Annotated in this window: 74 protein-coding genes, 2 tRNA genes, 1 pseudogene and 1 riboswitch; of the genes and pseudogenes, 50 read left to right on the top strand and 27 right to left on the bottom strand. The window is 45.1% G+C overall.

Annotation, left to right across the window (positions count from 1 at the left end; translation table 11 throughout):
• From DI392_RS18300 to atzF, 9 genes are all read left to right on the top strand, one after another.
• Positions 1 to 609, top strand: a 609-nt coding sequence (locus DI392_RS18300) for a helix-turn-helix transcriptional regulator (protein WP_219930921.1), incomplete at its 5' end; no start/stop codon positions are given.
• Positions 610 to 892: 283 nt separating this feature from the next.
• Positions 893 to 1,891, top strand: a complete 999-nt coding sequence (locus tag DI392_RS18295) for a LacI family DNA-binding transcriptional regulator (protein ID WP_245884147.1) — start codon at positions 893 to 895, stop codon at positions 1,889 to 1,891.
• 206 nt (positions 1,892 to 2,097) lie between these two features.
• Positions 2,098 to 2,196: riboswitch (guanidine-I (ykkC/yxkD leader) on the top strand.
• A gap of 67 nt (positions 2,197 to 2,263) precedes the next feature.
• Entirely contained in the window at positions 2,264 to 3,340 is a 1,077-nt protein-coding gene (locus DI392_RS18290; RefSeq protein ID WP_109321134.1) for a putative urea ABC transporter substrate-binding protein, read from the top strand.
• Between the two features lie 30 nt (positions 3,341 to 3,370).
• The gene (locus DI392_RS18285; RefSeq protein ID WP_109321133.1) at positions 3,371 to 4,192 is read left to right on the top strand and encodes an ABC transporter permease; all 822 of its coding nucleotides are present in this window, start codon (positions 3,371 to 3,373) and stop codon (positions 4,190 to 4,192) included.
• Between the two features lies 1 nt (position 4,193).
• The gene (locus tag DI392_RS18280; protein ID WP_109321132.1) at positions 4,194 to 4,985 is read left to right on the top strand and encodes an ABC transporter ATP-binding protein; all 792 of its coding nucleotides are present in this window, start codon (positions 4,194 to 4,196) and stop codon (positions 4,983 to 4,985) included.
• A 10-nt stretch (positions 4,986 to 4,995) separates the two neighbouring features.
• Complete coding sequence (locus DI392_RS18275; RefSeq protein WP_109321131.1) at positions 4,996 to 5,718, top strand: urea amidolyase associated protein UAAP1; 723 nt, start codon at positions 4,996 to 4,998, stop codon at positions 5,716 to 5,718.
• Between the two features lie 28 nt (positions 5,719 to 5,746).
• Positions 5,747 to 6,385 carry an urea amidolyase associated protein UAAP2 gene (locus DI392_RS18270; RefSeq protein WP_109321130.1) on the top strand — a complete coding sequence of 213 codons (639 nt, stop codon included), beginning with the start codon at positions 5,747 to 5,749 and terminating at the stop codon, positions 6,383 to 6,385.
• 94 nt (positions 6,386 to 6,479) lie between these two features.
• Positions 6,480 to 10,073, top strand: a complete 3,594-nt coding sequence (uca, locus tag DI392_RS18265) for an urea carboxylase (protein WP_109321129.1) — start codon at positions 6,480 to 6,482, stop codon at positions 10,071 to 10,073.
• 16 nt (positions 10,074 to 10,089) lie between these two features.
• On the top strand, positions 10,090 to 11,856 hold the full coding sequence (gene atzF / locus DI392_RS18260) for an allophanate hydrolase (RefSeq protein ID WP_109321128.1): 1,767 nt from the start codon (positions 10,090 to 10,092) through the stop codon (positions 11,854 to 11,856).
• A 137-nt stretch (positions 11,857 to 11,993) separates the two neighbouring features.
• Here atzF and nadE read toward each other — a convergent pair whose 3' ends face one another.
• Positions 11,994 to 14,090 carry an NAD(+) synthase gene (gene nadE, locus DI392_RS18255; RefSeq protein WP_109321127.1) on the bottom strand — a complete coding sequence of 699 codons (2,097 nt, stop codon included), beginning with the start codon at positions 14,088 to 14,090 and terminating at the stop codon, positions 11,994 to 11,996.
• 227 nt (positions 14,091 to 14,317) lie between these two features.
• On the opposite strand from nadE, the gene focA reads away from it, so the two are divergent.
• Complete coding sequence (gene focA / locus DI392_RS18250) at positions 14,318 to 15,157, top strand: formate transporter FocA (protein ID WP_109321126.1); 840 nt, start codon at positions 14,318 to 14,320, stop codon at positions 15,155 to 15,157.
• 115 nt (positions 15,158 to 15,272) lie between these two features.
• Here the strand turns inward: focA and tkt are convergent, their stop codons facing one another.
• Both tkt and tal read right to left on the bottom strand, forming a co-directional pair.
• Positions 15,273 to 17,267 (bottom strand): transketolase, encoded by a 1,995-nt coding sequence (gene tkt, locus DI392_RS18245; protein ID WP_109321125.1) that lies wholly within the window; start codon positions 17,265 to 17,267, stop codon positions 15,273 to 15,275.
• Positions 17,268 to 17,342: 75 nt separating this feature from the next.
• On the bottom strand, positions 17,343 to 18,293 hold the full coding sequence (tal, locus tag DI392_RS18240; RefSeq protein WP_109321124.1) for a transaldolase: 951 nt from the start codon (positions 18,291 to 18,293) through the stop codon (positions 17,343 to 17,345).
• 427 nt (positions 18,294 to 18,720) lie between these two features.
• On the opposite strand from tal, the gene DI392_RS18235 reads away from it, so the two are divergent.
• On the top strand, positions 18,721 to 19,701 hold the full coding sequence (locus DI392_RS18235; protein ID WP_109321123.1) for a sugar-binding transcriptional regulator: 981 nt from the start codon (positions 18,721 to 18,723) through the stop codon (positions 19,699 to 19,701).
• A 362-nt stretch (positions 19,702 to 20,063) separates the two neighbouring features.
• On the opposite strand, the gene moeB is transcribed toward DI392_RS18235, so the two are convergent.
• Together moeB and moeA are read right to left on the bottom strand one after the other, a co-directional pair.
• A complete protein-coding gene (gene moeB / locus DI392_RS18225; RefSeq protein ID WP_109321121.1) occupies positions 20,064 to 20,810 on the bottom strand; it encodes a molybdopterin-synthase adenylyltransferase MoeB in 747 nt (248 codons plus the stop codon).
• Between the two features lie 39 nt (positions 20,811 to 20,849).
• Positions 20,850 to 22,085: a molybdopterin molybdotransferase MoeA gene (moeA, locus tag DI392_RS18220; RefSeq protein WP_109321120.1), complete on the bottom strand. Its 1,236-nt coding sequence runs from the start codon at positions 22,083 to 22,085 to the stop codon at positions 20,850 to 20,852.
• Between the two features lie 240 nt (positions 22,086 to 22,325).
• Here moeA and folE point away from each other — a divergent pair, with 240 nt between their 5' ends.
• The gene (gene folE, locus DI392_RS18215) at positions 22,326 to 22,979 is read left to right on the top strand and encodes a GTP cyclohydrolase I FolE (RefSeq protein ID WP_109321119.1); all 654 of its coding nucleotides are present in this window, start codon (positions 22,326 to 22,328) and stop codon (positions 22,977 to 22,979) included.
• Positions 22,980 to 23,056: 77 nt separating this feature from the next.
• On the opposite strand, the gene DI392_RS18210 is transcribed toward folE, so the two are convergent.
• A complete protein-coding gene (locus tag DI392_RS18210; RefSeq protein ID WP_109321118.1) occupies positions 23,057 to 23,236 on the bottom strand; it encodes a hypothetical protein in 180 nt (59 codons plus the stop codon).
• 387 nt (positions 23,237 to 23,623) lie between these two features.
• On the opposite strand from DI392_RS18210, the gene DI392_RS18205 reads away from it, so the two are divergent.
• Positions 23,624 to 24,238, top strand: a complete 615-nt coding sequence (locus DI392_RS18205) for an acyl carrier protein phosphodiesterase (protein ID WP_109321117.1) — start codon at positions 23,624 to 23,626, stop codon at positions 24,236 to 24,238.
• A 15-nt stretch (positions 24,239 to 24,253) separates the two neighbouring features.
• Here DI392_RS18205 and DI392_RS18200 read toward each other — a convergent pair whose 3' ends face one another.
• The gene (locus DI392_RS18200; RefSeq protein WP_109321116.1) at positions 24,254 to 25,027 is read right to left on the bottom strand and encodes a TetR/AcrR family transcriptional regulator; all 774 of its coding nucleotides are present in this window, start codon (positions 25,025 to 25,027) and stop codon (positions 24,254 to 24,256) included.
• A 231-nt stretch (positions 25,028 to 25,258) separates the two neighbouring features.
• Here DI392_RS18200 and DI392_RS18195 point away from each other — a divergent pair, with 231 nt between their 5' ends.
• The 6 genes from DI392_RS18195 (at position 25,259) to DI392_RS18170 (ending at position 34,013) form a co-directional block, all read left to right on the top strand.
• The gene (locus tag DI392_RS18195) at positions 25,259 to 26,275 is read left to right on the top strand and encodes an efflux RND transporter periplasmic adaptor subunit (RefSeq protein WP_245884145.1); all 1,017 of its coding nucleotides are present in this window, start codon (positions 25,259 to 25,261) and stop codon (positions 26,273 to 26,275) included.
• The gene (locus tag DI392_RS18190) at positions 26,275 to 27,351 is read left to right on the top strand and encodes an efflux RND transporter periplasmic adaptor subunit (RefSeq protein ID WP_109321115.1); all 1,077 of its coding nucleotides are present in this window, start codon (positions 26,275 to 26,277) and stop codon (positions 27,349 to 27,351) included. Before DI392_RS18195 ends, DI392_RS18190 begins: the two co-directional genes overlap by 1 nt.
• Complete coding sequence (locus DI392_RS18185; RefSeq protein ID WP_109321114.1) at positions 27,348 to 30,404, top strand: efflux RND transporter permease subunit; 3,057 nt, start codon at positions 27,348 to 27,350, stop codon at positions 30,402 to 30,404. Before DI392_RS18190 ends, DI392_RS18185 begins: the two co-directional genes overlap by 4 nt.
• 209 nt (positions 30,405 to 30,613) lie before the next feature.
• Positions 30,614 to 32,290 (top strand): ATPase RavA domain-containing protein, encoded by a 1,677-nt coding sequence (locus DI392_RS18180; protein WP_109321113.1) that lies wholly within the window; start codon positions 30,614 to 30,616, stop codon positions 32,288 to 32,290.
• A 20-nt stretch (positions 32,291 to 32,310) separates the two neighbouring features.
• A complete protein-coding gene (viaA, locus tag DI392_RS18175; RefSeq protein ID WP_109321112.1) occupies positions 32,311 to 33,756 on the top strand; it encodes an ATPase RavA stimulator ViaA in 1,446 nt (481 codons plus the stop codon).
• A gap of 183 nt (positions 33,757 to 33,939) precedes the next feature.
• Positions 33,940 to 34,013, top strand: a tRNA-Cys gene (locus DI392_RS18170).
• Between the two features lie 54 nt (positions 34,014 to 34,067).
• On the opposite strand, the gene DI392_RS18165 is transcribed toward DI392_RS18170, so the two are convergent.
• Positions 34,068 to 34,718 (bottom strand): hypothetical protein, encoded by a 651-nt coding sequence (locus DI392_RS18165; protein WP_109321111.1) that lies wholly within the window; start codon positions 34,716 to 34,718, stop codon positions 34,068 to 34,070.
• Positions 34,719 to 34,909: 191 nt separating this feature from the next.
• On the opposite strand from DI392_RS18165, the gene DI392_RS18160 reads away from it, so the two are divergent.
• Both DI392_RS18160 and DI392_RS18155 read left to right on the top strand, forming a co-directional pair.
• Positions 34,910 to 35,971 carry a hypothetical protein gene (locus DI392_RS18160; RefSeq protein WP_146194548.1) on the top strand — a complete coding sequence of 354 codons (1,062 nt, stop codon included), beginning with the start codon at positions 34,910 to 34,912 and terminating at the stop codon, positions 35,969 to 35,971.
• 176 nt (positions 35,972 to 36,147) lie between these two features.
• On the top strand, positions 36,148 to 36,825 hold the full coding sequence (locus DI392_RS18155) for a MaoC family dehydratase (RefSeq protein WP_109321109.1): 678 nt from the start codon (positions 36,148 to 36,150) through the stop codon (positions 36,823 to 36,825).
• 97 nt (positions 36,826 to 36,922) lie between these two features.
• Here DI392_RS18155 and DI392_RS18150 read toward each other — a convergent pair whose 3' ends face one another.
• Positions 36,923 to 37,747 carry a phosphate ABC transporter substrate-binding protein gene (locus DI392_RS18150; RefSeq protein ID WP_109321108.1) on the bottom strand — a complete coding sequence of 275 codons (825 nt, stop codon included), beginning with the start codon at positions 37,745 to 37,747 and terminating at the stop codon, positions 36,923 to 36,925.
• Between the two features lie 235 nt (positions 37,748 to 37,982).
• On the opposite strand from DI392_RS18150, the gene DI392_RS18145 reads away from it, so the two are divergent.
• Positions 37,983 to 38,342 (top strand): DUF3024 domain-containing protein, encoded by a 360-nt coding sequence (locus DI392_RS18145; protein WP_109321107.1) that lies wholly within the window; start codon positions 37,983 to 37,985, stop codon positions 38,340 to 38,342.
• Positions 38,343 to 38,344: 2 nt separating this feature from the next.
• Here DI392_RS18145 and DI392_RS18140 read toward each other — a convergent pair whose 3' ends face one another.
• Together DI392_RS18140 and rnb are read right to left on the bottom strand one after the other, a co-directional pair.
• Positions 38,345 to 39,166 carry a helix-turn-helix domain-containing protein gene (locus DI392_RS18140; RefSeq protein WP_109321106.1) on the bottom strand — a complete coding sequence of 274 codons (822 nt, stop codon included), beginning with the start codon at positions 39,164 to 39,166 and terminating at the stop codon, positions 38,345 to 38,347.
• Between the two features lie 154 nt (positions 39,167 to 39,320).
• A complete protein-coding gene (gene rnb, locus DI392_RS18135) occupies positions 39,321 to 41,321 on the bottom strand; it encodes an exoribonuclease II (RefSeq protein WP_109321105.1) in 2,001 nt (666 codons plus the stop codon).
• Between the two features lie 462 nt (positions 41,322 to 41,783).
• Between rnb and DI392_RS18130 the strand changes: the two genes are divergently transcribed.
• From DI392_RS18130 to DI392_RS18095, 8 genes are all read left to right on the top strand, one after another.
• Positions 41,784 to 43,664 carry a DEAD/DEAH box helicase gene (locus DI392_RS18130; RefSeq protein WP_109321104.1) on the top strand — a complete coding sequence of 627 codons (1,881 nt, stop codon included), beginning with the start codon at positions 41,784 to 41,786 and terminating at the stop codon, positions 43,662 to 43,664.
• A gap of 254 nt (positions 43,665 to 43,918) precedes the next feature.
• Positions 43,919 to 45,106 carry an acetate/propionate family kinase gene (locus tag DI392_RS18125; protein ID WP_109321103.1) on the top strand — a complete coding sequence of 396 codons (1,188 nt, stop codon included), beginning with the start codon at positions 43,919 to 43,921 and terminating at the stop codon, positions 45,104 to 45,106.
• 624 nt (positions 45,107 to 45,730) lie between these two features.
• Positions 45,731 to 46,918 carry an ABC transporter substrate-binding protein gene (locus DI392_RS18120; protein WP_109321139.1) on the top strand — a complete coding sequence of 396 codons (1,188 nt, stop codon included), beginning with the start codon at positions 45,731 to 45,733 and terminating at the stop codon, positions 46,916 to 46,918.
• A gap of 82 nt (positions 46,919 to 47,000) precedes the next feature.
• Entirely contained in the window at positions 47,001 to 47,870 is an 870-nt protein-coding gene (locus tag DI392_RS18115; protein WP_109321102.1) for a branched-chain amino acid ABC transporter permease, read from the top strand.
• A 4-nt stretch (positions 47,871 to 47,874) separates the two neighbouring features.
• Positions 47,875 to 48,843, top strand: a complete 969-nt coding sequence (locus DI392_RS18110; RefSeq protein WP_109321101.1) for a branched-chain amino acid ABC transporter permease — start codon at positions 47,875 to 47,877, stop codon at positions 48,841 to 48,843.
• On the top strand, positions 48,843 to 49,625 hold the full coding sequence (locus tag DI392_RS18105; RefSeq protein WP_109321100.1) for an ABC transporter ATP-binding protein: 783 nt from the start codon (positions 48,843 to 48,845) through the stop codon (positions 49,623 to 49,625). Before DI392_RS18110 ends, DI392_RS18105 begins: the two co-directional genes overlap by 1 nt.
• Before the next feature lie 3 nt (positions 49,626 to 49,628).
• Entirely contained in the window at positions 49,629 to 50,351 is a 723-nt protein-coding gene (locus DI392_RS18100; protein WP_109321099.1) for an ABC transporter ATP-binding protein, read from the top strand.
• A gap of 3 nt (positions 50,352 to 50,354) precedes the next feature.
• A complete protein-coding gene (locus tag DI392_RS18095; RefSeq protein ID WP_109321098.1) occupies positions 50,355 to 51,080 on the top strand; it encodes an aspartate/glutamate racemase family protein in 726 nt (241 codons plus the stop codon).
• 79 nt (positions 51,081 to 51,159) lie between these two features.
• On the opposite strand, the gene DI392_RS18090 is transcribed toward DI392_RS18095, so the two are convergent.
• The 3 genes from DI392_RS18090 to DI392_RS18080 form a co-directional block, all read right to left on the bottom strand.
• On the bottom strand, positions 51,160 to 51,765 hold the full coding sequence (locus DI392_RS18090; RefSeq protein WP_109321097.1) for a hypothetical protein: 606 nt from the start codon (positions 51,763 to 51,765) through the stop codon (positions 51,160 to 51,162).
• Positions 51,766 to 51,818: 53 nt separating this feature from the next.
• Positions 51,819 to 53,039 (bottom strand): EAL and HDOD domain-containing protein, encoded by a 1,221-nt coding sequence (locus tag DI392_RS18085; protein WP_109321096.1) that lies wholly within the window; start codon positions 53,037 to 53,039, stop codon positions 51,819 to 51,821.
• Between the two features lie 264 nt (positions 53,040 to 53,303).
• Positions 53,304 to 53,390 (bottom strand) — tRNA-Leu (locus DI392_RS18080).
• Positions 53,391 to 53,690: 300 nt separating this feature from the next.
• Here DI392_RS18080 and DI392_RS18075 point away from each other — a divergent pair.
• From DI392_RS18075 to DI392_RS18060, 4 genes are all read left to right on the top strand, one after another.
• The gene (locus DI392_RS18075) at positions 53,691 to 55,160 is read left to right on the top strand and encodes a transporter substrate-binding domain-containing diguanylate cyclase (protein ID WP_181388462.1); all 1,470 of its coding nucleotides are present in this window, start codon (positions 53,691 to 53,693) and stop codon (positions 55,158 to 55,160) included.
• A gap of 116 nt (positions 55,161 to 55,276) precedes the next feature.
• Positions 55,277 to 56,296, top strand: coding sequence for a response regulator (locus DI392_RS18070; protein ID WP_109321094.1), 1,020 nt, complete (start codon positions 55,277 to 55,279; stop codon positions 56,294 to 56,296).
• The gene (locus DI392_RS18065; RefSeq protein WP_109321093.1) at positions 56,296 to 56,736 is read left to right on the top strand and encodes a PAS domain-containing protein; all 441 of its coding nucleotides are present in this window, start codon (positions 56,296 to 56,298) and stop codon (positions 56,734 to 56,736) included. The genes DI392_RS18070 and DI392_RS18065 overlap by 1 nt, the downstream gene beginning before the upstream one ends.
• Before the next feature lie 24 nt (positions 56,737 to 56,760).
• Positions 56,761 to 58,239: an NAD(P)H-hydrate dehydratase gene (locus DI392_RS18060; RefSeq protein ID WP_245884143.1), complete on the top strand. Its 1,479-nt coding sequence runs from the start codon at positions 56,761 to 56,763 to the stop codon at positions 58,237 to 58,239.
• A 26-nt stretch (positions 58,240 to 58,265) separates the two neighbouring features.
• On the opposite strand, the gene DI392_RS18055 is transcribed toward DI392_RS18060, so the two are convergent.
• From DI392_RS18055 to DI392_RS18040, 4 genes are all read right to left on the bottom strand, one after another.
• Complete coding sequence (locus DI392_RS18055; protein WP_245884141.1) at positions 58,266 to 59,165, bottom strand: helix-turn-helix transcriptional regulator; 900 nt, start codon at positions 59,163 to 59,165, stop codon at positions 58,266 to 58,268.
• 115 nt (positions 59,166 to 59,280) lie between these two features.
• Complete coding sequence (locus DI392_RS18050; RefSeq protein ID WP_109321092.1) at positions 59,281 to 62,367, bottom strand: efflux RND transporter permease subunit; 3,087 nt, start codon at positions 62,365 to 62,367, stop codon at positions 59,281 to 59,283.
• Positions 62,364 to 63,506, bottom strand: coding sequence for an efflux RND transporter periplasmic adaptor subunit (locus DI392_RS18045; protein WP_109321091.1), 1,143 nt, complete (start codon positions 63,504 to 63,506; stop codon positions 62,364 to 62,366). The genes DI392_RS18050 and DI392_RS18045 overlap by 4 nt, the downstream gene beginning before the upstream one ends.
• Positions 63,503 to 64,384: an ABC transporter six-transmembrane domain-containing protein gene (locus DI392_RS18040; protein WP_109321090.1), complete on the bottom strand. Its 882-nt coding sequence runs from the start codon at positions 64,382 to 64,384 to the stop codon at positions 63,503 to 63,505. Before DI392_RS18040 ends, DI392_RS18045 begins: the two co-directional genes overlap by 4 nt.
• 158 nt (positions 64,385 to 64,542) lie before the next feature.
• Between DI392_RS18040 and DI392_RS18035 the strand changes: the two genes are divergently transcribed.
• The 3 genes from DI392_RS18035 (at position 64,543) to DI392_RS18025 (ending at position 68,752) form a co-directional block, all read left to right on the top strand.
• A complete protein-coding gene (locus tag DI392_RS18035; RefSeq protein ID WP_245884139.1) occupies positions 64,543 to 65,454 on the top strand; it encodes a glycyl-radical enzyme activating protein in 912 nt (303 codons plus the stop codon).
• 2 nt (positions 65,455 to 65,456) lie between these two features.
• Entirely contained in the window at positions 65,457 to 67,883 is a 2,427-nt protein-coding gene (locus tag DI392_RS18030) for a formate C-acetyltransferase/glycerol dehydratase family glycyl radical enzyme (RefSeq protein WP_109321089.1), read from the top strand.
• A 128-nt stretch (positions 67,884 to 68,011) separates the two neighbouring features.
• Positions 68,012 to 68,752: a DeoR/GlpR family DNA-binding transcription regulator gene (locus tag DI392_RS18025; RefSeq protein WP_109321088.1), complete on the top strand. Its 741-nt coding sequence runs from the start codon at positions 68,012 to 68,014 to the stop codon at positions 68,750 to 68,752.
• Between the two features lie 12 nt (positions 68,753 to 68,764).
• On the opposite strand, the gene DI392_RS18020 is transcribed toward DI392_RS18025, so the two are convergent.
• Together DI392_RS18020 and DI392_RS18015 are read right to left on the bottom strand one after the other, a co-directional pair.
• Positions 68,765 to 69,274: a DUF2301 domain-containing membrane protein gene (locus DI392_RS18020; RefSeq protein ID WP_109321087.1), complete on the bottom strand. Its 510-nt coding sequence runs from the start codon at positions 69,272 to 69,274 to the stop codon at positions 68,765 to 68,767.
• Between the two features lie 34 nt (positions 69,275 to 69,308).
• Entirely contained in the window at positions 69,309 to 70,304 is a 996-nt protein-coding gene (locus DI392_RS18015) for a 2-hydroxyacid dehydrogenase (protein WP_109321086.1), read from the bottom strand.
• A gap of 413 nt (positions 70,305 to 70,717) precedes the next feature.
• On the opposite strand from DI392_RS18015, the gene DI392_RS18010 reads away from it, so the two are divergent.
• Positions 70,718 to 71,761, top strand: coding sequence for a GMP reductase (locus DI392_RS18010; protein WP_109321085.1), 1,044 nt, complete (start codon positions 70,718 to 70,720; stop codon positions 71,759 to 71,761).
• Positions 71,762 to 71,905: 144 nt separating this feature from the next.
• On the top strand, positions 71,906 to 72,145 hold the full coding sequence (locus DI392_RS19845; RefSeq protein WP_245884137.1) for a hypothetical protein: 240 nt from the start codon (positions 71,906 to 71,908) through the stop codon (positions 72,143 to 72,145).
• A gap of 414 nt (positions 72,146 to 72,559) precedes the next feature.
• Here DI392_RS19845 and DI392_RS18000 read toward each other — a convergent pair whose 3' ends face one another.
• The 4 genes from DI392_RS18000 to DI392_RS17985 form a co-directional block, all read right to left on the bottom strand.
• Positions 72,560 to 73,105, bottom strand: a complete 546-nt coding sequence (locus tag DI392_RS18000) for an Lcl C-terminal domain-containing protein (RefSeq protein WP_109321084.1) — start codon at positions 73,103 to 73,105, stop codon at positions 72,560 to 72,562.
• 85 nt (positions 73,106 to 73,190) lie between these two features.
• On the bottom strand, positions 73,191 to 74,231 hold the full coding sequence (locus DI392_RS17995; RefSeq protein WP_109321083.1) for a gluzincin family metallopeptidase: 1,041 nt from the start codon (positions 74,229 to 74,231) through the stop codon (positions 73,191 to 73,193).
• A gap of 95 nt (positions 74,232 to 74,326) precedes the next feature.
• Entirely contained in the window at positions 74,327 to 74,530 is a 204-nt protein-coding gene (locus DI392_RS17990; RefSeq protein WP_109321082.1) for a hypothetical protein, read from the bottom strand.
• A 28-nt stretch (positions 74,531 to 74,558) separates the two neighbouring features.
• Entirely contained in the window at positions 74,559 to 74,981 is a 423-nt protein-coding gene (locus DI392_RS17985; protein ID WP_146194547.1) for a hypothetical protein, read from the bottom strand.
• A 153-nt stretch (positions 74,982 to 75,134) separates the two neighbouring features.
• Here DI392_RS17985 and DI392_RS17980 point away from each other — a divergent pair, with 153 nt between their 5' ends.
• The 7 genes from DI392_RS17980 (at position 75,135) to DI392_RS17950 (ending at position 82,063) form a co-directional block, all read left to right on the top strand.
• Positions 75,135 to 76,562 (top strand): HesA/MoeB/ThiF family protein, encoded by a 1,428-nt coding sequence (locus DI392_RS17980; protein WP_109321080.1) that lies wholly within the window; start codon positions 75,135 to 75,137, stop codon positions 76,560 to 76,562.
• A 133-nt stretch (positions 76,563 to 76,695) separates the two neighbouring features.
• The gene (locus tag DI392_RS17975) at positions 76,696 to 77,493 is read left to right on the top strand and encodes a hypothetical protein (RefSeq protein ID WP_109321079.1); all 798 of its coding nucleotides are present in this window, start codon (positions 76,696 to 76,698) and stop codon (positions 77,491 to 77,493) included.
• Positions 77,494 to 77,545: 52 nt separating this feature from the next.
• Entirely contained in the window at positions 77,546 to 77,770 is a 225-nt protein-coding gene (locus DI392_RS17970) for a hypothetical protein (protein WP_109321078.1), read from the top strand.
• 59 nt (positions 77,771 to 77,829) lie between these two features.
• Positions 77,830 to 78,834, top strand: coding sequence for a hypothetical protein (locus DI392_RS17965; RefSeq protein ID WP_109321077.1), 1,005 nt, complete (start codon positions 77,830 to 77,832; stop codon positions 78,832 to 78,834).
• 14 nt (positions 78,835 to 78,848) lie between these two features.
• Positions 78,849 to 79,364, top strand: a complete 516-nt coding sequence (locus DI392_RS17960; RefSeq protein ID WP_109321076.1) for a hypothetical protein — start codon at positions 78,849 to 78,851, stop codon at positions 79,362 to 79,364.
• 68 nt (positions 79,365 to 79,432) lie between these two features.
• Positions 79,433 to 80,812, top strand: a complete 1,380-nt coding sequence (locus tag DI392_RS17955; protein WP_109321075.1) for a hypothetical protein — start codon at positions 79,433 to 79,435, stop codon at positions 80,810 to 80,812.
• 186 nt (positions 80,813 to 80,998) lie between these two features.
• A complete protein-coding gene (locus DI392_RS17950) occupies positions 80,999 to 82,063 on the top strand; it encodes a DUF4407 domain-containing protein (protein WP_109321074.1) in 1,065 nt (354 codons plus the stop codon).
• A 52-nt stretch (positions 82,064 to 82,115) separates the two neighbouring features.
• Here the strand turns inward: DI392_RS17950 and DI392_RS17945 are convergent, their stop codons facing one another.
• On the bottom strand, positions 82,116 to 86,300 hold the full coding sequence (locus DI392_RS17945) for a tetratricopeptide repeat protein (protein WP_181388461.1): 4,185 nt from the start codon (positions 86,298 to 86,300) through the stop codon (positions 82,116 to 82,118).
• Between the two features lie 557 nt (positions 86,301 to 86,857).
• On the opposite strand from DI392_RS17945, the gene DI392_RS17935 reads away from it, so the two are divergent.
• Together DI392_RS17935 and DI392_RS17930 are read left to right on the top strand one after the other, a co-directional pair.
• On the top strand, positions 86,858 to 87,223 hold the full coding sequence (locus DI392_RS17935; protein ID WP_109321071.1) for a hypothetical protein: 366 nt from the start codon (positions 86,858 to 86,860) through the stop codon (positions 87,221 to 87,223).
• A gap of 60 nt (positions 87,224 to 87,283) precedes the next feature.
• Positions 87,284 to 87,730 carry a hypothetical protein gene (locus DI392_RS17930; RefSeq protein WP_109321070.1) on the top strand — a complete coding sequence of 149 codons (447 nt, stop codon included), beginning with the start codon at positions 87,284 to 87,286 and terminating at the stop codon, positions 87,728 to 87,730.
• 34 nt (positions 87,731 to 87,764) lie between these two features.
• Here the strand turns inward: DI392_RS17930 and DI392_RS17925 are convergent, their stop codons facing one another.
• Positions 87,765 to 88,148: a ParB family protein gene (locus DI392_RS17925; protein WP_281259841.1), complete on the bottom strand. Its 384-nt coding sequence runs from the start codon at positions 88,146 to 88,148 to the stop codon at positions 87,765 to 87,767.
• Positions 88,149 to 88,192: 44 nt separating this feature from the next.
• On the opposite strand from DI392_RS17925, the pseudogene DI392_RS17920 reads away from it, so the two are divergent.
• Positions 88,193 to 88,318, top strand: a pseudogene (locus DI392_RS17920) (integrase); the annotation flags it as partial.
• A gap of 110 nt (positions 88,319 to 88,428) precedes the next feature.
• On the opposite strand, the gene DI392_RS17915 reads toward DI392_RS17920, so the two are convergent.
• Complete coding sequence (locus DI392_RS17915; protein ID WP_109321068.1) at positions 88,429 to 88,989, bottom strand: TetR/AcrR family transcriptional regulator; 561 nt, start codon at positions 88,987 to 88,989, stop codon at positions 88,429 to 88,431.
• Between the two features lie 98 nt (positions 88,990 to 89,087).
• Between DI392_RS17915 and DI392_RS17910 the strand changes: the two genes are divergently transcribed.
• Positions 89,088 to 89,278, top strand: a 191-nt coding sequence (locus DI392_RS17910; RefSeq protein ID WP_181388460.1) for an HPP family protein, incomplete at its 3' end; no start/stop codon positions are given.

Raw genomic sequence — 89,278 nt, 5'->3', positions numbered from 1 at the left:
CACCTTAGCTTTAAACTCAGGAGAGTGGTTTCTACGTTTTCTAGTCATAATCTGCTCCAGTATTTCTGGGTACTATCAAAACAGATCAATCACTTAAAGTCATGTCCGAAAATCGGGGGCCACTTCTATCAGATTATCAATGAGTCTTCGAACAATAAAGAATTGAAATTTTTTAAAGAAGCGGCGGCAGCGGGTTTGTGCAGTGGTATGAGTGTACCGGTACACGGCAGCCGTGGTGAATTTGGCATGCTGAGCTTTGCGTCTCGTAAACCCATTGCGGATATCTCTGACAAAGCGATAAATAAAGCGATGCTGTGGGCGCAAATTGTTGCTCCAATAGCATTTTCACGAATTGTCGCTTTGGTGGGATACAGCCCTAACTTTAACGCTTTAACTCCAAGGGAAAACAGTGCTTTGCTTTGGGCGGCAGAAGGGAAAACCACTTGGGAAATAGCCCAGATTTTAGAATGCTCAGAGAGAACGGTCTTCTTTCATATTGATAATGCGACAAAAAAACTTCAGGCTGCGAATCGCTATCAGGCCATTAGTAAAGCGATTTTATTAGGCTATATTCAGCCGGAAATCACTTCGAACGATACTGAAAAATAATATGAATCTAAAAACCTGTCGGATTTCGCAGGTTGTTATTGTTACTGAGTTGTATAACACTTAGCACTGTTAAGCATAAACCAGATTTTAGCTAACAACGTCAATGGCAACTCAAAAAAAGCACACTAAATAAGTAGAAGTGGCATAAATAGATAGACCCGATAAAAACCATTAATGGTGAGTTACTAACCACTGTAGAGCATGAGTGTGGTCATGTTCACAGTGGTTTTTTTTATTCCGGAAAGGTAATATTTGGCTTCGGAAGTGGAAAGGACCATCAGTAGTGAAGAAGAAAATGACGCTCGCAGAAGTTGCTGAACTCGCGGGTGTTTCTAAGTCAACGGTCAGTTTTGTGTTAAATGGTCATGCCGAAAAGCACCGGATAGCTCCCGAGACAGTGGAAAAGGTGATGTCTGTAGTCAAAGAGCATAACTATGCCCCCAGCCTGTATGCCCGTGCTCTCAAATCCAAACGAACTTACACTATTGGCCTGGTTATCCCCGATTTATCCAATATGGGCTTTGCAACGATAGCGAAAGAGCTGGAAAGGTTGTGCCGGGAAAAGGGATATCAGACACTGATAGCGTCTTCTGAAGACGATAAGAAAGAAGAAATACAGGCGGTGAACAGTCTGATTAGTCGTCAGGTGGATCTGCTGATGGTAGCTTCCTGTATGCCTGATGATAAGTTTTATCTAAAAGTAAATAAAACACTGCCTGTGATACTGTTTGACAGGAGAATTCCGGAGACAAACCTTCCCTATGTTGTGACAGGTGCAGAGGCTGCAACGGAAAGTGTTGTTAGCAGGTTATTGGATGATACTGTCAGAGAATGCTTCTATTTTGGCGGTACTTCATTGCTTTCTCCCGGACGTGAGCGTCTCGCCGGTTATCGACTGGCATTAAAAAAAGCCGGACTTCCTCCTTGTTCCACCTGGATTTTCCATCGTGACTATCATCCGGAATCCGGTTACCTGATGATGAAGGAGTGTGTTGAAGGTTTAGGCCGGTGTCCTGAGGCATTGTTTACGGCCTCTTACTCTATCCTGGAGGGAGTCCTCCGGTATTTGACTGAACAGGGACTATTAGATACCCGTATGAGGCTGGCGACGTTTGATAACTATAATATTCTGGACTGTCTTCCTGTCGCGATTGACTCGGTTGAACAGGACTATAAGGAGATGAGCCAGCACCTCTTTTTCTGTATGCAGAGTCTGCTGAATGCAACGGAGTTGTCAGAACCACAAAAAGAGTTTCCTGCAAGGATTCATAGTCGTCGTTAAGTAGAGAAATAGTCTTTAGACATTGCACTTTTATGGTGCATTTGTGCGCTGTTATGGGATGCACTATGAGTTTTTCTAAATGATTTGACTTTAACTGCATGAAAAATAATAAAATTAAAAACAGGCACACCATTTGCTAGATACAAAATAAGTTAAGCGTAAGAGCATACTTAATAGTATTTCTATACACTGGCTACAATTTGCCAAAAATAGACATCTAGGGTTCCGGCTGATGATTTCAGTGTCTGGTCCAAGAGTTGTCAACCTCTTCTGAGGTCACACGGAGGGATAAAAGCCCGGGAGGCCAACCAATAGTATTGGTTATGTCTCTTGTGCTTATATCAAACCGTGACTCACAGTGGAGGTGACCCCATGAAATCATTCTTTAAGAAAAATCTAACAACACTGGCAATGTCTGCCACTCTTCTTTCTGCTCCTTTATTCGCGCCGGCCGTTCAGGCTGAAGAAAAAACTGACTTTACCATTGCCTGGTCGATTTATGTTGGCTGGATGCCTTGGGACTACGCTGATTATGCCGGTGTTGTTGATAAGTGGGCAGATAAATATGGCATCGATATTGATGTTGTTCAGGTAAATGACTACGTTGAGTCTATCAACCAGTTCACTGCTGGTCAGTTCGATGCAACGGTAATGACCAATATGGATGCTCTGACCATCCCTGCAGCCAGTGGTGTGGATTCCACTGCTGTTATCGTCGGTGACTTCTCAAACGGCAACGATGGAATAGTACTGAAAGGTGATAAGTCTCTGGCTGATATTAAAGGTCAGAACGTTAATTTGGTTGAACTTAGCGTGTCTCATTATCTGATGGCCCGAGGCCTTGAAAGTGTTGGCATGTCGGAAAGAGATGTGAAAGTCGTTAACACTTCTGATGCCGATATCGTCGCGGCTTTCAGTACTGACGATGTGTCTTCTGTTGTTACCTGGAACCCTCTTCTGAGCGAAATTACTTCTCAACCTGACACTTCTCTTGTTTTCGACTCTTCAGATATTCCAGGTGAAATCATTGACCTTCTGGTCGTGAATACTGAAACACTGGAAGACAACCCTAAGCTGGCTAAAGCGCTGACAGGTGCATGGTACGAAATTATGTCCACCATGACATCTAAAGATAAAGGCGATGAAGCCAAGACCTATATGGCTCAGGCGTCGGGAACGGATCTGGCTGGCTATAACCAGCAATTGGCTGCGACAAAAATGTTCTACAACGCGGCTGAAGCCGTTGAGTTTACTCAAAGTCCTCAGTTAACCGACACCATGCAAAAAGTCAGCGAGTTCTCATTTGATCACGGTCTGCTGGGTGAGGGTGCTCCGGATGCAACATTTATTGGTATTGAAACACCAACGGGTGTGTACGGAAATTCAGCTAACATTAAGCTGCGTTTTACTCCTGAATACATGCAGATGGCCGCGGAAGGCAAACTTTAAGTTTCACGAACCTGTTCAACTGGAGTTGTTATGACCAAGCTTATAAACAAAAAGCCTTCGCGTCATGGTCGTTTGATGCTGGGAATACTGCCATTTGCTATTGCTTTAGCCGCTTATGTGGTGGCATCAGATGCCAGGCTGGCTGCTAACTCAGCCGATAAGTTACTGCCAGCATTTAGCAGCTTTTTTGAAGCGATTGATCGTATGGCATTTACACCAAGCAGAAGAACCGGCGAGTACCTGATGTGGTCTGATACGCTTGCCAGTTTAATCCGTCTTGGTATAGGCATTGGATTTAGTGCTCTGATTGGACTAACTATTGGGGTGGCAAACGGTATGTTGCCCCTTGTCCGCTCATCGTTATCTCCTGTTGTGACGGCTATTTCTCTGATTCCGCCAATGGCAATACTACCCATACTCTTTATCAGCTTTGGCCTGGGCGAACTGTCCAAAGTGGTATTGATTATTGTGGGGGTATGCCCGGTGATCATCCGGGATATGCAGTTAAAAACCCAGAGTTTACCAGAGGAGCAACTTATTAAGGCGCAAACTCTGGGAGGAAACAGCTGGCAGATCATTCAGCGGGTCGTTCTGCCACAAATTTTTCCAAGACTTATCGAATCGGTTCGCCTGACTCTTGGTAGTGCATGGCTATTTTTGATTGCAGCGGAAGCTATCGTTGCGACCGAAGGTTTGGGTTACCGGATCTTTCTGGTCAGACGGTATCTGGCGATGGATGTGATCCTTCCTTATGTTTTTTGGATCACCATTCTTGCTTATACGATGGACTGGTTGCTAAGACAATTGTCGCTGAAGTTAAGCCCTTGGTATCACCAGGCTCAGGGGGAATAAAATGAATAAAGATGTGCCTATTATCCAGATTAACAACTTATGGAAAGAGTACGGTGAAAACATTGTTCTGGAACGTCTGAAGCTTGATGTAAAAGAAGGTGACTTTGTCAGTATTGTCGGAGCGTCTGGCTGCGGAAAAACCACGTTTCTGAACATGATGCTGGGTACTGAAAAGCCATCCCGTGGAGAAATTTTACTGGATGGAGAGCCATTGAGTTGTGAGCCAAGCGTAGAAAGGGGCATTGTTTTTCAGAAGTATTCTGTGTTTCCGCATCTTACTGCTCTTGAAAATGTCATGATCGGTCAGGAATTTGAGGCCGGTGGTATAGGCAGCACATTTCTGGGCCGTAGCTTCGGTGACAAAAAGAAGCAAACTGAGCAAGCCGCTAAAGCGATGCTAGAGCAGGTTGGTTTGGGGCACGCGTTGCAAAAGTACCCACACGAACTATCAGGTGGTATGCGTCAACGCCTTTCGATTGCACAGTCTCTGATTAAGAAACCTCGGATTTTATTACTTGATGAACCATTTGGTGCTCTTGACCCGGGTATCCGCAAGGATATGCATGAATTGATAAAAAGCCTGTGGCAAGAGCAGAAGCTAACGGTATTTATGATTACCCATGATCTGAGTGAAGGCTTCTATCTTGGTAACCGCCTGTGGGTATTTGATCACGTAAGACATGATGAACAGGCACCTGAGCGTTACGGCGCACAAGTGACGTTTGATATTGATCTGGACAAACCATCTGCTGCAGATTCTATCTCTCAACAGATTATAAAGAAAATTGCTTAAGGAGGACGCAATGTCGTCAACTAAGGAACCTATTTTTACAGATACTATTCCTGGTGCTTCGCACTGGTCAATGGTCGTTCCAAAAGGGCATACGGTCAAATTTACCGATGTTGAAGGTGGAGCGAACCTTAGCGTACTGTTCTATAACCCTAAAAACCTGTTAGAGCGTTATAACGCACCAGACACTCTGAAATGCCAGCACACATTTAAGTTATCAACGGGTAACTGTCTGTATTCTGATATGGGTCGTATTTTTGCTTCTGTTGTTCGTGATGATACCGGTTGGATCGACACCGTATGTGGCGTGTCGAACAAGCAGAAAGTCGCAGGTAAATGGGGTGCCCGTGATTATCAGAACGCCCGCAACCTATGGATGCAAAATGGCTACGATGCTCTGCTGGTGGAGGTGGCTAAGTATGGACTGGGCAAGCGTGATCTCGCGGCGAACCTAAACCTGTTCAGCAAAGTCGCTACTGATGCAGAAGGCAACTTTATCTTTAGTGAAGGCCACAGCAAAGCTGGTGACTCTATTGAACTGCGTGTTGAAATGGAAACATTGATTGTGTTGACAAGCTGTCCTCACCCATTGAACCCGGCAGAAGAGTATCCGTTCAAGCCGGTAGACATTGCTGTCAGCAAAGCGGAAGAGATGACAGCGGATGATGTTTGTCTGAATTCCTGTGAAGAGAATGGTCGTGGTTTTGAAAACAACCGCCGCTATCTGGTCGCTTAATCACCCGGCTGCTAACAAGGAGTAAAAAATGATTGTCGAAAGTCAACTTAAAGTAGAAAACGCATCGCAACGTGACGTGGTACCAGCTGGTGATTACTACATGAAAGTAGTTAAAAAAGGCCAGACTCTACGTATTCTGGATATGGAAGGTAACCAGGCTGCTGACACCCTGTTTTATAACGCAAATGATCCTGCTGAACGTTACAGTGCTGTTGATACTATCCGTGAGCAAGGAAATGTTTATCTGACTACCGGTACTAAAATTCTGTCTGATCAATGCAATGTGATGCTGGAAATTGTTGCTGATACCTGTGGCCGTCATGACACACTGGGTGGTGCCTGTGCGACAGAAAGTAACACCGTACGTTATGCTATCGAGAAAAAATGCATGCACGCCTGCCGTGACAGCTGGTTATTAGCCGTTGCAGAGAATGATCAATTTGGCATGGATAAGCGTGATATTACCCACAACATTAACTTCTTTATGAACGTACCTATTACAGAAGAAGGTGGCCTTACATTTGAAGATGGTATTAGTGCTCCGGGCAAATACGTCGAGCTGAAAGCCCATATGGATGTGATTGTTTTGATGTCAAACTGCCCACAGTTAAATAACCCGTGTAATGCATACAACCCGACTCCTGTTGAAATGCTGATCTGGGACTAAGCAAACAAAAATCCATATCGACGAATGAGCAGGGGACGACCCCAATCCACGCTCAGAGCTAAACGGGACGACCCGATTAACGGTAGATAGAGTTATGTTTGATAAGGTATTGATAGCAAACCGTGGTGCAATAGCGTGCCGTGTGATCAGAACATTAAAGCGATTAAATATCAAAAGTGTGGCAGTTTTCAGTGAAGCAGATGCACACAGCTTGCATGTGGTTCAGGCAGATGACGCTTATAGTTTAGGAGAAGCCGGTGCAGCCACAACTTACCTTGACCAGTATAAAATTATCCAGATTGCTAAATCATGTGGAGCACAAGCTATCCACCCTGGATATGGTTTTTTAAGTGAAAACCCTGAGTTTGTGCAACTCTGCGAAAATGAGGGCATTGCTTTTCTCGGCCCTACGGCTCAGCAAATCAATGCGTTTGGCCTGAAACATTCGGCACGTGAGATAGCGACTAACGCAAATGTTCCGTTATTGCCGGGTACCGGCCTTTTAACCGATAAAGATGAAGCGCTGAAAGAGGCTGAAAGTATTGGTTATCCGGTCATGCTGAAAAGTACTGCCGGTGGCGGTGGTATCGGTATGCAGTGTTGTTACAGTGCTGATGAATTGTCAGATGCGTTTGAATCAGTTAAGCGTCTGAGTGAAAACAACTTCAGCAACAGCGGTGTTTTTCTGGAAAAATTTATCGAGCATGCCCGTCACATCGAAGTTCAGATTTTTGGTGATGGTAAAGGCAAGGTGGTTGCACTTGGTGAACGTGACTGCTCGGCTCAGCGCCGTAACCAGAAAGTGATTGAAGAAACACCCGCACCGAACCTTTCAGAGGAAACCCGTGCGGCTTTGCAACAAACGGCCATCCGTCTAGCAGCAGCGGTTAACTATCGAAATGCCGGTACCGTAGAGTTTGTTTTTGACCAGAAAGAACAACGATTTTATTTCTTAGAAGTGAATACCCGTCTTCAGGTAGAGCATGGTGTTACCGAAGAAGTCTTCAGTGTCGATTTGGTTGAATGGATGGTTAAGCAGGGGGCGGATGAACTGGATCTTACTGCGGCAGAAACCGATTTGACGTCACAGGGTCACTCAATTCAGGTCAGACTGTACGCTGAAGATGCAAACAAGAACTTTCAGCCATGCGCAGGCCTGCTAAGCCATGTCGAATGGCCTTCCATCGACGGCCTAAGAGTAGAACATTGGATTGAAGCCGGGGTTCAGGTTTCTCCGTTTTTTGACCCTATGCTGGCGAAACTGATCGTACACGCGGAATCGCGGGAATCTGCGCTGGAAAAGCTTCAGCAGACGCTGAATGAGTTGTCCGTCTATGGTATTGAACATAACCAGTTTTATTTAAAACAGTTACTATTAAGCTCTGAAGTACAAAACGGTACCGTTCTGACTCGTTCCCTTAATAGCTTTGTTTATCAGCCAAAGAGTATTGATGTGGTAAGCGGTGGTACTCAGACGACCATTCAGGACTACCCGGGACGTAAAGGGTACTGGCATATCGGTGTGCCACCTTCAGGGCCGATGGACTCACTGAGTTTCCGTCTGGGTAATCAGCTTCTGGGCAATGATAAAAGCTCGGCAGGGCTGGAGATTATTATCAGTGGCCCCACTCTGAAATTTAATACCGGAAAATATATTGCGCTGACGGGTGCAGAGATTCAGGCCACACTGGATAACCAGCCGGTTGCTATGGGTAAAGCGGTTAAAGTTGAAGCCGGTCAGACACTAAAACTGGGTAAAGTCACAGGTGCTGGTGCGAGGACTTATTTAGCCGTTGAAGGTGGTCTGCAATGCCCTGATTATCTGGGCAGTAAGTCTACCTTTACTCTGGGTCAGTTCGGTGGTCATGCCGGGCGAGCGCTTCTGGCGGGTGATGTTCTGCATTTGGATGCTTCTGCGGCTAACGATACGCTTTCCGGTGCAGAAGTTGAACTTCCAGAGTTCGCTGATACCTGGCAGATCCGGGTGATGTATGGCCCTCACGGTGCGCCTGATTTCTTTACCGATGAGGATATTAAGACTTTCTTTGATGCTGAGTGGAAAGTGCACTTTAACTCAAGCCGTACCGGTGTACGCCTGATTGGTCCTAAACCTGACTGGGCACGTACTGACGGAGGGGAAGCGGGGCTTCATCCATCAAACATTCATGATAATGCTTATGCAGTCGGTACCATCGACTTTACCGGAGATATGCCGGTGATCCTGGGGCCTGACGGACCGAGTCTTGGCGGCTTTGTGTGTCCGGTTACCATTATCAAAGCTGATCTATGGAAAATGGGTCAGCTGAAAGCCGGTGATAAAGTGAGCTTTACTCCTGTTGCGCTGGAAGAGGCGGAAAAAGCGGAGAGAGAGCAGCTTGCTCAGGTAGAAAAGCTTGAAATTAAAGAGAGTGAATTAGTTGCTGCAGAAATAACCACGCCAATCATCAAAGAAATTCCGGCTGATGTTCACGGTGTGAAAGTGGTTTACCGTCCGAGTGGTGAAGATTTTCTTCTGGTTGAATATGGTCCTCAGGTCCTGGATATTCGTCTGCGTTTCCGCGCACACGCTCTGATGCTGAAACTTGAAGAGATGGGCCTGGAAGGTGTTGAAGAGCTGACTCCGGGTATCCGCTCTTTGCAGATCCATTACAACAACCTTGTTTTGCCTCGTTCTGAATTGCTGGAAAAACTAGAAGTAATGGAAGCGGAACTGGACAATATTGATGAGCTTGAAGTTCCGGCTCGTGTGGTTCACCTGCCTCTGTCATGGGATGATGAAGCAACTCGTCTGGCAATCCGTAAGTACGATGAAGTAGTACGTAAAAATGCACCTTGGTGTCCGGATAACATTGAATTTATCCGTCGTATTAACGGGCTGGATTCTGTTGAAGACGTAAAACGTATCGTATTTGACGCAAGCTATCTGGTTATGGGGCTGGGAGATGTGTATCTGGGTGCTCCGGTAGCCACTCCGATGGATCCGCGTCACCGTCTGGTGACAACCAAATATAACCCTGCACGAACATGGACACCGGAAAACGCCGTGGGTATCGGTGGTGCCTATATGTGTGTATACGGTATGGAAGGTCCGGGTGGTTATCAGTTTGTGGGGCGCACTCTGCAGATGTGGAACCGTTACAGACAAACAGAAGTATTCGATAAGCCATGGCTGCTGCGTTTCTTTGACCAGATCCGTTTTTACGAAGTCAGTGCAGAAGAATTGCTGGAAATCCGCGAGAAACATCCGTTAGGGCAATACCCGGTAAAAATCGAAGAAACGACGTTCTCTCTGGCAGAGTACGACGCTCTGGTTGAAGAGCATGGTGAAGAAATTAATCAGTGCAAGGAAAGACAACAGAAAGCCTTTGAAGCGGAACGCCTGCGTTGGGAAGAAACCGGTCAGGCAAACTTTGTGGCTGAAGAAGCAGTGGAAGTGTCTGGCGATGAGCTGGAGCTTGCTGAAGGGCAAGAGGCGATTGAAGGCCATGTGGCCGGTAATATCTGGCAAATCATGGTAGAACCGGGTCAGAAGGTGAAAGAAGGCGATGTGGTTATGATCCTTGAGGCGATGAAGATGGAACTTGAAGTCTGTGCTGGTGTATCTGGTGTCGTTGACCATATTTGCCATGAGGCCGGCTCTCAGGTTCATGCGGGACAACCGCTGGTTATTTTGAATACATGCGCGTAATCACAGGGAGACGATAATGATGCCATCAACCATTAAGCAGTTAATTGAAGCCTATCGTTCCGGCGAGATCTCTCCTTTTAGCTTTTTACAGGAGAAACTGGAGCAGGCCAGAAGTGATGACCGTAATGCATGGATAAGTTGCATTTCCGATGCACAGCTGCAGACCTATGTAGATGCGTTACGGGAAAAGGATAGTGATACGCTGCCTCTTTACGGTGTGCCTTTCGCCATTAAAGACAATATTGACCTTGAAGGTCTGCCGACAACGGCTGGCTGTAAGGAGTATACCTACGAGCCTGAGTCATCCGCTTTTGTGGTGGCTCAACTGATTGCCGCTGGTGCAGTACCTCTGGGAAAAACCAATCTGGATCAGTTTGCAACCGGGCTGGTAGGTACACGTAGTCCATGGGGAGAAGGGAAAAACAGTTTTAACCCTGACTATATTTCCGGCGGCTCCAGCTCTGGCAGTGCAGTGAGTGTGGCGACCAATCAGGTCTTTTTCTCTCTGGGAACAGACACGGCCGGTTCAGGACGTGTACCGGCTGCATTTAATAACCTTATGGGACTAAAAGCGAGTAAAGGTCTGCTTAGCTGTACCGGTGTCGTTCCCGCCTGTAAGAGTTTGGATTGCGTAACATTCTTCGCCCGCAATGCTGACGATCTGTCTCTGTTGTACTCCGTTGCAGCGGTGTATGACGAGCAGGATTGTTATGCCAGACCAACACAAGCACCGATACAGCCTGTTTCAGGATCATTTAATGGTCTGAAGGTCGGGATCCCTGCTGCAGAGCAACTGGCCTTTTTCGGTAATGAAGAGTATCAGACTCTGTTTGCAGAAACGCAGACCCGCATGAAGGAAATGGGCGCTGAGCTGGTTCCTTTTGATCTGCAGCCATTTATTGATGCAGCAAAACTGCTTTATCAGGGGCCTTGGGTGGCTGAGCGCTATGCAGCAGTTCAGACATTTTTTGAGGAACAACCAAAAAGCTGTTTACCGGTTATAGAAACTATTATTGGTGGTGCCACATCGTTTTCAGCGGCAGATACGTTCAAAGCTATGTATAAGCTACAAGCGTATAAAGTTCAGTGCGACAAATTGCTGTCTGAAGTTGATATTGTGATGACGCCGACTGCCGGAACTATCTACACCATCAACGAAGTGAATGCGGATCCGATTACACTGAACAGTAATCTGGGTTACTACACCAACTTTATGAACCTGCTGGATTACTGCTCAGTCGCTATTCCTGCCGGGTTTACTGATGCTGGTTTGCCATTTGGTGTGACTCTGTTTACACGAGCTTTTGCCGATCCGGCGCTGCTTTCACTGGCGAAACAGTGGCAGCAGGACAACGGGCTGGTTCTTGGTGTTGACGGGCGTAATTCAGCATCCAAGACAATGGATTTGCTAGTGTGTGGGGCTCATATGGAGGGGTTGCCACTGAATGAACAACTGACCTCTTTAGGCGGTGTTCTGAAAGAAAAAACGTCTACTTCAGCAAAGTACAAAATGTATAAGCTGGCCGGAGGTCCTCCGTTCAGACCGGGTGTGGTCCGGGATGAAGAACAGGGCACTGATATTGAAGTAGAAGTATGGGCCATTTCGACAGGCAGTATTGGGGCCTTGCTTGCGCAAATCCCTCATCCCTTGGGGCTGGGTTCAGTGGAACTGGTATCCGGTGAGTGGGTAAAAGGCTTTATCTGTGAACCTATTGGTATACAAGGGGCTCAGGATATCAGCGAGTACGGTGGCTGGCGCGGCTTTCTTAACTCTGAAAGCTAAAAACTAGCGTAAGTTTTCTATTTTTGAGAAACCTGCCTCTTTGAAAAGAACACACCGCACCTATTTAATTGGTGCGGTGTTTTTATACCATCCTGATAAATTTCTGATAAAAGACTCCACTTCTATTAGGGCGTGCCCTAGTCAAAAAGCTCTTTCAGATAAGCAATCTCTTCCTGATACGGGTTGCCCAACAGTGGCATTCGGCGGTCTGCTTTTGGATCCAGAGAGTTGATTTCAATGTGGAAGGACGGAGCCTGACGGTCTCGTTTCCACTGATTGCGGACAAACATAGTGAAATATTTCACTATGCAACGGGCGACAAATTCGGCTTCGTACTCTGTATCTTCAATAATAATGGTTTCGAAGATCTCCAGTGGTGTGAGGTTGTTCTGTAGCTGCAACATCAGAATTCTGTCCAGCAGGGCATAAGGCATCAGATCGTCTTCATCCTGTTGTTCCTCAGGACGAAGCTCTGCGGTTGGCTTCTGGTTGTTGATATAGCTTAGTGCTTCCAATCTGGCGAAGTTATTGTTTTCCACATACGTTAAGTCAATACCGTACTTTTCCATCCAGGAAAGGATTTTCAGGATTCTTGATTTTGTCACACCAGAAATAGGAGCCAGAACGCCGGAGGTATCACCATCTTGTGTGGCATAACCCAGGCTGGCTTCAGACAGGTTGCTGGTGGTCAGCAGCAGGCTGTTTTTCAGGTTGGTCGCCCCCCAGATCATTGGCGAGCGGGTTCGGGCCTGAATGTTCTGGCGAAAGATATCGTGATCTTCCCAGGTAAAGGTGATGCCGGTTTCTTCACTCAATACTTTTTCATATTGCTCAACGACATCAGTAATAGGGAAGTTGTAATGAGTTGAGCCAATGTATTCCGCCAGCTTTGTCGCTGCAGTAAAGGTTACTTTGCCACTGTTGGCACTTGGCTGGTAAGCCGTTTGCAAAAAGTTGGACATGACGGACTTTTCTACCTGCTCAATATCAATGGTATCAATATCATCCTGAATATCATCGTCAGCAAAACGGAAAAAATAACTCTCTTTTAGGGAAAGGCCCTTCGTCTTAAACTCATGCAGTTCAAATTTCACCGCCATTGCAACCAGTGTTGCGACCAAACCTGAATCGGCACCACCACTAAGAGACAGAGTATAACCATTGGTATTGGTTTTTTTAGACCAGTCACGCAGGCCAAGCGATATTGCCCGCACGGCTTCTTCATGCTCAAGGTATGGGCTGGTTTCCCATGCCGCGACGGTACTCGCTTCTGTGTGGGTAGCAGTGAGGTCGCTAAGAAATGACAGCGAGTCTGGGGTAAATAACGGAGTTGGGTTCTTTGTATCCAATCTGATGATGTAGTTATCCAGGTTATGTTGCACTTCGGAGTAACGCTGGCTGCTGATGGCTTTCGTCACCCGACTGCTGTTATTTCTGATCACGGAGGTGATGACTTCGCATGGGGTATGATGAAAACGGGGCCCCTGATTCAGGATCTGTCCGGAGTTAGCGATAAGACAGCCACCGTCGTAGACGGCACGCCCGGAGTCCACGCCGTTCAGGTTGGCAAACAGGTAGTTTACACCGTAGGTACGGCTCGATTCCTTTACCAACTGCTGGCGAATATTAAACTTTGAAATAGCAAAATGGCTGGCACTTGGATTAGCGATGATGTCCACACCCAAATCAAAATAGTGAGAGGCGATGCGCTTGGCGACCCAACTGTCTTCGCATACCTCAATTCCCAGCAGAAAACCATCAATATCAAATACAGGGGTTCCGACAGGGATGGTGACTTCTTCACCGTTAACAGAGAACGTATGTTTAAATACATCCGTCTGGTTCCAAGGGGTAAACCAGCGTTGCTCATAATGAACGCCGTTAGAGGCCAGATTCTTTTTGAATGTAACCCCACACACTTTTCCATTTAACAGGATGGCGACACCGTTAAACAGCTTGCCACTATATAAATAGGGCAGACCAACTGAAACGGCAATGCCCGGCGGAAGATCAGTCGCTAGTTTAAATAACTTTGAAAGCGCAGTATCAATAATGCTCATATAGCTAAAGTTATCTTCCAGCCCGTAACCGGTCAGGGACAGTTCGGGAGTCAGTAAAAAGCTGGCACCGCAGTCTTTGGCTGCTACTGCTGCATCAATAATATTGTTGATATTACTTTCGAACTCTCCGGCTGTCTGGTTCAGACTGGCTGCACTGACCTTCATTGTTTTCATATTCTGTCTCGTAACTATTCATGGTTTCACATCGTGACAAAGTAATTTTAGTTCCTTTGCAACCGGAATCATACCGTCTTTTATACGTTTTAAGGTGGGTTTAGGGTTGCTGGGGAGACAAGGCATAATGCTGCATAAAAATTCACTTGAAAAAAGTATGTGTTAGGAGGATCATCCGCACCAGAAAAATTATAACCATATTTTTAAAATTAACGAGAGCTACAAAAATGAATAAGTTTGATTCTTTATTACCGCCGGAAATGGCCGAGCGGGCTGCGGAAGCCGGGGTGGGTAAAGCGACCAAAGACCCGATAAAGTCTTTGTTGCTTGCTATAACAGCCGGTGTTCACATTGGTATCGCGTTTCTTTTTTACACCACGATAACAACAGGCAGCGAAGACATGGCGTGGGGGATGAGCCGGTTTGTCGGCGGTCTGGCTTTTAGCCTTGGTTTAATCCTTGTTGTGGTAACTGGCGGTGAGCTTTTTACCAGTTCAGTACTGACCGTTGTTGCCCGCGCGAGTGGTAAAATCAGCTGGAAGAGTCTGGGGATTAACTGGCTGGTGGTTTATCTGGGCAACTTCATTGGGGCGATGTTGCTGGTAGGTATTATGCTGGTATCTAAACAATATATGTTTGACCACGGGCAGGTTGGTATCAATACCATGCACATTGCCCAGCATAAATTACACCATGACTTTTGGGCTGCGGTTGCACTAGGCATTATGTGTAATGTACTGGTATGTATTGCGGTATGGATGACATTCAGCGGCCGAAGCCTGACTGATAAGGTTATTATCATGATCCTGCCTGTCGCCATGTTTGTATCTTCCGGTTTTGAACACTGTATTGCTAATATGTTCCAGATCCCAATGGCAATTGGTATTAAAACCTTTGCATCTCCGGAGTTCTGGCAGGCAACCGGTACAACCGCGGCAGAATTTGCTGATCTGAATATTGCTACTTTTGTCGTTCATAACCTGATTCCGGTTACCATTGGTAATATCATCGGTGGTGGTTTGTTTGTCGGACTGGGTTACTGGCTTATCTATCTGAGAACGAAATAATTTCTCCCTTTTTATAACACCTTTTCTATAAGCCGGATAAATATAAAAAGCCCCCTTCCTATCCTTGGAAAGGGGGCTTTTATTTTAGTCAGAAACAAAAGCTTCCAATATATGATTAAGCCAGAATTTCTTTTGCTTTCTTAACAACATTTTCTACTGTAAAGCCGAACTGTTTGAACAGTTCACCAGCAGGAGCAGATTCACCAAATGTCGTCATACCAATAATTCGTCCATTCAGGCCGACGTATTTGTACCAGTAATCAGCAATACCCGCTTCAATAGCAACGCGAGCTGTCACATAAGACGGCAGTACCGATTCACGGTAAGCCGCATCCTGAGCATCAAACAGATCCGTAGATGGCATAGATACCACGCGTACTTGTTTGCCTTCTTCGGTCAGCTTAGCTGCTGCTTCTACTGCCAGTTCCACTTCGGAACCGGTGGCAATAAAGATAAGTTCTGGCTTGCCTGCGCAATCTTTCAGCACGTAAGCACCTTTAGCGATGTTCGCTACCTGCTCAGCATCACGCTCCTGCTGCGCCAGGTTCTGGCGAGAGAAGATAAGAGACGTCGGTCCATCTTTACGCTCGATAGCGTATTTCCATGCTACCGCAGATTCGACCTGGTCACACGGACGCCATGTGCTCATGTTTGGGGTCACACGAAGAGACGCCATTTGCTCAACCGGCTGGTGAGTCGGGCCGTCTTCACCCAGACCGATTGAATCGTGTGTGTAAACCTGAATGTTCTGCACCTTCATCAGCGCAGCCATACGCATCGCATTACGGGCGTATTCCATAAACATCAGGAAGGTCGCGCCGTAAGGGACAAAACCACCATGCAGGGCGATACCATTCATGATGGCAGTCATACCGAATTCACGAACACCGTAGTGGATGTAGTTACCGGAGAAGTCTTCACGAGTCAGAGACTTAGAGCCAGACCACATAGTCAGGTTAGAGGGAGCCAAGTCAGCAGAGCCACCCATAAACTCAGGCAACAGCTTACCAAACGCTTCCAGTGTATTTTGTGACGCTTTACGTGAAGCGATGCTTGCAGGGTTCGCCTGTAGCTCGGCAATAAATGCATTGGCTTGTGCTTCCCACTCAGCAGGCAGATCACCGTTTACGCGACGCTTAAATTCAGCCGCCAGTTCAGGGTATTCAGCAGCATAAGCAGCAAATTTCTCGTTCCACGCTTTTTCTTTTGCCGTGCCAATTTCCTTGGCATCCCACTCAGCGTAAATTTCAGACGGGATTTCAAACGGTTCATACTTCCAGCCCAGGAATTCACGAGCTGCTGCGATTTCATCGTGACCCAGAGGAGCACCGTGACAGTCGTGAGAGCCTGATTTATTCGGAGAGCCAAAACCTATCACAGTTTTACAGCAAATCAGGGTAGGCTTATCCGTTTCGGCTTTTGCTGCTTTGATGGCTTCATTGATCGCTTCAGGGTCGTGACCATCAACAGCCGGAATAACATGCCAGCCATACGCTTCAAAACGTTTAGGTGTGTCGTCGGCAAACCAGCCTTCGACTTCACCATCGATAGAGATACCGTTATCATCCCAGAATGCAACCAGTTTACCCAGGCCCAGAGTCCCCGCCAGAGAACAGGCTTCGTGAGAAATACCTTCCATCAGACAGCCGTCACCCATAAAGGCATAAGTGAAGTGGTCAACGATGTCGTGGCCATCTTTATTAAACTGAGCCGCTAAAGCCCGTTCGGCCATAGCCATACCTACGGCATTAGTGATGCCCTGACCCAGCGGGCCGGTAGTAGTTTCAATGCCAGGTGCATAACCGTATTCTGGGTGACCCGGTGTTTTTGAATGCAGTTGACGGAAGTTTTTCAGATCATCAATAGACAGGTCATAACCTGTCAGGTGTAACAGAGAATAAAGCAGCATAGAGCCGTGACCATTAGACAGTACAAAGCGGTCGCGGTCAGCCCAGTCAGGATTCTGCGGGTTGTGGTTCATGTGGCTGCGCCAAAGCACTTCAGCAATATCCGCCATGCCCATTGGGGCACCAGGGTGACCAGAGTTCGCTTTTTGTACACCATCCATGGCCAGAGCACGGACAGCATTCGCTAATTGTTTACGTTCCATAGTAGTTACCGGTTTTAAAAGTTAAATTTAAGCGGGCGCAAAACGCGCCCGTTCTGTAATGAGTTATTTTAGGAATTAAAGTTTCGCTTCGATCATTGCTTCCAGCTTTCCCTGGTCGATAGTAAAGTTACGGATACCTTCAGCAAGCTTTTCTACCGCCATTGCATCCTGATTGTGTTCCCACATGAATTCAGAGTGAGTCATTGCCGCAGGGCGCTCTTTAATGTCACTTGCAGGCGTCAGTTTTGTCACTAGTTCGCCTTTAGCCTCTTCCAGCTCCTGAAGAAGTTGAGGGGCGATAGTCAGGCGGTCACAGCCAGCCAGCTCCAGAATTTCACCGATATTGCGGAAGCTAGCCCCCATTACCACAGTGTCATAGCCGTGTTCTTTGTAGTAGTTATAGATGGTTGTTACCGACTGTACGCCCGGGTCTTCCTGTGCTTCAAAGTCGCGTCCTTCTTTAGCTTTGTACCAGTCCATAATACGGCCAACAAAAGGAGAAATAAGGAAGACACCCGCTTCAGCACATGCCCGGGCCTGAGCAAACGAGAACAGAAGAGTCAGGTTACAGTTAATGCCTTCTTTTTCCAGAACTTCACCTGCACGGATACCTTCCCAGGTGGAAGCCAGCTTGATAAGGATACGGTCATTAGAGATGCCTGCATCATTGTACAGTTTTACTAACTTCCGAGCTTTTTCTACGCTTGCCTCTGTATTGAAAGAAAGACGGGCATCGACTTCAGTAGATATGCGTCCCGGTACGATCTTCAGGATTTCTTTACCAATATTCACTGCCAGCATATCGCAGGCATCTTCAATTTGTTGGGCTTTATCGCTGCTCTGGGTCTTAGCATATTCAACAGCCTGATCAATAAGCGGTGCATAATCCGTTATCTGAGCCGCTTTCAGAACAAGAGAAGGGTTAGTGGTTGCGTCTTCTGGCTGATATTTCGCGATAGCTTCAATATCGCCCGTATCGGCGACAACAGTGGTTACTTTACGAAGTTGCTCTAATTTGTTGCTCATATTGGTGATCCTATCTATTCAACGTTCCTGGGCATTTGTTTGTTGGTTAATCAATAATCACTATTCACTAACCCTTAATTTTTTGACTTAGACAATTGTTACATGAACATATGATTAATGTCTGAGTAATTGATGTATCCAAATTAGCTGATCTATATTAGAAGTCAATCACACTAACGAGATAAAAGTGATAATAATCAACTTTTGGCCTTTTTTATTACGTAATTTGAAGTGTATAAACAGTTTTAGGTTAAATGTTGTGAAAGTTAATGTTCTATTACACGTGAAATCACACTGAGCACTTGTAATGGTTGGTGTCATTTGTAATGGTGGGTGCAAATGTATATCTGTCATAATAATGAGCGCATGTTCAGCATGGGTTTTCTCTGTGTTAGTATTTCTGCAGACAAATGGTTTGGATATGAGAATGACTAATCAGATTCAGGAGATATCAGAGCAAAGTACGGATTTGCTTACTGAAATTTCTGTCGCTTACTATCAGGATGGCGCAACGCAGGAGGAGATTTCCCGAAAGTTTTCTATTTCTCGTGCGAAAGTCGGCCGTATGCTTAAACAGGCAAGAGACGAGGGTATTGTTGAAATTACGGTTAAATATCATCCCGTTTTCAGTGCAAAAATCGAACAACGCCTGGTTGAACAGTTCGGTGTCAAACGAGCCTTAATTGCTTTGGATCAGCCAAATGAAGATGAACAGAGAACCCAAGTGGCCGGGCTGGTCTCAAACTACCTTTCCAGCAATTTACGTGATGGTAATGTGATTACGGTGGGTCAGGGTCGAAATGTATCGGCTGTTGCTCACCATATCGGCGTTATTACGCCGCGCGATTGTAAGTTTGTGTGTGGAATAGGTGGCATTCACCCCAGAGGGGGCATGTTTAATGCGGATCATATTTGTCGACAGTTAGCCAAGAAATATGGCGGTACTTCAGAAACCTTATATGCCCCTGCTTATGCTGAAAATAAAGAGCAAAAACAAGTTTTTATGCAAAATGCGACGGTTAAGCAGACACTGGATCTGGCACGTAAAGCCGATGTGGCACTAGTCGGAGTCGGAGATATGAGTGAGAACAGCTATATGGTCGATCTCGGTTGGTTTACGCCGGAAGAAGTGGTGCAATCGCGTTTACAACAGGGGGTGGTTGGAGACTTTGCCGGACATGACTTTTTTGATGTAAAAGGGCAAACAGCTCATACCGTGATGAGTAATAGAGTCATTGGTCTGAGTATTGAAGAGTTTCGGCCAATTTCAGAAGTGATCGCGATTGCAGCTGAAAACAGTAAGCCTCTGGCACTGCTTGGCGCATTAAGAACAGGGGTGATTGATGTATTGGCGACCAGTGTAAGTAATGCTCTGACCGTATTAAACTTAGATGAACAGATGAAGTAGGTCTTAACTCAGGACGCGGTTGCCTGGTTTTGTTTCCAGACACACAACTGTATCCAAACACTTTCAAGTTCGCTTAATTCTTCTCTGGTCAGCAGAGAAATGCTGGAACTTGACTCAGTTCTTTGCGTTGCTGCCTGTATATTTGCATGAAAGTCTTTTTTCAGTTGAGAAATTTTTTTCAACGAGGAAACATTGGAATCCATCTGTACTGCACTCAGGTAGAAGAATCATATTAGATATCAATAGATTGCCAGCAGTACAGGATCCTGCAAATAAAATGTAGGATCCGGTGATCGAGATCACACTTTTTGTGTGATTTACTTATTTCTGACCAAAAACTGTATCCATTTTAACCGTTTAGCTCAGGAACAAACCGGGCAGGATGGATTTTTAGGCAATTTGAGGTTCTGCCAGGTCATGGTTAAGGCATCTAAAAGCAGCAATTTCCCTTTCAGGGGGGATCCATAATTGGCTAAGATCTTAATGGCTTCCGTCGCCTGAACTGCGCCAACTATTCCCACCACAGGCGACATAACCCCGCTTTCTACACAGGTAAGTAATGTTTCGCCAAATAAAGTACTCAGGCAATGATAGCAAGGTTCATCTTTTTCATAAGTAAAAACAGAAACTTGTCCTTCCATACGAATCGCTGCTCCGGATACGAGAGGGGTTTTCGCTGTATGGCAAAGCCTGTTAAGTTGATTTCTGCTTTCGATATTATCGGTAGCATCCAGAACCAGAGAATGGCGTTGGATCAAGGAGAGCATAGGATCATCGTCAAGACGTTGATCAATGGTTTCTACCACCAGATATGGATTCATTTTGCGCAGAGAAGCAGAGGCAGAATCTACTTTTTTCTTTGCAATGTCTTCGTCGGTATGAAGGACCTGGCGCTGGAGGTTGGACAGTTCAACACTATCAAAGTCGACAAGCGTCATTTTACCAATACCAGCACAAGCCAAATATTGGCTGGCAGTACAACCGAGTCCACCGGCACCAACAATGAGTACTGATGCCTGCTTCAGTGCCTCTTGTCCTTCAAAGTCAAAACCTCGCAGAGTGATTTGACGGTTATAGCGAAGCAGTTCCTGATCTGAGAGAATTTCCATAGAGAGTGATTAATATCCCGGATTGATACAACATAATGATTAAAACATAGTATGGTTAAAAAGCTCGATTTGCACAGTGTCACCTTTTTCGACCGCACCACGATCACTTTCCAGAACCACAAAGCAGTTTGCAAGACTCATAGAACGAAACGCACCGGAGCTCTGATTGCCTGTGGTATCCACTTCAAAACGTCCATTCTTTACAGTGTAAACTCCGCGCTGGTAATCGGTCCGGCCCGGTTTTTTCTTAAATGCGGTTTTGGTGATGGCCGGAACAGAGACCGGGGGTTGCCACAAAGAATGCCCACCGAGTTTTTCTATCAGCGGCTGAACTAATACATAGGCTGTTACAGCCGCAGACACAGGGTTTCCTGGCAGACCGCAAAACCAGGCGTTATCCAGCTTTCCGAACGCAAAAGGCTTGCCCGGCTTAATTGCTAATTTCCAGAAATTGATTTGACCGGATTCTTCCAAAATTTCCTTGGTGTAGTCTGCTTCTCCTACACTTACTCCTCCGGAAGTCACAACCAGGTCTGCGGCCATCTGTGCTTTCGTGAAGGTCTGGCGCAGTCTTTCCGGGTCGTCAGGGATAATGCCAAGGTCAATGATTTCACACCCATATTTCTCCAGCATGATTTTCAGACCGTAACGGTTACTGTCATAAATCTGCCCTTCTTCGAGAGTGGAATCGAGAGGTCGCAGTTCATCGCCGGTAGAAAAAATGGCCACTTTAGGTTTGGTATAGACGGAAACGTCTGAAATGCCCAGTGAGGCAAGTATAGGAATATCTCGTGGCGTCAGCCGGGCCCCTTGTTCCAGAACCAGATCGCCTTGCCGGATATCGTCTCCGACCGGGCGGATATTCTGTCTTTCTTTTACGTTCTGAATATGGAAATGAATACCTTGATCTGTTAACTCGGTCTCTTCCTGCATAATAACGGCATCACACCCTTCGGGAATTTTTGCCCCGGTCATAATACGGATACAGGTACCCTGAGGCCAGTCACCCTTGAAAGGCTGGCCGGCAAAAGCTTTTCCTGCCAGCGGTAAGAGCGGGCTTTCTTTTAAGTCGTGTCGGCGTACGGCGTAACCGTCCATGGCAGAATTATCGAAAGGCGGGACAAAGAGAGGGGAAAGAATATCATCGGCTAATACATAGCCGGAGGCCTGATCCAGGGGTAAAGATACCGGGGTTTGCTGATTCGTAACAGATGACAGCATTCTGTTCAGTGCAGTATTGATAGGCATAAGTCCTGGCTGGTCGCAACAGCTCATAATATTCCCTTGGTTGTCTTCATTTATGTTCTGGTAATTTAGCATAAGCGATTTTGATAAAGATGCGAATGTAATCTGACTTTTCTTTTCCGGAAGATAAATTGTCTTAACTTACAGAAAGTAGCAGCTTATCAGATAAAAAATCCCTAAAGCCATACAGAAATATGGGTGTAATTATGCTGGAATGCGAGTATCCTTGTCAGCCATCCGAAAGAGGTAATCAGAGTTAAGGAGAAACGTATGTCGGGTATCAGTGAGTCAGCACAGCAGGTAAAAAATGCACTGGCGGAGCGAGGGCTCGAAACTCCTATGCAGGTGAATGATTTCACTCGGGAAGAGAAAAAGTCACGTATTGAATACCATATGCGTGAAGTTTTACAACTTCTTGAATTGGATCTTACTGATGACAGTCTGGAAGAAACTCCAGGGCGCATCGCTAAGATGTTTGTTGATGAAATATTCTCTGGTCTGGATTACAGAAACTTCCCTAAGATTACGGTTATCGAAAATAAGATGAAGGTCAGCGAGATGGTGAGTGTTAAAGACATCACGGTCACGAGTACTTGCGAACATCATTTTGTGACTATCGATGGTAAAGCAGCTGTGGCTTATATTCCGCGTGGGAAAATTATCGGACTGTCTAAAATTAACCGTATCGTGCGCTTTTTTGCCCAGCGCCCTCAGGTGCAGGAGAGAATGACCCAGCAAATACTGGTGGCATTACAGACATTACTGGAAACGGATGATGTTGCTATCACCATCGATGCGACGCATTACTGTGTAAAATCACGTGGTGTGATGGATGCTACCAGTGAAACGACAACAACAGCACTGGGCGGAACTTTTAAATCCAACCCATCAACCAGGCAAGAATTTCTGTACGGTCTGCGGTAAGTAAACCGGTCAGAATAAACAGAGACCCTGCGTAGCTCTTTTTCTATCGTTACGGCATATAGCAGGGTCGGTATGTTTCATTCGTCATCCCACATATAATCTTCGAGTGCGTATGGATCGTCATCCAGAACATGAGCCATACGTCCTCGCAGTTGTTCAAGCTGGTTTTCCAGCATATTCATTCGCTCATAATCACCGTCTGAGTAGGCAATATAGATTTGCTGTTCCAGATCTTCAATTTTTTCCCGAATGTTCATATCTTCCCCCTTGTCAGAGCTGAGAAAACATTACGAGCCTGATAATGACTTAATAAGAACATTATCAGTAACCAGTGGCTTCATTAGCGAGTATAGCTCAGGATTTTATTGGCTAACAAAATTCTTCCGGTAAAGGTTTGATGCAAACGTTTACTATTCGCTTTTCTATTTTCAAGGCTGGTGTTCTTCAAAAAATTGTCATATAAGGGGGTTATCTCTGTGAGGATGACGCCCTAGAGCACCATATAGTTCAAAAAAGCCGCTCTGGTGCTCACTATTTAAACTATATGGCACTCTAGACAACGGCTGGCTTTTTTGAGCAGTTTCTTGCTTCCTTGTGGCGTTACCTTTATGTTGTGCGTTTCATTTATTATTTGACAGGTTGTTTTGAATTTTCTTGCCCATATCCATATAGCCGTTAACTGTGGTAGTGATATCAGCGGTAACCTTCTTGGTGACTTTGCTAAAGGTGATCCTTCTGGCAGATATCCGGATGATATTGTTCAGGGTATAAAACTGCACCGCTTTGTTGACGGCTATACAGACGCTCACCCCTGCATGAAAAACGCTAAGTGTTTATTTCCTCAACATCTCCGGCGTTTTGCTCCTATCGCTCTGGATATGTTCTGGGATCACTGCCTGGCATCTCGCTGGAGCCAGTTCTCTTCACAAGGCACATTATCGGACTTTGTGACCTCGGCCGAGTGCAATGTGCGTGAAAGGTATGCTCAAACAGAAAAAAATGTAAATTATCCTGAAAGTTATGTTCGGGTAACAGAACGTATGTGGCAGTATAACTGGCTGGAATCATATGCCCGGCTGGAAGTGATTGAACTGGCACTAGAGCGTATGTCGCAAAGAAGCCGGAGAATGGCGAAACTGGCAGAATGTTTTACCTATATACAGCAGAATTACGATGAGCTGATGGATCTATTCGGCCAGTTATACCCTGATGTGTTAGAAGCATCTGAAGAGTTTTTCCATCAGATGAAAATTAAGTAATAAGTGTCAGATGGATTACTGAGAAGAGTCAGATTCTGAATGCTCCAGTGTTGAAGAGAACTCCTCAACACAACAACAATGCTTCCAGCAGGCCGCCATCGGCAGTAAAAGCTCTTCCAGAGTCGTAGGGTGGAGCATCTTTTCCTCTGCAATACAAAGTGAGCTGGCCGAGTACCGGTTGAATAGTTCCCAGTGGTCAAGCAGACATTGCTGTGGGTCCTTACCGTATTCCATCCAAATGGCTTTCAGCATTGGCGTCAGGCTGATAGCTGCATGTGCAGAGCTGATCATTATCCATTTCTGTTCAGCCAGCTCAACTTTATTGTTCGGGTGAGCAGCGTTAAATTCGTCAGTTAATTTATTGAAAATAAGTGATAATTTTCCATTTTTATCAATGAAATAATCGAAAAATTCACCTTCCTGTCGGATTCCGTCGGCAATAAACTGTATGGGCTCTGGTACCAATATCAGATGAGCCATCATCCGAATGTCAAATTGATACATGAGTTCATTTATCGGGGTATTCTCCGGAATTTGACTGAGCAGATCCAGCATATATTTTTCCATATAGTCATGCAGCTTATCGCTAATAGCGAACCAGATCTTTTCTTTGCTACCAAAATGATGTCGGATCAGGCTGTGTGATACACCTGCCTGTTCACTGATATTTCTTAGTGATACCCGTTCATAACCTGATTCACAGAACATCTTAGTGGCCGTCATCAGGATCTGAAATTTTGTCTCGTCAGCAGTCTTTGCGCTGCGTCTACCTTGTTTTCTTTCTGTCATTGCTCTCACTTTCCGTTATTGCACTTATGTTTTAGCAAAATTCAGTGAAAACGTCACGAAAAAATATTGTCCACCTGGAAAATAAAGTTTGATCTTCGTCTGTAGTTTTATATACTGCACAACTGTATAGTAAATTAAACTGCGATTGGGAGAGACAACCAAGTGACGATACAAACCTATTTGAAAAATAGTTTCAGGGGTGTGTTCAGGACACTTCTGCTAGGAGGAATAGTGTCCTTTCTCAGCGGATGCTATCAGGCCAACTCTGAGCCACAGCTGGAAATTATAAAACCAGTAAAACTGTATGAAGTGCCGGCGAACCACCCGGATGGGTATGATGCCTTTCTGGCAAAAGTGGATGCTGGTACCCGTTCGCAACTCTCGTTTCAGGTTTCCGGAGTTATTGAGACTCTGTTGGTGAAGGAGGGACAGAAAGTCAGGAAAAATGACGTATTGGCTACACTGGATGCCACTGATTTTCAATTGGCACTTGAAGCTAATCAGGCACAGTATGATCTGGCAAAAATTAATTATGAGCGTGATAGAAAGCTGGTTGAGAAGCAATTAATCAGCACGGATAGTTTTGATAAGAGTGAAACAACTTACAAAGCCGCACGGGCTGCACTGGAGCAGGCAAAAACAGATTTGGGTTATACCACACTTAAAGCGCCGTTTGATGGTGTTGTGTCTCTTTCTTTTGCGAAGCAGGATCAGTTCATTCAGGGAGGAGCGGCAGTACTGAATATTCTGACCATTGATAAACTGGATGTGGATTTCTCTTTGCCGGTTAATTATGTGAAGGAAATTGGGGTCGAGAAGCTGAAGCAGCGGTCATTTTCAGTCGTACTTGATCATTATGCCGACAAAGTTTTTCCCGCACATTTTAAAGAAATATCAACATCTCCGGATATTGATACGAACAGCTATAACGCGACAGTGTCAATTATCCGTCCCCAAAATACGAATATTCTGGCAGGGATGACCGGTCAGGTACGTCTCCTGAATAAAGGTATCTCCAGTTCTCTTTTCCTTCCTGAAGATGCACTCTTTTACCAGATAAACGGACAAGTATTAGTGTGGCGTTACATTCCTGAACAGCAAGTGGTGCAGAGCACTGAAATCGAATTAAGCCCGTCCGGAGCGGTTATCCGTGGAATAGAAGAGGGTGATCTGATTGTTATCGCGGGCGCGGATAACCTGATAGAAGGGCAGAAAGTCAAAGCCTGGAAAAAGGAAGGAGGTATCTGATGTTTTTGCAACAGAGAAAATTTTATGGTGCCTTAATCGTTACGCTGGCTGTGTTACAGGGTTGCGAATCGGAAGAAACCATCAGAGATAAGGCTCCGTTGTCAGTCACCTCTTATACCGTTCCTCACCCGGTTGAAAAACGGTTTCGGGAGTTTAAAGGCAAGGTCGAGCCAGCCGAACTGACTAATGTCTCCTTCAGGATTGGTGGTGAACTGGATGCTATTCTGGTGCGATCCGGGCAGAAGGTTAAACGAGGAGAACTGTTAGCGCTATTGAACAGTGACCGGTCACGACAGCAGTTAGCGGATGCGGAAGTTCGTTATCAACTGGCGCAAAAGCAATTGAACCGGGGAAAAGAATTATTCACTAAAAAAATGATTTCCCGGTCAGAGCTGGATTCACTGACGGCGAACCGGCGTATTGCAGAGGTTACTTACCGACAAGCACAAAACCAGCTGGAATATGCCCGGTTAGTGGCTCCATTTGATGGTGTAATTTCTTCTGTACCCAAAAAAGCCTTTGAAAGTGTACAGACCGGTGAACCCATACTGAGTATGTATCAGAGTGACATTGTACAGATTCGGGTAGCGATTTCTGATGCCATTCAGGCCATGATTGATCCCGATGAGAAGGATAGAGTTTATCAGCCTCAGGTGACTTTTTTAAATGATGACCGTCATTTTTATCCACGTTATCTAAAACATAGTAGTGAGCAGTTACCAGAAAATCAGTCATATGAGTTTTGGTTGCAGATGGATCAGGTTGAACCGCCTATTCTCCCTGGAACCAGTGCCAGTATTCGGGTCGATATGGTTAAGGCCGGGTTGCAAAAAGCTCATGGATACGAGGTTCCGATGACAGTTCTGGATGCAGGAGATTCACCAGAAGCATTTTATGTCTGGAAACTAAGTCATGGGAGCGTTAGCAAAAAGGTGGTCGAGGTAGAGCGTATTACTGAAGAAGGCGTGATTATTAGTGACGGCGTAACAAAGGGTGAGCAGTTGGTGAACTCAGGGTTAAGAAAACTAAGAGACGGCATGAGTGTTAATTATATTAATGAGGGCAGCCCGCAGTGAACATTGCTGAATATTCAATAAAACATAAAGTCATCAGTTGGCTGTTTCTGTTGATTCTGGGGGTCGGTGGATTACAGTCCTTTTTCGGGCTTGGTCGTTTGGAAGACCCTAAATTTACCATTAAAGACGCTCTGATTATTGCCTCATACCCTGGTGCAACGGTTCAGGAGGTTGAAGAGGAGTTAACCTATCCTCTGGAACGGCAGGTTCGGCAATTGCCTTATCTTGATAAGGTGACCTCTATTTCCTCCCGGGGGCTGAGTCAGATAACGGTCAGCATGAAAGAGCAGTATGCTGCCGGAGAGCTGGCACAGATATGGGATGAAATGCGCCGTAAGGTGAATGATCTAAAAGCCACTTTACCTGCAGGAGTTGCCTCTGTTCAGGTTATTGATGACTTTGGTGATGTGTACGGTGTGCTGCTGATGCTTAGCGGAAAAGGATACTCCTATGTTGAACTGGAGCGCTATGCTGACTACCTGACCCGTGAACTGGATCTGATTGAAGGTGTGGGTAAGGTAATCAAAGCTGGGGACCAGGAAGAACAACTCTTTGTAGAAGTCTCCCTGGATCGTCTTGCTGCACTTAACCTGGATATGAACAATGTCTATAACTTACTCACCACTCAAAATAGTGTTACGTCTGCCGGTAGCCTGATGATGGATGGACAGAGTCTGGTGGTGAGGCCTGATGGGGCTCTGAACTCCGTTGAACAACTGGAAAACCTGATTATCCACGGGCGAGATACCGGAAATCTGATCCGTCTTAAAGATGTTGCAACGATATCCCGGGGTGTGGCGGAGAAACCGGATAATGTGATTACCTACAATGGTGAACCGGCAATCAGTTTGGGTATTTCATTTGCTGATGGCGTCAATGTCGTTGAAGTCGGTCAGCATATTGAAGCTCGTCTTGCAGAATTGGAAAACATTAAGCCTGCGGGTATTGATATCAATTATTTTTATAACCAGGCTCATGAAGTGGATCAATCGGTTCAGGGGTTTGTAATCAGCCTGGCCGAAGCGGTCGGTATCGTTATTCTGGTATTGCTTTTTGCTATGGGGTTACGCAGCGGCATCATTATTGGGCTGGTCCTGCTTCTGACGGTATTCGGTACGTTTATTCTCATGGAGCAGACAAATATTGAATTACACCGTATCTCATTGGGGGCACTGATTATTGCACTGGGAATGCTGGTGGATAATGCCATTGTAATCGTAGAAGGCATTCTTGTCGGGATGAAAAAAGGCCGGACTAAACTTCAGGCGTCAATAGATATTGTTAAGCAGGCTCAATGGCCATTGCTGGGGGCAACGGTGATAGCCATCATAGCCTTTGCACCGATTGGACTGTCAGAAGATGCAACCGGTGAATTCATGGGCTCATTGTTCTGGGTGCTTTGTTATTCTTTGTTCTTGAGCTGGATTACAGCGCTGACACTGACGCCGTTTCTGGCGGATTTACTACTAAAGGACGGGGAGCAGGAAGAGGCATCTGACGACCCATATAAAGGCGCGTTGTTTGTAATATTTGGTGGCTTGCTGAAGCTGGCTCTGCGTTTCCGCTGGCTGACTATTGGCGTGATGATCGGAATGCTGACCCTGTCTATTGTCGCTTTTGGTATGATCAAGCAGTCTTTCTTTCCGGCGTCGAATACACCGATGTTTTATGTTGATCTATGGATGCCGGAAGGCACAGATATTCGTGAGACATTGGCACAGACACATAGGGTTGAAGAGAAAATAGGTGCGCTGGACGGGGTAGCGTTTGTTTCCAGTTCTGTCGGACAAGGTTTACCTCGCTTTATGCTGACCTATGAACCTGAACGTTCTTATGAGGCATATGCTCAAATTCAGGTGCGTACTGAAACCCGGGAACAAATAGTACCGATACTGACACAGCTCGAGCAGGAACTGCCATCCCATTTTGCCGAACCGACTTTCCGGTTCAGAATGCTGGAATTCGGGCCTTCACCAGCATCGAAAATCGAAGCAAGAATTTCAGGTTCCGAGCCTCGCGTACTGCGTGAAATAGCGCGACAGGTTGAAGATATTCTGAATGCGGATCCGGGTACCCGTAACGTCCGTCATGACTGGCGTGAAAGGGTTAAAGAGTTGGTACCACAGTTTAATGAGTCTAAAGCGCGCAGGCTGGGGATCACAAAGCAGGATTTATCTGAAACTCTGCAGACCGCTTTTGGTGGTAGCCCTATCGGAGTGTTTAGGGATGGTACACAGATGCTGCCTATTATCGCCCGCTTGCCTCAGGAAGAAAGGGTCGATTTTGATACTTTACAGAATTTAAGCGTATGGAGTCCGACGCTACAGAGTTATGTCCCTATTGAGCAGGTTCTTGATGGAATGGAACTGGAATGGACAGAGCCACTTATCATGCGTCGTGACCGTAAACGGACATTAACGGTGTTAGCTGACCACGATATTTTGGGTGAAGAAACCCCAGCGGTGCTTTTTTCACGTATCAGGCCTGCAGTAGAAGCTTTGAGTTTGCCACAGGGGTATCAGATAGAGTGGGGCGGAGAATATGAATCTTCGACGGATGCGCAACAAGCTACGTTTAGTTCCCTGCCAGTGGGTTACCTGTTTATGTTTATTATCACTATCTTACTGTTTAACTCAGTGAAGAAGCCTTTGGTGATCTGGTTGACGGTACCGCTGGCCATTATAGGTGTGTCGATTGGGTTGCTCGTATCGAATATGTCATTTGGTTTTACTGCTTTACTGGGCTTGCTGAGCCTGAGTGGAATGGTATTGAAAAACGGTATTGTGTTAATGGATCAGATAAATAGCGAACTTGACTTTGGTAAAGAGCCTTATCAGGCTGTGGTGGATAGTGCCGTTAGTCGTGTTCGTCCGGTTAGTATGGCGGCATTAACGACGATATTGGGTATGATCCCTTTACTGTTTGATGCGATGTTTAACTCAATGGCTGTGACAATTATGGCTGGTCTCGGGTTTGCTACGGTACTCACGCTTGTTGTGGTTCCTGTATTGTTTTCCCTGTTCTACTCGGTCAAAGCGCCTCGTAAAGTCTGATTTAAAGCTTTGAAACCAGAACAGCGTGCTGGGTACTCTATCCGGTACGCTGTTTTTATTTTTATCTTAAATATATTTCCATATCCATAAAATTATTGATTCATCGCAAAGTATCCAGTACAAAGATTGATATGGGTCGCAAAAACCGTGGTTTATGTGAAGTGGCCCGGTATACTGTGCGATAACCTTGCCGTAATTTGGGTCTTACTATGAGTTCATTTTCTGAGCGTTCCGGCGTATCTAGTGCTGAAAAATCGTTGCGACGGGAACGTATTAATAAACTGGCGAATGCTTTATTAGACGGGGTCTATGAGCGAGAAGACATCATTAAACTTTGTCTTCTTGCGGCTTTGTCAGGGGAAAGTGTCTTCTTACTCGGGCCTCCGGGTATTGGTAAAAGTCTGATTGCCAAGCGTCTTATTCAGGCATTTGATCATGCCAGCTATTTTGAATATCTGATGACCCGTTTTTCCACGCCGGAAGAAGTTTTTGGGCCGTTAAGTATTCAGGAACTCAAAGATAATGGCCGTTATGTTCGCCTGACTGAAGGCTACCTTCCTACCTCTCAGGTGGTATTTCTGGATGAAATCTGGAAAGCGGGTCCGGCCATTTTGAATACGCTGCTCACTGTCGTGAACGAAAAAACCTTCAAGAACGGTAGTGAAATAAGCAAGGTACCTATGCGCTTGCTGGTATCCGCTTCGAATGAACTGCCGGATGAAGACAGCGGGCTTGATGCGCTATATGACCGTATGTTGGTCCGCATCTTTATGAACCGTATTCAGAATAAGCAGAACTTCAAATCTATGCTGACGGTTGGCACTCAGCAGGAAACTCAGATCCCGCCCGGACTGGCTATCACTAATGAAGAATATTACCAGTGGCAGAAAGAGCTGAATCAGTTACAGCTGGATGATGAAAGCTTTGAGAAATTGTATGAATTAAAACTGATGCTGGAAGAAAAAGCAGAACACTTCGGACTCAGCACGGAAGAGACCGATATGTATGTATCTGACCGTCGCTGGAAGAAAGCGGTAAAACTGCTTAAGGCCAGTGCCTACTTTAATGGCCGGGAAAGCATTAATCCTCTGGATATCTTGTTGTTGAAAAACTGCCTCTGGTACAGCCCGGATAATCGGGAGATTGTTGAGGGCGTCGTTAACGAATTTGCGCTTCAAAAGGCGTTTGATCAGGACGTTGCCACTAAACAGATTGATCTGTGCCGCCGGGAATTGGCATCTATTCAGGATGAGCTTGAGACCCGTTTCCGCATGCATCTGACGTTAGAAGCTGCTGCAAAAAGTAAGTTAAGACGAAAAGAGAGCTATCAGTGCGATCTTTCCGGAGCCGGTACTTATACCGTAGGCAAAACGAGGAATCTGTACAAGCTGGTTCTGCTTCAGAGTGGTATGCCGGTGAATGATTCGGTTAAGGGGGAAGGGCGCTGGTTATATGTAGAAAAATCTGAGCTGGAGAAAATCATTCGTGAGGGTGGTGGCGATGCGTACGGTTACGTTAACCAGAACCCTAACATGTGCAAGATCAGCTTTGATTTGGATGCTTCAGGTTGCTTGGCTATCCGGGACATTTCTAACCGGCCTCTGCTGGTTAGCCTGGTGACAGATGCCGGGCTGGATAACGAGCTGTATGAAAGGTGGTGCGCGAGGGCAGATAACGCTGTCGCACAGATAAGCAGTGCAGAAAGGCATCTGCGTCAGGCTCGTTTTAATTTCAGCGGTGCATTACCGCACAGTTTTATTGGTGATGAGCTGCCGGGTCAGATAGAGAAAGGGTTGCAGGAGCTAGCAAAAGAGCTTGAAGCCACTCAGGAAGAGAGCGATAAAACCGCGTCACGGATTAAAAGTCTGAATCAGTTTTTTGCCTGATTTAAGGGAGAGTAAGTAACGTGTTAGGTATGGATGAGCTTAATATAGCGATGATGGTTGCAGAGTCTGGAATAGTTGAAACGGCTATCGATGACTTGATGGAGAAAGTGCAGTTTTTAGCGGTGGCTGAAAGTGCACGCTCAAATGAGCTGGCAAAAGAGCACATTCACCAGTGGAGCCATTATGCTCAAAAACGCGTTGCAGACACGTTTGAAAACAGTCACCTGCAGAATGAGCTGACTCTGTACCGTGAAACACTTAAACTGAATGAACGTCACTTCTATTCCCGCCTTCCTTCCCTTCTTGGCAAACTGGCTTCAACCTCCTCATTTTACCCGGAAGCAAAAAAACTGATTGAACAGAACCGGGCGGTTAAGAATCCGTTATTCGCTCAGCATTTTTGTGATTGCTGGTATGAAAGCCTGCTTAACTCAGTAAAAGAAACAGAATCTGGCACGCTGGATTCGGAAAAAGAGAAATGTCTTGCAGACTTGCGCCAGCGACTTGAATCGCTGGAGTATGTGAATGAAATAGCGGGCACTGGCCAGGTAGGGAATTTTATTCGTGCCTGGGATATGGCTGCGTCGAAGCTGACGAAGGGAGACATCACGGCCATTCGTAAGCATGCCAATTTTCTTAGGAAAAACAGTGAACTGAAGGAAATTGCGAATCAATTGGGTCGTATGGCTAGCCAGGTTGATGATCCGGAACTGAGAAAAAATCAGCAGGAAGAGCTAAAAATAGTGGAAGAAGTCAGTGATGAAGCGACCGATGATATTGTCGGTGTTCATCAGCATAATGACCTGAACCGCATGCTACCTAACGAAGCCATATTTCTTGCTTATCCAGAACTTGAAACGATTTTCTATAAACGCTTTCTGACTAAACGGCTCATGAACTATAAGATGCGCGGTAAGGCTCGTAAGCTGAAAAAAGTGAGAGCTGAGAAAGCTGAAAATCAGACTGCCGATATAGAGAAAGGGCCATTTATCCTTTGTGTGGATGCCTCCGGTTCCATGAGGGGCTTTCCTGAAGAGTGTGCTAAGGGAATGGCTTATGCGTTGATGCAGGTTGCATTAGAAGAAGATCGTGACTGTTATGTGATTCTGTTCTCTACAGAGCAGATTACCTATGAACTGACTGGTCAGGACGGACTGAGGGAAGCGGGCGTTTTCCTTTCTTATCAGTTTAGGGGGGGCACAGAACTTGAGCCCGCGTTGATAAAGTCTGTTGAGCTGATGTCTGAAGAAAAATATAAAAATGCCGATTTAGTGGTTTTGTCTGATTTTATTGCACCAAAGCAACCGGAAGCGATCCAGCAGATGGTGGCTTCATTACAGAAGCAGCAGAATCGTTTTCACGCTGTTTGTTTTTCTAAACATGGCAACCCACAGCTAATGGACATGTTTGATCACTGCTGGGACTATCATCCGGGTATGTGGGGTCGGCTAATGAAAAAGTGGTAACGACTCAACTCTCATCAGACATCAAACATCGGGGAAAGAGATCAATCTTTCAGCAAATTGTGTTTAAAATCAGCAAACAAACCAAGAATGTTTATTTTTAATTGACTCCTTCGCTCAGATAAGTAAAGTAGTCACCAGTTCAGACGGGAAGCCTGTTTAACCCGTTGAAATCTAAATTAATATGGCGCGTTGGCAGAGTGGCTATGCAGCGGATTGCAAATCCGTGGACCTCGGTTCGACTCCGGGACGCGCCTCCATTTCCCTTCTATCTTCTATCTTCTATCTTCTATCTTCTATCTTCTATCTTCTATCTAGTTAGCTCGTTTCATATTAAACGACTTATATTCCAGCTTTTCAAAGCGAATGCTGTTACCAACTTGCAGGAAGTAAAACTCCAGATTGTCGTCTTTTCTCTCTGTGATAAGTTGATGCAGAATACCTCTTGCTGTAGGTGTTTTATGGTATGCGGTCACGGTGGCTCGTTTTACCTTCTGATTCGACAAATAATCATAGTATTTTTTGGGGGTCCCATTTCTGAGATCCAGAGCAACCTGATTGAGCAGGAGTGTGTAAGGATAGGCAATATCGGCCAGTTTTATTCGTTTCTTATCTTTTGCATCCTGAATTTCCATGGATAAAAAATCATACTGATATTCTTTGTGTTTTGAGCCGATTTTTTCTTCATAGTGGGTAGACACAGGAGAGAGGTGATTGTAGTCCTGTATGTAAGATCCTTGTTCGTGAATATAGGCATCTACCCACATAAAAGAACCTTTCACCCGGGTCTCATAATGACAGACATCTTCTTCACAGTTGTACACCATAGTGACCTTTCCCAGCGACAGCGGGCCCAGACCAACATTAAATTCACCGTGTATTCCCTGAGTGGTAATCGCGTAGGCTGTGGCAGAAAGGCTCCACAATGCAATGGCTCCAATTTTTTTCAGGTGACTTTCTGGCATAGGATATCCCCATTTGGGTAAAGGCCTGTTGTTGTATATAACGTACATGATGAATCGGATTTAATCCAATAGTCCGTGTGGCTAGGACACGCTCTGGCAATCCGGATGCTTATTGAGTTGTCTATAATTATAGTTAAAGGCAGCAGTACAGGATAGAAAAAACAGTGCGTTCTCTTTACCAGGCCGTTGTAATGATTAGTGCTGTATACCTTATCAATGCACTAATGTTTCCTGCAGTGGCTCAGACGAAGTATGCCCCTTCAGATTCGGGGGCAGCACCCTTGTCATCCGCTGATGAGGGGCGAGTGTTGCCAGATAAACCAGTGGAAGATGAAGTGAGCTGGTTAGACAAAACAGAAAGCTATGTGGCGAATACCGTGCACGATTTTAGCGTGTATGTTGACCAGGGATTAGCTAAGCAGGAAGAAGAGCAGGCAATAACAAACCGAAGCTATGTTCAATTTAGGTCGTTGGCAGAATACAGCCATCTTGGGGATTTTGAGTCTGATGGAAGCTTGTCAGTGCGTATTGATTTGCCTCATATCGAGCACAACTGGCATTTGGTGTTTGAGACCGATTCGGATGATTATAGTTCTCTGGAGAGTAAGCAGCGTGACTTACAGGGGGCCAGAGATGATGCGGGTGACCCTGTCGGAGGGGTTGAATATCAAAATGGGCTGCTGCATTACTGGGATACGAACTTTGGTATCGGAATGAAGTTGCGGTTGCCGTTAGATCCTTTTGTCCGTGGTGAGCTAAAGCGAGTCGAGGCCGCGGGAAATGACTGGGTTGCGCAGTTCAGGCAACAGCTTTTTTATTATCATACTACTGGTGGGGGGGCGTTCAGCGAGCTGAAGTTTTTTTATCCTGTTGCTGAGGATGAGTCACAGATTTTTTCAGCTGGTTCAAGTGCCCAGTATAGGTTTGATGAGGACGCGTGGGAGTTACTGTTTCAATTAGGATTGTCAGATCGCATTAATCGCGATCATCTTCTGGATTGGTCTGCAGGTATGAGTATTGACCCGTCTGAATCTGATAAAGTCACAAACTATTGGATATCAGCAACCTGGAGTCAGAATGTTCACAAAAATTGGCTATACTTTTCTATTATTCCTAAAATTGAGCTACCTCGTGAATATGATTATAAAGCGAATCCAGGTATTCAGATGAACGTAGAGCTGTTCTTTTCTAAAAATCGATCCATAAACCGGTTGAACCGTTCTATTCCTGAACCTACTCGTAATCGCGATTAGCGCCATTTAAAAATTACCAATAAAACATTATTTTATTGACATAACTCCCTGTTTAAAATGATAAAAACAGTGTTCGGAATACACTTGTTCGCTCGAAAAAACTTGCTGGTTTTTGTGAACTCATTCAAAATTAACAACTATGGCTTAGTCATAGGCTTTTAATAACTGAGGTTTTTATGAAGGTTGTGGATATTCTCAAACACAAAAGTGAATCGCTGGCAAAGCATCATTTTGAAATAAAAGAACTGATGTCTCCTGCGTTAAGGGAATACTTACATGATTTTGTGAGCAAAACCAATGGAATTCAGGTTTTTGACTGGGTGCGCGAACTTGCTCCTGCGGTAAATGAAGATGTTAGTCCCCGTGAAGAAGAGATTGAGCTGAGTAGTGAAGCGCTGGCTGTGTATCAAGAGCTACAGACAAAGTTGGATCAGGTGGTTCATGTGGGTGACTGGGTCACCATAGATCAAGAGCGTATTAATGCTTTTGGAGAGGTAACGGAAGATACTCAATGGATTCATACCGACCCTGAAAGAGCGGTACAGGAGTCTCCGTTTAAAACGACAGTGGCGCACGGCTTTTTAACCTTGTCTATGCTGTCTCGTATGACGGATAGTGTTGATCCTGAAAATCCCCTGTTTCCTACGGCCAAAATGGTAGTCAATGTTGGGCTTAATCAGGTTCGCTTCCCTTATCCGGTAAAGTCAGGAAATCGGATTCGCACACACAGCAAGTTGATTAAGGTGACACCTATCAGGAAAGGGCTTGAGCTTGAGCGTGAAATGACGGTAGAAATTGAAGGTATTCGTCGACCAGGATGTGTGGCGGTTTCTGTTATCCGCCTGTATTTTTGAATGGATTAACGCCTATGGGGCAGATTGGTAATGTTCAGATAGAAGAGCTGGCCTGGCTGCCAGCTCTTTTCATATCATGGTCAGCTGTCTGGCCATGTTAGTATTGTTTATCCACTGGTGTATATCCGTATTGGGTAATCAGCTTTTTCGCCTGTTCTGTATGTAAAAAATGGATGAATTTCTGTCCACCTTCAGGCAGTTTTTCTTCCTTGTACAAAATAAGAAACGGGCGTGCGAGCTCATATTTTCTGGATGCAATGTTATCTGGGGTGGCTTTAACCCCCTCAAAGCTCAGTTCTTTTACAGAAGCGTCAACAGAGCCATCTGAGATAAAACCAATAGCATGTGGGTTATGATTCACGATGGTTTTTACCATACTGTTACTGTTCACCACGAGATTGGTAGGGTTTATGTCTGACACCTGACGTCCGTTAATCACGGTTACCAGTCCAAGTAACGACTCAAAACTATAACGGGAGCCAGAGGAGGCTTCCCGGGTAACGACGGCAATTCGCTGATCCGAACCACCCAGTTCCTTCCAGTTTGTTATTTTGCCCTTGTAAATATCATAGACTTGCTGACGGGTAAGGTTACTTAGGCCATTTGTATGATTCACAATAAGGGCCAATCCGTCAAAAGCGATAGGGAAGGTGGTCAGATCTTCTGTTTTCTCTCCTTCCGTCAGGTAGCGTGAGCTCATGCCTATTTCTGAAATCCCTTTTTTAACCATAGTGATCCCCGCACTGGATCCGATTCCCTGAACAGCGACATAAGTATCTTTATGAGAGTTGTTGAACTCTTCTGCAAGAACGTCCATTACGCGAGCAACAGAAGTAGAACCGGAAATACTGATTTCTTTAGCATTGACTCCCGGCACTAATATCACTGCAGAAAGAAGAGTAGCTAATGCAACTCGTAACATAAAAAACTCCTGATAATAAAAAGGTAAGGTAAACGCTGATCATATGTCCATATCATGACACTTTTGTGAAAATGAGCAGGTGGTTATGCTTTTATTAGATACAACAAAGATCTTTTACTCATTTTTCTCACGGGAGAGTATAGTTAATGTATGTATACTCAAGTGGTTTCAAAAGGCTGAGTTTGGTGAACAGGCTGGATAAGATTATCTTGGGTATAGATATCGGGGGGTGATAATGAGTATTTCAGAAATAGAACAATACCGATTAGAAAAGGCGGTGCGAGCTCTGTGCTGCAGTCGAAATCAGAATACTCCGGTGGAGCAGGGAAAGCTTCAGTATGAAATTTATACTGGCGGTGTGATCTTTTCTGAGTTGGATTTCTTGTTAGATTCATCTCACTGCAATAGTGATAACCCTATAGCAAAGCTGGAATATGATAAAAGGGATGAACACTGGATGTTATATGTTGCTCAACATGATCCGGAAGAACCGGGAGTACAGACGTGGCTGCCATACCCCAACTTATCTAAGCAAGAGACGTTTGATCCTCTTTTAGAGATTTTAGAAGAGGATCCACAGCATATGTTCTGGTAACGTTATTTTGCTCTGCTTGAGGCGACTTGCTGTCGGAATTCTTTTGGGGTCATTCCTTGTACGCCTTTAAACGCTGTGCTGAAGTGGGCTGCGCTTTTAAAACCAGACTCAAAGGCAATTTCAGCAATTGACTTGTTCGTCAGGCGAAGTTTGGTTGCTGCGTAGTTAACCCGTTTCACTTTTAGTAACTGAGAAAAACTAAGATCCTCGGCTGCTAACCGCCGCTTTAATGTCGCTGTTGACATGCCCAGGAATTGGGACGTTGCTTCCAGTGACACTTCATTATCAATATTAAGTTCTATGAATCGAATGACCTTTTGAGCGGTGGTTTGGTCAAAGGCTTTACGGAATATAGTCTGGGTTGTCGGTGAGATATGAATGATCTCTGCCAGCAATGCATGAGCCAGAGCCTCAACAGTATGGTCACTGCTTTCCGCTTCTTTCGCGGAAATCAAAAGGTCAAGAATAGTTGTCGCAATAGTATGGCTTGTACCAAATACAAACACTTTTTCTGCAACATTCTCTGTATTGATTACCTGATTTGGTTTCGGTATTTGATTACAAAATGCTTGAAAAACAGAGGGTTCAAGGATGATGATTTCTGCCAGAAAGCTTTCATATAAGGCTTGTGACTGTACTTCTTTCAGATCGTCAGAGTGATAAACGATGAATTCTCCGGCAGATAATACCAGGGAAGTATTGTCTTCTGTTCTGATATTCAGAGCCCCTTTCTTTACACGAAGAATACCGCTCTGTGTGGCCGGGAAGCGATCTTTTTTTCGGGTAGTCAGAGACTCATGTTTAAAAACGGTGACTTTTGACATGTTATTTTCTGTAAGTATTCTAATTAATCCAATAGTACGCTAGTTAATCCAATAGTACGCTAGCCAGGCTATTGATTTTGGTGACAGCCTCTAAAAACAGAACTCTTGAACACCAGTGTGGCGTATAAATGATGCGCCACACTGGAGTTTGACCCTATTCTGAAACGTCTGCTGTTTCAACCGCGTTTGGTTCAGCAAATACCTGAGTTGGCTTTGCAACCAGACTGCGGTTTTCCATATTGACGTCGGCAAGTACCACTTCCAGAGTATCGCCTAGCTTGTAGACTTGCTCTTTATCAATAGATACCGTACCTGTATCGCTATTACATTCAATTCTTTGTTTATTATCAACAATTAATGGAGAAGGAATGAATGCCGAAGCACCATTTTCAAGCAATCGAATACGCATACCGGCACGATTGATATCGAAAATTTCACCCTGATAGCGTGTCTCTTTTTCTGGCTCGTTGGCCAGAGTTCGGGCATAGAGCCAGTCTCCGACGTTACGCTCGGCTATTTTGTGATGCTTACGATGAATAGCCAGTTCTTCACCAATGCTGTCATCCGGAACCTGTACAGGGTCTTTCCCCATAATATGCGCTTTAAGCATGCGGTGGTTAATCATGTCGCCGTATTTACGAATCGGAGATGTCCACGTTGCGTATACCGGCAGGCCCATAGCATAGTGAGCATCCGGTTTATTACTGATTTCACTGTATGCCTGACACTTACGAATAAGGTTATCCAGGTAGGACGTATCCAGAGTACTCAACCAACGACGCAGGCTGCTGAACCCATCTAATGTCGCGATTGATTCTTCGGTAAACGGATGGTTATTTTCCGGATTGACCAGCTCTACGACGTCTTTCACCCTGTCAGGTTTAAAACCTGAATGAACATTGAAGACACCAGTATCAAAGCTGGCCTGAAGTACCTGACCTGCACAAATGTTTGCGGTGATCATCGCTTCTTCAACCAGCTTATTCGCACTTCTGCGCATATCGGCATGAATGGCGATAACGTCATTGTCTTCGCTTAATTCAAAACGATAATCCGGGCGATCAGGGAAAACGACAGCATGTTTCTCACGCCAGCCTGATCGAGCAAGAGAGAAGTCATACAGGTCGCGTACTACCTGCTGAATGTCATCTTCTGGTTGCCATTGTTCAGATGACCCATTTTCCAGCCAGTCTGATACATGATCGTAAGCCAAGCGGGCATGGGACCGGATATTAGCCGCAAAGAAACGAATATCATCACCGATCACGCCTTCTTTACTGATGGTCACAGAGCAGCATATTGCCGGTCGGATTTCTCCCTCAATCAGCGAGCATAGCTCATCGGCAAGCTCTCTTGGCAGCATAGGAATATTGCGGCCGGGAAGATAGATGGTGAAGCCGCGTTCACGAGCGACCTTATCCATGTTATCGTCAGGACAGATATAAGCTGTCGGATCGGCAATGGCGATAGTCAGCTCGAAATCGCCACTGTCTGTACGTTTTGCGTATAGAGCATCGTCCATATCTTTGGTGGATTCACCATCAATAGTGACAAACGGAACATGGGTCATATCAAGACGTTCAAGCTCTGCGTCATCTTTGATTTCCCAGCTATCAATGCCTTCTGGTTCTGAGTTTGGTAAATCGTTTTGTGCCAGTGTTACCCACCAAGGTGCAATTTTATCGTCGGCATCGGTAATCTTTTCACTGATCTCTGCAAAAAAAGAATTGTCACCACTTAGTGGATGACGTATCAGTTTTGCTACAACCCAGTCGCCTTCCGATAAGGTTTCAGGGTTCAATCCTTTTTTGGCTTTTGCTTTCAGCGAATTTTTCTTCAGTTGAGGATGATCCGGGCAGACATTAAGGCGACCTTTAAACATTTTTACCCGGCCAATAAAGCGGGTAAGGCTTTGCTCAACCAACTCATCAGGTTCGGCGACTTCTTTGCCGTTTTCCGTACGAATTAAAGCGACAACTTTATCTCCATGCAGACATTTTTTCATGTATGGAGGTGGAATAAAGAAGCTTGTCTTGCTGTCTACTTCTAGAAAACCAAAGCCTTTGTCTGTCGCTTTGATAGTCCCTTCTTTCTTCGGAATGTTTTCTTTGATTTGCTGCTTTAATTGCGCGAGCAAAGGATTATCTTGAAACATCTATCGTTTATAACCTATTGATTTTAAAAGTTGGGGTTGTTTTCCCCATATATGCCCAAATTTCTTCCCCACAATGAGACTGCGCTCTTTAAAGGTGAGTCACTCAGGAATCATTACTGTGAAATTATAGCTGCGTCACATGGTACTAATTAATGAGTAGAATGTATATTGGTTATGCTTTTTATAACCGTTCATTTGAGGCATACCGGCGGAATTGCCCAATAAGTATTGAAAATAAGCATGTTTATGCACAAATTGTCCATTTTTGAGACAAAAATGTGATGAAATTCAATTTTTTCTGGCTTTTATTATGTAAATGGGGCAGAATGCGCACCCCTTATAGGTGTCCCTAGCCGCTTAATGGGTTTTTGTACTGTTATTCTCTCCGAATAATCTGGGTGTTCAGTATTGGAATTGGAAAGCGAATGGGACCGGTGTTTACATATATACAATAGGATCCCAATGCAAGATTCTGATATTCAATTCAGTGAATTAGCACTGAATGAGGCCATTTTGTCTTCTCTTGACGAAATGGGTTTTGTTTCTCCTACTCCAATCCAAGCTGCTGCTATTCCTTTCCTTCTGGAAGGTCGTGATGCACTTGGTAAAGCACAGACAGGTACCGGTAAAACTGCTGCGTTTTCACTTCCTCTTTTAAATAAGCTGGATCTTAAACAGTACAAACCGCAAGCCATTGTACTTGCACCTACTCGTGAGCTGGCTATTCAGGTCGCCGCTGAGATGAAAAACCTTGGTAAAAATATCAAGGGACTTAAAGTTCTTGAGATCTATGGTGGTACTTCCATCGTAGATCAAATGCGCGCACTAAAATCTGGCGCGCATGTCGTAGTCGGTACTCCTGGACGAGTTCAGGATTTGATCAACCGCGATCGTCTGCATCTGGATGAAGTAAAAACATTCGTTCTGGATGAAGCCGATGAAATGCTGAATATGGGTTTTGTCGACGATGTTACCTGGATTATGGAGCACGCCCCTGAGTCGGCTCAGCGCGTTCTGTTCTCTGCAACTATGCCTCCTATGCTGAAAACGATTGTTGAACGTTTTCTGAGAGATCCTGCACATATTGACGTTGCAGGCAAAAACCAGACTGTTGAGAAAGTTGAACAGCAGTTCTGGGTAGTGAAAGGGGTAGAAAAAGACGAAGCGATGAGCCGTCTGCTTGAAACTGAAGAAACAGATGCATCGATTGTGTTTGTACGTACTCGTCAGGATACGGAGCGTCTGGCTGACTGGTTGTCTGCTCGGGGCTTTAAAGCTGCGGCATTGCACGGCGATATTCCTCAGTCTCTGCGTGAACGTACCGTTGATCATATCAAACGTGGCGTCATCGATATTCTGGTTGCAACGGACGTTGTTGCTCGTGGCCTTGACGTGCCTCGTATCACTCATGTGTTTAACTACGATATTCCGTTTGACGTTGAGTCTTATATTCACCGTATTGGCCGTACGGGTCGTGCGGGACGTAAAGGTAAAGCGATTCTTTTAGTCCGCACTAATCAGTTGCGTATGCTGCGTACTATTGAGCGTGTAACTAAATCCAGCATGGAAGAAATCCAGCTTCCGCTAAGAGATAAAGTGGCAGATGCTCGTCTTGCTAAGCTAGGTGCTGAGCTCGAAGTCGAAAAAGAAAATGAGTCACTGAGTAATTTTGCTGAGCTGATTGAAAAGCTACAGGATTCTCTGGACATTGATGCGACGACTCTGGCTGCGATGCTTCTGAAACGAGTTCAGGGCAAACGACCTCTGTTCTATAAAGGTCCTGATCCGATGGTGGCGGCGATTGAACGCGACAAGCAGCGTCGTAAAGAGCGCCGTGATAACCGTGACAATGGTGGTCGTCGCGGAGAGCGTGGTGGTAGCTATAACCAAAACCAGGAATGGGATACTTACCAGCTTCAGGTTGGCCGTGAGCAGGGCGTTCAGGTTAAAGACATTGTCGGTGCACTGGCGAATGAAGTTGGTCTGGGTAAAGGCTCTATCGGTGCTATTAAACTGGCGCAGGGACATACATTTGTCCAACTGCCTAAAGCACTAGGTTCGCAAGCTGCGGGTAAACTGAGTAAGCTGCGTATTCGTCAGCAGGATGTAGGTGCTGTTGTTTGTGATTTTAATGACTTCCGGGAGCCTCGTCGCAGCCGTGAAGGTGGCCGCCGTGAAGGTGGATATCGCGGCCGTGATGGTAACCGTGAGAACCGTGGTCATCGTGGCAATCGTGAGAACAGTGGTGAACGCCGTTATGACCGTAACCGTGGCGGTGACCACAGAGGTAGTTACCGTGGAGAGCGTGGCTCAAAAGGTCAGGGACGCCACAACCAGGCATAATAAATGTGTCACTAAAAAATAGTTGAATGGAAAACCGGATCTAAATAGGTCCGGTTTTTTTATGCATCTGGTTTTATCAAAAAAGATTAAATTTCCATTTCTAAATAACGCGTAATTTGACACAGATCAACAAAACAAAGATACGGTGGATATTTCTTTTCAATTAAAGTTGAATGATTAAAAAATTATTGAATAATGGAGTGAATACCACAGAGCTGGGCTCTGATAGTCAGACACAATAGGAAAGGATACTCATGGCAAATGCACTTGTACTCGTGATCAATTCGGGTAGCTCATCTCTGAAGTTCGCGGTTATTGATTCAAAAACAGGCGATGCGCTTCTTAGCGGCCTAGGGGAATGTTTTGGTCTTCCTGAAGCTCGTATGAGTTGGAAATATCAGGGCGAAAAAACAGAAGTTGAAATTACGGGTGACAACCACCACAAAGCATCGGTTGAAAGGCTGGTAGAGTTGGTCAATGAACTAGGCTTTACTGATGATATCGTTGCAGTTGGTCATCGTGTTGTTCACGGTGGTGAGAAATTTACTAAGTCAGTACTGATTGACGATGATGTCGTTAAGGGTATTGAATCCATTCAGGATCTTGCTCCACTTCATAACCCAGCACATATCATCGGTATCCGTGCTGCGATGGAAGCATTTCCATCTCTTCCTCATGTTGCAGTGTTTGATACCGCTTTCCATCAAACTATGCCGGCTAAAGCATATACTGGTGCTATTTCGAGTAAACTGTATAAAGATTATGGTATCCGCCGTTACGGCTTCCATGGTACCAGCCACTATTATGTGAGCCGTGAAGCTGCCCGAATCTTAAATAAACCAGTAGAAGAAAGTAACTTCATCACCGTTCACTTGGGCAATGGTGCTTCTGTATGTGCGGTGAAAGAAGGTAAGAGTGTAGATACCTCTATGGGCTTCACACCTCTTGCTGGTCTTATGATGGGGACCCGCTGTGGTGACCTTGACCCAAGTATCATCGAGTTTCTGCTGAAGAAAGGCTGGTCTCAGGAAAAAATCTTTGATGAACTGAACAAGAACTCTGGCTTCCTTGGCGTGTCGGGTCTTACAAGTGATGCTCGCGGTATTCTGGAAGCAATGGAACAAGGGCACGAAGGCGCAACACTAGCGTTTGAAGTCTTTACTTACCGTGTTGCGAAATACATCGCGTCTTACATGGTCGCTGTTGGCGCACCATTGGATGCTATCGTATTCACTGGTGGTATTGGTGAAAACGCACTTCTGATCCGTCGTGAAGTTCTGAAAAACCTGAAAGTATTTGGTTATGAGGAAGATGTTTCAGGCGATGAGGCAGCCCGTTTTGGTGAAGCAGGTATTATCACCAAAGAAGGGTCTCCGGTTGCGATGGTTGTTCCTACTAATGAAGAGCTAATCATTGCTCAGGATGCAATTTCACTGATTTAATTTTTATCACAGTCAGCTATTCTTACCTGAGTCAGACAAAGTAAAGGCGGATCTTATGATTCGCCTTTTTTAATGGGGGGCAATACCAGTTCCAGTCATTGGTATAATCTGTACTGCGGTAGTATTGTATACAAAATGGTGTGGATAAATATACAAACACTATTCATGAATTTAGTGTTCTGTCGTAAGTTTGGTGAATGTTTGTGCTCTTTATTCTCTGTACCGCTACATTTCTGAGCTAATCACAGCTGATCTCCTAATCAATACATATTCTCTCTGAATATACGACTTCTTTTATATATTATTGGTATTAAAGCGTGCTCCATTTTAGTTCATTAGTTCGATAAAGGTGCGACCGGTACATTTCAGTCACATCGATTTCTCCATTCAACCTGTATTCTAAAAAACCATTCATTACACAAAATGTCATTAACTATATGATTTTTTGGATTATTAATATTAATTCGAGAGTTTCATCACTTTTGGCATACAGGCTGCATACAGTTTTACCGAAGATTGTAGACAATCTTACTGTGGATTGTCGACAATAACCTGATGTAATAATTTTAGTGTTTTTAATGCTGGTCGGAGACCAGCGACCAAATGAAAAAATGGAGTTTACAGATGAAAAAATCTAGCTTTCTTAAAGCAGGTCTACTAGCAACGGTAGTAAGTGCTGCCATTTCTGGTTCTGCATTTGCCGCTAATCCAGTACTAAAAATTGGTTTTGTGGGTGTGACTTCTGGTCCTGCTGCTGCATGGGGTATTTCAAACCAACGCTCAATGGAAACCCGTGCTGACTGGATTAATGAAATGGGTGGCGTCACTATCGGTGATACTACTTACGACATTGATGTGGTCGCATTTGATGATCAGAAAGACCCTAAACGCGCTGTAGCCGGTATGGAAAAAATGGCTCAGGAAGGTATTCATTATGTTGTTGGTCCAAACGTTGATGATGGCGCGGCGGCAGTTCGTCCTGTTGCTGAGCAGAAAGGCATTATGTATTTCCCATATGCGTTTCCAAAATCTTTATATACTGCCCCAGCGTCAAACGCAGTTCTTGGTATGGTAGCAAACTACCAGTCTGGTCCGGCTATCTATAAGTACCTGATGGACAACAAAGGAATTGAAGACGTTGCATTTGTAGCGGCGAATGAATCTGATCCTCTTAGCCAACGTGACGGCGGTGTAGAAGCGGCTAAAAAACTTGGGCTGAATGTTGTGTCCAGCAACGTGACTTATCAGGTTGATACAACTGACTTTACACCTGTATTATTGCCGGTTCTTAAGTCTCGACCAGACCTGTTGGTGCTGTCTGGTGTTTCACCGGCTAACGCTCCTCAGCTTATCCGTTCTGCTTGTGAACTGGGATACACCGGGCTGATCTCTACCGAAACCGCTCAGGATGCCAGCGTTCTGAAAGAAGGTGCTGGTGATCTGGCCAATGGTTTTATTTCTGTGGGTGGCGCATCTACGCCTGAAGTCGCTTCTGACACCATGCGTGAATTCGTTAAACGCTATACAGAGAAATTCGGCGAATATAACGACGAATCTAACACCAAGGTTTATGCGCTTGAATACATCATTGAGACATTGAAAGCGAATCCGTCTGCAATTACCAATGTGGACCAGTTCCAGCAAACCATGGATACATTTGAAGCGCCAAACCCATATATGGTTGGTGATGCGAAACTTAAATATGTAGGTAGCACCTCTTTCGGTCAGAAGCGACAAGTTTCGGTACCACTGGTGGTTAACACTTATCGCGATGGTAAGTTTGAAACTCTGTTTATTGCTCAGGTTGACTAATGTAATTAAATAAAGTGGTAGTAAAGTGGCACTAATAAAGTGCCACTAATACCTCACCACTATATTTCATACAGGATTACTTATGGAACAGATTGTTGTTAATGGACTATATCTGGGTGCTCAATATGCACTAATAGCCCTGGGTCTGACACTTATTTTCTCACTGATGAACGTGCTTAATTTCGCGCATGGTCAGATGTATGTACTAGGTGGCTTTGTAACATATACAGTGGTATCACAGTTTGGTCTTCCTTTTATTGTTGCACTGCTTATATCTGCTGTTGTTCTGGCTGTAGTTGGAGCACTTATTGAAAAATTTCTATTTCGTCCGGTTATTAAAAAGTCTAAACGAGACGAAAGTACAATGCTGCTCGCCGCCGGTATTGGTTTTTTTCTTGATGCTGTAATTTTGCTGGCATTTGGTGAAAAACAACGTGGTGTACCAAAAATAATTGATGGTGTCTTTAACTGGGATTTTAAGGTCATCATGCCTTATGACCGGATTTTCATTGGTGTTATTGCGATAGCAATGATCATTGCATTTATGCTGATCATGCAGTATTCAAAAGCGGGTCGCGCAATGCGGGCGCTGGCTCAGGATAAAGTCGCTGCAACACTAATGGGCGTGGATGTCGACCGTTATCAAATGATTGGGTTTGCTTTAGGTGCCATGCTGGCTGGCGTTGTGGGTGGGCTTCTGGTTACCATTACCGGAATTAACCTGGGAATGGGCGGACCAACCTCAACGAAAGCTTTTATCATGATTATGATAGGTGGTGCTGGTGTTATTCCGGGTGCTATCGTGGGTGGCTTTATTTTGGGAATGATGGAGAGTGTCGGTTTGTCGGTATTGTCTGAATATGGCGATATTACTTATCTGGTGATCTTTGCATCCTTGATGATATTTTTGGCTATTAGACCACATGGTTTAATGGGCAAGCCTTGGGGATAATATCATGAATAATAAATTATTAGTTCGTGTTGCTATTTTTGCTATTGCTGTGTATCTGCTTGTTCCTATGTTTATTGCAGTTACTGGTCGCACAGATTTTTATTATACTTTAACATCCGTTGCTCTTCTTTCAATATCTTCTGCTGGTGTATGGCTGACGTTTTATATTGGACGAATTAATATTGGGCAGGGTGCGTACTCTTTAGTAGGCGGTTATGTGTCTGCTATATTAATTACTCAATATGGATTCAGTTTCTGGTCAACATTACCATTAGCGGGCTTATTCTGTGTTGTATTATCTGTCTTAATTGGACTGCCGATATTGCGTCTGCGTGGTGTTTATTTTGCCATGGTTACGCTAATACTGACTGAAGTAATGCGTTTAACCGCACTGGCATTGCCAATTACTCATGGAGCTAAAGGGATTACTTCTATTCCTTTACCAGGTGCGATTGAAGTTTTTGGTATCACCCTGATTCCGGATTTCGGCACTCTTGAGAATCCTAAAATTGCCTTTTATTTAATGGCAATAACACTGATGATTATGGTTTACGCTGTATTGTGGCGTATTGTGAATTCTCGTCTGGGTCACTTGTGTCGATCACTACAACAGAACGAGGAGTTGGCATCATCCATTGGTGTGAACACGACCTATCTGCGTATTTTGACTTATTCGATTTCATCATTCTTTGGTGGTATAGCGGGGGCTAGTTTTGTTGCCATTACCCAGTCAGTCTATCCGTCATCGTTCCAAATCGCAGACAGTATTAACTTTATGCTGAACTGTTTCCTTGGGGGCCTGGGGTACGTTTTCGGTCCAATGCTAGGCACTCTGATGCTTTATTTCGGCTGGGATCTGTTATTTACAGTAGGTAAATATCAAATGCTTATTTACTCAAGTCTGTTAATTTTGCTGATGCTGTTCCTGCCAAATGGCGTATTGAGTCTGATTGAAAGAAAGGGGAACCGATAATGAAACCACTACTTGAAATACGTAATGTAACGAAACGATTTGGTGGATTAACGGCCGTTAACGACGTGAGTTTTCTGGTTCATAAAGGGGAGATACTATCGGTCATCGGGCCCAACGGAGCCGGGAAGTCGACGCTTTTTAAACTGATTTCCTCTTTCCTGAAGACGTCCAGCGGGATGGTACTTTTCCGGGGGGACAGAATCAGTAACCTTGCTCCACATACTGTGGCCCGGCGGGGAGTCGTAAGAACGTTTCAGGAAACGACCATTTTTAAATCAATGACGGTGAGGGAAAACATTATTGTTTCCCACCACCTTCAGTCAAAAGCGTCGTTATTTGGCTTTTTTATCGGAAGTTCAGCAGCCAAAGCAGATGAAGCGAAATTTGGTGAATCAGCTGATAAAATCATTCAGCTTTTGGGGCTGGAGCCTATCGCTGATGAACTGGCCTCAAACCTGCCACAGGGACATTTAAGGGTTCTGGGCATGGCCATTGGCCTGGCGACAGATCCTCAGATCATCTTATTGGATGAGCCTTTCGCGGGTCTGAATCATGATGAGACAATGCGTTTGGTTGAACTGGTCAAACGATTAAGAGATGAACGCAATGTGACGGTATTGTTGGTCGAACATGATATACCGGCAGTGATGAAGATTTCGAATCGTATCGTGGTGCTCAATTTTGGTGAAAAGATTGCGGAGGGAACACCGCAGGAAATTCAAAATAACCCCAAAGTAATTGAAGCTTATCTGGGTTCTGAAGATGTCGCGGTGGGGATTTAAGTAATGAAAGAAATACTGAAACTTGAGAATGTCGAGCTCTATTATGATCACGTCTATGCGCTGAAAGGGGTCTCTGTTAATTTGCATGAAGGTGAGACAGTCGCGCTTATCGGGGCAAACGGAGCTGGGAAATCTTCCATTTTAAGAGCGATCACCGGGCTATCCGGGATCAAGTCCGGGAAAATCTACTACGAGGGTGAGCGCCTGGACGGTACGCCAGCCAGCCAGATCGTAGGGCGAGGAATCGCCATGGTCCCTGAAGGCCGCCGGGTATTTCCTTATATGTCTATCAAGGACAACTTATTGATGGGCGCGTTTACGCGCACGGATAAGGCTGGAATAGCAGATACACTGGACAGTGTGTTAGAGCGTTTTCCTCGCCTGAGAGAGCGGTATTCACAACAAGCCGGAACGTTGTCGGGTGGTGAACAGCAAATGATGGTTATTGGCCGTGCATTGATGGCGAACCCTAAAGTTCTGTTGCTTGATGAACCCAGCCTTGGTATCGCACCCAAATTAGTGCAGGAAATTGCCCGTTCAATTGTGGCTATATCACGGGATCAGAATGTCAGTGTGTTACTTGTAGAACAAAACAGTCGCATGGCGATGTCGATATCTAATCGTACCTATGCGTTGTCTACCGGTTCTATTGTGTTAGAAGGTCAGTCTAAAGAACTGATGGATGATAAACGTATTAAAGAAGCGTATTTAGGTGGGGAAGTTTAAGAGATGCGAATACTAGTTGTAAACCCAAACACAACAGCCAGTATGACGGATAAGGCCTGCATCGCCGCTCAGCGAGTAGCGTCTGCGGATACTGAAATTGTGGCTGTTACTTCACAACATGGGCCTGTCTCTATAGAAGGGTATTACGACGAAGCCATGGCGGTACCGGGAATGTTACAGGCCATTCAGTCGGAAAAAGATTTTGATGCCGTTGTGATTGCCTGTTTTGATGATACGGGACTGGATGCGGCACGTTGTATTACCAATAAACCAGTTATCGGCATTGGTGAAGCAGGGTACAAGGTTGCCTCAATGCTATCCAATAAATTCAGCGTAGTAACAACGCTTGCTCGATCGGTTCCCGCATTGGAACATAATCTGATGAAGTATGGTATGGAAAGACAATGCGTTCGTGTTCGTTCGTCAGAGATACCTGTACTCGAACTCGAGCATGACGGGGATACCGCAGCCAAGAAAATAGGGCTAGAGATTGAAAAAGCATTAGCAGAAGACAGAGCTGAAGCGATTGTACTGGGCTGTGCAGGCATGGTTGATCTGGCTGACAAGTTGTCAGAGCAGTTTTCAATCCCGGTTTTAGATGGCGTGACCTGTGCCGTTTCATTGTGCGAAAGTCTGGTAAGACTAAAAATGAGTACAACCCGACAAGGGGGGTATGCGCCTCCACCTGAAGAGAAAATTAAGGATCTGACTCAGATCTATTGCAGCTAACAAAAACGGCTTAGTGGTTTGAGGTATGCAGGGATATTCCCGGGCCTCAACCCCTATGTCTGTCTTCCAATCAGCACGTTTAGTTTTTATCCTCCCAATCCTTTCTTAATGTTTTAAGATCTTGCCTCCAGGCATTTGCATCACCATATTCAAAAAATTTATCCAGGCGTGCATGTTTGTATGATGCTCTCTTAGCATGTTTTATTGGGCACCAGAATTGTTCTGTTTTGGACGTGATCTCTCGACCATAGGCGATAACCCCGTTACCATAACTACAATAAACGCAGTTGAGTTTTTCAATCGCATTTAAATAATCCAAAAGGTGCCGATCAATCGTAAAAAACTCGGTTCGTTTTACAAGAGGGATACCATAAATACGAAAACATATTTGCTGGTACACGGTGAGTGATATGTCCAAGAATAGTAATGGAATGATCATCACATATATCAGGGGGGCAGACAGAACATAGCGTAACTTCGCCTCTCGCAGATATCGCCAGACACCCACTTTATATTGGCGCTGGATTGCGTGAACGCTTTTTTCAAACCTGACTTTTCCGTGTTCCATTGTGTAATGGAACCTTTGCCGCTGTTCACCCAGCAAACGCTCCATTTCACCTTCCAGCTCTTTTTCGGTATCGCGTAAGCGCTTCAAAAGTTCATCAAAACGGGACTGGTTTGCCATACTTTTGCTCCACAAATACGCTAGATAATTGCTGGAATGGGTATCGATATACCCTAAAGTTTACTCACTTCCTGGCTCCATTGTTGTGCCTGGTGGTAAGCGTCACTCACACCATTAAAATCAAGCTCTAACTGCTGACACAGCATTTTGCTGGCTTCCCAGTCAGCGTGTTCATAACACTCTTCTACCTGGAGCAGATACCCAAGCGGTCCTTCTCTTGAGATCAAAGCAAGTTTTGCTTCTTCCGATAGAGGAAGCTCAGAAATCAGAGACTCCAGAGGGCCATCCAGTAAAGCATCCAACATTGAAAATAGCCCAATTAAGAATAGGTTATTCTGGTGGCTGCTGAAAGGTTTGAATTTTGCCATGAGCTGACAGAATTGAGCCCGCTGCATACAAAGGCTGTAGATTTCTTCTGGTTTGTTGGCTGTTACAAATGAGGCAACAGTGAGTGATACGAAAATTTTGAGTTTGTCATGGCCAAGGTACACTAAAGCCTGGTGAAATGATTCAATTGGACGGCTGATCCTTTCAGACAGTGAATTAACAAAACGAAGCAATTTATAAGAAAGAGAAATATCTTTTTCTATAATTTGTTCCACACGACTGAAATCGACTTCCGATTTAGCTACTTCTCCCAATAACTCAAGCGCGAGCATTTGTTCGGGGCTGACGTACTTTTGTTTAATTATTTTCGGTTTACTGAAAAAGTACCCTTGAAAATAACGGAATCCGGCATCTAATGCCTCTTCAAACTCTTCCTGTGTTTCGATCTTTTCAGCCAGAAAAGCGGTGGTTATTCCCATATCTAATTGATCAATAATATAGTTACAGGCAGCGCCTATGCCTATATCCAGTACATCGAGCTTGATGATATGTACAAGTGGAATGAAACGTTCCCACTCATCTGTATGGGTAAAGTCATCAATGGCTAGCAGATATCCTTCCCGGTTAAGTTTGGATACGGCTGCATATAACGAATCGTCTGGTACCAATTGTCCGGGAATTTCTATAACCACTTGCTCTTGTGGAAGGCTGGAGGGAAGTCCCTGGATAATGGAATCATAGGAAAAATTAATAAAACAGCGGGATCCCGGCTGGTTTGCATTACGACCGAAAGAAAGTAAGTTTTCAGCAACTACACGATAAGTCGCTCTGGTTTCACTGATTTCAGAAGGAAAGGCGTTTCTTTCTCCATCCCGGAACAGTAATTCGTAACCGTAGGTTTCCTTTTGCCGGTTAAGGATGGGTTGGCGGGCAACATAAGTGTCCATGTATTGTATTCACCCCGACTATAACATTATGTTTAGTATGATTTTAAACAAGTATAGTTGATGATTTATTAGCTGCCTATGGTGTTGTAAGGTGAATTAGAAATATTGATAAAATTGTCACAAAACTCTTTGGTTATTTTACAGAGGGGGTATAACAACGTAATTATGCAATAATACTTACATAAACTTGATATGAAATTTTTTAATGGGCTACACTTTTGAAATAAAAGTTATAATAAAAAGAAATAACATAAGGAAAGAGTTTGGTGCGGAGGGAGGGACTTGAACCCTCACGTCCTTGCGGACACTAGCACCTGAAGCTAGCGCGTCTACCAATTCCGCCACCACCGCACTGTGGTAAGTCAATATAAACTAAATGTATCTCGTTGACTTCGGAGCTAATCTTACTCTTATTGTCGGATGTTTGGCAACCCTGAAATACATGTTTTTTGCGTGAAAAGAACCGTTTGCTTGTTTGGTGAACAACTTGTGTGTTTTTCCTCCGATTTTGGGGTGCTTTATTAATAAATGAAACAATAACGTTCTGGCCATGGTGGTATATACTTATTTCTAAGTACTGAGAATAAGCCGATGATGAATAGTCAGATTAAAAAGATAGGCAGAAATATCATAATTATTTGCTTGGGAATCATGTTTTCTGGTTATGTCTCTGCTTTGCCGGAAGATAAACGCTGGCCTGATTTTCTTAGTGAAGAGGAAGTCAGCTTTCTGCAGGAGCACCCTGTCATTCGTTTCAGAGTTCGCTCCAGAATTCCCCCTTTTGAATTTGTCAGAGACGGAGAAGCAACCGGTCTGGCGGTCGATTATATCCGTCTGATTTCTAAGCAGGTTGGATTTCAAGCGGTGTTTGTTGCCGATGATCGTCCGCTGAAGGAGGCCTTCAATGAGATTGAACAAAGAAGGAAGGATTTTGACACTCTGACCTACACAGTAAAAAGTCCTGAGCGAGCAGCCCGGTTCTCATTCGGTGAGGCCTTCCTCTCTTATCCTATTGTGGTGATAGTGAATAAAGATAGCCCGCCAATTTTCAAAGTCACTGACTTAAATGGGAAGGTTGTATCCTTAGAGACAGGATATCTGACTAACCAGTGGATTGGAGACGATTATCCTCAACTGCAGATTGCGAATGTACCTACTACAGAGCAAGCACTATTGCTGGTCAATAATGGTGTGGCTGATGCGTATATAGGCAACCTTGCGATAGCCAATTATATGATTGTCAACGGGCGGATGGATAAACTTAAAGTTGCGATCCCCACCAAGTACAAGAATATTGATTTCAGCTTTATTGCGCCAAAAGAATGGTCGGTTCTGACCAGTATTATGAATAAAGGCTTTAGGTCAATCACGGCTAAGCAGCATTCAGCGCTACAACTAAAGTGGTTTACGGTACAAACCGTTGAGCAGACGAATTACGGGCCGGCATTATACATTTTTGTTACCGCAATATTTATTATTGTTCTGTTTTTTTGGTGGAACATGAAATTAGCTTTTCAAAAGCAAAGAGCAGACAAAGCCTTATCAGAGCTGTTGCACGTGAAAGCTTCTTTAGAGAAAAAAAACGGAGAACTGGAGAAAATATCTACGACTGACAGCTTAACCAACCTGTATAACAGAGGAAAAATAGAAAAAATTTTGGTTACAGAGTTTGAAAGGGTAAGGCGTTATGGCGGAAACCTCGCCATCATTATGGCCGATGTGGATCATTTTAAATCAATCAACGATACCTATGGTCATCAGGTTGGCGATCTGGTTCTAGTTAATATTGCCAGACTGTTTGAGAGCAGGGTACGCCGTGTTGATTCTGTCGGGCGTTGGGGAGGAGAGGAGTTTCTTATTGTCTGCCCCAACACGGGGTTAGAAGGTGCATTCCATGTTGCTGAAGGTTTAAGAGAAGGCGTGGAGCAGGTTAAGCTAGGTGTCGCTGGATACCGGTCTGTTAGTCTTGGCGTAACGGAATATTACACCGGAGATTCAACAGCAACCATCATTCAGAGGGTAGATCAGGCACTTTATCAAGCGAAAATCGAAGGTCGGAACAAAGTCGTCTTTAAGCCCTTGCCTGACGCGCTGAAACCTTCGGAAGCGAGTCGTGTTTAATGTCTCAGTTTCATATTTCTGAGCAGAATTTATGAAATAATTTCTTCATAAACGCTGATACCGCATAGTTGTCTGTTACACTTACACCTTATAAAGGAAAATAAATAGGTGTAAGAATGACTTATCCAGTCCTTATATGTGATGACTCCGCTCTTGCCCGCAAGCAGATGGCCCGTTCTTTACCCACCTCACTGAATGCCGATGTTACCTTTGCTATTCATGGTTTAGATGCCCTGGAAAAGCTTGAACAACAGACATTTGAATTAATGTTTCTGGACCTTACGATGCCTGAGCTGGATGGTTTTGGCACTCTGGAAAAAATCAGGCAAAGGAATATTCCAGTATCGGTGGTGGTGGTATCCGGTGATATTCAGCCGAAAGCAAAACAGAAAGTTGAGGCACTAGGCGCGAAAGCGTTCATTCAGAAGCCCATTGATCAGGAAGTACTGAAAGAGGTACTGCGTACTCTGGTTAAACCAGCGGGTACCTCTAAAGTCGTTACACCGGTCAGCATTGAGTTACCGGTACTAAAACGACGTGACATTTATATGGAAGTGGCGAACGTTTCCATCGGCCGGGCGGCAGATGCACTGGCCCGTCATTTTGATGTGTTTGTGCACCTACCATTGCCGAATGTTAACGTATTTGAAGTCAGTGAACTGCATATGGCACTGGAGGATATTGCCCAGAATTCACAGGTATCCGGGGTGTGTCAGGGGTTCTGTGGGGAAGGGATTGCCGGGGAGGCATTAGTTTTACTCAGTGACTCCAGTATTGCGGACTTGAAACGGTTGATGCAGGTTCCTGTCGATGGTGAAGAGCTGGACATACCGGTTTCTGTGGAATTGGAATTACTTATGGATGTCTCTAATATTCTGGTCGGGGCATTCCTTAATGGTCTTGGGCAACAAGCCGAAGTCCGCTTTTTCCAAAGCCAGCCGGTATTGCTGGGGCAGCATATTCCTATTCAATCTGTGATTGAGTCTACCAGAGGCACATTCAATAAAACGATGACTTTTGAAGTGAGCTATACCATTGAGAACACCAGTATCCGTTGTGACTTACTGTTTATGTTTGTGGACGAATCATTACCGTTACTGGATAACAAACTTGCTTATCTGATGGAGGAATTCTAATGCTGGGACTTCCTGCAGAGTTTGAACAATTTCACTGGATGGTGGATATGGTTCAGAACGTGGAGCTGGGGCTTGTGGTGCTTGACGCCGACTATAAGGTACAGGTGTGGAATGGTTTTATGACTCATCATAGTGGAAAACAAGCACACGAAGCGATCGGTCAGTCTATTTTTGACCTCTTCCCTGAGATCCCAAAAGCGTGGTTTATGATCAAAGCTAAGCCTGTTTACAATCTCGGCTGCCGGAGTTTTATTACCTGGCGTCAAAGGCCTTATTTATTTAAGTGCCGGAATGTCAGGCCCATTACCCAGCAGGCTGAGTTTATGTATCAGAATGTGACGTTGAATCCGATGCGGACTCCTACCGGGGAAGTTAAGTCACTTTTCCTTTCGATACAAGATGCGACAGCAGAAGCTATGATAGAGCTTAAAAATCAATAAGTAATCAGAACACAGGGAAATAAAGTGAAAGCACACGAATATAATCTGTATAAAGCGGAAGATGTCCGTCTCGGAGAGAAGGAAGTCGCCAAGAGTCTGAACCTTGAGATGTATACACTCATGGAAAGGGCAGGACAGGCAGTGTTTTCGAGAATATTGGATGGCTTTCCCGAGACTCATTCGTTGCTGGTCTGCTGTGGTGGCGGTAACAACGGTGGTGATGGTTATATTGTTGCCAGTCTGGCAAAGCAGGCAGGAATGACGGTGACCCTGTGGCAGGTAGGCGATCCTGAAAAACTGACGGGGGATGCAGGCAGAGCACGGGATGCCTGGCTTGAACTAGGAGGTGAGATCCTAGGGCCGGATCTTCAACGCCCTTTGCAATACGACATGATCGTCGATGCACTGCTTGGAACCGGCCTAAGTGGCATGGTTCGCGAAGATTATGCCTCCCTGATTGATGCGATGAATGCCTCCGGGGCTCCTGTGCTCGCTGTAGATATTCCATCTGGCCTGTGTGCTGATACCGGTACAGTGCTTGGCTGTGTGGTAAATGCAGTGGGTACCGTATCTTTTATTGGTTTAAAACGAGGGCTGTTTACCGGACAGGCTGCTGAACATACTGGTGAGATTCAGTTTGCCGGACTTGGGGTGGATAAATATTTTGCGGAGCAAGTGCCAGCCATCTGTTCCCTGATAGATACAGAAGAGATAAGTGCAGCTCTGTCTCCTCGCTCCCGGACGGCTCATAAAGGCTCCAATGGCCGGGCTCTGTGTCTGGGTGGTGACCGGGGTATGTTCGGTGCAATTCGTCTTGCCTCTGAAGCCTGTGCCAGAACCGGTGCTGGCCTGACCCGGGTTGTCACCCAGCCGGAAAATGTACCGGCAATTGTCGGAGCTTGTCCGGAACTGATGGTCTATGACTGGCGGGGTAACAGTAACGAAATCAATGATCATCTGGAGTGGGCGGATATTATCGCTATCGGGCCGGGGCTGGGCTCATCAAGCTGGGGCCGTTCGCTTCTCGGTTATTCCAGAACAGCAGAAAAGCCGATGGTTGCGGATGCGGATTGTCTGAACCTATTGGTCAAAACTCCAGACTTTAATAATAAACGGATTATTACCCCCCATCCGGGAGAAGCCGCTCGTCTGTTAGCAACGACCGTTGAAGAAGTTGAATCCGATCGTTTCAAAGCGGCACAGCGGCTGCAGCACAAATACGGCGGGGTTGTGGTACTGAAAGGAGCAGGAACGCTGGTGCATAACGGTCGGCACTGCTGGGTGTGCCAGGCCGGGAATCCGGGAATGGCGACCGGCGGCATGGGAGATGTACTGACCGGAGTTATTGCCGGATTATTGGCACAAGGGTTACCGCTCCCACTTGCTGCCAGAGCGGGGGGGTGGATTCACTCAACGGCTGCGGATCTGTGTGCTGAGGAGAAAGGTGAACGTGGCATGTTAGCCAGCGATTTGTTTCCGTATATTAGAAAACTATTGAACTAGGCTTTATACCTAACCAAAGCTGGTATTCACGTAATAATCGGGATTTGAAAAGCAAAGGTGGCACCTCCGGTCAGTGTCAGTTCAACGTGACGAACCATTTCTATGAGGTAGCCGCTGGTATCTACCTCATAGCCCAGTTTTTCTGCCTGCTCGAACAATCCTTCAATGGCTGCGATGTAAGCAACATCGGAGACAATATACACTTCACAACAAAGGAAGTAGCCTTCCGGCAGGTAATGGTCATAGTCTTCCTCAGGCACATACCAGTTCCCAATGGTATATGAGATATCCTTCCACGGGCGCTCCAGTTCTGAAACCGGTGTTGCACTGATGAGCTGTGTGCTTTTTTCACCAATCGTTTCGAAGATAATATCCCAGTCAAATTCTGGAAAATGTTGCTTTTTCATTCCCCGGGTAGGGTACCAGACAAGTTCGCATGGCATTGATTTCGCGAGCTGCGTTTCCAGAGAATGCTCGTTACCCGGGTGGGCAAGTTTGGCCATTAGCTCGGAGGTTTTCTCGGGAGTACCCGAGTGGATAAGCTGCCGTATGTTCTTAGCGGTGGTTCCCAGTTCTCGTTTAAGCGCTTTCGCCATCGCTTGTGATGAAGAATAGCCGCACAGGAGCGCGATGTCAGTGATCTTCTTGTGCTTCGCGGTAAACAATAGGTAGACGGCGTATTGCAGCCGGAGTCGGTTTAAATATTGCCCCGGCGTTTCGTTAAATAGAAGAGTAAACTGGCGATGAAAATGATAGGGAGAAATGGCGCTCTGCTTGGCGATCTGTTCCCAGCATAGTCCTTCCGTCAATGTGTCATGCATTAACAGCAGAGCGGTTTCGAACCGTTTTTTATAGTGCTCAGGCAGGGAAGCCAACAGCGCTTTCTCGGGTACCAGAGCAAAAGGTGTCTCATTAGAATTCATCATAGTATTGATCAACATTATTTCTGAGCTTTGACTATTACTATTTACGTTATTAGTCGCAAATTGAGATCAGCTTATTTACGACACATATAACTATATGGGTTTTAGGTTTAGCGTTTTATATACCAGCATGACTTGAAACGACCTGGTCAGGTAATTTCTCTTTGTGAACACAGCCTAAAAGCACCGGGATCAGAATCAGGGTTACGGCAGTGGCAAACAGCTCTCCAAACACCAGAGAAACGGCCGCCGGTTTCAGGTATTGCGCTTGCGTGGCGGACTCCGTCAGCAAAGGAATAAGACCGCATACTGTGGTAATGGTCGTCAGGAAAATAGCCCTCATACGACTGGTCCCGGCGGTAACAAGTGCCCGATGAAGAGGGGCTCCCGAGCGATATTCTGAGTTGAAGCGTGTGATCAGCACCAGAGAATCATTAATGACGATCCCTGTCATCGCCATCATACCGAACATGGACAGGATACTTATCGGTAAATCCATCAGATAGTGGCCGAAAATAGCGCCGGAAAATCCAAACGGGATCACGGTCATAATTAACAGTGGTTGCCAGTAGGACTGTAGTGGTACTGCCAGTAAGATATAAATCAGTAAGACAGTAAGTATCATCATGGATTTAAAGCCTTGCTGCACTTCCTCTATTTCTTCAAATTCGCCACTTGCTTTGATATTGATACCGGAGTAACGCAATGTCAGAGAACGGATGGCGGGTGCCAACTGCTGGAAAGTCTGTTCCGGAGACTGAATACTCCGGTCCTGATTCCAGTAGATATTTACAACCGGCTCACGGTTACGGCGGAACAGGGTATCCGGCTCACGCGAATAACTCAGGGTAGAAATATCGCCTAACAGTACGGTATTACCGTTTGGCAGGTTAACCGGAGTCATCAGCAGCTGTTTCTGTGTCATACGTTCATTTTCAGGGTAGCGGACAATGACTTTCGTTTCCTGATTCTGGTCCAGCAGTCGGTGGATCTCCCGTCGCCCGTAGGCTTCGCCAATGAGTTGGGCAATCTGGCTCTGGGTTACACCAAGCTGGTGGCCGTAAGCGTTGAGTGTTACCTGTATTTGCTCCTGTCCTCCCTGGCTGTCGTCAAAGACATCGGCAGCCCCTGGTTGTGCCGCTAATAGCGAAGCAAGTTCACCAGAGACTTGTTTTGCCAGTGTGCTGTCAGCCGCGGAAACACTGATAAAAGTGTCACCAGCCGGTGTATCTGCTGCTGAGAATTCGATGGAGTAGGCTCCCTCAATCTGTCCCGATAACTGTCGCCACTCATTCGCTAGTGTATTTCCGGGCAAGTGGGACAGGGCTTCATGGGTGAGTTCTGCCGTCATTTCGATTTCTCCATAACCATCGGAAAAAGCCAGCAGATTAAGCATAGGTTTGGCTGTTAACTGATAGTCCTGATACACCGAGGTATTCAGTTTCAGTGCGGCCTGTTCCAGCGTATCCAGTGCTTTCGTTTGCAGTGGCAATGGCGCACCGTTTTCAAGAGACAGTTTAGCCGTTAAGTATCGCCCTGGTATCTCAGGAAAAATCGCACTGGGAATGGTGCCGCTTGCCCACATTCCGTAACTCAGGATGATAAATGCTGAGGCGCAGAGTAAAGAGGCCAGCTTATTCTTCAGTGCATGTTGCAGGACGGGGCGGTAGACACGCTGATTTAAGGTGTCTAAGCCGTTTTTAGCGATACTCTGAATTCTGGAAATCATCCCTGACTTCTTATTGCTGCTTTTCATCTCCGCTAAGTGAGAAGGTAAGATGAACTTACTCTCTATCAGAGAAAACAGGAGTGCGAGAATTACCACCGTGGAGAAACCCGCCAGCATTTTTGCCAGGTCATTATTAATCCACAGCATGGGAGAAAAGGCGGCCATTGTCGTCAGGGTTCCAAATACAGTCGCCACGGAAACAGACTGCACGCCTTTCAGGGCTGCCTGGCGAGGTGGAATACTTTGCTGTCTTTCAGAATGAATCGCCTCCCCAACAACAACAGCATCATCGACCAGGATACCGAGTACAAGAATAAAGCCGAACAGAGTGATATCGTTAATGCTGTAGTCCAGAATATTCATTACGCTCAGCGTGCCCGAAAGGGCTATCGGGATCCCCAGTGCCACCCAGGAAGCCAGCTTCAGTTCCAGAAACAGTCCCAGAAGGACCATCACGATCAGCAGCCCTTGCCAGGCATTATTATAAAGGCGGGACAACTGATTTTTGATGTAGGGAGCCATATCGGCCATGGTCGATAGTGTCACGTCATCAGGCAGTCGGACTCGTTCTGTTTTCAGTGTCTCCTCGATTGCTTTGCTGACATGCAGCAGGTTGTCTTTCTGATGGGTACTGACCAGCAATGCAATCGCGTTTTCACCATTGTTACGTACAATCGTGCCACTTTCTTCATAACCCCTGCTCAGACTGGCTAACTCACCAAGCCGGATGATGCCGGAAGAAGTTGAGATGATTTCTAATGCACGTAATTTTTGCAGATCGGCGGCATATCCATCTCCCCGTACGACCATACGGCCGCTTTCGTTTTTGAGTTCTCCGGTGCGGGTTTCTAATGATGACTGCTCTATTTTCTGTGCCATTTCTTCCAGACTCAGTCCGACACTTCGCAGCTTGTTGGTATCCGGTTCTATAACCAGCAGAGGAGCACGGCTGCCCCAGCTAGACACGTTAGAGATCTGAGGGTGTTTCTTCAGCGCCAGTTCGACTTGTCGGGCAATGGGTTGTAACTGGCTATCCGTGCGCGGTGCAGAAATAATGATAAATGCCGCCAGGCTGGTGAAATCTTCCCGCATTATCTGTGGTCGTTCTGCCTGCGAAGGAAATCCGCTGATGGCATTGACCCGGCTTCTTACATCATCAAGTAGTTTATTCAAATCCGCATCAGCCGTCTTCCTTACCCGTATCGTTGCTAATCCAGCGCTGGACTGGCTGGTGATCTGCTTGATGCCGGCAAGACCACTGATCGACTCTTCAATGCGTTGGGTAATGTTTTCATCAATTTGTTTTGCGCTTCCTCCGGGGTAAGCCACTGTCACTACTAAGTTGGAAGGCGCGATTTGAGGAAATGACTCAATACGAAGCCGACCCAACGCCAGAACGCCGCAGGCAATAATGGCTAACATCAGCAGGTTGGCACCAACCGGATTATCGATAAACCATTTTGTCAGCCACTTCATCGGATGATCTCCTTGTTTGCCAATTCCAATTCAGCATGTTCCGGAGCCACTTCTGTTCCCGGTAGCATCGAGAGAAGAGGGTAGGTGACAACGGTTCTTGGTCTGTCAGGATTCTCTTCAAACACGATATAGGCGTGATGCTGGTTTTCTTCCAACAAAGTAACGGCTTCCTTGCGTAACTGATCGTTTTCATCCACCGTCCAGACCTGACCGTCCCGTGTCAGTGACGAAAGAGGTACTTCTGATACCGCGTTATGTATCGCCAGAATGATATCTACGGTTACCTGCTGGTTAGGCAGCAACCCCGGATTTTTCTGATACGGCTGGCTAACCGCCAGTACCAGCTGTCTCTGACGACTATCACTGTCTGCCAGAGGCGAAATATGGCGTATTGATGCAGACCACTGTTGCCCCTGCCTGTCGGTGATCTGAATAAGCGTATTTTCCAGTCCCGGACTGATCACTGGCCATTGAAATTCAGGCACAGGCAGCCTGATATCCAGGCTGTCGCTGGCGGCTAATTCAAACATAACATCACCGGCTTCTACTTGCTGACCCGGGCTGATATCGCGGCTCAGGATCACCGCATCAAACGGTGCGCTGACAGTCGCGTCGTTAAGGTGTTGTCTGGCACTGGTATAGTTTTCTCTGGCCTGCATAAGTTCTGCCTTGGCAGAGGCAATCTGTGGTTCGTGACGGGCATAAGCCGAGCTTCTCTCCGGAGAGAGCATTTTAAGTGCGACGGTCTGTTCGTGTTGTTCCCGTTGCAGGTTAAGTTCGGCTTGTTTTACGGCACTGTAGGCCTGGGTCAGTTGTGATTTCAGATGCGTAGTGTCGAGTGTTGCCAGAATATCTCCTTGCTTGACTAATGTTCCGGGTTCGGACTTTTCTGCTAACCAGAGTAACTTCGCAGTTGCCGGCGCTTTCATTTCAACCGGCCAGCGAGCCTGAGTTGTACCCAGCAAGGTGATTGTCGGGCGGTGTGCCTTTGACGCTGTCTGTATCACCGTTACCGGCTGTTTGAGGGCGGCTTTTTTCGGTGGTTGCACCTGCTCCGTCTCAAGCGCATCAATCAGAACGATTGAACAGGCAATGAGAGAAAGACCTAAGATAATAGGCACTACCTTGCTTATTTTCATTGGTGGCTCTCCTGAGATGCTTCTGTTGGTGATTGGCTATTCAGGCGCTGACTGATTTCCGACAAACGAGACAGCGTTTGCAGTGTGATTGGCAACATGACGGCGGCTTCTAAGAATTCCAGTGAATAGGTGACGACCGAGAAAATTTGTCCCGCTGTAGGGGAGTTAAGTCGAGCGGATAGCCAGAGATTAGTGATGACAAATCCAAACAACACCAGAAAGATCAAACCGTATAAAACCGCTTCTGCATCAGAAATCATAATTTCCCGGCGTTTGATGCGCTCCAAATGGACGCGCACGCCCCGGAATGGTTTGCAAGACAGTACGGTGACCTGACGCTCCGTCTGATTGTTTAATGAATGGTTAAGCCTGATAAAACAGTCATGGAACAGGGCATACACCATCAGCATGATGGTACTGGCAATCAGAGCACTGACCCCGAAATTTAGGTGAAAGAAAGTGAGAATAATAACGGAAGCAATCAGTTGGATAACGGCCGTCATCAGTGGAGGTATATCATTTTCCAGAAAATCGACCAGTTCCCGGGACATATTGAGCCGGGCATTGCGGACTGACAGTAAGTGATGACTCATTTTCTTATCGACAGCTTCACCGACTTCGACCCGAATAGCCCCATAAATCCGGGTGTCATAGAAGTTCCGGGCGACGGATACGACGATGATCAGCACCAGCAAAGCGGCAAGAAAATACAGGTCGCTTGCATTGTTTCTAAGCAGGCCGTCTATAGTGAAGCCGATAAATAGCGGCAGCACGACTGTCAGCGCGTTTTCCAGTGCGACCATTAACCAGGTAATGATTACCTTACTTTTGTGATGTATCAGGATAGATCGGATAGTAAATTCAGTCGTGACAGGCACAGTCAAAGCTCCTTTATCTCTTTGGAGCCATTATTCCCTGAATAAAGAACTAAAAAGTGTCTGAGATTGCTGAAGTAAAATTAGATCTTAGTCACGGATGGTTTCATTCAAAGGTGTAATACTTTCACAAAGCGAAGGTTTATTCGAAGGTATCTATTTTGATTGAAACCGGTCACTACTTTAACATTCAACGATTTTCTACCCATGACGGAGATGGCATTCGTACCATTCTGTTTCTGAAAGGGTGCAGTCTTAACTGTCCCTGGTGTCAGAATCCGGAAAGCCTGTCCGCCAAACCTTCACTTGTATTTGATCAGCGTATATGTCTGGACAGCTGCAGCCTCTGTACCGGTTGTCCGGCAATCAACCGGGAGCAGGGAGACATTCAGATAGACCGGACATCCATGTCTGTTGGTGATATTGAGAACCTAAGGCAGGTATGCCCGGCTGAAGCGCTATGTGTTGTCGGTGAGGAAGCAGGATCTGAAGAACTGTATGAACTGCTGATGAGGGACAAACCTTTCTATGATCAAAGTGGTGGAGGCGTTACTTTCTCTGGTGGTGAGCCTTTACTGCAATCCGGGCTGGTGGCAGAACTTGCGCAGCGGTTACAACAGCAAAATATCAATACCGCCGTTGAAACCTGTATGCATGTTCCATGGAAAAATATTGAGCGTGTTGTACCACACGTAGACTGTTGGCTGACCGATCTCAAGCATGTTGATGCGGAAAAGTTTCAGAGCTGGACAAAAGGCTCCATGACCCGAGTGCTTGCGAACTTCGGCAGACTTTCGAATGAAGCCTCCAGAATTGTTATCCGGGTTCCGGTTGTGCCTGATTTCAATGATACAGAGGAAGAATTGCAGGCTATTATCGATTTTGCCGCTGCGCTGCCTCAATGTCATGAGCTGCACCTGCTGCCTTACCATATTTTGGGCATCAATAAATATCACTTACTCGATTTACCCTACCAGTGTGCCCGTGAGCCGCTTGATAAGCCTGAGCTGCTGGAGCATGCGAAACATTACGCTGAATCTAACTATCAACTCTCTGTGACAATTAGAGGCTAATTATGAATTTGTCTACACTTACGGACCGTATTAAAGCGCATAAACAGAATCTGGTCAGTATTGTAACCCCCCCGGTCTGTACTGAACGAGCGGTTGCTTATACCAAAGCTTATCAGGATAACGAGGATAAGCCAGTCGTTGTCCAACGTGCGATTGCACTGGCTGAACACCTGCGTACCAGGACGATATGGATCAAAAACGATGAACTGATCATCGGAAATCAGGCCAGTAAAGTGCGTGCTGCGCCTATTTTTCCTGAATATACAGTGCGCTGGATTGAAGCCGAAATTGATGACCTGGCAGATCGGCCGGGAGCGGGTTTTGCTGTTGCCGAACAGGACAAGGAAAATATCCATAAGATTACTCCGTACTGGCGAGGAAAGACGGTGCAGGATCGCTGTTATGGTCTGTTTACCGAAGAGCAACAGGCTATTCTGGCAACCACCATTATTAAGGCTGAAGGGAATATGACCTCCGGTGATGCTCACCTTGCGATTGATAACCAGACGCTTCTGAAACTGGGGTTGCCCGGATTGATCGAAAAAACGCTGAAGCATCGGTCTGAACGGGATGTTTCCCGCTATGACGATCTGAAAAAAGAGCAGTTTCTGAAATCAGTGGATATCGTGCTGCATGCAGTTCAGGAACACATTCTCCGCTATGCGACTCTGGCTGAAGAAATGGCTGAAAAAGAGCCCCGTTCAGAAAGAAAACAAGAATTAAGCGTGATTGCAGACAACTGTAAACATATCGCACATGAGCCGCCGGAAACTTTCTGGCAGGCATTACAGCTCTGTTATTTTGTTCAACTGATCCTGCAAATTGAATCAAACGGTCACTCGGTGTCGTTTGGCCGAATGGATCAGTATCTTAATACGTTTTTCGTTCAGGATGTGGAGCAGAGTAAGAGTATTTCCAGAGAATTTGCCATTGAACTGCTGCAAAGTTGCTGGCTGAAACTGCTGGAAGTGAACAAAATCCGTTCCGGTGCACACTCCAAAGCCTCTGCGGGTAGCCCTCTCTATCAGAATGTCACTATTGGTGGCCAGAAACTATTAGATGGCGGTGACGCAGTCGATGCCGTTAACCCATTGTCGTGGGCAATATTAGAATCCTGCGGGCGTCTGCGTTCGACTCAGCCAAACCTTTCTGTTCGTTATCATGAGGGGTTGGATCAGAATTTCCTGCTGGGTTGTATTGATGTGATCGAGTGTGGCTTTGGGATGCCGGCATTCAATAACGATGAGATTGTTATTCCAGAATTTATTAAGCTCGGTGTGGAAAAAGAAGACGCTTATAACTATTCCGCTATCGGCTGTATTGAAACGGCGGTTCCGGGTAAATGGGGTTATCGCTGCACCGGTATGAGCTTTATGAACTTTGCCCGTATACTGCTGGCGGCTCTGGACGGTGGGCGCGATGCGACCAGCGGAACAGTGTTCCTGCCGCAGGAAGAGTCATTGGCGAACAACAGCTTTGAAAATTTCGACCAGGTGATGCAGGCGTGGGATCGTCAGGTGCGTTTTTACACTCAAAAATCCATCGAAATCGACTGTGTGGTGGACTCAGTACTGGAACAACAGGCGCAGGATATTCTGTGTTCATCGCTGGTGGATGACTGTCTGAGTCGGGGGAAAACAGTGAAAGAAGGCGGCGCGAAATATGACTGGGTGTCCGGGCTGCAGGTGGGGATTGCGAATCTGGCAAACTCGCTCAGTACCATCAAACACTTTGTCTTTGGCGAGGCCCGAATTTCGCAGCCAGAGCTGGCTGCCGCTCTGAAAGAAGACTTCGCCGGAAGTGAAGGTGAGTTATTACGGCTGAAACTGCTTAATCAGGTACCTAAATATGGTAACGATGATAATTCGGTGGATGAGCTGCTTACACTGGCCTATCAGTCCTATATTGATGAGCTGCAAAACTTCAGGAATACCCGTTATGGACGGGGACCGATTGGGGGCGGGTATTATGCGGGTACCTCCAGTATTTCTGCTAACGTGCCGTTTGGTGCCTCAACCATGGCAACGCCGGACGGCAGAAAAGCGACCACCCCTCTGGCGGAAGGGGCCAGCCCGGCCTCCGGCTCCGACCGTTTAGGGCCAACGGCAGTTTATAACTCACTCGGTAAGTTGCAGACCGGTCAAATCCTTGGTGGTGTGTTACTTAACCAGAAACTGTCACCGGCGACCATTGCCTCTGATGTGGATAAACAAAAGCTTTCAATGTTGATCAGAACCTTCTTTAACCACCATAAAGGCTGGCACGTTCAGTACAATGTGGTGTCCAGAGATACCCTTCTGGCGGCCAAAGAGAACCCGGAACAGTACCGTGATCTGGTCGTTCGGGTAGCCGGATATTCCGCTTTCTTTACGGCGCTGTCCCCGGATGCTCAGGACGATATTATCGCCAGAACAGAGCATAGCCTCTAACAACGACGACACTTTTTGAGTTTCGTTTCAGGTTTTATTCGAAAGTGGTTTCGGTTAGTATTAGGAATAATATTCACCGATCCACTTTTGAATTTCTCCTGCTTACATTACGCGCCAAAGGAATAGCCATGAACCCAAGACACATTGAGATCCTTCGTTTAGTCAATGATGCGAAACGTGTACAGGTTGCAGACTTGGCTGAGCTGACCGGTGTTTCGGAAGTGACCATACGTCAGGATTTGAACGCTCTGGAGAAGGAGGGGAGTCTGAAAAGGGTACATGGCGCAGCGGTTTCTGTGCAGAGTGATGATGTAGATGAAAGGCTGGCGGTCCGTCTGGAAATTAAACAGCAGCTGGCGGAAAAAGCGGCCGACCTGGTGGCGATTGGTGAAACAGTCCTTATTGAAGGGGGGAGTGCCAATGCGCTGCTGGCAAAAGTGCTGGCGGAACGTGGAGACATTACCATCATTACACCCAGTGCCTATATTGCTCACCTGATCCGTAAATCATCCGCGAACATCATTTTGCTGGGGGGGGTATACCAGCATCAGGGGGAAAGCCTGGTTGGTCCATTGACCAAGCTTTGTATTGAAAATATCCATTTCAGTACAGCATTTCTTGGAGTTGACGGGTTTCATCGGGATACAGGTTTTACCAGTAAGGATATGATGCGTGCTGATATTGCCGAAACGATCATCGCCAAGAAGCGCCGCAATATTGTATTAACGGATGCCAGCAAATTTGGTCAGATTTATCCTTCCGCCTTTTGTAAAAACAGTGATATTTCGGTGTTAGTAACGGATAAAGAAGCCAATCCGGAAGATATTGAACTTCTGCGTCAGCAGGGAGTGGACGTTATTCTGAGTTGATGATCTTCTTGGTCAGATCTGATATTTACTCTTGTCCCCGATATCAAAATGCAGGGGCATGCGCCATTTGGCAACACTGACGATCAGCAGCAGTATACCTGCTACCAGCGCAAGCCCTTTGGCTAGCAGGCTGTATTCAAAAAATAGCGCTAACCAGAGCCCCGCCAGAATTAAAGGTTGGAGTTGCAACCCCGGTACTTTGAAACAGAAATATTCTTTATAGCAAAGCCCGCCTAGTGTCATAAATGCACCACCCAGCCCGAACATGGGAAAGCCCATAATGAAACATATCATTCCGACCCAGGTAGCCATTTGTAACAGTATGCGAAATGTCTTCATATAAATGTGCAGGCTGGAGGCACACAGCATTGCGGCTAAAAAGGTGACTTCTGTAATGGGGAAGTCTAGCCTCCACGGCAGTAATAACACGGAGGCAAACGCCAGGACAAACCCACTGCGGTAAAGAATCACGCTCAGATAATCGAGCCGGTCCATTTCCGGTTTTATATGTGGGTCTGCCATGGTTTATTCCTTTATTTAGAAGAGCGCTGGAAGATCAGCTAATCAGTTCATTCCCGCTCTTGGTTCCGCTGAAAAAGCTCTCAATGTTGTTTAGCGTGGTTTCAGCGATATTTTGCAGCGCGTCTTCGGTCAGAAATGCCTGATGTCCGGTAAAGATCACATTGTGACATGCCGAAAGACGGCGGAAAATATCGTCAACAATCACGTCGTTGGACTTGTCCTCAAAGAACAGTTCCTTTTCATTATCGTACACATCCAGTCCTAATGCACCGATCCGGCCACGTTTAAGTGCTTCAATAGCGGCAGCTGAATCCAGCAACTCACCCCGGCTGGTGTTGATGATCATCACACCGTCCCGCATTTTATTAAATGCATCTTCATTCAGCAGGTGATAGTTCTCTTTTGTCATCGGGCAGTGCAGAGAAATAATGTCTGATTTGGCGTAGATCTTATCCAAATCGCAATATTTTGCGCCTAGTTCTACCGCAAGAGGGTTTTCATAAGGGTCGTAGCACAGAATCTCCATACCCAGCCCTTTTAAAATGCGCATCGTTGCAACACCGATTTTTCCGGTACCGATAATGCCCGCGGTTTTGCCATAAAAGTTAAAGCCAACCAGACCTTCCAGTGAAAAGTTAGCGTCACGGGTTCTCTGATAGGCTTTGTGGAAACGGCGGTTCAGGCTCATCATCAGACCAACGGCGTGCTCTGCTACGGCCTCTGGAGAGTAGGCCGGAACACGCGTCACCTGAAGCCCCAGCTTTTTGGCTGCTTCCAGATCGACCCGATCAAATCCAGCACAACGCATGGTAATCAGCTTTGTCCCGCCTTTTGCCAATATCTCCAGCACGTCAGCAGACAGGTCGTCATTAACGAAAGCACAAACAACATCACTGCCTTGTGCCAGTTTGGCTGTTTTGGTCGTCAGACGAAAGTCGTGATACTGGAATTTATATTGTTCTTCAGAATTGGCCTTTCTGAACGATTTTTCATCATAAGATTTTGAACTGAAAAATGCGACTTCTAGCATATGGGCTCCTCAATAGCATATATCACTACGTGATGATTTTGATTCTGCCTATATAGATACCCTGAATATTAAAGAAAATAAACCACATTTTATCGATGGAAATGTTGCAAAAAAGCGTTTAAAAACAGAGGAAAAAAATTATGCTGGGGGGAGTTTTTGGATATGAAGATAATCGGGATGGTATCATAAAAAAAATGCAATTATCAGACTTGTCGGAAATAAATCACAGCCTATAATGCTGAAAACCGGAGCGTCTGCCAACGCTCCGGTTTTTTTGTGTCCGAAAAACGGTAACGGGTCTGCCAACCCAAAACCACGCACGACAATTTGAACGGGTGCTTTTGTCACTCAGTACCTTTTGTATTCAATACTCAGTGCCGGGCACACAGGTCAATAAATCAAGGAATTACATCATGCGTATCGAACATGAACTTAAGTTAGGTTTTAAAGACGTCCTGTTTCGCCCGAAACGTTCAACGCTAAAAAGCCGCTCCCAAGTAGATTTAACCCGCGAGTTTACCTTCAAGCATAGTGGCCGTCAATGGAAGGGCGTACCTATTATAGCCGCCAATATGGATTCAGTAGCCACATTTGAAATGGCGAAAGCACTGGCTGCCCACGATGTGATGACGGCTGTACACAAACACTACACGGTGGAAGAGTGGCAAGAATTTGTAGAGGGTTCTGACGCAGAAGTGCTGAAGCATGTGATGGTGTCCAGTGGTACGTCTGAAGCTGATTTCGAGAAAATGAGCGCAATCCTTTCTTTTAGTGACGAGCTGATGTTTATCTGTATCGACATTGCCAACGGTTATTCTGAACATCTTGTTGAGTTTGTTACTCAAGTTCGTGAAGCCTTTCCGGATAAGGTGATTACTGCAGGTAATGTGGTTACCGGAGATATGGTTGAAGAGCTTATCCTCGCAGGAGCTGATATTGTTAAAGTAGGGATAGGTCCTGGCTCAGTATGTACGACCCGTGTTAAGACGGGAGTAGGCTATCCTCAGCTTTCCGCCATTATTGAGTGCGCTGATGCCGCACACGGTCTTGGTGGGCGTATTATCGGTGATGGTGGCTGTTCTTGCGCTGGTGATGTTTCCAAGGCATTCGGTGGCGGTGCAGATTTTGTCATGCTGGGCGGTATGCTGGCCGGGCATGATGAATCTGGTGGTGAGATCGTCGAAGTGGATGGCAATAAGTTTATGCGTTTCTACGGAATGTCCAGTCAGTCAGCGATGGATAAACACGCTGGCGGTGTCGCCGGATACCGTGCCGCCGAAGGTAAAACCGTTCTGCTGCCATTCCGCGGCAGTGTCAATTACACTATTCAGGACATTCTCGGCGGTGTGCGCTCTACCTGTACTTACGTAGGGGCTGCTCAACTGAAAGAACTCACAAAACGAACCACCTTTATCCGTGTGCAGGAGCAGGAAAATAACGTGTTCGGGAAAGAGTAACTGAAAGGTTGTTATCTCTTTTGTAAATACAACCATACATTGCAATAAAACAACCATACGTTGAAATTTTAACAACCATACCTTGCTGCTGTATAAAAAGTGTACCATACTTTTGAAAGTTTACTACGGGTGTGGTTGTTTTATATGAAAAAACGAATCCTCAAAAACTCTAAAGTTAAGAACATTTCCCGCTTTGTTAGCTTGAAGACAGATTCAGTTCAAACTACTGAATCTGATCTTGAGTTTGATGCATGTTTTCATTTTGAATTTGCTCCGCAAATAAAGACAGTTGCACTTCAACAAGAACAAATAGATACAAAGCTAAGTGCATCATTTCATATCAATGTGCAGTTAAATATTAGCAACTTGATTAGAGGTTGGTGAGCTAGATCATTGAAAGTTTGCTAACTTTTAGTGTTGATCACATTTTAGATATTCAAGTAGGCATAAGACTTCAAGATACTTTTTCTTATCTGGACTGATGGCATCAGGTCATACAACCTAAGAAGATTTTGTCCAAAACCTTGCTGGAAGAGCCTGGATTAACAAGGTTGGGAGGCGATTAGCTTACTTGGAAACTCCGGAAGCAAACCGGGTTAAGCCTGTTTCCTGATGGCCAGTATTTTGTCACCATTTCAGTCTGTTTCATCAGACTCTTTTTGAACTCATTACAGCCAGAGCCCCTTATCCTTAAAGGGATTGACGATGATTTGTAACAGGGGTTTTGCCTGTTTCAGGCTGCCCTTTCTTGTCAATGTTCAGGCTGAACATTGACAGTGTATGGGGCAATGGCAAGTATTATTCCTTCGTGTCAGCCTGTCTCACCAGACGAGCCCGGGCATAACTGAATACCGAATGCGGACCGACCGCTCTTTTTTGCCTGTGGAGATAATTTACAGTGGTTTTCGTATGCTCCGCATTGGCTACATAAGCACTCGAGGACCAGAACATATCCTTGGGGTTATTCGGGAAAGCATTCAGGTCAATGGTCGGCTCTGTTAACTCCGGATCAATTAAAGACTCCAGCTCCTCTTTTTCGGGGAGGTACCAGTCATGGTAGCCGCCTTCTTCGTTCTTTCCGGCTGCAGAGACTGCCTCTTCCCACCGGTAGTGAGCCGCAATCCCGGCACAGGTGTTTCCATCCCATGTTTGCCCCAGTGCGCACCGCTGCCACATCAGGCCGGTGGTTTTATCCAGTACGAGACTGCCACTGATAACGTCAAAGCGATTGGGTTTCGGCTGCCTGTCTTCGGCATTTTTTGCATGAGCCAGGCCTGTAAAGGAAAGTACAGAACCAAGAGCCAGAAGGGGTATCCAGAGTTTTTTTCTTCGGTGAAAAGCCATACTGCTTACCTTTGTCGGTTAACTATTTCGCGGAGATTAAGAATAGCCATAAAACTCCCCTGCTGAAAAGCAAAAATTTCCGGGTTCATCGGATGCTTGTCCCTGCCTGCAGCTTTAAGCTGCGTGATTCACTCAGGTACGGATAGTCATAACCGTACAGTTCATACATCCACCGGTCATACTCGGCTTCCACATCCCGGCCGGAAGCTGCAAACATGTGGTGAAAGTCATCCTCATCCATGGCCGAGCACGGCTCTTTCCGCTCTCTGAGCAGGATTTCTTTCATCAACGTCCTGCCCAGTTTCGTCGTTACCAGAAACTCGGAAAACAGCCAGCCATTTGAGTAAATAAAGTTCTTGCTTGTGTATATTTTTTTGTCCGGATACGTATTGATCCTGAGAGTCGTTGCCAGGCTTAAAGGGCGGAATTTCAGATCGCCCCGGTCGGTCGTCCACCTTGATGCCCCTGCATGAAACTCGCCCGGCTTCTTTTCTTCGAGCTGGCTGAACACCTCCGCCGTTCCCTCATCTAACCAGGCCGCCAAATCACCTGCAAGTCTGTGGTTAGAGGCATGCGTTATTTCATGGACGGTGGTTCTCAGGCCCTGCTCCGGGCTCTTATACAGAAGATAAATATTCCCGTTTCCGAACCGATAGAAACCGTTTGTATTTGGGGATATTTCCTCCTTTAGTGCTTTCTCGAGCGTTTTTTTATCGGGATACATGTGAATGCTTGCCTTCACTGTCCGCAGGTTCTCTGCTCCCAGCACATCGGTATAGAAGCCCTGGATGGCTGAAAGCCTTTTCTTTAAGTTGCGGAAGAACTGATTTTTGTCCCCTATCAGTCCCGGCCTGGCATAAAGGTTAAGCTGAAACATACCCTGCTCCAGGGTATGCTCAGTTTTTCTGAACGACTCATGCCCCGGAACAAAACAGGTGTTGGGCACCGGCTTCTCCGGCGGCTTCCAGTCAGGGTTGCTGTCAGCTTCCTTGTAGTACATTTCTTCATTGTAAGATTCAACGTCAGCCACGAACCCGTCATAGGCAGAGCTGGCGAGCCGGTAAGCCAGCCCTACCAGACAGAGAGCGGTGACAGCCAATAGGCAGAATATGTGTCTGAGCTTCATGCTGTTCCCTGTAGTAGTTCATGGCCGGATAAGAAGTGAGTAACTTACAAAAACTGAAATAGTTACTCTGGTTTAATTGTTATGAGCTTATTCGTTTAATTTATTCTTACTCGCAGAGTTGTAATACCATCTCTGTATCCCATTATGTAACCTTCCAAATAACTGAAAATATTTACTCCCGGTAACCAGATTACAGGTTTTGTTAAAATTAGCTCCCATGCAGCCATTCTTCTTTTTCCGGAAGAACCATGCTCGTATCCTCTCTTGAATCCAGAGCGATACATATCAAAAATGTCCATAATCATCTCCTGTATTTGTTTCCGTTTCTTATCTGTTAAATTGGCTATGTTTTTTTTGTATCGATTTTAAAAAACTTAATAAGCTACTCTTTTTACCTAAGTCTTCAGGGGCAACAGCCCAATTTGGGGCTGGTTCAAAATTGATGTGCATCCAAAAAGAGGATCCGGATGCTGAACATGTACCGCTATTAGACGTTCCGGTCTGACACTGTATTAGTCTTTTGTTTTCTGGTGAATTTCGGATGTATATTCCCATTGGAGCTGATTCAGGGTAACGATCCAGAATAAGTAACAGCTCTATACAACTGTCCTCTGTCAGTGGAAAGTTTTCTATTTGCATACTGTTTCCCGACGGCCCCAGTTCTACCACATGCTTAGTCCCGGGAGCTGTTTTATTCAGCCACTGTGTGATTATGGTTTTTTCCTGTTGGAGTAGATTTTGTCTGGTCATGTAATTGCTCCGATTTCTTATCTTGATATGAGATAAACGAAGCCGCGGAAGCTGGTTTTCAATTTTATGGAAAAAAATTTTTTGCTGATTTTGAAATTGACCTGAAATCACCTCGTTATCTCTTGTATAAGTCAGGCATATAAGGACAACGATATGACAACACTTCGACTTTCTCCTGAGGTTTTTCAGTTTCTAACTAACAAGCACCTTTCTGATAAGAAAGAGCATTTTTCTTTCGCTATAGCCAGAGAAATACATACACACAAAGTAACTCTCCGGGGGACGGTGCTTTCCTTGGCCCTGACAGGCAACCTGTTTATTCCTGAACAATTTATTTCATCTCACTCAGTTGAGATCTGTGCAGATGAGCATCAGCAAGTGGTTGCCAGAGCGATAGAAGAGGCGAAATTTTATTCTCACTCCCGGGTTTATATTCTGAATATTCATGATCACTGGTTTAGCAACGAGGCTGTTTTTAGTTCAGTTGATGATAGATCTGACCGGGAACTGGCTAAAACATATGACCGTGTAAGTAAAGAAGCAGGTATAGAACTTATACCTGTTTCTATAGTGATAGGGAAAACGCAGTGGGCTGCCCGTATACCAGTTCGAATGCCAACTGGTGAATGGGGATTTCATCCTGTTCGTCTGTTGGTGAATGATATTCCGATACGACGTCTGGACAGCACTGTAGATAGATATCCGGATATGCTTCATTCTCGTCAGCCCTGGCTACAGGATGCGGATCCACTGATTAAAAACCTCAATGTAGCGGTTGTTGGCTGTGGAGGAAGCGGCAGTATTGCAGCTGAAGGCCTGGTGAGAATGGGGTTTCGGCGGTTGACTTTGATCGATGCTGACAGGGTTGAGTATCACAACCTTAATCGCCTTCAGGGTGCCGGAGAAGGGGATATCGGAAAGCCCAAAATCCAGGTCGTAGCAGAACACCTGAAAAGAATCTTTCCGGATACTGATATAGAAACCTGCATGGAGCTTGTATATCAGCCTGATGCACAGCAGCACCTCAGAGATTGTGATTTGATACTGGGATGCGTGGACAACAATGAATCACGTTGGTACCTCAATCAGACGGCTGTTCATCTTAATCTTCCTTATCTGGATATCGGCAGCCGCATCTTTTTCGAAAGAGGAGGGCGTCGTGATGCTACTCGGGTGTCTATTATCGTTCCGGGACGCACACCCTGTGGTTACTGCACCCCTCAACCATTCTATGAGAAAAAAGTACCGGAACGTTTTGTAAATAAAAATATTCTGGCTGAACAACGAAAATCCGGCTATTGCACCGGCTCGGATAATAACTCAACGCCTGCCGAGCAGATCTATTCGCTGAACATGCGCGCAGTAAGTGACCTTCTGGATGAAGTTTCTTTACTGGTATCAGGCTCTTCAGATAATGCGGCTTTTTCAGTCTTTACTGACGGCGTAAGCGGAAAACGATCCAGACTTCGGGTAAGTGATTTACCCGCGAGTATGGTTAATCATCAATGTGCGTTTTGTGCGACGGTAAGAGGGGATGGAGTACTTCCTGTTGATAATAAACAGGAAGTTCAATCTGATTAAGGTGATAAAAATCAGAGGGTTATTTTTTTATTTCCAATTTAGATAAAAAAGTTTTTATAAAAAAGACTGAAAAAATGAAAAAAAATAAATCTGACGCCGTTTTATCAGTAAATACAGCAGAAGGAGCTTGGATATGAACATATTAAGTTATTGGAAGCATCGATTTAACAAGGGGAATAAATCAGTACCGCAGTCTGTTACCTGTGTAGATGATAACGAGGGACAACGGTCCGAACCTGTTACCGATTCTCGACTTTTGTTAATTGATCTGGATAACGTGGCCGGAGGGGAGAGTGATGCTGCCCGCAGCATGAGAAATAAATTTCCGGAGTTGATTGAATTAATTAAAGACACTTACTTTCCGGGTGAATCCGTAGAAATTCGTATTTATGGTTATTTGAATAAACACCCGATAGCAGAAAACCATCAGTATTCATTGATTGATACGCCTCCTGTTACGGCTGCAGGTAAGACGTTAGCCGACGAGAATATTTTATGGGACATGAGTCAGGCATACAGAGCCGGGCGGCCTGTTGCTCTGTGGGCTAATGACTGTAACTACAGTATACATCTCGGGCATTTCTCCCAATCAGGGCTTGATACTGTGTTACTGATTAACGGTTTTGGTTCCCGGGTTCTGAGGGACAGCTGTCCGGTACATCATGATATTCGCTGGCAGTTGGTGCGGGGATTGTCTATTCCGGCAGAAGAAATGGCCAGACGGGATCTGTTTCTTGCCAATAATGGTCTCAGCGAGGAAAAAACACAACTGAATTACAGATGGGTGAAAACACTGCTGAGGACTTATCTGATTAAAGGCTGGGAAAGTCGTATCTCCAGGCATGATGTAATAAAGCTTTTGCGCCGTTCCCTGCCAGAATTTCGTATTGATACAGACCAGGAGGTGATTACCTGTATTAAAACTTCTTGATGAGTGAGTGATAAACGGCAGTTAAATCAGAAATAAATTAGAGGGTGGAGTTATGGGTAATAAAAGCAGTAAAGTTATTGATGTCATCTTTGACGGAGAGATCTTCAGTGTTCCGGAGAACACGAAAATGGGGGATGTGGTGCCTTCAAATGTTACCTCGGTTAATTATGTTAATAAGACCGGTGAGCTCGTGACATCAGAACGTGCGAGTGAATGGAAAGACATGAAGGTTGCGCCTTATATCAGCAGTAATATCACTTCTATTAATAAAGGATAGAGAACTGTTGGGGCTGGGTCTCCCGGCTCCCTAATGGAAACAATGAATAAGGATAAATTATGACTCAACTAGTTCATGATGAGGTAAAACAAGAAAACTCTTCTGGTGAGTATCATTTACTTGATATAAATAATCCGTTTCATCGCAAATTGATCAGTAATATGTATCGTTTTATCAGCGATATTGCTCTCAAAGCGGCTATAAATAAATTGGCTGGTTCGGGGTATGAAAGTAGTGCGGATGATTTGGCTCAGGATGTGATCCTTTCTTTCCATAACACTCGATTGCTTACAGAAAAGGTTTTTGTTAGAGGAAACAAGTATTTTGTCTCAAAGGATAATGCTTATTATCCTGTAGAACAGCATATAAGAACAATGATCAATTCTCGATATATTGACCGGATAACATATGATGGCCGACATGAAAGAAATAAAAATATTGTTGATATAGAGACTAATGAGAAAGATGATACCCAAGGATTTAACTCTAACTTATATTTAAAGTCGGAGAAGGAATATTTGGGTGTAGATCAACAAAATGTGCTTAAAAAAGAGGAAAAAGATAAAAAGAAAAAAAAAGAGGAAGAAGATAAAAATAGAAATAAAAGAGATAAAGATGGATTATGCATTGGTTTTATTCAATTTGATTCTCCGGAAGAAATAGCAGAGTGTCAGAAGTTAGCTGAGCTTATTGTTATGGCTAGGAGTGAAGCCTTTAACCTGCACTGCGTAGAAAAGGTACCTAAGGGTATAACAGCTGCTCATGAAGGTATTGATATTCCAGTCCATCGCTCACTGTTCGGTGATATGGCTCTGACTAATAGGTTTTCAGATGCATTAATGAAATACTCAGTATTAGCTGAAGAGGACCCTGATTTTACCAGTACGCTTGAAAATTCGGTAGTCCTGGCCTATTTGAGAGAACTTGATGCGCCGATTATGTCGACTCATCGCCTTCGCTGTCAGGTGTTGGGCCTGATAATGGAGCCCGCGTGTGGTACCGGAGTGTACAAAAAACATAATAAGTATTTTACTGACGAATTGTCTAATTTAATGGCTGACTAAACAGGATGGATATAATGAGAGACTTTGACAGAAAATTTATAAAAGCCCTGATGTTAGTTGAGCAAGAAAGACAATCAGACCATCAGCAGGCGTTTGAAGAGCTGCCTGACTTTATTCAGGAGGCTATTTCCCGGGCTAGGAATGATGATTCCGAAGAAGTTAAACAGGACAATATCATTTCGCTGGAAATGAAAGCGGCAGCGGCGTCAGCCGATACACCTGAACATGCATGGTTTGATGATGTTCAGCGTGTGAATGGCAGGCTCAGTCTGGATCTTAAAGAGCACCTTGGCGGGAAAAAGCTCAGTATCAACATCGAAAGTGAGGATGGAATGCCGATATTCCCGGGTGAGGTGACTGCCGGAGAGGTTTCCTTCTGTATCTGCGACGGAGGTCAGACCTTGCTGCTGGCTCAGGGAGAGCTGATGGATGAAGGTGATTTTATTGAAGGTGAAGGCAGATTAAATCCGGATATCGAGCACTACGGCTATCGTATACTCGATAAGCTGATCGTAGAATTCGATATTTAACGGCGGAAAACTGAAAAAAGCAGCTCCTTTTATCGTTAAGTAATTAAAGACAATAAAAGGAGTTGTTTATGGCCGGAATACAAGACTTACACATATTTGCCAGTCAGGGCATTGGCGGGTTATTTTCAGATATTCACTGGGTTCCCTCAGTTCCTGATATCGGTTCCGTTGTTAATATCAGGTTTAGCGGATCAAACGTGACCGCCTCCATCGATGGAGGCCCTCTTTTTCAGCCCGGAAGACAAGACTACCCCCTTGAACTTTCTGAAAACAGGGACTACATCGTGTATCTGTATAATAACCAGGGGAGGATGGTAGCAGAAAAAAAAATATCTCCTCTTGTTCTGATCCCCGAGGTGTTTATTGATGCACCTGCTGAGATTGTTTTTGAGCAAGATGAGCTTCTGGTTCGTCTGCAGTGCAAAAACAGCTGTGCTCAAACCCTTATGTACAAGACTGCAGGCGGTGAATATACCGAACTGCAACCTACTGCCCCAAACCTTTATAGGATACCTGTGGAAGAGTGGACCAGCCAGGTAGATATTCTGACAAAGGTCAGCTCGGTACATGCGGAATATACGCAAGAGGCCATCCAGCAAAGCCATACCACGGTTAATGTGCGGCCGCTGATTCCTTCAATCCATCTGGGGCTTCCTGATGAGGTTACTTTTTCATCAAGAGAGTTTGATGTAACTCTGTCTGCAGAAAATGCAGCAGAGGTAACACTTTTGTACCGGGTCGAAGGTGAAGAATTCAGAGAAGCGCAGCATCTGGTCGGAAACAGCTACCGTATCCCGGTATCCCGGTATTCAGAGCACCGGATTGAAGTGGTAGCCTCAGCGGTATCACAACATGTTCTCTATACAGAAGAGGCTGCCTGCCGATCTGAAGTTATCATCAATGTAATGACTCCGGAGCCACTGGTTGAAATACAGAATACGGACTTTATGGTCTTTGACGCCAGTGCTGTTGCAGAGGTTAACATTCAGTGGGCATCTGATGTTCGGATTCAAAATGAACAAACAGGTGAATGGCTGTACGAAGGAAATAACGAGCCGCTCTATGAGTTACTCACCATAAGGCTTCCCGCTTATTCGGAGCTGTGCTCAGAAGTAATGTGGTCGATTTACTATACCGATTTGAGCGGGATGCGGAAGGTGAGAAAAGCAGATATTCGTTTTCACTCAAGAGTACCTCGAGCGTGGGTCAATTTTGAGCAAGAAGCATCTCGTCTTGTCATTCGTACCGAAGGCCTGCGCAATATCTTGCTGAGCTTCCCGCAACGGGGCCTGTATACCCACATTACAGACTCATCAATAGTATTGCCTGTCAAATATCGTAGTATACCTCTGAAGGGAGAACTAACTGCTCTGGATGACAATGAGCAGCCTTTTAAACTGCCTGTATCTATACCCGCGCGGGAACTCAGGCGATATCGGGGAAGATAAATGAATTCGTACCTGAATATTCATTTCTGAGCCGCCTGAAGGCGGCTTTTGACAGGTTGGCATGGAGAGCGATTCCTTTGTATCAGCTTATTCGGTTCTACTGGCAGAAAATTAACCGGAAAATGAAAATATACTTCTTTGGGTTCGTTACATAAATAAGCAACGACGCTAACTAAGGAGTAAACGATGCAGAATTTTCTTTTACGTCTATCGGCTACCGATACCGAAGCTTTATCCGGGCTGCCTAAATCGGCATATTACACAAGACTGACCCTGGGGTGGGCTATTTTTATTCATATATGTATATCTCTTACTGTATGGGTGGAAGCTATGTATACGTGGTTTGGCATTTATGCCACACCGGCGGCAGTATTCATTACCGGACTACTCGCCTCTATTGACCGGCTGATTGTCGCCACTCCTATCGCTATTCCGGATGATCCGCATATTGACTATCGTACTAAGGGGCAGCGGCGATCCACCGTGTATAAGCGGCTGTGCCTGAGTATATTTTTTTCTTCGCTGACCGGACTGACATTTGCACTCAATTTTTCGGAAGATGCTATCAATGACGAGTTAAACCGGATTAATAATAATGCTAATAAGGTGTTAATTCGTGAAAGAGAGGGAGAGCATCAGGCCTTGCTTGAAGAGAGTATTAAATTGCGTGACAAGGCGCATAGTGAGCTGGCCAGACTGGAAGCAGAAGGGAAGCGTCTGAATCTTGAAATAGAAAAATCGACAAATGCAGCAGCAGAAGAAAGGAAAAGGGCAGCCAGGGAAGCACAGACAGGTTGCTATACCAAGTGTAATAATGCAATTAGAAATGTAAAAATTGAAGAAAAGAAAATCGCTGATTTGCAAAACATGCTTCCTGATACCAGAAGAGTTAGCAACCTTCAGCAGAATATTACGACTCTGAACAATCGTATTCTTCAGCTCAAGACCCCCATGACGATAGATCAGCTCCAGGCTGAAGGTTTTACTAAAGCGGATATAGGTAGAAGTTTAACTAGTCGCATGAAGGGCTTTGTCTCACTACTCATGCGGGATCAGTTCACCTGGGTTCTGGTAGCTTTTTTTATAGCGGGCATGATAGTTTTAGAACTGACTGTTCTCATTGCCCACACTATAGCCTCCGGAACAGAAGGGGAGCGGCTCTACAGCCATAGTCTCCTTCTCCAGAACCGTTTCTATCAGTGTTCTATCTGGGATACATACGAAAGTAAGATTGCTCAGTTTTCTTTATAGTTTTTATCTGGCCCCTAACGCATGGGGCCTTACTTTAATTTATACTTGTTTGTCAGGTTCCGGGAAGGGCCTGCAGCTGTTTTTTGATCTCTGTTTGTAACGGTGTCAGTTCTTCATTTGTTTTCCCTTCCAGCCAGCTGAGGTATTGTTCCCTGAATTCAGCTGCCTTATCGTTTTTTTTCTGTTCAAGTAACAGCTTATAAAGATACAGCGCAGAATCTGCAGTGCGGTCTGATTCTATCCCTTCTAACTTTTTGCTTGTGTAAAAGTGCAATTTTCTGCTCTCTAGGGCTGTCTCTGTTATCCCGAGCTTCTGCCACATAACTGATCCGCTATTTAGTGTAATGAGCGTTGTCGAGTCTTCCGGACCAAGCTTTTCCAGTGACTCTGTCATTGCTTCTGTTTGTAAATCCAGAGCTTTGTCCACTTCAGATGTATTAAACAGTTCAATAGCGTGTTGTATTTTTGACAGAATTATGTGCGATGTATCTAAATTTCTTTTTAGAATATTATTATTCTTTGACACGAGATTTTGAATCAACTCTAAATTTGGGTCGCATGCGCCTTTGATATATTTATAATCTTCAAGAAGATCTGTAAGCAATAGTCTGGCTTGCTCAGCCTGTTCCTGCTCTACCAGCCCTGAAGCAAACAGTAATCGTGCTTCCAGCATGGTTGCGTCTGTGCCGTCTGTTCTCTCCCCGATTCTTGTGGGTTTATCATTCAGCACATCCTGTGCTTGCTGGCAGAATCCCAATTCATTTAGTAAGTTGGCCAGTGCTTTTTTGCTGAGTTCTATAACAGGGTCTTTTGGGGGGAAGGTTTCTTTTGCGATATTTCTGAACTGTTCCAGTAATCTAAGGGCTTCATTGTATTGTTTGGCGCTTTTGTATTGAGATGCCAACATATTCATTGTAAAAAGTGTTCTTATATCGGTTTCACCGAACTTGTCTTTTTCAATGGAAAAAACTTCTTTTTGCAACATAAGACTCTCTTTGTCACGCCCTATTTTCTGATAAATAGAAGCAAGCCTATTCATAGTGGTCAGTGTATTTTCATGACTCTCGCCGAAGAGATTTTTTTGAACGTCAAGCACTTCTTCTAACAGTAACGCGGAGTCATTAAATCTGTCTTTTGCGTCCAATACCATGGCCAGATTGATTTTTGTTGCCAGTGTTCCGGGATCGGTTTTACCAAAATAATTTGTATAAACAGGTAAAATATCTTCCAGTAAACTCTGAGCTTCACTGTATTGCTGAATATGATACAAGGTAATGGCTAGCTCACCCTTCGCCCATAATGTGCTGCGGTCTGATTTTCCGTACAGATATTGATAGGCTTTCAGTACTTCAACCTGCAGATCCTTAGCCCGCTGATATTCTCCCGCTTGATTAAGGCTATGTGCCAAATTGATTTTGCCAGCAAGTGTCTGACGGTGTGTGCTGCCGTATTGCCAGGTTAATCTATCAACCACCTCTTCACGCCACTTTATAGCCTGTTGGTACTCTCCTTTTTTTAGAAGAATCTCGGCAAGGCTATCTTTGGCAGCCAGTGCATCTAAGCTGTTTTCTGTATTGTTGTCTTTGTAGTAAGCCAGTATTTCCTCATTTAACTTCTGGGCCATATCTGATTTTGACAGTTTTTCGTATATTACAGCGAGCTTTTGCATCGCGATAATTGTCTTTATGTGCTTTTTCCCTTTCTTCTCTGTATCGAATCTGACAACATCAGAGATATATTTCTCAGCGTCTTTATACAGTCCCCATTCAATATAGAGTTTTCCCAGTTGAAGCTTCAATGTATTTTGTAATGAGGGAGACTCTGCCAGTTTGTTTTGTACGCGTATCTCTACCGGTCTGACAACTTTCTTAAGTAAGGTCTGGCGGAAAATATCAGCAAAATCAGCGTTCCTTAAGGTATTGTTGAACCCGATAAGTAGCTGTTCGCCGTTTTTCTCCTGCAATAAGTTTTCACGAAACAGCCTTAATATTAAAGGTGTCATGTCATCCGGATTCAGGTCATGTAGAATACCTGCCTGTAATTCTGTTACCTGCTCGGCTTGTCGTCGTTGTTGCTCCGCATCAAGGTAAAACCAAAAGGTAAGAGCTAGAAAGAACAAGGACACAGCGGTAAACCAGCTTATTCGTTTAATCGTTCTTTTCGTCTGATGTAAGCAGGATGTGTTCAGATATTGCCTGAGTAACTCGTTACCGAACCTTGCCTGGCTCTCAAGTACTTGACCTGTTGCCAGTTCTTCCTTGTGTGTCAGGAGGTACTTGTTATTATTGTGTGTCAGCCACAGGTCATAGCGGCCGCGGATATCACGCAGCCATTCCAGTTGCTCCCGGTTTTTTTCAAACCAGGTATGTACTTCTGACCAAAGTCGGTTGTCTGAATATTTGTTGTTCGGGAGCAGGATATTGTGGGCCAGCCTCAGTTGTGGGTTATCCGTACTGCCGTTACCGACAATCAGTCCGCCTTTCATCAATCCACGTATAAGCTGATCCAGGTCGTTAGCGTTGCGATAGTGGCTTAGATCCCGGTACCTTACACTCAGAGAAACAGGGATACCCTGATGGTCAATACCGATGAAGGCACTGAACAAATCATGCAGCAAATGGATCTTTGCCTGTTTTTGTTCCTTTTCTCCCATGTCTTTGAAACGGGTCTGACAGATATTTTTAACGGCATAATCGGCTTGTGTAGTTATGACTCCGTCCAGAGTGCCGAGTGACTCATAGAGTTTATGGGTAAAGGTCGGCAGTTTTTGTTCTTTTGATTTTTCATGAATTAAGCTAAGAGCGAAGCTTACAGAAGACAGGGGAGCAGATCGGGCATCGCGAATAAAACGTTCTTTTATTGACTCCGCTTCCCCTTTCTTTTCTAGTGACCAGGTAAAACGCAACATGTCTGAGAGAGCATTAACCATAAACGCCCTCTGCGCCTCCGCCATGGGCTTCAGCTCTTCATTTGGCATAAGTGACAGTTCGTCAAATCTTGTTTGGTAGTCTGAGCGAACAATCAGAAGAAACCGAACCGGTGCAATTAGGCTGAGTTCTGAGACCCAGTGACAAAAATAGGGAACAAACTCCCGGTATCTTTCCGAAAGCAGCAGCTCTTCCACCTGATCTATCACAAGCAGTACGGGTTTGATATCCCGGAGTTGATCTTGATTCTTGTCCAGCTTCTTCAGTTGTGCATAAGCCGACGGAATTTTCGTATAATGTTCCGGTTCTAATCCGGTGTCCTGCAAAATCTGTGTGAGAACGGCTGCACGGAACTGTTTGGTATCGTTTAATTTTTCCGGCGTAAAATAGTGCGCTTTCGGAAGAAAGGTCCCTCTGAATATTTCTGTTTTTTCAGTAAGTTGTGGAGTGAGTCCTGCCAGGATAAATGAGCTCTTTCCTACGCAAGGTCCTCCGTGGACAATAAAAGCCTTTTTCTGTGAAAAAGCCTGTATCGCCTGTTCAGAAAAAAAACGAATATCATCATCACGGCCAAAGAATATCTGGCGCTGGCTGTAACCGAATGGGTTCAGACCGGGCAACGTATAAGAGCGGCCGCTATGTTCGTCTGCTTTGTATCCATCTATTATTCTTTCCAGAGCCAGTCCTAAGCTTTTGACGGCGATCAGCTCACCACCCAGATTGCTTATGCGTTCTTCATAATCATTCCATTTTTCTTTAGGTAGATAATCCTTATTGCTTTCAGGGAGAAAGACAATAAAAGGGGGATGGGAGTTGTGGCCTTGTTTGGTAAGAAGCTTTTCCAGCTGTTCAATTTTTATATCCAGCTCACCGATAAATCCCACTTCGCCGTCTACGGTAACACTGCCGGTAGCGTAGATAGTGACAGTTTTAAAAGTCATCTTTTCAACGGAATTATCCGAAAGGAGGGTAATTCCCTGCCAATACACTCGGGCACACTCCAGGGCATAAGCGAGCCCAGATGAGCTGCTGCCTTCACTAAATTCCGATAAACCAGAATCTCCGCAAGGAGTGAGTTTCACTTCGATACTGAAGTTTACCGATCTGGTCAGCAGACGGGAAAAACTGTCCAGTCCGGAAGTTGCTGCATCTTTAAGATACCAACATTGCTCTTGGACAGATTTTGAAGTGCCTGATTTATTTGAATTAAGAACGCGTTCAGTTCCCCTACTCAGAGTCACTTCGCAGCCTTTTGTATAGGCTGTTGCTTCAACCTTAATAACATTTTTAGTCGTGAGGATGTGTATCATAGTGCCTACCAGAAAAATAATACGCTGCAGCTTTTTCTCATAAGATGAGATGACCATTTATTAAGCTAATTGTCCAATTATATTCACATGTAATAAGGAATAAGGAATACAAAGCAGTATATGCGTGACTTTGTCAGAAGGTTTTATATAGCTTTGACAAAAGGTTTATAAAAATAAACACAACGAAGACTATAAAGAAGTAAGGTATAAGTAACATTCCCCATGCTACAAAACCGGCCAGAGAACCCGGGAATAGGTTGATAACATCAAATACATGATAATTTGTGAACAGAGAAGCTTCCCATTCTATAAACGTCTTAGAAATCTTAAGAAGCCAGGACAGACAAACCACAAACAGTAAAAATCTGAAAAAATTCATGCTCATAAACTTACCTTTTCTGTTGTGTACCTACCTTTAAGGAGGCTGAGATCAGAGATACTAGATTAACGATGTGGGATTATCTCTTTTTCAATTTCGACTAAATTTTTACTAGTTTGAAAACAATGACCTGATAGCTCGTTACTTTAGCACTATAAAGCTAAAATAAGGGGTAGTAATGGAGATACTGATTGTTATAAATAATCAGAAAACCGGCTGGCAAATACTGGAGTCAACTTACTCAGTTTCTTCCGGTTTTCCTTACAGTGATAAGCAGGGGTTAACCCTCAGGTTTGACATGCTTCCTGACCCCAGTTATTTCACCGTAGAAATTCGTCCGTGGCATCCGGAGCGTCCCCTTTTGCTTACTTCTCTGATGGAGCCATTCAAGGATACTTGCGCCTTATTCGAAATTATTCAATGTGGAAAAGTGGTCGGAAAAGGGACTCTTTATATAAACACCGATGGAACATTTGCCGGCGGATCTGGTCAGTGGTCTGCACAGCCCCAAAAAGGTATTGCACATTTTAAGTTACTGAAGTGAAAAAAAGCCTTTTTCATATCGTTTACTCTATATCAACAATACGATAGTAAGGAGTGCATCATGGCAACAAAATTCCAATTACTTCAGCAAGAGGTGGCAATGATTAATCGCTGGATGTCAATGTTTGACCCATCTTATCCTTTTAACATTATGCTCCCGTCACCAGACAGCATGATAATAGAAGGCTTTCCTTTACCATCCGGAATTAAACCCGATAGACTTGAGCTTTGCTTATTGCTGGATAATTATCCGTCTGAAAGCCCTATTGGACTATATATTCGGGATACCCATGATAACCGTATTTTGGTTAAACAGATCAAAGAGATGTTTAATGTATTTCAAGGTGATGCTTATCATGGTGCCCCGTCGATAAACGGTTATCACTGGGTATGTTTACATTATGGAAGTGCTAGTGACTGGTCATTTAATCCAGAGAATCTGCACAAGGGAGACTGTATTTACAAGTTCCTTGAACGTTTCCATATAAGATGCAAGCAGTTGAATTAACCCCAGAAATAAGAAAAGGGTGCCCGAAGCACCCTTATTTTTGGTATTCCTTTAGTACCTCAGTAATAACAGAATCCAGCTCTTCCTGGACGGAGGCGGGAAGGCGGCCGAATTCATAGGAAAAGTTGCGTCCTTTGACGCGCTTGCGGGCAAAGACGCCTTTGGTATCGAACTCTGCCAGCGGCGTGACCTCGGCCTTATCCGTGGACTGCTTTTCTTCAGCCAGTTTCAGCTCTGCTTTGACGGCGCTGATGATGGCGTCTTTCTGATCCGGGATGGAATATTCAGCCTGAATATTGACAAGCTGACCATCAATATTGCTGACGAAGGTATCCAGTACTTTTCCGTCACAGCACACACTCATCACCTTACTGAGCAGGGTGTAGTCCGGGTGGGAGCTGCAACAGTTGTAGTCGATAATCAGACTTTATGTTGACCAATAACACCTAAGAGGAGGTCAACATGAGAAAGTTATCTTCAGGAAAATGTAGCGGGATAAAAAGACCATTCAAGTTGGAAGAGATTTGGCGAATCAGAACTAGGCTAGAGCTTGAAAACGACCTAATGCAGCTTGCACTATTGAACCTAAATTATGGACTAGCGACATATGGCAGTCATTGACCTACTATTTCTAATGCACCTGAAGAGAGAAGTGATCCTATCGTTTAAGTGGTCATATATCATTAGCCTTGAGTTGGTTAACTCAAGCGTTCTTGAAGCACTTTTAATATCTCAAGGCAATGTTTTATCACTGTATGACTGTCTCCACTCATATAAGCCGTTGTGATAGCGCCTTCTTTTAGAACGCATATTGATTCTAATAATAAAGGATCTTTACTATGAAGATGTCTTTGAATGACTCTACGTACCTGTTGTTTATGTTGGTTACAAAAACGAGAAATTTCACTATCTATATCGCTAAACTCGGCGGATGTGTTAATAAAAAAGCACCCTCTAAAATTGCCAAGTGTAGGTTCTTGGTTGTCAAACCAACTAGCTAATGCATTGAATAAGTTTTGAATTATGTCGGTATCAGAATCAGAGTCTGAAAGCTTGCTTTCTAGCCAGTCTATAAAACGTTCATGGCGTTGGTGCAAAGCCGCCAATATCAAAGCTTCTTTACTATCAAAATCCGTATATAAGGTTCTTTTCGCAACTCCGGATGATTTCAGAATTTCATTGATACCAATGGAGTTGATTCCGTTTCGATAAAAAAGCTCTAACGCTGTGTCGATCAATATCTGACGTTTTTTACTCATATGCATTCTCCTTTAAAACTATGTTGACACAAGTAGACCGATCTGTCTATTTTATAGAAGTAGACAGGTTGGTCTACTAACAGAGGAAGCAACTACGTATGAATAATATTATTTTGTCAATTATTGCTGGGATTGGAGCGAGTATTGCCATTGGTGCATTGTCGTATTTCGATCATACCTTTTACGATATAGCTCTATTGATGGCACCATTTGGAGCAACCACGGTACTTGTGTTTGGTATTCCGGATAGTCCGTTGGCTCAGCCAAAGAATGTGATTCTAGGGCATTT

The sequence above is a fragment of the Vibrio albus genome, from assembly GCF_003144035.1.
Taxonomy (GTDB): Bacteria; Pseudomonadota; Gammaproteobacteria; order Enterobacterales; family Vibrionaceae; genus Vibrio; species Vibrio albus.
Note: the sequence above shows the minus strand (reverse complement) of the source record. Positions and strands in the feature narration are given on the sequence as shown.

Bases quoted from the DNA above. Each gene is read 5' to 3' on its own strand.
- DI392_RS18290 (WP_109321134.1), top strand. From the start codon at position 2,264: ATGAAATCATTCTTTAAGAAAAATCTAACAACACTGGCAATGTCTGCC.
- DI392_RS18285 (WP_109321133.1), top strand. From the start codon at position 3,371: ATGACCAAGCTTATAAACAAAAAGCCTTCGCGTCATGGTCGTTTGATG.
- DI392_RS18280 (WP_109321132.1), top strand. From the start codon at position 4,194: ATGAATAAAGATGTGCCTATTATCCAGATTAACAACTTATGGAAAGAG.
- DI392_RS18275 (WP_109321131.1), top strand. From the start codon at position 4,996: ATGTCGTCAACTAAGGAACCTATTTTTACAGATACTATTCCTGGTGCT.
- DI392_RS18270 (WP_109321130.1), top strand. From the start codon at position 5,747: ATGATTGTCGAAAGTCAACTTAAAGTAGAAAACGCATCGCAACGTGAC.
- uca (WP_109321129.1), top strand. From the start codon at position 6,480: ATGTTTGATAAGGTATTGATAGCAAACCGTGGTGCAATAGCGTGCCGT.
- atzF (WP_109321128.1), top strand. From the start codon at position 10,090: ATGATGCCATCAACCATTAAGCAGTTAATTGAAGCCTATCGTTCCGGC.
- nadE (WP_109321127.1), bottom strand. From the start codon at position 14,090: ATGAAAACAATGAAGGTCAGTGCAGCCAGTCTGAACCAGACAGCCGGA.
- focA (WP_109321126.1), top strand. From the start codon at position 14,318: ATGAATAAGTTTGATTCTTTATTACCGCCGGAAATGGCCGAGCGGGCT.
- tkt (WP_109321125.1), bottom strand. From the start codon at position 17,267: ATGGAACGTAAACAATTAGCGAATGCTGTCCGTGCTCTGGCCATGGAT.
- tal (WP_109321124.1), bottom strand. From the start codon at position 18,293: ATGAGCAACAAATTAGAGCAACTTCGTAAAGTAACCACTGTTGTCGCC.
- DI392_RS18235 (WP_109321123.1), top strand. From the start codon at position 18,721: ATGACTAATCAGATTCAGGAGATATCAGAGCAAAGTACGGATTTGCTT.
- moeB (WP_109321121.1), bottom strand. From the start codon at position 20,810: ATGGAAATTCTCTCAGATCAGGAACTGCTTCGCTATAACCGTCAAATC.
- moeA (WP_109321120.1), bottom strand. From the start codon at position 22,085: ATGAGCTGTTGCGACCAGCCAGGACTTATGCCTATCAATACTGCACTG.
- folE (WP_109321119.1), top strand. From the start codon at position 22,326: ATGTCGGGTATCAGTGAGTCAGCACAGCAGGTAAAAAATGCACTGGCG.
- DI392_RS18210 (WP_109321118.1), bottom strand. From the start codon at position 23,236: ATGAACATTCGGGAAAAAATTGAAGATCTGGAACAGCAAATCTATATT.
- DI392_RS18200 (WP_109321116.1), bottom strand. From the start codon at position 25,027: ATGACAGAAAGAAAACAAGGTAGACGCAGCGCAAAGACTGCTGACGAG.
- DI392_RS18190 (WP_109321115.1), top strand. From the start codon at position 26,275: ATGTTTTTGCAACAGAGAAAATTTTATGGTGCCTTAATCGTTACGCTG.
- DI392_RS18180 (WP_109321113.1), top strand. From the start codon at position 30,614: ATGAGTTCATTTTCTGAGCGTTCCGGCGTATCTAGTGCTGAAAAATCG.
- DI392_RS18165 (WP_109321111.1), bottom strand. From the start codon at position 34,718: ATGCCAGAAAGTCACCTGAAAAAAATTGGAGCCATTGCATTGTGGAGC.
- DI392_RS18160 (WP_146194548.1), top strand. From the start codon at position 34,910: ATGATTAGTGCTGTATACCTTATCAATGCACTAATGTTTCCTGCAGTG.
- DI392_RS18155 (WP_109321109.1), top strand. From the start codon at position 36,148: ATGAAGGTTGTGGATATTCTCAAACACAAAAGTGAATCGCTGGCAAAG.
- DI392_RS18150 (WP_109321108.1), bottom strand. From the start codon at position 37,747: ATGTTACGAGTTGCATTAGCTACTCTTCTTTCTGCAGTGATATTAGTG.
- DI392_RS18145 (WP_109321107.1), top strand. From the start codon at position 37,983: ATGAGTATTTCAGAAATAGAACAATACCGATTAGAAAAGGCGGTGCGA.
- DI392_RS18140 (WP_109321106.1), bottom strand. From the start codon at position 39,166: ATGTCAAAAGTCACCGTTTTTAAACATGAGTCTCTGACTACCCGAAAA.
- rnb (WP_109321105.1), bottom strand. From the start codon at position 41,321: ATGTTTCAAGATAATCCTTTGCTCGCGCAATTAAAGCAGCAAATCAAA.
- DI392_RS18130 (WP_109321104.1), top strand. From the start codon at position 41,784: ATGCAAGATTCTGATATTCAATTCAGTGAATTAGCACTGAATGAGGCC.
- DI392_RS18125 (WP_109321103.1), top strand. From the start codon at position 43,919: ATGGCAAATGCACTTGTACTCGTGATCAATTCGGGTAGCTCATCTCTG.
- DI392_RS18120 (WP_109321139.1), top strand. From the start codon at position 45,731: ATGAAAAAATCTAGCTTTCTTAAAGCAGGTCTACTAGCAACGGTAGTA.
- DI392_RS18115 (WP_109321102.1), top strand. From the start codon at position 47,001: ATGGAACAGATTGTTGTTAATGGACTATATCTGGGTGCTCAATATGCA.
- DI392_RS18110 (WP_109321101.1), top strand. From the start codon at position 47,875: ATGAATAATAAATTATTAGTTCGTGTTGCTATTTTTGCTATTGCTGTG.
- DI392_RS18105 (WP_109321100.1), top strand. From the start codon at position 48,843: ATGAAACCACTACTTGAAATACGTAATGTAACGAAACGATTTGGTGGA.
- DI392_RS18100 (WP_109321099.1), top strand. From the start codon at position 49,629: ATGAAAGAAATACTGAAACTTGAGAATGTCGAGCTCTATTATGATCAC.
- DI392_RS18095 (WP_109321098.1), top strand. From the start codon at position 50,355: ATGCGAATACTAGTTGTAAACCCAAACACAACAGCCAGTATGACGGAT.
- DI392_RS18090 (WP_109321097.1), bottom strand. From the start codon at position 51,765: ATGGCAAACCAGTCCCGTTTTGATGAACTTTTGAAGCGCTTACGCGAT.
- DI392_RS18085 (WP_109321096.1), bottom strand. From the start codon at position 53,039: ATGGACACTTATGTTGCCCGCCAACCCATCCTTAACCGGCAAAAGGAA.
- DI392_RS18075 (WP_181388462.1), top strand. From the start codon at position 53,691: ATGTTTTCTGGTTATGTCTCTGCTTTGCCGGAAGATAAACGCTGGCCT.
- DI392_RS18070 (WP_109321094.1), top strand. From the start codon at position 55,277: ATGACTTATCCAGTCCTTATATGTGATGACTCCGCTCTTGCCCGCAAG.
- DI392_RS18065 (WP_109321093.1), top strand. From the start codon at position 56,296: ATGCTGGGACTTCCTGCAGAGTTTGAACAATTTCACTGGATGGTGGAT.
- DI392_RS18055 (WP_245884141.1), bottom strand. From the start codon at position 59,165: ATGATGAATTCTAATGAGACACCTTTTGCTCTGGTACCCGAGAAAGCG.
- DI392_RS18050 (WP_109321092.1), bottom strand. From the start codon at position 62,367: ATGAAGTGGCTGACAAAATGGTTTATCGATAATCCGGTTGGTGCCAAC.
- DI392_RS18045 (WP_109321091.1), bottom strand. From the start codon at position 63,506: ATGAAAATAAGCAAGGTAGTGCCTATTATCTTAGGTCTTTCTCTCATT.
- DI392_RS18030 (WP_109321089.1), top strand. From the start codon at position 65,457: ATGAATTTGTCTACACTTACGGACCGTATTAAAGCGCATAAACAGAAT.
- DI392_RS18025 (WP_109321088.1), top strand. From the start codon at position 68,012: ATGAACCCAAGACACATTGAGATCCTTCGTTTAGTCAATGATGCGAAA.
- DI392_RS18020 (WP_109321087.1), bottom strand. From the start codon at position 69,274: ATGGCAGACCCACATATAAAACCGGAAATGGACCGGCTCGATTATCTG.
- DI392_RS18015 (WP_109321086.1), bottom strand. From the start codon at position 70,304: ATGCTAGAAGTCGCATTTTTCAGTTCAAAATCTTATGATGAAAAATCG.
- DI392_RS18010 (WP_109321085.1), top strand. From the start codon at position 70,718: ATGCGTATCGAACATGAACTTAAGTTAGGTTTTAAAGACGTCCTGTTT.
- DI392_RS19845 (WP_245884137.1), top strand. From the start codon at position 71,906: ATGAAAAAACGAATCCTCAAAAACTCTAAAGTTAAGAACATTTCCCGC.
- DI392_RS18000 (WP_109321084.1), bottom strand. From the start codon at position 73,105: ATGGCTTTTCACCGAAGAAAAAAACTCTGGATACCCCTTCTGGCTCTT.
- DI392_RS17995 (WP_109321083.1), bottom strand. From the start codon at position 74,231: ATGAAGCTCAGACACATATTCTGCCTATTGGCTGTCACCGCTCTCTGT.
- DI392_RS17990 (WP_109321082.1), bottom strand. From the start codon at position 74,530: ATGGACATTTTTGATATGTATCGCTCTGGATTCAAGAGAGGATACGAG.
- DI392_RS17985 (WP_146194547.1), bottom strand. From the start codon at position 74,981: ATGACCAGACAAAATCTACTCCAACAGGAAAAAACCATAATCACACAG.
- DI392_RS17980 (WP_109321080.1), top strand. From the start codon at position 75,135: ATGACAACACTTCGACTTTCTCCTGAGGTTTTTCAGTTTCTAACTAAC.
- DI392_RS17975 (WP_109321079.1), top strand. From the start codon at position 76,696: ATGAACATATTAAGTTATTGGAAGCATCGATTTAACAAGGGGAATAAA.
- DI392_RS17970 (WP_109321078.1), top strand. From the start codon at position 77,546: ATGGGTAATAAAAGCAGTAAAGTTATTGATGTCATCTTTGACGGAGAG.
- DI392_RS17965 (WP_109321077.1), top strand. From the start codon at position 77,830: ATGACTCAACTAGTTCATGATGAGGTAAAACAAGAAAACTCTTCTGGT.
- DI392_RS17960 (WP_109321076.1), top strand. From the start codon at position 78,849: ATGAGAGACTTTGACAGAAAATTTATAAAAGCCCTGATGTTAGTTGAG.
- DI392_RS17955 (WP_109321075.1), top strand. From the start codon at position 79,433: ATGGCCGGAATACAAGACTTACACATATTTGCCAGTCAGGGCATTGGC.
- DI392_RS17950 (WP_109321074.1), top strand. From the start codon at position 80,999: ATGCAGAATTTTCTTTTACGTCTATCGGCTACCGATACCGAAGCTTTA.
- DI392_RS17945 (WP_181388461.1), bottom strand. From the start codon at position 86,300: ATGATACACATCCTCACGACTAAAAATGTTATTAAGGTTGAAGCAACA.
- DI392_RS17935 (WP_109321071.1), top strand. From the start codon at position 86,858: ATGGAGATACTGATTGTTATAAATAATCAGAAAACCGGCTGGCAAATA.
- DI392_RS17930 (WP_109321070.1), top strand. From the start codon at position 87,284: ATGGCAACAAAATTCCAATTACTTCAGCAAGAGGTGGCAATGATTAAT.
- DI392_RS17915 (WP_109321068.1), bottom strand. From the start codon at position 88,989: ATGAGTAAAAAACGTCAGATATTGATCGACACAGCGTTAGAGCTTTTT.